The following is a 115,343-nucleotide window of genomic DNA, read 5'->3' as shown; positions in this document are numbered from 1 at the left end:
CGGCCCCGGCCGCTCCGGGGACGACGGCCCGGCCCTCGGCCAGGTGGTTCAGGTCGCGGGCGCAGAACGGCTTGTTCTCGCGCCACTTGACGGAACCGAGCAGCAACTTCGTGTTGCCGCTCGTCGCCGGGACGACGATGTCGTACTCACGGCTGTTGTCCCGGTTCCACCAGCTGCCCACCCGGCCGGTGCCGCCGAGCGGGGACAGCGGGGCCAGCTCCGGAGCGAGGCGGGACACGGCCTCCTGGGTGAGCGGTTCCACCGCTCTGCCCCGCCAGCTGGGCCAGCCGCGGTCGAAGAAGCCGTGCGCGATGTCCGGACGGCCGCGGGCGATGTTCGCCTGCTGCTCCTCGATGAACCGGAACCAGAAGCGCAGGTAGGGGTCGCAGATCCGGTACCGGCGCAGTTTGCTCGTCGCGCCCGTGCCCACGGGCGTGTCGACGGCCAGGACTCCCTTGTCGCCGAGGACTCTTATGGCTCTGGTCACCGCGGTCTGCGCGGTGCTTCCGGCCTCCGGGAGGCACCCTATGACCTGGGTGAAGGTGCTGAACCCGACCTCCGTGCCGCCGATCGCCGAGAGGATGCGCCGTGTCTGCGTCGCGTCCGGGAACTCGGCGTCCAGGGACCGCTGCCCCATGACCACGAGGTCGCTGTTCTCGTCGCGGAGTTCCTCGTGCACGAACGCCCGCGTGCTCTCCGCACGGGCTCGGTCGAGCACGAGGCGAGGGTATCCGCCGGTGATCAGCGCGGTGTCGAACGCCGCCACCGGATCGCTGCCCGCGCCCAGCGCCTGGGCGCACTCGGCGGGGTTGAAGGGCGAGATCGTCCGGCTCTTCGCCCGCCCGTACAGCGGCCGGTCGTGCTCGGTGAGCCGTTCCATCATGGTGACGTCCGAACCGATCAGCACGAACAGCACAGGGGTGTGCTCGAGCTGCCGGTCCCAGCTGTTCTGCAACTGCCCTTCGAGGGAGGGATCATTTGCCGCTGCCCAGGGGAACTCGTCGATGACGACGACGGAAGGCGTGTCGCGGCAGGCGATGGCGATGCGGCCCAGTGCGTCGCGCCAGTTGCCGGGGGGTGAGGCGAACAGGACCTCCGCATCCTTCAACGGGGCCGTGGACGTGCCGAGTTCCGCCGCGAGGTTCCGGAGCTCCGCCGCCGGTGTCGCGTTCTTCACGGCCGTGAAATACAGGTAGGGCAGGCCGCACCGCTCGGCGAACCGCGTGAAGAGACGGGACTTGCCCACTTGGCGCCGTCCGCGTACGGCCAGCAGCTCACCGGTCCCGGAGCGCTTGATGCGGTCCAGGCGTCGGGACAGGTCGTCGAAGACGTGCTGGCGGCCATAGAAGTCCATGATGCGATCGGCCTTCCGTCAGCCATGAAACATTCGTCTATGAATCATACATCGACACGTGTTACGGAGAGTATTCGTATGGCTTCGCGGTTCGCGCAGGTGTCGCTGAAGTACGAACTGCCCGTCACGGCCGCCGACAAGAAGGCCATGCTGGAGCAGTGCGGAGGCCGACGCGCCGCCGTGCCGCGCGTCGGCCTCCGTACCTCGTGCCGTACCCCGTGCGCGCCCGCCGGTGAGTCCCCCGTGGCCCACCGGCGGGCCGGCCCGGTCGGCCGGGTCAGCCGGGTCAGCCCGGCCAGCCGGGTCGGGGAGGTCAGAGCTTCAGGTCCCACTGGGTGGCGTCGTAGGTGAACCCGGGGTTGACCTCGACGGTCAGCTTCTTGGCGTCCGCGGGGGCGTCGAAGGCGAACTCGACCGTGACCTTCTTGCCCGGCAGGACCGTGCCGCTGAAGCCCTTGCCGACCTTGTCGTCGAAGATCTGCTCGGCCTCCACGCCGTCCTCACCGGCCCGGGCCGTGACGTTGACGAGTGCGGCGTCGAACTTCTCCTTGCCCGCGTTCTCGATGACGACGGCGACGCGGTACGCCTTGTTGCCCTTGGTGTGCCCGATGGCGTACTCGCCCGGGGCGTACGTGGTGGCGTCGCCGACCGTGACCGTCAGGTCGTCGTCGTACACGGCCGAGTCACCGGCCCCCAGCGCCTTGCCGGTGTCCTTCTTGCCGTCCTTGCCGGCGCCGCCGTTCTTCGTGTCGTCGCCGCCGGGCTTCGGCTTCGCGGAGGCCGTGGTGTCCGACACCGTCTTGTTGATCTCGTCCACCGCGTCGCCCACGGCCTTGAACGTGATCACCGCGCCGACCACGGCCAGGATCAGCGAGACCAGGCCGAGCACGGCGCCGAAGGTGGCCACGCCCTTGTTGGTGGCCTCGCCGCGCTTGGCCCGGCCCCGGCCCGACAGGCCCAGGATCAGGCCGATGACGCCCAGGATGCCCGCCAGCCAGAACAGGAACGGGATCAGACCCGACACGGCACCGATGACGCCCAGGACGAGCGCGGCGATGCCCAGCCCGTTGCGCGCCGGGCGCACGCCCGGCTGCTGGGCGGGGGCGTACGGCTGCTGAGGCTGCGGGGACTGCGGCGGCTGCGTGAATTCGGACATGGGTGTGCCCTCCGGCGAAAGACGGGATGAAAAGCGGGGTGTGAGCGGATGATGCGTCGCCGTTGTGTGGCGGCGGGTCAATAAGAGCAGAGGTTGTGAACCGAGTCAACGCGGTTCCCAATGAATGGGTTGATGCACGCTGTGAATCGGTCTCATGTGAACGGCATCGGTATGCTCGCCGTCACCGCACCACGCCGAGGGCCAGGACCAGGGCCAGGACCAGGAGACAGTCAGTGCCGGAGAAGTCGACAGAGGTGACCGCTGCCGGGATCGCCCGACTCGCGGGCGTGGGGCGCGCCGCCGTCAGCAACTGGCGGCGCCGCCACGCGGACTTCCCCAAGCCCGTCGGCGGCACCGAGACGAGTCCGTCCTTCTCGCTGTCCGAGGTCGAGCAGTGGCTGCGCGACCAGGGGAAACTCGCCGAAGTCCCGCTCCGTGAACGGGTCTGGCAGCAGCTCGCCGGGCATCCGCTCGGCCCGGTCCCCGCCCTGGTCCATACCGGCTGCGCCCTGCTGGTGCTGCGGAACGACCCTGCCGCCTGGCGGGAGATCGCCGCCGTGCCCGACGAGGCGATGGCCGGTGTGCTGTCCCTCGTTCTCGACGACGTGCTCACCGAACGGTTCGGGCCCGCCGAGGAGCGCGGGCGGGCGGTTCACACCCCTGGCCGTGCGGAACTGCTCCCGTCCGTCGCGCTGCTCCGGGGTGTCGCGGAACTCGCCGCCGAGAGCGGCGCCCGGGACGCGTTCGAGTTCCTGCTGGGCCGTCAACTGGACGCGAACCCACGTCAGTACACCCTCACGCCCCCCGGGCTCGCCGCGCTCATGGCCGCCTTGGCGGACGCCGGGGAACGGCCCGCCCGCACCGTCCTCGACCCCGCGGCGGGCACCGGCGCCCTGCTGTGCGCCGCCGAGCGCCGCGACGCCCTGTACGCGCAGGAGTCCGACCCCGACCTCGCCTCCCTCACCGCGCTCCGCCTCGCCCTCCACGACGACGCCGGCCCGGGCCGCACCATCCGCGTCCGGACGGGCGACACCCTCCTCGCCGACGCCTTCCCGCGGCTCTCCGCCGACGCGGTGCTCTGCCACCCGCCGTTCAACGAACGTAACTGGGGCCACGACGAACTCGCCTACGACCCGCGCTGGGAGTACGGCTTCCCGGCCCGTACCGAGTCCGAACTCGCCTGGGTCCAGCACGCCCTGGCCCGTCTGCGGGAGGGCGGCACCGCCGTGCTCCTGATGCCGCCCGCCGCCGCGTCGCGCCGCTCCGGGCGCCGTATCCGCGCCGATCTGCTCCGGCGCGGCGCCCTGCGCGCCGTCATCGCGCTCCCGGCCGGTGCCGCGCCCCCGTACGGCATCCCGCTCCACCTCTGGGTGCTGCGCAAGCCCGGCAGCGGAGTGCGCCCCTCGCCGCACGTGCTGCTCGTCGACACCGCCGAACCGGCCGAACCGGCCGCTCCGGGCCAGGCGGCCACCGCCCCGGCCGGCGGGCGCGACCGGCTCGACTGGCAGGCGGTGCACGCCGCCGTGCTCGATGCCTGGCAGTCGTTCGTGGGCGAGGGCGAAAGGAAAGGGGACGGAGAGAGCGCCGACGGGAGTGAAGGCGCGGGTGCGGGCCGGAGGGAGGGCCGCCGGGCCGTTCCCGTCATCGAACTCCTCGACGACGACGTCGACCTGGCCCCCGCCCGGCATCTCCCGTCACCGGCGGCCACGAGCGGCCCCGCCGAACTGATCCGCGTACGGGAACGGCTGACCGAGACGCTCGGCCTCACCGGCACGCTCGCCCCACCGCCCGTGGTCCCCTCCGAGCCCGCGCGCTGGCCGCTCACCACCGTCGGTGAACTCGCCCGCTCCGGCGCGCTCCGGCTGTACACCGGCGGCTCCGGCGCCGGCCCTGCTCACTCCTCCGTCCCCGTTCTCACGGAGCACGACGTGCTCGGCTCCACCGCCCCCTCGGGCAGCCTCCCCGCCGACGGCCCCTCCGAAGAACCGGTCCTCGTCGAAGCGGGCGATGTCGTGGTGCCCGTGCTCGGGGGCGGTTCCGTCGTCCGGGTCATCGACGACGCCACCGCCGGGGCGGCCCTGGGCCGCAACCTCCAACTGCTGCGCCCGGACCCGGCCGCCCTCGACCCCTGGTTCCTCGCCGGGTTCCTGCGCGGCACCGCCAACACCCGCCAGGCCAGCAGCTACGCCTCCACCGCCACCCGGCTCGACGCCCGCCGCCTCCAGCTGCCCCGTCTGCCGCTCGCGGAACAGCGCGGGTACGGGGAGCGGTTCCGCGCGCTGGCCGACTTCGAGGAGGCGCTCAGACTGATCGGCCGCCTCGGCGGCCGACTGGTCCAGGGGATGTACGACGGGCTGGCGGACGGCACGGTCGCGCCGGGGTGAAAAAGCCGTGCCGAGTGATCGGCCGTGCGGAAGTGATCGGAACCACAACGGTTCCGTACAACCCGGGGCCGGTCGTCGGTGTCGCCCTTTACGCTCGGATACGCGTACATGGAGGAGTGTGCGCGGACGTTCCACGACCAGGTCTCCAGGAGCAGCCATGTACGCCCCGGGTCATCCCCCGACGCCGCCGCGTCGGGTCCCCAGCAGGGCCTGGATCGTCTCGATGCGTGTGCTGTTCATCGCGCTCGCGGTGTGTTCGTTCGGTCTGCTGCTGTGGACCCCGCTGCTCCGGCTCGCGATCGTGCGCCGCCGGAAGATCGACTGGTGGCTGACCGGGGCGGGCTTCCTGTTCGTCTGCGTGCTCCTGCCGATCCTCGGCAGGGACGGGAAAGACGACCCCACCGGCATCGACTTCGTCCTCATACCGCTACTGCTGGTGGTGCTGGCGGCAGCGGTCGGGTACTACGTGGTCGAGGACATCCGCCACTACGAGCGGCTCAGGCGGCCGGGGCCCGTGATCGGGTACGGGGACCCGACGGTGCCGGGGTACGGATACCCGCTCATGGCGCCGATGGGCGTACCACCCGTACCACCCGCCGCTCCTGTTTCCGGGGTCGCCGCCGCACCCGTGCCCGCTCCCGCTCCCTTCCCGGCCCCCGTGTGGCACCAGCAGCCCGCACCCACCCCCGTGCACCCGCTGCGGTATCAGCCGCAGCCGCCCACCGCATCGCAGCCGCCCGCCGCGCCGCATCCGCATGTCGCCTCCGCCCCTGCCCCCGGCCCCGCTCCGCGTCCGTCACATCCATCGCAGGCATCGGATCCGTCACTCCCGCAGCAGCAGCCCCAACGCATCGATCAGGTCCGTGCCGAGCTGGACGAGCTGAGCGCCTACCTTCGTGAGGAGGACGGCCGGTGAGCGGACGTGTCGTCGCCGGGCGGTACCAACTCGCGACCGTCATCGGTCAGGGCGGCATGGGCCAGGTCTGGACGGCCTACGACCAGCGCCTGGACCGCCGGGTCGCGGTGAAGCTGCTCCGCCCCGACCGGGTCACCGGCCCCGTCGACAGCCGGGCGGCGGACGAACTGCGCCGCCGCTTCGTCCGCGAGTGCCGGATCACCGCGCAGGTCGACCACCCCGGACTGGTCACGGTCCACGACGCCGGCAGCGACGGCGAGGACCTGTACCTCGTCATGCAGTACGTCGAGGGCGCCGACCTCGCCGACCATCTCGCCGAGCACGACCCGTACCCCTGGCAGTGGGCCGTGTCCGTCGCCGCCCAGTTGTGCGCCGTCCTGTGCGCCGTGCATGCGGTCCCGATCGTCCACCGCGACCTGAAACCCCGCAACGTGATCGTGCGACCGGACGGCGCCGTGACCGTCCTGGACCTCGGTGTCGCCTCGGTGCTGGACACCGACACCACCCGTCTCACCCACACCGGCTCACCGATCGGCTCCCCGGCCTACATGGCGCCCGAGCAGGCGATGGGCGGCGCCGTCGGCCCGTACACCGATCTGTACGCGCTCGGTGTGCTCCTTCACGAACTCCTCAGCGGGGACGTGCCGTTCGCCGGGTCCACCGCGCTGGGCGTGCTCCACCGCCACCTCCACGAACCGCCGCTCCCGGTCCGCCGGGTGCGGCCGGACATCCCCGGGCCGCTCGAAGCGCTGGTGCTGCGCCTGCTCGCCAAGGACCCGCAGCACCGCCCGGCCGACGCCCAGGAGGTGTACGAACACCTCGCCCCGCTGCTTCCCGCCCGGGGCGCCGGGCCGTCCACCGGCCCGCTCGACCCGACCCGCCCCTTCCTGCGCCCGCACGCCCCGTGGCCCGACCGGGGCTCCGCCCCGACCCCGTCGCCGGTGTCCGCGCCCCTGTTCCCGCCTCCGTCGGCCGCCCCGGCGGGCACGGCGACGGGCGCGGCGGCCCGGCCCGATGTCGCCGCCGCCGTCGACGAGGTCAAGCGACTGCTCGGCGAGGGCCGTATCACCCAGGCCGTGGACATCCTCGGGTCCCTCCTCCCCGTCGCGGCCGAACAGCACGGCGAGAACTCCGCCGTGGTCCGCATCCTGCGCAAGCAGTATGCGGCGACGCTGATGGACGACGGCCAGTACCGCCGCGCCCTGCCCGAGCTGCGTCGCCTCGCCGACGAGCGCGCGGCGCAGGCCGGACCGGCCGACGCCCAACTGCTCCAGTTCCGCCGGGACGCGGCCCAGTGTCTGGAGCAGCTCGGCGAACCGGCCGCCGCGCTCGCCGAGTACCGCGCGGTGCTCCCGTACTGCGAGAACCACCGGGCCACCGGCGGCGACCCCGCCCGCGCCTTCGAGATCCGCAACCGCATCGGGCATCTGCTGCTCGCGCTCGGCGACCACGCGGGCGCACGCGTGCAACTCCAGGCGCTGCTGTACGACGCGGAACGGGCCTACGGGCCGCACCACCCGCTGCCGGTGGAACTGCGCCGACGGCTCGACCGCCAGGCGGAGGTCCAGGGCGGCTGAGGACCCGCCCCGTCCGCCAGGAACTCCATCTGGGCCTTCGTCAGGGTCTTCGGAGGGCCTTCAGCAGGGCCTTCACCGAGGCCCTCCGGGTAATGGTCACGCCAAACTTCCGCAAATGGAATGTCACGGACCGCCCCTGTGGCCCCCGTGGCGTGAGATCGTGTGCTGCCGCCGGGGCGGCTGACGACCCCGCCTGCCCCGTCGGCCTCAATCTTCTTCTCCCTCGCGTTCTCCGGGTTCCCGTGCAGCGGGTCCCGCGGCCGGGGCGGTCCCCGTGCGGGCGAGGGCAAGTGGTCGGCATACGCGGGAATGTGTCGGCACCGCATACATAAAGCCCCTGCAAACCGGGGCAATTCGCTTGATGGGTATCCGCCGGTTATTGAACAGGGCCGTTCCGCCGGGGACATGGATCCCGACAGGCCGTGCGATCAGCGGTGTCGAGGAACCCATGGAGGAGCCGTACGCGGTCCCCACATCTCCAACTCCGCCCGAATCGTTGGTCGAACCAGTGGCCCCAATCACATCCACTGCCTACCATCGATCAGCGCAAGGTCTTGTGCACTGATGCACAAAGTCTCCCCGGGAGGTTCCTTTGCACCGCCGCCGTCGCACCGCGCTCACCGTCTCCGCCGCCCTGCTGGCCGGCACCCCGTTCCTGACCGCATGCGGCAGTCAGGCCCATCCGGGCGCCGCGGCCCTCGTCGGCGGCGACCGGATCGAGGTGTCCACCGTGCAGGGCCAGGTGGCGGCGGTGCGCGAGGCACAGCGCCAGTCCCGGGAATCCGACCAGCTCATCGACAAGTCCGGCCAGCTCGGCCGGGCCAAGCTGCACGGTCTGATCTTCGACCGGGTCCTCGACCGGGCCGCGCGGGACGCGGGCGTGACCGTCGACCGCGGCGAGATCCAGGAGATGAGGAAGGCGGCGGTCGCCCAGTCCGGGGGAGAGGAGCGGCTGCGGGCGGCGATGCTCCAGCAGAGCTGGGTCGCGCCCGACCAGATCGACGCCGTCCTGCGGGAGCAGGTCCAGCTGTCGAAGCTGGCCGAGGCGCTCGGCGCCGACCTGCGACAGCCCGAGGGGCAGAAGATCGTCGGTGACGCCCTCAGCAAGGCGTCGAAGGCGCTGAAGGTCGACGTGAACCCGCGCTACGGCACCTGGAACGATCAGCAGACCCAGCTCGCCGACTACAAGGCTCCCTGGATCAGCCAGGTCACCAAGCCCGCCGGAGCGCTCCCGGAGTCCGGCGCGTAGGAGCGCGGCCGGTCGGCCGGGCGCGGGCGGCGCGCCGGCACGCGAACGGTGTGCACAGCGGCGCTCGTTACGCGAACGGTGTGCACGGCGGCGCCCGGGGCCGACCGGGGAGGGGGCCGGTCGAGGAGCGATCCGGCCGGAGAGGGAATCGACCCGGTGACGGACTCGGCCGGAGGCGGATTCGACCGGAGGTAGATTCGAACGGTGAACGCTGAAGCCCCCGGCCGCGCCGACACCTCCGGTCGCGCCGAAGCCCCCGGCCGTATCATCCTGCTCACCGCTAGCCACCGCGTGGCGCCCGGACTCCTGTCCTGGCCCGCCTGGCAGGCGTTGCGCGCCGCCGACCGGGTGCTCTGCGCCGAGCTGGACAACCCGCAGCTGCCGTACCTGCGCGAGGCGGACGTGACCGTCGAGCACACCGTGCCCACTGCGCACGAGCTCGTCGACGCCTGCGCGGGCGGCCGGACCGTCGTCGTCCTCACCGGCGGCGAGGGGAACCAGCCGCTGACCGACGGGCTCGCACGGCTCGCCGGTTCGGGGCGGGTGAGCATGCCGGACCTGGAGCTGCTGCCCGGCTCCTACGATCTGCCCGGTGCGCGGCTCCTCGACCTGGTCCAGATCATGGACCGGATCCGCAACGAATGCCCGTGGACGTCGCGGAAGACCCACAAGGGGCTCGCCAAGTACGCCATCGAGGAGGCGTACGAACTCGTCGAGGCGATCGAGGACGGCGACCGCGACGAACTGCGCGAGGAACTGGGGGACGTACTCCTCCAGGTCGTCTTCCACGCCCGGATCGCCGAGGAGGGCGGTCCCGGGGAGGGGGAGGAGCCCTTCTCCGTGGACGACGTGGCCGCGACCCTCGTCGAGAAGCTCATCCACCGCCACCCGCACGTCTTCGGCGACGAGACCGCCGAGACCCCCGAGGACGTGCACGCGCACTGGCTGCGGACCAAGGCCGTCGAGAAGCGGCGCGAGTCCGTCACCGACGGGGTGCCGCTCGGCCAGCCCGGGCTGGCGCTGGTGGCGAAGCTGGCCTCCCGGGTCCGTACCGCCGGCCTCGACGTGCCGTTGCCCACGGGCCGGGGCATCGGCTACGAACTCCTCGACCTCGCCGTGCGCGCCGAGAAGGACGGTGTGGATCCCGAGGCGGCGCTGAGGGCCGCGGGCCGTGCCTACCGGGATGCCATCCGGGCGGCCGAGGGCAACGCCTGACCCGGCTGGGCGTCGGCAGGCGCCTCCGGGGCGCCGGGGTCGCCCCCGAAAGACGGGGATAACGTCAAAGGGTGAACCACAGCCCCGCCGACCGACCCGCCGATCAGACCGTGGGCCGCCCCGTCGACCACGTCACGGAGGCCCCCGCCGACCGCCCCGCGCAGGCCCCGGCCGAGGCCCCCGCCACCTGTCCCGCGGGCGCTCCCGAACTCTTCACCTGGGAGTTCGCCACCGACCCGTACCCGGCCTACGCCTGGCTGCGCGAGCACAGCCCCGTGCACCGCACCTCGCTGCCCAGCGGCGTCGAGGCGTGGCTGGTGACCCGGTACGCGGATGCCCGGCAGGCGCTCGCCGATGCTCGGCTCTCCAAGAACCCGGCGCACCACGCCGAGCCCGCGCACGCCAAGGGGAAGACCGGCATCCCCGGCGAGCGCAAGGCGGAGCTGATGACGCATCTGCTGAACATCGACCCGCCGGACCACACCCGGCTGCGCCGCCTGGTCTCCAAGGCGTTCACCCCGCGCCGGGTCGCCGCGTTCGCGCCGCGCGTGCAGGAGCTGACGGACGGGCTCATCGACCGCTTCGCCGCCGAGGGCCGGGCGGACCTCATCCACGACTTCGCCTTCCCGCTCCCCATCTACGCGATCTGCGACCTGCTCGGCGTCCCGCGCGAGGACCAGGACGACTTCCGGGACTGGGCGGGCATGATGATCCGGCACGGCGGCGGCCCGCGCGGCGGCGTCGCCCGGTCGGTGAAGAAGATGCGCGGCTATCTCGCCGAACTCATCCACCGCAAGCGGGAGAACCCGGGGGACGACCTGATCTCCGGGCTGATCCGGGCCAGTGACCACGGCGAGCACCTCACCGAGAACGAGGCCGCGGCCATGGCCTTCATCCTGCTCTTCGCCGGTTTCGAGACGACCGTCAACCTCATCGGGAACGGCCTCTACGCCCTCCTTCGCAACCCGGAGCAGCGCCACCGCCTTCAGGACTCCCTCGATGCCGGGGAGAGCGGACTGCTGGAGACCGGGATCGAGGAACTGCTGCGGTACGACGGTCCGGTGGAACTGGCGACCTGGCGGTTCGCCACCGAACCGCTGACGCTCGGCGGCCGGGACATCGCGGTCGGCGACCCCGTCCTTGTCGTGCTCGCCGCCGCCGACCGCGACCCGGCACGCTTCGAGGACCCCGACACGCTCGACCTCGCCCGACGTGACAATCAACACCTCGGATACGGGCACGGCATCCACTACTGCCTCGGCGCGCCGCTCGCCCGACTGGAGGGACGGACCGCGCTCGCCACGCTGCTCAGGCGCCTTCCCGACCTTCGGCTCGCGGCGGAACCCGCCGATCTGCGGTGGCGCGGAGGGCTCATCATGCGCGGACTGCGCACGCTCCCCGTCGAGTTCGGACCCCGGCTCGCCCGACCTATTTCTGACGTGACGTCAGATCTGTGATGTGCGCGTGATCGGCGCTGCATCGACTTGTGACACGCGTTCGAGTCCGGTTAGGTTCACCGTTCGACCCCACCAGGTCGCTCGACAGAACTCGTCCGTCACACGGAAGGCAACCTCATGGGCTCCGCGAACGGCAGACACCGTCGCCCTCGTCAGGCACCCGCCATCGTCGTCGCGGCAGGCGTGACCGGATCCGCCATCGCCATCCCGCTGCTCGGTGCCGGCGCCGCGCAGGCGGCCGACTCCACGACCTGGGACCGGGTCGCCGAGTGCGAGAGCGGCGGTTCCTGGAGTGCCGACTTCGGGAACGGCTCCTACGGCGGCCTTCAGCTCACCCCGGAGACCTGGAAGGCGTACGGCGGTGAGGCGTACGCCCCGCGCGCCGACCTCGCCAGCCGCTCCCAGCAGATCGCGGTGGCCGAGAAGATCCTGGGCGACCGGGGTCCGCAGGCGTGGCCGAGCTGTGCGCCCCTCTCCGGCCTCGCGACGGGCGGGGGGCTGCCGGGGGTCGATCCGGGGGAGACCTCCTCCGGGAAGCCCGCGGGGGGTGCCGGGACGGAGAAGGACGCGAAGGAGACGGGCGGCACCGGGGCGGAGAAGGGCGCGCAGCGGGCTGACGAGCCGTCGGAGTCCTTGCCCGACGAGGACGTCACGCCTTCGGGCCGTGCCGGGAAGCCGGACGCCGGAACCGGGCCCGGGTCCGATGTCACGCCCTCGCCCGCCGGGTCCGCTGCTTCACCCGCCGATACGCACCGTTCGACCGAATCGGTGGATATGGGCGATTCGGGCACCTCTGTCACTCCGTCAGAGTCGCCCGGGGGCTCGGAAGGATCCGGGGCGTCGGGCGGCAAGCATCGCGGCGCGCCGGCCGCCGAGGATGAGCGGGGCGCCGACGGGGGTGTCGGCCGCGAGTCGGGCCGTCATGCCTCGCGCGACGGCGGCGGGCGCGACGCGGCCTCCCCGGCCGCCGGCGACACGTACACCGTCCGCCCCGGTGACAACCTCTGGGTGATTGCCGACGAGCGGAACGTCCCCGGTGGCTGGCCCGCGCTCTACGAGGCCAACAAGGAGGTCGTGGGCTCCGATCCGGACCTCATCCTTCCTGGCCAGAGCCTTGAGGTCGACGCGGAGACCCGTTGAGGCCGGTCCCGGTAGCCGACTGACGGACCCTCAAGAACCGGACGCTTTCGGAGGCCCGTGCACCTGCGTGCGGGTGAGACATGGGTCTCTTTGCGTCAATTGGCGTGTGGCGCCTGGAGTCCCGTCCGTATCGTGCCCCACCTGCGAAAACGACGGCTCCTCACATGCGAGTGAGGGGTGATTGTCCGATGTGTCCATCTTTGAATGTGAGGCTTATATGTGTTTACGGTCGTAACCGCTCGCACCGCGGGCCCCGTCGACCGTCACGCCGAATCCTGCCGTCGGTCGGAGGGAACAGACGCGTTCAAGCGCCGTAGGCAGGAGCGGGGGACCCAGGTAGGCGTCGGCCCCGATCGTCGTGAGACGCATCGGGACCGGCTTGGGGTGAAGTCGCGTGCTAGGACGTGCGACCGGGCAACTCACTCGGCCCGAACCCGACAGCTCACCTCGTAGGCGTCGGTGAGGAGAGTTCCATGCTGTTTTCCGGCAAGGGCAAGCATCGCCGCCCGTCCAAGGCCGTCCGTGTCGCCACGCTCGCCGGAGTCGCCGGCTCCGCCGTCGCCGTCCCGCTGATGGGCGCGACCAGCGCTTCCGCCGCCTCCGTCGCCACCTGGGATGCCGTCGCCCAGTGCGAGTCCGGTGGCAACTGGTCCATCAACACCGGCAACGGCTACTACGGCGGTCTGCAGTTCTCGCAGTCCAGCTGGGCCGCCGCCGGCGGTCTGAAGTACGCGCCGCGCGCCGACCTGGCCACCAAGGCCCAGCAGATCGCCGTCGCCGAGCGGCTCCTCGACATGCAGGGCCCGGGCGCCTGGGGCTGCGCCTCCGCCGGCAACCTGCGCAACGACAACGTCGATCCGGGCGTCGACACCTCCTCGAAGAGCTCCGGCACCGCCAAGAAGCAGAGCACCCAGGCGGCCCCCAAGCAGCAGGCCCAGCCGGAGAAGGCCGAGCGGGCCGAGGCCCCCGCCTCCCGCTCCGACCGTCCCGCCGCCCCGCGGACCGAGTCGAAGAAGACCGTCACCACCCCGACCGGCGAGAAGGTCAAGAAGGGGGACGGCGAGTACGAGGTCGTCTCCGGCGACTCCCTCAGCGAGATCGCCGCCGCGCACGGTGTCGAGGGCGGCTGGCAGCGGCTGTTCGAGCTGAACAAGGACATCGTCGAGAACGCCGACCTGATCTACCCGGGTCAGCAGCTGCACCTGACGAAGTAGTCAGGGCCCCTCTCCTCTCCGGATGCCCGGCCCGGCGCGAGCCCCTGCGCGCCGGGCCGGGGCGTCTGCTCGGTCGGAGCGCGCGCCGCGCGCCGACGCGCCACCGCGCGTCCCGCGCCCGGGCGTGCGCCGCTCGTGTGCGGCGAACTTCGTTCGACTGTTTTAGTCCTGATCCGTAATATTCTGGCCATTTGCCCGGGATCACGCATTCTCGGGTCCTTTTTCGTCCCAGGGGGCGGGCGGTCGTCGGGCCGAGCGGGCGGGGCCGGTTAGGCTCTTGTCGCAAGGCCAGAGTGACCCTGCAGAACCAGTGTCATATCCCAGAAGGAGATGCCTCGTGCCGTCCATCGACGTCGTCGTAGCCCGGGAAATCCTCGACTCCCGGGGGAACCCCACGGTCGAGGTCGAGGTCGGCCTCGACGACGGCAGCACGGGGCGTGCTGCCGTGCCGTCCGGCGCCTCCACCGGTGCCTTCGAGGCCATCGAGCTTCGCGACGGCGACCCCAACCGCTACCAGGGCAAGGGTGTCGAGAAGGCCGTGCTCGCCGTCATCGAGCAGATCGGCCCGGAGCTCGTCGGCTACGACGCGACCGAGCAGCGGCTGATCGACCAGGCGATGTTCGACCTGGACGCCACCGAGAACAAGGGCTCGCTCGGCGCCAACGCCATCCTCGGCGTCTCGCTGGCCGTCGCGCACGCCGCCTCCGAGGCATCGGACCTGCCGCTGTTCCGCTACCTCGGCGGTCCGAACGCGCACCTGCTGCCCGTCCCGATGATGAACATCCTCAACGGTGGGTCGCACGCCGACTCCAACGTGGACATCCAGGAGTTCATGATCGCCCCGATCGGCGCCGAGTCCTTCTCCGAAGCCCTGCGCTGGGGCGCCGAGGTCTACCACACGCTGAAGAAGGTGCTGAAGGGCAAGGGCCTGTCGACCGGCCTCGGCGACGAGGGCGGCTTCGCGCCGAACCTGGAGTCGAACCGCGCCGCCCTCGACCTCATCATCGAGGCCATCAAGGAAGCCGGCTACGTCCCGGGCAAGGACATCGCGCTCGCGCTCGACGTCGCCGCGTCCGAGTTCTACAAGGACGGCACGTACGAGTTCGAGGGCAAGTCCCGCTCGGCCGCCGAGATGACCGAGTACTACGAGGAGCTCGTCTCCGCGTACCCGCTGGTCTCCATCGAGGACCCGCTGTACGAGGACGACTGGGCCGGCTGGAAGATCATCACCGACAAGCTCGGCAGCAAGGTGCAGATCGTCGGTGACGACCTGTTCGTCACCAACCCGGAGCGCCTGGCCCGCGGCATCGAGGAGGGCACCGCCAACGCCCTGCTCGTCAAGGTCAACCAGATCGGTTCGCTGACCGAGACCCTGGACGCCGTCGAGCTCGCCCAGCGCAACGGCTTCAAGTGCATGATGTCGCACCGCTCCGGCGAGACCGAGGACGTCACCATCGCCGACCTCGCCGTCGCGGTGAACTGCGGCCAGATCAAGACCGGCGCCCCGGCCCGCTCGGACCGCGTCGCCAAGTACAACCAGCTGCTGCGCATCGAGGAGATCCTCGACGACGCCGCGGTGTACGCCGGCCGCTCGGCGTTCCCCCGTTTCAAGGGCTGAGCCCCGAGGACGTTCCGGGGGCCGAACCCCGCGGACCGGGCCTTCGGGTCCCCACGGCCGGTCCCGGCCCGCGGGGACCGGATGGCCCCGGCCTCCGTCCGTCCCCGCACGCGGTCCCGTACCGTGTGCGGGGACGGACGTGTGTGAAGGGGAGGCGGAGACATGGCCGCGAAGGACCGGGACCGGTTCTCCACCGCGACCCGGCTGCGACTGCTGGGCGAGCAGACCGCGGCCCGTGTCTACCGGTCGCAGACCCGTCGTCAGGACCGCCGCTCCCGGCTCACCGGCCGGGCCGCCTTCCTGGCCCTCGTCGTCTGCTCCCTCGTGGTCGCGCTCGCGTACCCGATACGGCAGTACGTGTCGCAGCGGGACGAGATCGCCGACCAGGAGCGGCTGGCGCGGGAGGCCCGGGCCCGTACCGAGGAGCTGCGCGACGAGAAGGCGCGGCTCCAGGACGACGCGTACGTCAGGCAGCTGGCCCGCAAGCATCTGCACTATCTTCTTCCCGGGGAGACGGGCTACACGGTGATCGACCCGGACGCGGTCAAGGAACGCGACGGCGAGACGGACGGGTCCGGCCGGCCGTGGCACGCGAACCTCTGGGACGGGGTCGACAGCGCCGACCGCAGCTGACCGCGTCCACCCGCCCCCGCCCCGGAAGGCCGGCCCCTCGGACTTCCAGCCCCACGGACGCCCGGACCCCCGGACTTCCGGTCCCTCGGACCTTCGTCCTTCAGGCCCGCGGATCCCCGGCCCCGGCCCCGGATGCCCGGCCCCCTCCGAACCGTCAGAACCCCAGAACCTAGGCAGGCATGGAAACCCCCCCTCCGCAGACCGAGCCCACCGAGCCCACCGAGGCGGACATCGCCGCGTTCCAGCAGCAGCTGGGCCGCCCGCCGCGCGGGCTGCGCACGATCGCGCACCGCTGCCCGTGCGGCAACCCGGACGTGGTCGAGACGCAGCCCCGGCTGGAGGACGGCACGCCGTTCCCGACGACGTACTACCTGACATGCCCGCGCGCCGCGTCCGCGATCGGCACGCTGGAGGCGAACGGGGTCATGAAGGAGATGACCGAGCGCCTCGGCACCGACCCCGAGCTGGCCGCCGCCTACCGGGCCGCGCACGAGGACTACATCGCCCGGCGCGACGCCATCGAGGTGCTGGAGGGCTTCCCCAGCGCGGGCGGCATGCCGGACCGGGTGAAGTGCCTGCACGTGCTGGTCGCGCACTCGCTGGCGGCGGGCCCGGGCGTGAACCCGCTGGGCGACGAGGCGATCGCGATGCTGCCGGAATGGTGGCGCAAGGGGCCGTGCGTGACGCCCTGCGCCCCTGACGACGAGGGCTGACCGTTCCCACGGGGGCTCCGCCCCCCGACCCGCGCCCCTCGGCCGCCGCCGGGGCCGGCACGAGGGCCGTGCCCCGGACCTCGTCCCCCGGCGGGGCCCGGCGGGGCCCGACTCTCCCCAGGAGCACCCATGACCCGCGTGGCCGCGATCGACTGCGGTACCAACTCCATCCGTCTGCTCGTCGCGGATGCCGACCCGTCCACCGGCGAGTTCGTCGAGCTCGACCGCCGGATGGAGATCGTCCGCCTCGGCCAGGGCGTCGACCGCACCGGCCGGCTCGCCCCCGAGGCGCTGGAGCGGACGTTCGACGCCTGCCGTCGGTACGCGGAGGTGATCGAGAAGCACGGGGCGCGGCGGATCCGTTTCGTCGCCACCTCCGCCTCCCGGGACGCGGAGAACCGCGACGAGTTCGTCCGCGGCGTGCTGGACATCCTGGGTGTCGAGCCCGAGGTGATCAGCGGTGACCAGGAGGCGGAGTTCTCCTTCACCGGCGCCACCAAGGAGCTCGTGGGCCGCGACCACCTCGCCAAGCCGTACCTCGTCGTGGACATCGGCGGCGGCTCCACCGAGTTCGTCGTCGGAGACGACCACGTGCGGGCGGCGCGCTCGGTCGACATGGGCTGTGTCCGCATGACCGAGCGCCACCTCGTGCACGACGGCGTCGTGACCGATCCGCCGACCCCCGGTCAGATCGCCGCGATCAGCGCCGATGTCGAGGCGGCCCTGGACCTTGCCGAGGAGACCGTCCCGCTCACCGGGGCCGCCACCCTCGTCGGCCTGGCCGGGACGGTCACCACGGTCGCCGCGATCGCCCTCGGACTCGACACGTACGACTCCGAGGCGATCCACCACTCCCGGATCTCCCTGGAACAGGTCGAGGCGATCACCGCGCGTCTCGCCGCCTCCACGCACGCCGAGCGCGCGGCGATCGGCGCCATGCACCCGGGGCGGGTCGACGTGATCACCTCCGGGGCGCTGATCCTGCTCGCCGTGATGCGGCGGGCCGGGGTCCGCGAGGTCGTCGTCAGTGAGCACGACATCCTCGACGGGATCGCGTGGTACGCGGCAGGCGCCTGACCCTCGCCCGGCGAGCGGCGATGACGGTGCCGGGGCGGGACGTCACAGGTCACGGTGGACGTCCCGCCGGTCGCGTTCCCGCCCGCACTTCTGAACTGCCGTTTCCGAGCTGCCGTGCGCTGTCCGGGGAGGGCCCGGAGGGGCATCCCCCGACAAAGTTCGTGAACTTCTTCACAAGTAATTCGGCCTCGTGAAGGGCGGTTCTCGTCCGTAGGGGCGCCCGGAGCCGCTCGGGGTGTCGTTCCACGCTGGTTCGGGACTGTTCCGGTTGTGTTTCCGTGGAGTGGACCAGGGCGGTGGTCCACCGCCTCTTCGGACACAAGAGCCAGCTCACAGGCGGTGTACAACGTCCGTCCGCCCCCTCTGGTTCCCTGACGGGATCATGACCTCGGTCACGTGGGCGGGGCAGTGTAGCAGAGGGTGGAGACAACCTTGTGAAGGGGCTCACGAGGGGGCCCGTGGAGGGGGGTGGATACTCGATGGCATGAGCACCACGGAGCGTCCCAGGATCCTCGTAGTAGGCGGTGGGTACGTAGGCCTGTACGCAGCTCGACGCATTCTGAAGAAGATGCGCTACGGAGAGGCGACCGTCACGGTCGTCGACCCGCGCTCGTACATGACGTACCAGCCCTTCCTCCCCGAAACCGCCGCCGGCAACATCTCGCCCCGGCACGTCGTCGTCCCGCTGCGGCGCGTCCTGCCGAAGGCCGAGGTCCTCACCGGGCGGGTCACGACCATCGACCAGGACCGCAAGGTCGCCACGGTCGCGCCGCTCGTCGGCGAGTCCTACGAGCTGCCCTTCGACTACCTGGTCATCGCGCTGGGCGCGGTCTCCCGCACCTTCCCGATCCCCGGCCTCGCCGAGCAGGGCATCGGCATGAAGGGCGTCGAGGAGGCCATCGGCCTGCGCAACCACGTCCTGGAGCAGCTGGACAAGGCCGACTCGACGACCGATGAGGAAGTCCGCCGCAAGGCGCTCACCTTCGTCTTCGTGGGCGGCGGTTTCGCCGGTGCGGAGACCATCGGCGAGGTCGAGGACATGGCTCGCGACGCGGCGAAGTACTACACGAACGTGAAGCGCGAGGACATGCGCTTCATCCTCGTCGACGCCGCCGACAAGATCCTGCCCGAGGTCGGCCCGAAGCTGGGCACCTGGGGGCGCGAGCACCTGGAGTCCCGCGGCATCGAGGTCTTCCTCGGAACGTCCATGGACTCCTGCGTCGACGGCCACGTGGTGCTGAAGAACGGCCTGGAGGTCGACGCCGGCACCATCGTGTGGACCGCCGGTGTGAAGCCGAACCCGGCGCTGGCCCGGTTCGGTCTGCCGCTCGGCCCGCGCGGTCACGTGGACACCAGCGAGAAGCTCCAGGTGCAGGGCACCGACTACATCTGGGCCGCGGGCGACAACGCCCAGGTCCCGGACATGGTCGGCCGCAGGGCCGGCAACCCGAACGCCTGGTGCCCGCCGAACGCCCAGCACGCGCTGCGTCAGGCCAAGGTCCTCGGCGACAACGTCATCTCCGGGATGCGCGGCTTCCCGCAGAAGGAGTACAGCCACGCCAACAAGGGTGCCGTCGCCGGTCTGGGGCTGCACAAGGGCGTCGCGATGATCAACCTGGGCAAGATGAAGATCAAGCTCAGGGGCCGTCTCGCCTGGTACATGCACCGTGCCTACCACGGCATGGCGGTGCCGACCTTCAACCGCAAGATCCGCGTCTTCGCCGACTGGACCCTCGCCGTGTTCCTGAAGCGCGAGGTCGTCTCGCTCGGCGCCATCGAGTCGCCGCGCGAGGAGTTCTACGAGGCCGCCAAGCCGGCCCCGGCACCGGCCGCCGCCAAGCCCGAGGGCGAGAAGGCCAAGGCCTCCTGACGTCCCGTCACGGGTCCACTCGCCCGCACGGTACGCCGTAGTACGCGCACGACGCCCGAAGGGGCCGCCCGCCATCCGTGGTGCGGGCGGCCCCTTCGGCGTACCCGGGGGTGGGAGGCTCTCCACGCGCTCCGCGGCGGGCGGCGCGGGCTCGTGCCGGCTGTCGGTCGGGGCGGCGCGCCACCGAATGTGTGTGACGTACAGGTATTTTGCCGTTCCGTTCCGTTGCGCTGTAGCGGGATGGGGCGTGTTCGGCGGACTGTTGAGGGTGATGCACCTCGCCGCGGCGCCGTGTGCGCCCGGCGTGGTTCCAAGCGTGTCCGACCCCTTTCGGGCATGTTTGGGCATGTTTGGGCGTATTGGGAACACCATCAACGGAGGTGTGCACCATGGCTGACGCCGCGTTGCGGCTGACCGCTCTCGTCGAGGAGTTTCTGGGAGAGAGGCTGCCGGTCCGGATCCGGGCCTGGGACGGCAGCGAGTCCGGACCGCCCGGTGCCCCCGTGCTCGCCGTCCGCAACCGGCGCGCACTGCGCAGGCTGCTCTGGAAGCCGGGCGAACTGGGCCTGGCCCGCGCCTGGGTGGCGGGCGACATCGACATCGAGGGCGATCTGTACGAGGCCCTGGACCGGCTGGCCTCGCTGATCTGGGAGCGGGACGCGGCGGCCGAGGACACCGTCCACCCGGTCCGCGACCCGAGGACGCGGGCCTTCGCGAAGGGGCTGCTGCGCCTCGCCGGCCCCGGACTCCCGCCGACGCCGCCGCCCGAGGAGGTGCGCAGCCGCTTCGGCACCCTGCACACCAGGCGCCGCGACAAGGCGGCCATCAGCCACCACTACGACGTCGGCAACGACTTCTACGAACTGTTCCTCGGCCCGTCCATGGTCTACTCCTGCGGCTACTGGGAGGACGGCGGGACCCTGGAGGAGGCCCAGCGCGACAAACTCGACCTGGTGTGCCGCAAGCTCGCACTGAAGGAGGGCGACCGCCTCCTCGACATCGGCAGCGGCTGGGGCTCGATGGCCGTCCACGCGGCCCGTGAGTACGGTGCCCGGGTCACCGGGGTGACGCTCTCCGCGGAACAGGCCGCGTACGCCAGGAAGCGCGTCGCGGGCGAGGGCCTGACCGACCGGGTCGAGATCCGGGTCCAGGACTACCGGGACGTCCGGGACGGCCCGTACGACGCCGTCTCGTCGATCGGCATGGCGGAACACGTCGGCGCGGCCCGCTTCCGCGACTACGCCGACGACGTCCACGCACTCCTCAAGCCCGGTGGCCGGCTGCTCAACCATCAGATCGCCCGCCGCCCCGAGAAGGACGAGTCCGCGTACCACGTGGACGAGTTCATCGACGCGTACGTCTTCCCGGACGGCGAACTGGCCCCGGTGGGACGGACCATGGCCATCCTCGAAGAGGCCGGCTTCGAGGCCCGGGACGTCGAGTCGATCCGCGAGCACTACGCGCTGACACTGCGCGGCTGGGTCGCCAACCTGGAGAAGCACTGGGACCGCGCGGTCCGGCAGACCTCGGCCGGGCGGGCCAGGGTCTGGCGCCTCTACATGGCCGCCTCGGCGCTCTCCTTCGAGCACAACAGGATCGGCGTCAACCAGATCCTCGCGGTGCGCCCGGCGGAGGGAGGGGCCTCCCGGATGCCGCTGCGGGCCCGTCGGTGGACGGAGACGGCCACCGCCTGACCGGGACCGCGGGAAGGGCCCGACCGGGGCGCGCGAAGGACCTGACCGGAACGCACCGAGGGCCGGTACCCGCAGCACTGCGGGTACCGGCCCTCGGCCGTCGAACCTCTCGGTGGTGAGCCGCCCGGTCATGAGCCGTCCGGCCGCGAACCGTTCGGCTCCGGACTTACGACCTGGGGAGCAAGAGGGAGCGGGCTCCCGACGCCCTGCGACTCCGCTCGCTGATCCACCCCCTATTGCTCCCCCAGGTCGCTACTCCGTCTTGATCGCCGTCAGCATGTTCAGCTTCGCGGCGCTGCGGGCCGGCCAGAGCGAGGCCAGCACTCCCACGAGGGCGGCGAGGACCAGGAAGATCCCGATCCGGTCCCACGGGACGACCAGGGCGTAGCCCGGGACGGAGGACTTCAGGGTCTGCCCGATCGCCCAGCCGAGGAACGTACCGAGCCCCACACCGATCACCGCTCCGAAGAGCGAGATGACCACGGCCTCCAGCCGGATCATGCGCTTCACCCGGCGCCGGTCCAGGCCGATCGCGCGCAGCATCCCGATCTCCTGCTGGCGCTCGAAGACCGACATGGCCAGCGTGTTGACGACACCGAGCACCGCGATGATCAGGGCCATCGCCAGCAGGCCGTACATGATGTTCAGGGCGGTGTTCACGAAGCCGCCGAACATGTCCCGGATGCCCTGACGGTCGATGATGCTCATCGCCGGGTTGTCGCCGAGCGCCTTGATCACGGCCTTCTCGTTGGCGGCGGTCTCGCCGCCGTCCATCTTCAGCCAGACCTCGCGGATGTACGGGTGGTCGGCGTGCCGGTTCAGGAGGTCCTTCGACATCAGGACGGGGGAGAGGAACTCGTTGCCCTCGTAGACCGCCCCGATCTTCAGCTTCTCCTTCTTGTCGTCCTCGTACACGACCGGGATCGTGTCCCCGGTCTTCCAGCCGTTCGACTTGGCGGCCTTCTCCGTGACGGCGATCTCGCCGTCGCGCAGCGAGTCGATCGAGCCGGAGACCGTCTTGATGGCGAAGAGCTCGGACACGTCGCCGGGGGCGACCCCGGAAGCCGGCAGGTGCTCGCCGCCGAACTCCGGCCAGGCGTACTGGTGGGGCGTGATGGCCTCGACGCCGTCCGCCTTCTCCAGGGCGGCGAGCGCCGACGGGTCGAGCGTGTCCCCGTTCGCCATCGAGACCATGTAGTCGGCCTTGACGTTGTCCGTCGTCATCCGGTCGACCGCCTGGCCGAGGGTGACGCCGAGGACCGAGATGCCGGTGACCAGGGTGAGCCCGATCGCGAGGGCGGAGGCGGTGGCGCCGGTGCGGCGCGGGTTGCGGACCGCGTTCTGCGCGGCCAGTTTGCCGGAGACCCCGAACAGCTTCTTCAGCAGCGGGCGGACCAGCGCGACGACCGGCCGCGACAGCAGCGGGATCAGCACGATGACACCGATCAGCGCGAAGAACGCGCCGGCCCCGATGATCGTCCGGCCGTCCGAGCCCATGGCCGCGCCGGCCACGATGCCCGCGGCGCCGAGCGCGGTGAGGACGCCGCCGATCGAGTTGCGCAGCACCAGGGACTTGACCGTCGCGGTCGCGTGCACGCTGTTCATCGCCGCCACCGGCGGGATCTTCGCGGCCCGGCGGGCGGGCAGCCAGGCGGCCAGCACGGTGATCAGCACGCCGACCGCGAGCGCCGCGACGACCGCGGTGGGCGAGACGACGAGCGGTCCGGCCGGGATCTTCCCGCCCGTCAGGCTCATCGCGGAGCGCAGGCCGACGGCGAGTCCGAGGCCGAGCACGAAGCCGATGACCGACGCGAGCGCGCCGACCACGGCGGCCTCCAGCAGCACCGAGCGCTTGACCTGGCGGCGGGAGGCGCCGACGGCGCGCATCAGGGCCAGTTCCTTGGTGCGCTGGGCGACCAGCATGGTGAAGGTGTTGGCGATCAGGAAGATCCCGACGAAGAGTGCGATCGCGGCGAAGGCGAGCAGCATCGTGTTGAGGCTGCTCAGGCTGTCCTCGATGCCTCTGGCCTGCTCGTCGGCGAGGTCCTGGCCGGTCCGGGCCTCGGCGCCCTTCGGCAGCAGCGGCTTCACCTCGGACAGCAGCTTGTCGGCGGAGGCGCCGGACGCGGCGGAGATGTCGACGTTCATGAACTCGCCGGGCCGCAGGTACAGCTTCTGGGCGACCGGGGTCTCGAAGAGGACCAGGCTGCCGCCCGCGTTGACGGCGCCGTCCTCGGTGGTGAAGACACCGGAGAGGGTGTACTCCTTCACCGGACCGTTGGTGGCGACCCGGACCCGGTCGCCGACCTTGTACTCGCCCTTCTTCGCGGTCTGCTCGTCGAGCGCGATCCGGTCGGCCGCGTCGGGGCCCTTGCCGTCGACGAAGGTGTACGCGGCGTCCTTGCCGTCCTTGCCGGGGAAGAAGTTGGCGCCGGTGTTGGACCAGCCGTTGCCGATCAGCTTGCCGTCGGGGTCGGCGACCCCGGCGAAGCCGTTGACGCGGCCGGTGGCGGTGTCTACGCCGTCCAGGCCCTGGATCTTCGCCAGGCCGGCGGTGGTGACGCCGCCGGGCGCCTGCGGGTCGCGCTGGTCGGCCCGGGTGGTGACGGCGACGGCGATGTCGTCGTAGCTCTTCGCCGACTGGTTGCGGAAGGCGTTGCCGAGGGTGTCGGTGAAGACCAGGGTGCCGGATACGAAGGCCACGCCGAGCATCACGGCGAGGACGGTCATCAGCAGCCTGGCCTTGTGCGCGAGCACATTGCGCAGGGCGGTACGGAACATGTCTGTCAGTCCTGGGGAAGGGAGGGGGTCCGGCAAAGAGCGCGTGCGCGGGCGGGCCCCGGGCGCGCGGAAGGAAGGGATCCGGCCGCGTGGCGGGGGCGGGCTCCGGGCTGGTGCGGGAGGAGCGGGACTCGGGAGTGCGGGAGGGCGGGGCTCAGCTGGTGCGGCCCTTGCCGTCGAACGCCTTCATCCGGTCGAGGACCCCGTCCGCGGTGGGGTGCATCATCTGGTCGACGATCCGGCCGTCCGCGAGGAAGATCACCCGGTCCGCGTAGGAGGCCGCCGCCGGGTCGTGGGTCACCATCACCACGGTCTGCTCCATCTCGCGCACCGAGTTGCGCAGGAAGCCGAGGACCTCGGCGCCGGAACGGGAGTCCAGGTTCCCGGTCGGCTCGTCACCGAAGATGATCTCCGGCTTGGAGGCCAGGGCGCGGGCCACCGCCACGCGCTGCTGCTGACCGCCGGAGAGCTGGGTCGGCCGGTGGGACAGCCGCTCGGAGAGCCCGACCATGTCGATGACCCGGCGCAGCCATGCCTCGTCGGGCTTGCGGCCCGCGATGTCCATGGGGAGCGTGATGTTCTCCAGCGCCGTCAGGGTCGGCAGCAGGTTGAACGCCTGGAAGATGAAGCCGATCTTGTCCCGTCGGAGCTGGGTGAGCTGCTTGTCCTTGAGGGACCCCAGCTCCGTGTCCCCGATGCGCACCGAGCCGCTGCTGAAGCTGTCGAGACCGGCCACGCAGTGCATCAGCGTGGACTTGCCGGAACCGGAGGGGCCCATGATCGCGGTGAACTCGCCGCGCGGGAAGTCGACGGAGACCCGGTCCAGGGCGGTGACCCTGGTCTCGCCCTCGCCGTAGACCTTCGACAGATCCGTGGCGCGGGCAGCCACCGTGGTGACGCGGTGTGCGGTGGAAGTGGTGGTCACGGGAATCTCCTGATCCGGGGCTCCGGACGAGGGTTTCGTCCGGAGTCGTGTGCCTGAGGTGCGTTCGAGGTGTCCGATCGTTTTCGGACCTCTTCATCCTCACCGCCGTCCTGCCGCGTTTCGTCAGTCCCCGTGCCCGTTCCCGGGGGCGTCTTGAGTCGCATCGGCGGAGCGCGATGTCCTCCTCGGGTATGACATCGACCCCGAGGCGGTCCGCCGGGCCGGGTGGCGCGCGGGCGTCGACCCGCCCCGGGAGCACCGTGCTCCGTGTCGTGGACGTGGGGGCCGGGCACCGGTCCTTCGGCGGTCCTCCGGCGGTCCTCCGGCGGTTCTCCGGCGGTTCTCCGGCGGTCCTCTCAGGGGGACGTCGAGAGGCCGGAGGCTGACGCCCTCACCGGGCCGGGACTCGCCCGCCGCGGCCTCGTGCGTCGCCGTGCGACGCGCGGCGCGGGACCCCGCCCGGGCGTCCGTCCCGACCCGCGCGGAGGGCCCGTACGGCCGGTGCGGTGGCGCGGCCGTGGCGGCCACTGGCGCGCACCTGGCGAATGCGCCCGTCCGGGTGCGGCGACTTTACGTCAATCCGGATTGCCGTCCGCCGTGCCCGCCACCCGGCCCAGGCATGTGACGATGCATGCCCGGAAGTGCTGACGCACCCTCAAACGGTCAATAAAATAAGACAACATCGCGCCACTCATCCGCTGATCGGAGGAAGCCCCCGGATAGGGTCATGTGCCAACGGGAGCCGCGCGCCAGGCCCGGATGGTGGAATGCAGACACGGCGAGCTTAAACCTCGCTGCCCCTCGGGGGCGTACCGGTTCGAGTCCGGTTCCGGGCACCACTTCGCGCGCAGCGGCTGACCAGGGAGAACGACGGAAAACGCGCGTGAGGAACCTTACGAGCGGGAACACACTGGGAACACGCGCGGCTACCTTCGGTGTATGGCGTCTATACACGCGCGCACGAACAAGGCCGGCGACGTTACCGGGTACCAGGTCCGGTGGCGCTGTGGCGCGTCAACCAGGGCGACGCGGACACGGTCGCGGTGCATTCACCGGCGCGGCTGGTACAGCGCGGGGCTGTGGGAGTGAACCCGTGGCGCGTGACCGGCGGCGGCCAGTACGGGCGGAAGCTGACCGGCGGAAGCCGCACTACGCAGCCGTGGCGCGGACACGGTGCCGGGTGGGGCCAGTTCCACGACGCCAATGGCAACCCGATTAACTGACTCGGGATCAGTATCCGGCGTACCCTTGCCCCGGCGCCCCGGCGCCCCCGCGTTCGGCGCGGAACTGATGCTGCCGCCGGATGACTTGCTGCTGTCCGACCTCACCACCCCGACATGGGACGTGACCACTGGGGTACCGCCGCGGATTCGGGTCGAGCGGAAGGACGATGTCGTTGCCCGTCTTGGCCGGTCCCCGGACCGTGGCGACGCGGTCGTGATGGCCTACTGGGCCGAGAGACTCGCGTCCGCGACGATTCAGTCACCGGCGAACCGCACCAGACGCAGCAGCGTGGCCGCGCACCGGTACGGGCGGCGGATTGGTATGTAGCAGGCCCGTGAGCGGAACTCTCCGGGCGCCGGCCATTGCGGGCGCCCGGAGCTTGTTCATATGCCCCAGGTGATCAGGCGGCCCAGCTCCCGTTGGACAGGGCAGTCGAGCGGAAGACGAAGTAGAAGCGGGTGCCTGTCTGTACGTTGGTCGCGATCACGTTCCACTGCCCCCCAGTGGCGAGCTTGTATTCCGCCTGGCAGGAAACCTGTCCTGAACTCGGCACCCAGCACACGGCGATGTAACGGTTGGTGTTGGGCTTGATGTTGATGTCGGAGCAGTTGCTCGTGGTCGTGAGCGTGGCCGAGCCAGCCGGGTAGTACCCGCTGCCGTCAGGCTTTGAATAGGACTTGGCGCTGCCGTAGCAGGACGCGGCAGCGCCCTGATTCGGCTCGTTGGCCTGCGCGGTCGGCGCGATGGCCATGGTGCCGCCGACGAACGCGGCCGATAGCAGGACAGCGGCGACACGCTTGCGAATTCTCACAGGTAGTTCTCCTCTGTCGGCTTGGTACCTGTCGATCCCCTTGACCGCTCACAGTCCGTAGGACCAAGTAGCGAGGCTGTCCGAACTGGCTCCAGAAGCTACGACACGCCCCGCTGAATAGATAGGCGCCATATGCGCCAAGTGATGGATCCATGGCGAGATTGTGTGCATGTCTTCACTGCCGTGCGATGCGCACCGGTCGGGCCCCTTGGGGGCGACCCCTCTGCTCGGTATCGGCACACGGGTGGCAGACCGGGCAACGGGGGCACGGTGTCGCCTTCGGGCAACGTCGTTCGCCAGTCCCGTTGATCCCGTACGACTGGGCCGTGCGCCGCTGTTTGCCTTACGTGCGCTCTCGATGCGCTCCGCCCGGGACACCTCAGTCCGGCCTACGTTGTCGCGGCACTGACCAACCACCGAACGGGAGACCCCCAATGCTCATGCGCCGTGCCGCCGCTGCTGTATCTACGCTCGCTCTCGGAGCGGGCTTGCTGCTGGCGACAACAACCTCCGCAGCGGCCAGCCCAGCCCAGACCGAAGCCGTGACCTGTGGCGGCCTCAAGGAGAAGGTGGGCAGCGGCGGGCATCACGGAGCATCGATTACGTGCCTCGGGAGTGGCTCTTTCACGCTGGCGATCGACTGCTACCAGCCCAGCACCGGCTACCGGTACAGGCACTACGGCAACCGGACCTCGGCACCTGGCACGTCCACGGCGTGGTGCGACCTGGGTGCCACGATCGAGGGCTACGGCGTCCTGTAACCCAACGGCCCGGCCCACTTCTGTAGCCGTCCGGTACGGGAGCAGCTTCGGCAACGAGGGCCGCCAGCACGTTTGAGGATGCCGGCGGCCCTCGCGGCTGCGGAGCTACCCCGAGCAATGGGCTTGGGCAGGCCGGGGTGGGCGGCGAGGCGGGACACCGGCGCGCCTGTGCCAGACCACCCGCGGGGTCACTCCGGCCCTGGCGCGGCGAGGGCGCGGATCTGGCGGACAGGCGGCGGCGTATTCGGCCACACTGGTCGGGTGATGAAGCTGCCCCGTGTCAAGTGCCCCGAGTGCGAAAGGGAGGTCGCGGCCAGGCCCGTGTCCGGCACGCTGTCCAAGGGCCACGTGTGGCGACACGACGCTCCCGACATGCGCGCCAAGCACCCCGACGAACTCGTCTCCTGCGGCGGGTCTCTGGAGATCGTGGACCTGCCCGTCGGACAGATGGAACTCCCGGTCGACGAGCCGGAGGAGGCAGCCCCCGCAGGGGCGTCCGACGATGGTGCGCCGACGCTGTTCTGACCGTCCGGACACAGCATCGGCATGACCGCCGGCGCCATGGCGGCACCCTACCCGCCCCTGTGATCTGAATAGCTGCCCTGACCATTGCGTCTGGTCCCCGTGCGTTCAGCCGATCCGTGACCTATAGTGCCCCGCCGAAAACGGAAGCTGATATTCCGATTGGGGCGGCCTTGATCGATCTCGCTGCGCTCGCCGTACTCGCCCTCGCCGGGTACCGAGCCACACAACTCGTCGTCTGGGACACGATCCTGGAGCGGCTGCGGGAGCGCGCGCACGACTGGCTCGCCGCCCGTCCGACCGCCGCCACCCGGGCCGCGGCCATCACCCTCATTACGTGTACGTACTGCGCCGGTTGGTGGCTGTCCGGAGCAATCCTCGCGACGTACCTCCTGGCCTCCGGGCAGTGGCACCAGGCCCCGCTCCTCGTGCACGGCATCGAGTGGCTCGCGGTCGCCGGGGCCAGTCGCTCTTGAACCGGTGGGACGACACCCGCCCGTCGGGGACCTGACCGTGGATGAGACCACCTCGGCCGTGATCGTGGCCGTGATCTGCGTCGCGGCCTGGTGCTGGGCCGAGTGGCCGGAGCACCGCCCGCCCCGCGCCCGTGACCGGGGGCGGGGCCGGTGAGCCGTGAACTCGTCGGTGCCGCGGCCCGGTACACCACGACCACCGCCAAGACCACGTCGCATAGTTCGGCAGGTGGAGGAGAGGGGCGCGGACCTCGGCGTACACGTCCAGCAGGTCCCCGCGGACAGGGGCGAGGGCGGTGACTGTGCGGAACTCGATCGCGACGGGCCATGGATGTCGGGGACCGTGCGACCATGCGCGAGCTGTCCTGTGCTGTCCATGACACAGCTGTTGGGCTGCTCCCGGCCGGGGTTACCGCGCCGAGCGCGGTAGAGCTTCAGCAGGCCACGAACCGGTGCTGGGGCCTCTATTGGGAGGGGTCCTACGTGGAGGCCGGTGCGGTCGCGGCGATGCTCCTCGCGGAGGCCAGGGCTCACGTGCACGCGCAGCCTGCTGGTGCACAGTCCGAGGGGTGGGGGTTCGTCGCCGATGCCTACCGGCTTGCCGCGTACGTGGCGAACCTCATGGGGTCCAGGGATCTGGCGTACGCGGCGATCGGTCATGCGCAGCAGGCGGCGGGCCATGCGGCGGACGACATGCGGGCGGCCCTCGTGATGTCGGGCCGGTCCTGGATCTATCTGAGGGACGCACGGCTGGACGAAGCGCTCGCCCTGGCGGAGAAATCAGCCCTCGACATCGAGCCCCGGTTTTCGAAGGCCAGGGTGGACGAACTGTGCGCGTACGGCAGCCACGTGAACTTCGCGGCCGTCGTTGCCTCGCGGATGGGCGACAAGGCTCGGGCGGCTGACTGCCTGTCGCAGTCCCACGCAACAGGCGCCCGTATGGGGGCCGAGCACCGAGCCCACGGCACGCTCTTCGGCCCGGTGACGGCGACGACGCAGGCAGTCGGCGTGAACGTCGCGCTTGGGCAGACAGGGAAGGCGCTGACCCTCATCGACTCGATCAAGGACGTGTCGGAGCTCTCCGGCGCAGCCCGCAACCGGTATGCCATGGACAAGGCCCTGGCGCAGGCCGACGCGAAGATGTTCGATGCGTCGCTGGACACTCTGGAAGAAGCCTTGCTCGCCGCTCCCGCGTGGGCGCGTCATCAGACGCTGCCGTCCGTGATCGTGCAGAAGGTCGGGCGGGCCAGCACGGCGCGGCTGCGCCGGGTGTCGAAGCTGATCGGCGTATCCCCGGCCGGGGCGGGCGACTTCATGCCAGCCACCGCAAAGACGGCACTGTAACCCGTACGTCCCGTACGAGTTGTGACGCTCAGTCCCTCCTCGTCACCGCGCCCCGTACGACTCGCTGCCTGATGAATCGGCAGAGTCGTACGGGGCGCTTCTTCACGTCAAGGTCCTTTGGGAGGACGGTACTTACATGAACCGGACCCCACAGCAACGGGCTCGCCGATCGGCTATTGCGGAGGCCGCAGACAGCGGACTTCGTGAGGCGCCTGGTGCGCGTATCTCCCGTGTCCGCGTCGTGCTGTACGACCGCCAGCCGACACCCCGAAGCGGCCGGGCGCTGGTTTCGCACCGCAAGTTCGCTGAGGCGCGGGACTGGACGATCGTCGCGGAACTCTCCGACACGGCGCCCCTCGGAACGTCGGCGATGCGGGCGCCTCTCTGGCCGCGCGTAGCCGAGCTGATCGACTCCGGTCAGGTTGACGGGGTCGTTACCTCCGCATGGGATGCCAACGACGAGGTTATGGGCTGGCTGCTGGAGCGCCACGCCTTCACCGCGTGCATTGGCACAGCGGCCGACGCCTCGGTCAGCCTGCCGGAAGCAGGCTGACGTGAGCCGATCCGTGACGAGCTTCCATCCCCCCGACTCCAACGGCCGTCCCGTGTTTGCGCGTGCAGGCTGCCGCTGGCACTGAGGAACCCGAGCGCATCGACGCCTACCTGAAAGAAGTGCTCTTGGGCGGTCCGGTGTTCATCGACACGTCCTCTCAGCGGTACTACGTGCTCGTGCCTGCGGCACGTCACAGCTGCCGCAGTGGGCCAGTGCGGTGCCGGGCGCGGAGTGTCTCGGCCCTGGTTGCTTCCTGGGCGTCCCGAACCCGCAGCGGACCGGGCCGGACCTGTCCCGCTCCTACTGGTGTGTGCCGATGGACGGCCCCGGAGCCCTGTGCTGCCCGGATGCTGTCTCGCAGCTCGTTGCCTATGGCAGCTACCAGCGAGGTGTCCAGGAGCGCCTGGCGGTGGAGGCGGAGGCGGACGGTCATGGATGAGGCGGAGTCGACGTACCGAGCGCTGGTGGGCCACACCCTGGCGTGTGAGGCCTGCCTTGCCGGTGCGCCGTGCGAGAGACGGCGTGCGCTGAGGAGCGCGTGGAGATCTTTTTGCCAGTGCGACAGTCGGGCGTCTTCAGGGCAGGGCCGATGACCACGGCATCCGCTGTCCCGCGCTGGGACCATCCCGTGAGGCAGGCGGATCAGCCCTTCGACCCTGACCGGCTCCGCTGGATGCTCAGCAAGGTCCAGACGTGGCAGCCGTACGTGGACGGTGCCCTGCTCGACGATCTTGCGGCCGTGCTCGACGACTACGTGCCCAGTGAGGACGAGGTCGAAGTCCTCGCGACGCGGATGCGTGGTCACCTGACGCGCCTGGCGCAGCTCGCGGTCGCCTCGAAGGCGGACCAGCGGGACCAGGCGGTTGCCAGCCTCGTGAAGCGAGCGCGGGCCGTGCGCCCCGAGGCACTGCCCGGGGACCGCTTCAGAGCCGTTGGGTATCTGCGCCGTATGGCCTGGACGCTCGAAGAGTTCCTGGAGCGACTGGTGGAGAACCAGTGTCTCAAGGAGGCGCCGTGAAGCGCGTGCGTGCTGCCGCGGCAGAGCAGAGAAGGAGGAGGTCGCCTGTGCCCACTTCGGCGGCACCTGCCCTGGTGCCGTACATCACTCTCAGGGAAGGGGAGGAAGGCGCCCCGAACACGCTGACGATCCTCCGTGACTGGCCCAGCAGCCAGCCCCGGTTGCGCTACTGGCGGGAGATGCCCGGCGACCGTGACGTGCGGGGTGTGCTGTGGGCCAGGTGCTCGCAGAACGGGTGGGACCACCGCGGCATGCCGACAGGTAAGCCGCTGTGGAAGCTCGACCAGGGCGAACCCCTGCGAGTCGGGGCCGCCCGTGAGCTGCTGGAGGAGACCGGCGTCACGGTCGACCCCGCGCACCTGCGGATGGTGCACGTCGTGCATCACAGGCAGAGCGCCGACGTGGAGCGCATCGGCTTCTTCTTCGAGGCCACCCAGTGGAGCGGGGAGCCCGTCAACAGGGAACCGGAGAAGTGCCTCGGCCTGGAGTGGTTCAGCGTCCACGAACTGCCCGAGGACATCATCGAGTACCCCGGAGAAGGGCTCCTCGGATATCTGGGCGGTGACGGCAACTCACTGAAGGAACACGGCTGGAACTGAAATCTCAGTCGATGGCGGAGCTGGCGGTGAAGCTGGCGCACGCCCTCGGTGGGGTGCTGGGGAACCGAACGACCCGACCCGTATCTGCACGCCGATCATCCGCTACAACCCGCAGGAGAAGTGACCGCCCATGACTGTGACTGTCGACTGGGTGCCCATGGCCCGAGCTCTGACCGCCGATCTCCGGGCGCGGGGAGCGATCCGATCCGACGCCGTGGCCGCGGCCATCGAGGCGGTCCCCCGGCACCTGTTCATCACGGGGCACTACGCCACCGGTCAGCACACTCCGGTTACCCCGGACCGGCCGACGGCCGACCTCCTGGCCCTCGCGTACGCCGACCGCGGCATCATGACCCACATCCCCGCCGACGACGCCGGCGGATTCTCCAGCACCTCCCAGCCCTCCATCGTCGCCAAGATGTTGGAGGCCGCCCAGCTCCGGCCCGGGATGCGCGTGCTGGAGATCGGGGCTGGCACCGGCTGGAACGCCGCACTGATCGCCCACATCACCAAGGCAGACGTCCACACCATCGAGGTGTCCAGCCTCGTCGCCGGCGAGGCCAGCGCCGCGCTGGCCCGCGCCGGCGCACAGTCGGTCACCGTCCACGCCGGGGACGGATACCTCGGGCACCCGGGCGGCGGCCCCTACGACCTGATCGTCGTGACTTGTGGGATCGCCAGGATCGCCCCGGCGTGGCTCGACCAGCTCGCCCCGGACGGCTGTGTCCTGGCCCCCGTTGCGCACGGCGGTCTCCACCCCCTGCTCCGCGTCACCCGCAATGACAGCGGCCCCGTCGGGCAACTGGTGGTCAGCGCCGACTTCATGATCGCTGCCGGCCCGCTCTACGCCGGGGCCACAACGTCGCCGGCCACGCGTAGCCGCACCTTCCCCGTCCCGGACCCCGCCGACGCTCGTCCCCCCGCCGTCCTCGAGGGTCTGGACCCGCGCGGCGACTACGTGGATCTGTGGATGCACCTGGCGGCCCACGACACTCGCACTACCTGCGCCGGTGCCGAGGGCACCAGCGACTACACCGGGTGCGCACTGGTCGATGACGATGCCGACGCCGCGGTGTTCGTTCAGCCTGGCGGGCTCCACCTCACCCCTGGCCGTGCCTCCCAGGCGCTCGCCGACCAGGTCGAGCACTACGTCACGGAGTGGATCCGTACCGGCCGCCCGGAGCTCACCGCCTGGACGTGCTCGCTCACCCAGGCGGGGAAAGCGGACGTTCCACTCCTCTCCCCTGCCGACTGGCGGCTGCACCAAGGCAACTGACGACATCTGGAATAAGGAGAGGGGAATCCTGTGACCGACGAGCCGTTGGACGAGTGGGCCGCGCGCCGGGATGCGCGCCGGCCCGCGCCTGGCGCACGCAGGGCTGTTCCTCTCGGTGAGGGCCCTGCACGGGGTGGGCACGTCGACCCGGATACGGCCCGCGGGATGCTGGAGTGGGACGGCCACCAGTGGGTTCCCTCCGGGGTGGCCGAAGATCACGCCGCGGCCGTGAAGGAGACCGGTCGGCAGAACGCGGCAGAGCGGGTTCGCCTCCCGCGGTCCAGCGCACTGCCCCCCGCTCCGGAACCGTGGCGGCCCACTGAGGAGTTCTGGCGCCCCTGACCCGACAACGCTTCTCGCCCCTGCCGGCTGCTGTACCAAGGCAACTGACGACCTGGTGCGGCCTCCGGCCGGGCGGCGAGACGCGTGCCGTCCGGTACGCCGAGGTGACCGTGCATGCTTTCGGCGTCCGGGCGCGCGCTGATGACCGAACCGGCCTGGATGCATGGCGGACCATCTGGCGGGCGGCCCCTTGGATCGTCGTCGCAGCGCTGGCGGAGTTCGCCGTCTCCGCCAGCAGGGCGAAGCGGGTGGTCCGTCGGAGGCCGCTGGTGCACGGCGCCGTCGTCGTGCCTCGTCCCGTGACCGTCCAGCCACCAGCGTCGCCGAACCGTTCGATCTCGGCCATGCTGATCCCCAGCCCGGTGATCACGGGCGCTCCCTCGCCCATCGCTCGTTTGCGCTGGTCGCGGGGTAGGTGCTTTCGGTGTTCCTGCTGTGTTCCCGTGGGAACACAGCAGCCGAGAGATGTGGGGATATCTGAAGGAATCCGCCGCGATCCGGGGAGATCCGTCGAGGTCATAGCGTTGTCGCAGGTCAGAGAGGTGCAGAGCACCGGTTCGAGTCCGGTTCCGGGCACCACCTCGCGCTGTCCGCCCGGCTGGCGGCGCAGTCGCCCTACGGGGTGGCCGTGCTCGACCCCGACCTGCGCCTGTCAACCCGTCGCTGGAGCGGGCCACCGGGATCCCGGCCGCCGAACGACCGGGTCGCGGTCCGCGTGAACTCCCGCCGTTCCTGGACGGCGACGCGATCGAGTCGATGATGCGGGAGGTGCTGGCCGCCGGCGTGCCCGTGCAGGGACGGTCCGTGGTCGGTCGGGTTCCCGCCGAACCCGACCGGGACCGTGCCTGGTCGCTGTCGTACTACCGGCTGGAGGATCCCGGCGGGATCAACGCAGCCGCCACGATGGGGCAGCTGCGCACCGCCCCCCGCGCACTCGCCGGACTCGAACCCCTCCAAGATCAGGTGCTCCGGCACCTGGACCCGGGTGACCGCCGATCTGCACGAGACGACCGACACCTGCGTCCACGCCGTGGTCGGCCCCGTCAGCCCATCTGCCGCGCCGCCCTGGTCGGTCGTCCGCCGCCCCGAGCGCGACGGGACGTGTGCGGCGCGGTGGGCGAATCATGCCGTGACCACATTAGCGAATTGCGAATTTATGCAATTCACTACATGCTGTCTTTGTTGTATTCGCAAGTGGTCGCGACGAGCGGTCGCGCGGATGCGAGGCGACCCGTGAGCGCGGCGATGCCGAGCGACGCCCCGGACCACGCACCGACGGACGCCCGGGGCACGGGGGCCGGGACACCGACATCCGACAGGCCGACATCCGACAGCAGGCCGACGGCCGACAGATTTCGACAGGAGGTTCGCGGACGTGCCAGTTCCGCTGTACCGGGCGAAAGCCGAGTTCTTCCGGATGCCGGGGCACCCGGCACGCATCCGGGCGCTCGAAGTGCTGCGGCGCGGCCGGACGCCGGTGCGCGCTCCGCTCGCGGCGATCGGGGTGGCCCCCTCGGCGCCGTCGCGGCGGCCGACGGTTCTGCGCCGCTCCCGGGCCGTGACGTCCACGCGGGAGGGCGCGACCGCGGTGCACACACCCGCGGGCAGGGACGTCGCGGAGCCGACGCGGGCCACGCGGCGGATCCCGACCGGGGCGCCGGCCGGGCGCGGCGAACCGTCGGCCGAACCGCGGGAAACCGAGGCCGCCGCGTCGTGAGCACGCTCAGCACGGTTCTCGAACGATCACTGGGCCGGGTACGCGCGCTGCTGCCCGTCCGCGCCGACCTCGCGGCCATGCGCCGCAACCCGCGCCGCGATCTGCTCGCCGGTCTCACGGTCGCCATCGTGGCGCTGCCGCTCGCACTCGGCTTCGGGGTCTCCTCCGGACTCGGCGCCGAGGCGGGGCTCGCCACCGCGGTGGTGGCCGGGGCCCTGGCCGCGCTGTTCGGCGGTTCGAACCTCCAGGTGTCCGGGCCGACCGGGGCCATGACCGTCGTCCTCGTCCCGATCGTCGCCCAGTACGGGCCCGGCGGCGTGCTGACCGTGGGGCTGCTGGCCGGGGTGCTGCTGATGGCCCTGGCCCTGCTCAGGGCCGGTCAGTACATGCGGTACGTCCCGGCACCTGTGGTCGAGGGATTCACCCTGGGCATCGCCTGCGTCATCGGGCTGCAGCAGGTGCCCGCCGCGCTCGGCGTGGCCAAGCCCGAGGGCGAGAAGGTCCTGGTGGTGGCCTGGCGGGCGGTCGAGGAGTTCGTGAAGGCGCCGAACTGGACCGCCGTCGCCCTCTCGGTCGGCGTGGCGGCCGTGATGCTGCTGGGCGCGCGCCTGCGGCCCGCCGTCCCGTTCTCCGTCGTCGCGGTGGTCGCCGCGACGCTGGCCGCCCAGCTGCTCGACCTGGACGGGGCGACACCGATCGGTGATCTGCCGTCCGGGCTGCCCGCCCCCTCCCTGGACTTCCTGGACGTGTCGGCGCTCGGTTCGCTGCTCGCGCCCGCCGTGGCCGTGGCCGCCCTCGCGGCACTGGAGTCGCTGCTGTCGGCCACGGTCGCGGACGGCATGACCGTGGGCCAGCGGCACGACCCGGACCGGGAACTCTTCGGGCAGGGCGTCGCGAACCTGGCCGCCCCGCTGTTCGGCGGTGTCCCGGCGACGGCCGCCATCGCCCGTACCGCGGTGAACGTCCGTACGGGAGCGGGCTCCCGGCTCGCCGCCCTCACCCACGCCGCCGTCCTGGCCGTCATCGTGTTCGCGGCGGCACCGCTCGTCTCGAAGATCCCGCTGGCCGCGCTGGCGGGCGTGCTGCTGGCCACCGCGATCCGCATGGTCGAGGTCGGCTCGCTGCGCGCGATGGCCCGCGCCACCCGTTCCGACGCCGTGGTTCTCTGCCTGACGGCCGCAGCCACGCTCGTCCTGGACCTCGTCTACGCGGTGATCATCGGCCTGGTGGTGGCCGGTGCGCTGGCGCTGCGGGCAGTGGCCCGCCAGACGCGGATGGACCAGGTCGACTTCCGCCCCGACCTGCCGGGCGAGCACAGCGACGAGGAACACGAGCTGCTGACCGAGCACATCGTCGCCTACCGGATGGACGGGCCCCTGTTCTTCGCCGGTGCCCACCGCTTTCTCCTCGAACTCTCCGAGGTCGCCGACGTCCGCGTCGTCATCCTGCGCATGTCGCGGATCACCACCATGGACGCCACCGGCGCACTGGTCCTCAAGGACGCCGTGGAGAAGCTGAACCGGCGCGGCATCACCGTGCTGGCCTCCGGGATACGTCCGGGGCAGCGGCGCGCGCTCGACGCCGTCGGCGCCCTCGACCTGATCCGGCCCGACGGCCGGGACCACGCCACCACCCCTGAGGCCATCGTGGCGGCCCGCGCCCGGCTCCAGCACGCCGGTCTCGTACCGGCCCGGCCCGCCGCCGCCCCCACCGCCCCGACTCCCGCCGCCGTCCCCGAGGAAGCCCCATGACGGCCCGGCCCGAGGCCCTGCCCCTGCGTCACGTCCTGACCCTGCCCACCATGGGCGCCGCCGTACGGACGGCCCGCGAGACGACCGAGCAGGTGCTGGCCGAGTGGGGCGTCGGGCCGCGCCACCCCGGCGTCGATCCGGTGCTGCTGATCCTCAGTGAACTGGTCACCAACAGCGTCCGGCACGCCGCCGTGCTCTCCCCGACGGTGACGGTGTACTACGCGGCCGGAACGGACACGTTCGCCTTCGGCGTGCACGACCGCCACCCGTACCGGCCCGCGCTGCACGGACCGGCCGTCGGAACGGTCGGCGGGCTGGCCATGGTCAGCGAGCTCACCCGGGGCCTGTCGGGCACCGCGGTCGTTCGCGAGGACCCGGACGGCCAGGGCAAATGTGTCTGGGTCACCGTGCCTCTGCGGGGCATGGGAGCCCCGTGACGCCGCTCCCCGCGGCGGCCCGTCAGAATGTTCCGGGTCTCCGGGCTTCGGGGCCGCCGGTTCGGCGGGCTCCGGTTCCGTTTTCGGGCCTCCGGTTCCGGGTTTCGATAATTCACGAGGTCAGCACGTCCAGGTGGACGCGCGAGGATGGCTCCATGGCGAAGAGTTGTGAGTGGACGCGATGCAGGGCACACACATGGCCGCGGTGGGTCGGCCGGACGGCCGGGGCCGAGGGCACGAGGCCGGTTCGATGAGCGCGCCGTTGTACCAACTGAAGGCCGAGTTCTTCAAGACGCTCGGGCACCCCGTGCGCATCCGGGTGCTCGAACTGCTCAGTGAACGGGAGCACGCGGTGTCCGAGATGCTGGCCGGGATCGGCGTCGAGCCCGCCCACCTCTCGCAGCAACTGGCCGTATTGCGGCGGGCCAATCTCGTCGTCGCGCGCCGGGAGGGTTCGGGCGTCTACTACTCCCTGGCCAACCCTCAGGTGGCGGAGCTCCTGCGGGTCGCGCGCACCATCCTGTCCGGGGTCCTGGCCGGCCAGGCCGAGCTGCTGGCCGACCTGCGCGCCACCGAGCCGGACAGGCCACAGGACTGAACGGGTGCCGACGGCCTTGGACGCGGCGTGGGAAAGAGCTGCGCGTCGTCCTTCGGCCGGTAAAGATCCTCCTCAGGCACTAGTCTGAAACCTTTGCCCACCCATTACTCTTGTGGGAAGGCCACGCAGGGTGGCCATGGAGGAGTGAGATGAGGAGCAGCAACCCGGTCTTCTCGCGACGGGGCTTCAGCCGCGACAACGGATACGCGGGCTTCAATGCGGCGCCGCAGGCCGGGGCCCCCGTCACGGGTGCCAACCCGTACGCCCAGGGCACCGCCGCCAACCCGTACGCCACCAACCCCTACGCCCAGCCGGATGCCCAGTACGGCGCCCCGCAGGCGCCCGCGCGCTCCGGTGCGATGACGATCGACGACGTCGTCACGCGCACGGCGATCACGCTGGGCACCGTGGTGCTCGGCGCCGTTCTCGCCTGGGCCCTGCTGCCGGTCGATCCGGCCAACCTCGGCAAGTCGTACGGAATCGCGATCGGCGCCGCCCTGGTGGCGTTCGTCCTCTCGCTCGTCCAGTCCTTCAAGAGCAAGCCGGTCCCGGCGCTGATCGTGGCGTACGCGGGCTTCGAGGGCGTCTTCCTCGGAGTGATCTCCAGCGCGGTCAGCACGTACATCAGCCCCGGTGTCGTGATGCAGGCGGTGCTGGGCACCATGTGCGTCTTCGCCGGTGTGCTCCTGGCGTACAAGATGCGCTGGATCCGTGTCACCCGCCGCTTCTACGGCTTCGTCATGGCCGCGGCCATGGGCTTCATGCTGCTGATGGTGGTCAACCTGCTGTTCGCCGTCTTCGGCGGCGGTGACGGTCTTGGCCTCCGCTCCGGTGGCCTCGGCATCCTGTTCGGCGTCATCGGGGTCGTCCTCGGTGCGTGCTTCCTGGCCCTGGACTTCAAGCAGGTCGAGGACGGCATCGCCTACGGCGCGCCCCGCGAGGAGTCCTGGCTGGCGGCCTTCGGTCTCACCATGACCCTGGTGTGGATCTACCTGGAGCTGCTGCGTCTGTTCTCGATCCTCAGCGGCGACGACTGACGCACGGGACGACCGATCCACGAAGAATTACCGGCCCGTGACGGGTACGGGAACGGCCCGCAGGCACCGCGCCTGCGGGCCGTTCCCGTACCCGCGTCCCTGTTCCTGCACCGTGTCCCTGATTCCGTTTCCGCTCCTGTACCCGCTTCTTCCTTGCCGCGTCTCCGTTCCCCGGTACCCCGGTACCTGCGTCTCTCCGTTCCTCCGCCGTCCGTGTTGGCAGCCGGGACGGAAGGGCGCGTAGGGTCACGGGGTGCTCGATACGACTGCGCTGATCACCGCCGTGGACCGATTCGCCGACCGACTCCGTGCCGCTCCGCAGAGCCGTCTGCAGCGCGGCGCTGCCGCCGAGGGGCTCGCCACGGCCAGGGAACTCGCGTCGAGGGCCCAGCGCGTCGAGGCACCGGACAGGGAGCCGCGGCTCATGCCGGACGCCGGGATCTTCGCCGTCGGTGACCAACTCGCCGTGGCGGGGCACGACCTGGCGGCGGCACTGGAAACGGCCTCGTCGACCGAACTGGACGAGGCCGTGCGATTCGTTGAGGAGGCGGCCGAGCGGGCGTTCGCGTAGCGCGGCGGGTCCGCGTGGTGCGGCGGGTCCGCGTGGTGCGGCGGGCCGCAGAGGCGATGGCCTGGGCCGGAAGGCCGGGGCGGAGGGCCGGGGCCGGGGGCCGGGGCGGAGGGCCGGAGGGCGGTGGTCCGGCGGGGCAGTGGGCCGGCTAGAACGAGGCGATGACGCGATCGGCCAGTATGTAGACGTTCTCCTCGCCGCACGAGAAGGTCAGGGCGTACGCACCGGAGACGCCGGAACCACCCAGCAGCACGGGGCGTTCACCGGCGAGCAGCGACGCGGCCAGGCGCTCGGCCGTCTCCCGGTGACCGGGCGTCATGCAGAGCGTGGTGCCGTCGGCGAAGACGTACACGTCGAGGGTGCCGAGCGGGCCGGGACGCACATCGGCGAGCTCCGTACGGCTGTCGGCGAGCTGTTCGAGGCGGTTCACGGTGCGCTCGTGGTCGGCGACCACCGGGGTCCGCACCGGTACGAAGTCGGGGTGCGAGGGGTGACGGCGGCGGGCCGCGGCCAGCTCGGGGGAGTCCTCGGCGAACTCCGTGGTCTCCGTCACCTCGGCCACCTCCGCGAGTTCGGCCACCTCGGCCAGTTCCGACAGTTCCTCGAACGCCTCGGCGGAGTCGAAGTCCATCGCCTCCAGGCCCGCGAAGTCCGCCTGGCGCGGCATGTACAGCGACGTCTCCTCGCCGATCCCCGACAGCCCGCCCAGCAGTGACGGGGCGTCGGCGGCGTCCCGCGCTTCCTGGGAGGCCCAGAAGGCGCGTGCCTCGGCCAGCTCACGCTCCCGTTCCTCGGCGAGCGCCTCGGCGACCGCCGCGCGTATCTGAGGGGGTACCGCGGCGCCGTCGGCGCGGGTCGTGGCCAGCTCGGTACGGAGGGCGGTGATCTGCTTGCGCAGCCCGTGAGCGGCGTACAGAGCAGCGGCGCCCACAGCCGTGGCGGCGGCGGTCGTCAGCAACAGGGCAAGAGACATGGCGCTCACTGACATACTCCCGGTTCCGATGGATTCCCCGACTTCCTACCTCAGCTTGTCCTCTGCCCGCGCCCGGTGTCAGTGCATTACGTCACGAATGGGACAGGTCTTTCGGCCCGGCGTTTAAGGTCACACTGGCGCGACCTGCGGGAATGGCTCTCCCCCAGGACGTAGGTCACATCCTGGGGGAGATTCGGTCACGGCTGGGGCTCGGAAACCGGCCATTCTTGGAGGCCCTGCCGAGGCGGGCGCATCCGCACCCGTGTCCGCGCTCCGTTTTCGCCCTTGTCCGCGCCCCGCGCCGGCTCAGCTCATCCGCTCGTGTTGGTGGTCGCGTTTCGCTTCGCTTGTGCTGCGGGCAGGTGCCGCCCTCGTTCCTCGGGCGACCCCTACCCTCCGCTCCAGCTCAGCTCATCCGCTCGTGTTGGTGGTCGCGTTTCGCTTCGCTTGTGCTGCGGGCAGGTGCCGCCCTCGTTCCTCGGGCGGCCCCTACCCTCCGCTCCAGCTCAGCTCATCCGCTCGATGACCATGGCCATGCCCTGGCCGCCGCCCACGCACATGGTCTCCAGGCCGAACTGCTTGTCGTGGAACTGGAGGCTGTTGATCAGCGTGGTGGTGATCCGGGCGCCGGTCATGCCGAAGGGGTGGCCGACGGCGATGGCGCCGCCGTTGACGTTGACCTTCTCCAGCGGCAGGCCGAGGTCGCGGTAGGACGGGATCACCTGGGCGGCGAACGCCTCGTTGATCTCGGCCAGGTCGATGTCGTCGATCGTCAGCCCGGCCCGCTTCAGCGCCTGCTTGCTCGCCTCCACCGGTCCGTACCCCATGATCTCGGGGGAGAGGGCGGAGACGCCGGTCGAGACGATCCGGGCCAGCGGGGTCAGGCCCAGCTCGCGCGCCTTGGTGTCGGACATGATCACGAGCGCGGCGGCGCCGTCGTTGAGCGGGCAGCAGTTCCCCGCCGTGACCAGCCCGTCCGGGCGGAACACCGGCTTCAGGCCCTGCACGCCCTCCATGGTGACGCCCGGCCGCGGACCGTCGTCCTTCGAGACGACCGTGCCGTCGGGGGTGGTGACCGGGGTGATCTCGCGTTCCCAGAAGCCCTTCTCGATGGCTTCCTCGGCGAGGTTCTGCGAGCGGACGCCGAACTCGTCCATGTCCTGACGGGTCACGCCCTTGAGGCGGGCCAGGTTCTCCGCGGTCTGCCCCATCGCGATGTACGCGTCCGGCACCAGGCCGTTCTCGCGCGGGTCGTGCCAGCCCTCGCCGCCCTGCTCCGCGCGGGCGGCGGTACGGGCCTCGGCGTCGGCGAACAGCGGGTTGTGCGTGTCCGGCAGGCTGTCGGAGTTGCCCTTCGTGAAGCGGGAGACCATCTCGACACCCGCCGAGATGAAGACATCGCCCTCGCCCGCCTTGATGGCGTGCAGCGCCATCCGGCTGGTCTGCAGGGACGACGAGCAGTAGCGGGTGATCGTGCAGCCGGGGAGGTGGTCCATGCCCATCTGCACGGCGACGATCCGGCCCAGGTTGTTGCCCTGCTCGCCGCCGGGGAGGCCGCAGCCGAGCATCAGGTCGTCGATGTCCTTCGGATCCAGCTCGGGAACCCGGTCCAGCGCGGTCCGGATGATCGTGGCGGTCAGGTCGTCCGCGCGCAGGTCCTTCAGCGAACCCTTGACGGCCCGGCCGATGGGGGAGCGGACGGCAGAGACGATCACGGCTTCGGGCATCACGAGGCTCCATGAGGGCTGGAAGGCGGGTTCGGGCAGGTGCTGACTTGGAAGTTACCTGTACGTAGATGCTGGGTCATCGGACAGCGCATGTGACGCCGACCTCTTTTCTAAGCGCTCGCTCAGTCCGGGGCCCGGTCGTTCCCGCCGTCCGTCCGGCAGGCTGCCGGGCCGCCGTCAATTGGCACGCAGGTCCCGCGACGGCCTTCTCCTCTCCTTCTCCTTTCGCGGCTCCCCGTACGCCTCGGCCGCCGCCTCCGCGGGGGCCGCCTTCCGCGGTGCCGTCTCCCCGCTCGTTCCCGGGCGCGGGTGGGGCTCCGTCGCGGCGGGCAGGCGCCGCCGCCTGCGGTGCTTGAGCAGGGCCCATGGCGCCCGGGCCCCGGTGACCTCGGTACCGGCCTCCTTGGCCGCCTGGGAGGCCGCCTTCGCCACCGGCAGCATGTCCTCGCGCCGGTCCCCGTCCAGCCGGTCGGTCTCCGGCCACAGACCCAGCGCCGCGCAGAGCGTCGGCAGCACCGCCATCGCCGCCGTGGCGTACCCCTCCGCCGAGGGGTGGTAGTTGTCCGGGCCGAACAGCTCCCGGGGGTTCGCCTCGAACTCCGGCCCCAGCAGGTCGCCCAGCGACACCGTGCGCCCGCCCTGCTCCACCGCGCCGATCGTCTGGGCCGCCGCCAGCTGCCGGCTCACCCTGCGGGCCAGCCAGCGCAGCGGCTGGTAGACCGGCTCGATCGTGCCGAGATCCGGGCACGTGCCGACCACCACCTCCGCGCCCGCCGTACGCAGTCTGCGCACCGCCGTGGTCAGACAGCGCACCGACTGCGTGGCGGGGATGCGGTGGGTCACGTCGTTCGCGCCGATCATGATCACGCAGACGTCGGGCACGGCGCACGGATCGGCCAGCAGCAACGAGACCTGCCGCTCCAGATCGTCCGAGCGGGCACCCGGCTGCGCCACGTTGCGCAGGTCCACCGGCCGCTCGGACACCGCCGCGAGCCCCGAGGCGAGCAGTGCCCCCGGCGTCTGACCGGCCCGGCGCACCCCCTGCCCCGCGGCCGTGGAGTCGCCCAGCAACCCCAGCCGCAGCGGTTCGGCGGGACCGGCGAACGCCGCCCCGTACCGCCCGTCCGCGCTCGGCGCAACCGGTGCGATGCCTCCGCCCACGTGCCGTTTCGCCAGCTGGACCTCCGCCAGCAGGACGCCTACCGCCGCCGCGCCGAGCAGCCCGATGCTGCCGCCGCCGTAGGCCGCGCCCGCCGCGATCCGCCGTGCCACTCGTGCTCTCGACACAGTCCGGTCCACCTCTCGTCGCCGTACCGCAGTACGTAACTCTCATTGCCCCGCGGCGGCCTTCGCTCAATCACTCCGTCCGTTCTCCCGCCCGTTCCCCCACCCGTTCTCCCGCCTGTGCGCATACGCTTGCCGCACCCCATACGGAGACCCCGGAGCAGACGGTGCAATTCCACGATTCGATGATCAGTCTTGTAGGCAATACCCCGCTGGTGAGGCTGCGCAGCGTCACGGCCGGCATCCAGGCGACGGTTCTGGCCAAGGTCGAGTACTTCAACCCCGGCGGTTCGGTCAAGGACCGTATCGCCCTGCGCATGATCGAGGCGGCCGAGGAGAGCGGCGAGCTGCGGCCCGGCGGCACGATCGTCGAGCCGACGAGCGGCAACACGGGTGTCGGCCTGGCGATCGTCGCCCAGCAGAAGGGGTACAAGTGCATCTTCGTCTGCCCGGACAAGGTGTCCACGGACAAGATCAATGTACTGCGCGCCTACGGTGCCGAGGTGGTCGTCTGCCCCACGGCCGTCGACCCCGAACATCCTGACTCGTACTACAACGTCTCCGACCGGCTGGTCCGCGAGACGCCGGGCGCCTGGAAGCCCGACCAGTACTCCAACCCGAACAATCCGCGCTCGCACTACGAGACCACCGGTCCGGAGCTGTGGCAGCAGACGGACGGGAAGATCACCCACTTCGTCGCGGGTGTCGGCACCGGCGGCACGATCAGCGGCACCGGCCGCTACCTGAAGGAGGTCAGCGACGGCGCGGTCGAGGTCATCGGTGCGGACCCCGAGGGCTCGGTCTACTCCGGCGGCTCCGGGCGCCCGTACCTCGTCGAGGGCGTCGGCGAGGACTTCTGGCCGACCGCCTACGACCGGACGGTCACGGACGAGATCGTCGCCGTGTCCGACAAGGACTCCTTCCAGATGACCCGCCGTCTCGCCAAGGAGGAGGGCCTGCTGGTCGGCGGCTCCTGCGGCATGGCGGTCGTCGCAGCCCTGGAGGTCGCCGGGCGGCTGGGTCCGGACGACGTGGTGGTCGTCCTGCTGCCGGACAGCGGACGCGGGTACCTCAGCAAGATCTTCAACGACGAGTGGATGGCCGACTACGGCTTCCTGGAGGACGCGGGCCCGTCGGCCCGGGTCGGGGACGTGCTCGACCACAAGGACGGCCCGGTTCCGGCGCTCGTCCACATGCACCCCGAGGAGACCGTCGGCGAGGCGATCGAGGTGCTGCGCGAGTACGGCGTCTCGCAGATGCCGATCGTGAAGCCGGGCGCGGGCCACCCGGACGTGATGGCCGCCGAGGTTGTCGGTTCGGTGGTGGAACGGGAGCTGCTGAACGCGTTGTTCGCGCAGCGCGCCTCGCTCTCCGACCCGCTGGAGAAGCACATGTCGCCGCCGCTGCCGCAGGTCGGTTCCGGCGAACCGGTCGAGGACCTGATGGCGGTGCTCGGCGGCACGAACGCGGCGGACGCGGCGATCGTGCTGGTCGAGGGCAAGCCCAAGGGTGTGGTCAGCAGGCAGGACCTGCTGGCGTTCCTGGCCAAGGACGCGGCGGGCGGCAAGCCGTAGCACCCCGGGCCCGGCGGGCACGGTTTCGCGAACGCGCCCGTGCGGGCTTCGCGAAATCGGTACGAGCGCGACACGTGCGCGCAGCACCGGCTTACGACCTGGGGAGCCCGCTCCCTCTTGCTCCCCAGGTCGTCAACACGGGTCCGGCACGGTGAGGGGTGTCGGCGGGGAGACCGGCCGACACCCGATACGGCGACACGGACTACGGAGCGGCTCCCGGACCTCCACCGTCGCCCGGACGCGGTGACCGGCCCCGAACCGGACCGTGTTCCTCGCGGGGACCGCCGCCGTCCCGCCCCCGGACTCCGGGGGTGCGGCGGTCCCCGCGACACCCCCGTGCCTCGTGTCCCGGCCCCGTACTTCCTTCTTCCGTTGCCCCTTCCGGGCCTGTCCGGTCCCGCTTCCGTTGCCCCGTCCGGTCCCGCGGCGGGCTCAGTCGTCCCAGTCGGACTTCGAGTGGCCGGAACGGCGCCGGAACCAGGGCCAGTCGCGGGCCGCGTGCACGGCGTTGACGCCGACGACGCCGAGCCAGGCGATGATCAGGCCCTCGGTGTGCGAGGCCGCGGCGGCGATCGCCGACAGGGGAATGGCCAGGATCAGTGAGATGATCCCGAAGCCGTAGCGCTCCCCGAATCCGCCCAGGGGCTGCGGCTGACGCGCCCCCCTGGCGGCACTCACCTGCTGCTCGGCGAGATGACGCCGTACCCGCCGGTCCAGGGTGGTGTCGAGCCGCTGCTCCACCTTCTCCAGGAAGGACTCGACGAGCGCGGACTCGTAATCCGAACCCAGCTCGTTACGCGCGTGCAGGGTGGCGTCGAGTTCGGTCTTGAGCTCCGGGTCTCGGGTTTCCATGACTCTCACGGTACGAACCGGCGGCTTTGCGGGCAGTGGGGCTATCCCCCCTGTTTCCCTTCGGCCGTTCCACCGCGCGCGTACCGGCCCGGAGCGACCCCCGGCATCCGCTTGAAGCACCGGCCGGAACGGGACCGGTCGCAGAAGCCGGACACGACGGCCACGAGGCGCGGTGCCAACCCGTCCCCCGCACCTGCCGGCGTCCCGTCCGGGCCCAGCTGCATATGGACATGCAGGCGCCTTGCTGGCTGAATGGTTTTGTCGGCGCCGGACCGTGGTGCGACGGAACTACCGAGAGGACAGCATGAGCGGGAGCAACCCGGCCGCGCGGTTGCAGCAGCTCTTCGAAGGGCGTCGGCTCACCCCCACCCAGCGGCGGATCGCGCACTGGATGGTGCGCAGGGCCGGGGACGTCCCGTTCCTGTCGAGTGTGGAGCTGGCCGAGCTCGCCGGGGTCAGTCAGCCGTCCGTCACCCGGTTCGCGGTGGCGCTCGGCTTCGACGGCTATCCGGCGCTCCGCAAGCACCTGCGGGAGGTCGCCCCCGCCGGACCCGGTCCGGGCGGCGGTGACGACACGTACAACGAGTACCAGCAGGCCGTTCTGGGCGAGATCGAGAACCTCCGGCACCTGGCCGATCTGCTCGCCGACCCCGCGCCCGTCGAACGCGCGGGCAGGATGCTGGCGGCCTCCCGGCCGCTGCCGGTGCTCGGACTGCGGGCCGCCTCCTCGCAGGCGCGGGGGTTCGGGTACTTCGCGGCCAAGGTCCACCCCGATGTCCGGGTGCTCGACGAGGGCGGCAGCATGCTGCACGACCGGATCGACGCGGCACGCCGGGCGGGCGCCACGGCCCTGATCTGTTTCGCGCTGCCCCGGCACCCGAAGGAGGTCGTCGACGCGCTCGGCTACGCGCGGGAACAGGGACTGGCCGTCGTCTCGGTCGCGGACTCCGCCTTCGCTCCCGTCGCGAAGTTCAGCGATCTGCTGATCCCGGCGGCCGTCGGCACCGGGCTCGCCTTCGACACCGCGTGCGCTCCCATGCTGCTGGGCCGGGTGCTGCTGGAGGCCATGTGCGACGACCTGCCCGACGCGCAGGCACGGCTGGAGGAGTTCGACGCGCGGGCGGTGGCGCGGGGACTCTTCGTCGAGTGACGTCCCGGCCGTCCCGGCGCCGTGCGCACCGGGCACCCGACGATCGGGTGATGCTCGAACTGCTGCCGGGAACGGGAGCGGCGCTGCCGGGCGGGGCCGGGGTGCTGCGGTTCGGGGCGGGCCCCGACGAGGCCCGTGCCCGGTTGTCGGCCGCCGCGCCCGAGACGTACGGCGGACTCCAGTGCGGGGCGCCGACCCTCGCGGACTACCCCGAACCGCGCCACGCCCATGCCGCCTGGCTCGACGGCCTTCTCTTCCAGCCCGGCTGGAACACCGTGGCCCTGTTCGACGGGCTCCAGGTGACCCTGGCCGCAGGCGGCCCGGACGCGGCGGACAGGCTCGCCCGTGTCGAGGTCCGGCGGGTGACGACACCGCGGTCGGCATCGGGGGAAGGCGGCGCGTGCGTGGTGTGGGACGGTGTCGATCTGTTCGGGCACTCGGCCGAGGAGGTCCTCTCCGTGCTCCCGGAAGCCGTCCCGCTGCCGGACCCGGCGGCGGGCGGGCCGGTGGGGCCGACGGTGGGCGCGGTCGCGGAGGTGGCCGTGCCGTGGCTCGGGCTGCGCCTCGGCGGGAACGGTCCGGGCAGTCCCGGATGGAGCCGGCTCACCCTGACGGCGGACGAGTTTGCGGGATGGTCGGGCTGCTGCCCGGGACGTCTTCACTGCGCGGCGGGCGGCGACGGCCTGGTGGGGATCCTGTACTGAACGGCGGGACCACGTGCGGGGGCCGCGTGGGATCACGTACGCAGGACGCCCCGCAGGCCCCGTCCTTCGGGCGGACGACGCCACTTTCGGAACACGCCCCAGCGGTTTCTCAGACCCTCTTCATCCGCGGCCACTAGCCTGCGGGGCCGGAGGCCAGAAGGAGCCGTGAGCGAGAGGGGTACGGACGTGGGGCGCGGAGCGCGGTCGTTGGCGAGAGTGGCCGTGGTCGTACGGGCCGGGGCGGCGCCTTTGTGGTGGTCGGGGCTGGTCGCCGCGGCCGTCGGCGCCCTGGTGCCCGGAGTCACCGGGCGGCGCATCGGGCTGCTGGCCGGAGCGGCGCTGTTCCTGATCACGGCGGCCGCGGTGGCGCTCGTACGTGGTCGGCGCTACGCGGAACTGGCCGATCGTGCCACCCGGGCCGTGCGGTCCGACTTCCTCCAGGACCGGGCCGTGACCGTGCGCGACTGGCGGCGTCGGCACCGGTGGTGGCTGCTCGGGGCGTTCCTGGTGGCGGTGGCGAGCGCGTTCCTGCTGCCCGGGACCGGTGGGCTGGTGCTCGCCGGGGCAGGCGCCGGGCTCTGGATCAAGGCCCTCCGGATCGGGCGGCGCGAGCACCGCGACGATGTTCTGTACTGGGTCAGGACCGACCGGGTGGCCCGCGGGCGGCCCGCGGGCAGGCAGGTGGAGGAGTACCGGACGACCGGGCCGATGGCGGGCGACGCCGGGCCGGGCGGGGCGCGGCGGCGCCGCTGAGGCAATGCGCAGCACGGGGCGGGAGCGCCGGGCCGCCGGGCTGTCTCGCCGGGCCGCGCCGACCGGGCCCACGCGGGACTGTTGACTACGAGTATTCAGGACATCAGGATGTGAATAGGAGGCTTACAGTCACGAGGAGGCGTCGCCATGTCAGGACCCCGACCGGTACGGGCACCGCGCGGTACGGAACTGAGTGCCCTGGGATGGCAGCAGGAGGCCGCCCTCCGGATGCTCCAGAACAACCTGGACCCCGAGGTCGCCGAGCACCCCGACAAGCTCGTCGTCTACGGCGGCACCGGCAAGGCGGCCCGCGACTGGCGCTCGTTCGACGCGATGGTGCGCACGCTGCGGACGCTCAAGCAGGACGAGACGATGCTCGTCCAGTCCGGACGCCCGGTCGGCGTCATGCAGACGCACGAGTGGGCGCCGCGCGTGCTGATCGCCAACTCCAACCTGGTGGGCGACTGGGCGAACTGGGAGGAGTTCCGCCGGCTGGAGGCCCTCGGGCTCACCATGTACGGCCAGATGACCGCCGGATCGTGGATCTACATCGGCACCCAGGGCATTCTCCAGGGCACCTACGAGACATTCGCCGCCGTCGCCGCGAAGAAGTTCGGCGGAACGCTCGCGGGCACCATCACACTCACCGCGGGGCTCGGCGGCATGGGCGGCGCCCAGCCGCTCGCCGTGACCATGAACGACGGCGTCGCGATCTGCGTCGACTGCGATCCGCGCGCCATCGAGCGCCGGATCGAGCACCGCTACCTGGACGTGCGCGCCGACTCCCTCGAACACGCGCTCCAGCTGGCCGTCGAGGCACGCGACGCCCGCAGGCCGCTCTCCATCGGCCTGCTGGGCAACGCGGCCGATCTGCTGCCGCGCATGCTGGCCGAGGGCGCGCCGATCGACATCGTCACCGACCAGACCAGCGCGCACGACCCGCTCGCGTACCTGCCGACCGGGGTCGACTTCGACGACATGGCCTCGTACGCGGCCAAGGACCCGACGGGTTTCACCACCCGCGCCCGGGAGTCGATGGCCCGGCACGTCGAGGCGATGGTCGGGTTCATGGACGCCGGGGCCGAGGTCTTCGACTACGGCAACTCGATCCGCGGCGAGGCGCGACTCGCGGGCTACGAGCGGGCGTTCGCGTTCCCCGGTTTCGTGCCGGCCTACATCCGGCCGCTGTTCTGCGAGGGCAAGGGCCCGTTCCGCTGGGCCGCGCTGTCCGGCGAGGCGTCCGACATCCACAAGACCGACAAGGCGATCCTCGACCTCTTCCCGGAGAACGAGTCGCTGCGCCGCTGGATCACGATGGCCGGTGAACGCGTCCACTTCCAGGGACTGCCCGCCCGGATCTGCTGGCTCGGTTACGGCGAGCGCGACCGGGCCGGCGAGCGGTTCAACGACATGGTCGCCTCCGGCGAACTGGCCGCCCCGCTGGCGATCGGCCGCGACCACCTCGACTGCGGCTCGGTGGCCTCCCCGTACCGCGAGACCGAGGCCATGCTCGACGGCTCCGACGCGATCGCCGACTGGCCGCTGCTGAACGCCATGGTCAACGTGGCGTCCGGTGCGTCCTGGGTCTCCCTCCACCACGGCGGCGGTGTCGGCATGGGCCGCTCCATCCACGCCGGGCAGGTGACCGTCGCCGACGGCACGCCGCTGGCGGGCGAGAAGATCCGCCGGGTCCTCACCAACGACCCGGGCATGGGCGTCATCCGGCACGTCGACGCCGGATACGACATCGCGGAGTCCGTCGCCGCCGAGAAGGGCGTGCGCGTGCCGATGGCGGAGGGCGACCAGTGAACCGGCCCCCCGGCGCCGAAGCCGGTACGGGCACGAGGGACGCGGGCGCGGGTGCGGGCGCAGGTCCGCGCCCGGTTTCCGGTCCGGGTCCGGTTTCCGGTCCGGGGCCGGGTTCTGGTCCGGGGCCGGGGTCGGGTCCGGGTCCGGCCGTGACGGGGGCGCCGGGTGCGGCCCCCGGCGGCGCCTCGTCGTTCCACGCCATGTGGCGCGAGCTCCTGCCGGTCGGCCGGCACCCGGACAGCGGCGGCTACCGCCGCTACGCCTGGACCGGCGCCGACGCCGAGTGCCGTGCCTGGTTCCGGGCCCAGGCCGAGGCGCGCGGGCTGACCCACGAGACCGACCGGAACGGCAACCAGTGGGCCTGGCTCGGCGACCCCCTGGCCGGGGACGCCGTCGTCACCGGCTCGCACCTCGACTCCGTACCGGACGGCGGTGCCTTCGACGGGCCGCTCGGCGTCGTCTCCTCCTTCGCCGCGCTCGACGAACTGCGCCGCAGAGGCGTGGAGTTCACCCGGCCGCTGGCCATCACCAACTTCGGTGACGAGGAAGGGGCCCGTTTCGGGCTCGCCTGTGTGGGCTCCCGGCTCGCCGCCGGGCAGCTGACCGTCGAGGCGGCGCACCGGCTCCGCGACGGCGACGGCATCACCCTGCCGCAGGCCATGGAGGCGGCCGGACACGATCCCGGCACCATCGGCCCCGACCCCGAACGGCTCGCCCGTATCGGCGCGTTCGTCGAGCTCCACGTCGAGCAGGGGCGCGCCCTCGACCTCACCGGCGACCCGGTCGGCATCGCCTCCGCGATCTGGCCGCACGGGCGCTGGAGGTTCGACTTCCGGGGCGAGGCCAACCACGCGGGCACCACCCGGCTGGCCGACCGGCGCGACCCGATGCTCACGTACGCCGAGACCGTGCTGGCCGCCCGCCGTGAGGCGGAACTCGCCGGAGCCGTCGCCACCTTCGGCAAGGTCGCCGTCGAGCCGAACGGGGTCAACGCCATCCCCTCCCTCGTCCGGGGCTGGCTCGACTCCCGCGCCGCCGACCAGGACCGCCTGGACGCCGTGGTCGACGGCATCGAGCGCGCGGCCCGGGAACACGCCGAGCGGGCCGGTGTCGACCTCGACGTCGTGCGCGAGTCCTTCACGCCCGTCGTGGAGTTCGAGCACGCCCTGCGCGACGAGCTCGGCAAGATCCTCGTGGAGCGCGGCGGCCAGGGGCGCGCTGCCGGGCGCGCCGTGCCCGTCCTCGGGACCGGCGCAGGACATGACGCGGGTATTTTGTCCGCCTCGGTCCCGACCGCCATGCTGTTCGTACGCAACCCCACCGGGATCTCGCACTCGCCGGCCGAGCACGCCGCCGAGGACGACTGCGTGGCCGGGGTGATCGCACTCGCCGACGTACTGGAGGGCCTCGCGTGCCGCTGACGACACGGCCGACGCAGCCGACGGGCGGACCCGTCACCGAGACGTACTGGCTGTCCCACGCCTGGCTCGGCACCCACGTCGAGCCGGACGTCGCGCTGGACGTGTCCGGCGGGGTCGTCGTGGGCGTCCGCACCGGCATCACCGTCCCGCCGCCGGGCGCCACCGTCCTGCGCGGGCTCACCCTTCCCGGGCTCGCCAACACCCACTCGCACGCCTTCCACCGCGCCCTGCGCTCCACGGTCCAGGTCGGCTCCGGCACGTTCTGGACCTGGCGCGAGATCATGTACCAGGTCGCCTCCCGGCTCACCCCCGACTCGTACTTCGACCTGGCCCGCGCGGTGTACGCCGAGATGGCCCTGGCCGGGATCACCGCGGTCGGCGAATTCCACTATCTGCACCACGCGCCGGGCGGCACCCGCTACGACAACCCCAACGCGATGGGGGAGGCGCTGATCGCGGCGGCGGGCGAGGCAGGCATCCGGATCACCCTGCTGGACACCGCGTACCTCGCCGCCGGGTTCGGCGACGGGCCCGAGCGGTACCGGCAGCCCGACCCGCACCAGCTGCGGTTCTCCGACACCACCGCGGACGCCTGGGCCGAACGCGCCTCCCTCCTCAAGGGCGGCGACCACGCCCTGATCGGCGCGGCCGTCCACTCCGTGCGCGCCGTTCCCGCCGCGCAGCTCGCCACCGTGGCCGCCTGGGCCGAGGAACGGCGGGCCCCGCTCCATGTCCACCTCTCCGAACAGCCCGCGGAGAACGAGGCGTGCCTCGCGGCCCATGGCCGCACCCCCGCCCGGCTCCTCGCCGACCACGGGGTGCTCGGCCCCCGGACCACCGGCATCCACAACACCCACCTCACCGCCGAGGACATCACCCTCCTCGGCTCCTCGGCGACCGGCACCTGCATGTGCCCCACCACGGAACGGGACCTCGCCGACGGAATCGGCCCCGCCGTCGCCCTTCAGCGGGCCGGTTCGCCGCTCTCCCTCGGCAGCGACAGCCATGCCGTGATCGACCTCTTCGAGGAGGCCCGGGCGATGGAACTCGACGAACGCCTGCGCACCCGGACCCGCGGCCACTGGACCGCCGCGGCCCTGCTGCGCGCGGCGACCGCCGACGGACACGCCGCACTCGGCCGGCCCGAGGCGGGCGTCCTCGAACCCGGCGCCCCCGCCGATCTGACGACCGTCGCCCTGGACTCCGTCAGAACCGCGGGACCGGCACCGCGGCTGGCCGCCGAAGCGGTCGTATTCGCCGCCTCCGCCGCCGATGTGCGGCACACGGTCGTGGCGGGCCGGCACATCGTCCGCGACGGGCATCACACACTGGTCGAGGACGTCCCCGGGGCACTCGCCTCGGCGATCTCCGCACTGCACCGCTGAGCCCGGCGGCCCCGGGGACGGCGGCTCCCGGAGCGCCCGCGACGGGCCCCGGACCGCCGCCCCCGAAAGTGCCGACGGTCCCGCGAGCGGCCGGGGTCCCCGGACCGCCGCCCGCGGGGACGACGGCTCCCCCCGGACCGCCGCCGTCCCCGGGACCGCGACGCGGGCCGCCCCGTACGCCCGTCGGCCGGGTGTCCCGCGCAGCCCCCCGCCCGCCCGGCACACCCCCCGACGGGCCGACCCGCACACCCATACAGAAGGAGAGCAGTCGCCCGATGACGACGACCGCCATCACCAACATCGCCGGCCTGGTCACCAACGACCCCTCCCTCGGTACGGATTCCCCCCTGGGCCTGATCCAGGACGCGGCCGTCGTCATCGACGGCGACCGGGTCGTCTGGACCGGTGGATCAAGCAAAGCACCCGCCACTGACAACACGGTCGACGCGGGCGGCCGGGCCATGATCCCCGGCTTCGTCGACTCCCACTCCCACCTCGTGTTCGCGGGCGACCGCACCGAGGAGTTCAACGCCCGGATGTCCGGCCGCCCCTACAGCGCGGGCGGCATCAGGACCACGGTCGCCGCCACCCGCGCCGCCACCGACGACGAGCTCTCCGCCAACGTCGCCCGCTACCTCGCCGAGGCGCTGCGCCAGGGCACCACCACCTTCGAGACCAAGTCCGGCTACGGCCTCACCGTCGAGGACGAGGCCCGCGCCCTGCGCATCGCCGCCCGGCACACCGAGGAGGTCACCTTCCTCGGCGCCCACGTCGTCCCCGCGGACTACGCCGACGACCCCGCCGGTTACGTCGACCTGGTCACCGGGGCGATGCTCGACGCATGCGCCCCGTACGCCCGCTGGGTCGACGTCTTCTGCGAGCGGGGCGCCTTCGACGGCGACCAGGCCCGCGCGATCCTCACCGCGGGCCGGGACAGGGGCCTGCACCCCCGCGTCCACGCCAACCAGCTCGGGTACGGCCCCGGCGTCCAGCTCGCCGTCGAGCTCGACGCCGCCTCCGCCGACCACTGCACCCACCTCACCGACGCGGACGTCGACGCCCTCGCCCACGGGAACACCGTCGCCACCCTGCTCCCCGGCGCCGAGTTCTCCACCCGCGCGGCCTGGCCGGACGCCCGCAGGCTCCTCGACGCGGGGGCCACCGTCGCGCTCTCCACCGACTGCAACCCTGGCTCGTCGTTCACCTCGTCGCTCCCGTTCTGCATCGCCCTCGCCGTGCGCGACATGGGCATGACCCCGGATGAGGCGGTCTGGTCCGCCACCGCGGGCGGCGCCGCCGCGCTGCGCCGTACGGACATCGGCCGCATCGCCCCCGGTGCCCGCGCCGACCTGGTCCTCCTCGACGCCCCCAGCCATGTCCACCTCGCCTACCGGCCGGGTGTCCCGCTGACCCACGCGGTCTGGCGCCGCGGCGAACGCGTCGTCTGAGCGGGTCCTTCCGCGTGACCGGGGCCGGACATGCGGAAGGACCCGCCCGTGGCCGGGCAGGTCCTTCCGGGAAGGGGCCGCGGTGCGCCGTGCGGGCGCGCGCGGAACGGGCCCGCTCACTCCTCCAGCGTCAGGCCCTTCCGGAGCCTGGACAGCGTGCGGGAGAGCAGGCGCGAGACATGCATCTGGGAGATGCCCAGCTCCTCACCGATCTCCGACTGCGTCATGTCGGCGGCGAACCGGAGCGAGAGGATCCTGCGGTCGCGGCATGGCAGCGAGGCGATCATCGGTTTGAGGGACTCGACGTACTCGATGCCTTCGAGCCCGTGGTCCTCGTAACCGATGCGGTCCGCCAGCGCGCCCTCGTGCTCGTCCTCCTCGGGCTTGGCGTCCAGTGAGCTCGCGGTGTACGCGTTGCTCGCGGCCATGCCCTCGACGACCTCGTCATGGCTGATGCCGAGGCGGTCGGCGAGCTCGCCCACAGTCGGTGAGCGGTCCAGCTGCTGGGCGAGCTCGTCGCCCGCCTTGGCCAGGTCGAGCCGCAGCTCCTGAAGGCGGCGCGGGACGCGCACGGACCAACTGGTGTCGCGGAAGAAGCGCTTGATCTCGCCGACGATGGTCGGCATCGCGAACGTCGGGAACTCCACGCCCCGGCTGAGCTCGAAGCGGTCGATCGCCTTGATCAGGCCGATGGTGCCGACCTGGATGATGTCCTCCATCGGTTCGCTGCGGGAGCGGAACCGGGAGGCGGCGAACTTGACGAGCGCCAGGTTCAGTTCGACGAGGGTGTTGCGGACGTACGAGTACTCGTGGGTGCCCTCTTCGAGGGATTCGAGCCGCTCGAAGAGCGTCTTCGACAGGGCCCTGGCGTCCAGCGGCTCCACCTCGTCGAACGGCGGGATCTCGGGAAGTCCTTCGAGGCCGTCGGTGACGCGGTGGGGAGCGGCGGACCGGTGGTCGACGCGGTCGGTCCCGCTGCCGTCGACGGCGTCCGCGGTGCTGCCGGTGCCGCCGTCGCGCGTGCCGTACGTGGCGATCGCGGCAGGGGGGTCGGAGTGGGTCGGGCCCACAGAAGGTGCTGACGTCGCGTCGGGGGTACGCGGTTCGTCGAGCCGGGGTGACATGGGTCTCCTCCATCGTTCTCGGCATATGGCTGCCGATGCCCATACGTGTTCCTGCGGTGAAGCGGCGCCTCCGAAGCCGTTCGTGTTTGCGGGTGTCCCTCTACCCTTACCCGGTTCGGATGGAGAGTTACAAGCGCCAATTGATGCTATATGTCCGAATTGTTGGGGTCTTCGGCTACCACGTGGCGCACGGAACGCGTACTGTTTCGAGGACGTCGACGACGACTACGACGAATCTGCGCACGCGGAGATGCGAGCGGTGACCGCAGGCAGCGACGAACGGCGAAGAGGGACGGGCATGGACCGCGGGACGGTCGGCAGTGCGAACCGGGGTCGGCTTCAGGTCGAGACCCGCACCGAGGAAGACAGCGAAATCGTGACGCCGGTGGGTGAGCTGGATCACCACACGGCCGATCTGCTGCGTGAACCCCTGGAGAGTGCGGTCGAGCAGGGGCGTGCGCGCCTGGTGATCGACTGCTCGCGACTCGAATTCTGTGATTCCACCGGGCTCAACGTGCTGCTCGGTGCCCGGCTCAAGGCGGAGGCGGCCGGGGGAGGGGTCCATCTGGCCGGCATGCTGCCGGTGGTGGCGCGGGTCTTCGAGATCACCGGGGCCGAGGCGGTCTTCACCGTCCATGACTCCCTGGACGCGGCCCTGGGCAAGTGATCGCGGGGCGGGGCCGTCGGCGGCGTGTGTTCCCTGACACGTCCTTCCGCCGGGTGCCGTTCCGTGAGGTGTCGCTCCGCGGTGTCGTGTTCCATGGCGTGCCGTTCCGCGGTGTGCCTGTCCTCGGCGTGCGTGGTGTGACGCGTGCCACGGGGGCCTCGGGGGGATTCGTGTGTTGCCCGTGTCACGCGGTCCGCGTGGACGAAATGGGTGTTGTCGCGATTCGGTCGGGCAGAAGACCCCTGGCGAAGCGGTACATGGCCTCGCGCACGGCATACGTGTAGGTGCTGCGGCCGTAGGTGCTGTATTCCTACGTGCTGTATCTCTCTGTATCCGTACGTGCTGCGACCGCTCGTGCTCGGTACTTGTAACTGTTCGATGGCGACATGGTGAATCGGTGAGGTGAAGCGCTGATGAGCACCACCCGGCAGCATCCGCCGGGCGACCTCGGCCGCGAGCCGGAGGACGCCGGCGTGGACGTGGACGCGGGCGCCGGAGTGGCTTCCTCCGATCCGGCCGGACGGCAGTGGCGCACGTTGTCGCTGCGGGGGGTGGCCGGCGTCGTGCCGACGGCTCGCGACTTCGCCCGTCAGTCGCTCCACGAATGGGGCTGGCTGCCCGCGTCGAGCGCGGACGGACGGGCCGCCGCCGAGGACGTCCTGCTGGTCGTCTCCGAACTCGTCACCAACGCCTGTCTGCACGCGGAGGGCCCGGAGGAGATCCGTATCGCCTGCGCGGCGAAGGTGCTGCGGGTGGAGGTCGTCGACGCGGGCGCCGGACAGCCCGCGCCGCGCACTCCGTACCGGGCCGGACGGCCGGGCGGGCACGGCATGTTCATCGTTCAGCGGCTCTGTCTGGACTGGGGCGTGCTGCGGGTGCCGGGCCGGCCCGGCAAGACCGTCTGGGCGGAACTGGCCGCCCCCGCCTGAAGCCGTGACGGGGCGGAAGCCGCCGGGAGGGGCATCGGGTCTCCCCGGGTACGGGCCCCGCAAACACGCCCTGGAAGAGCGCGCCGGATCGGCGCGCTCTTTGTCTTCCCTCCACAAGGCCCCCGGCGTACCTTGAGCGCTCATCTGATGTGTCGTCAGTAACTTGCGTCGAGTCGGAGACGACGCGCGGCGACTTCCGGCATGAGGGGAAGACAAGGTGTCCTACCAGAAGCGAACAGCTCTCGCGCTGGCGTCCGCGCTGGCGGGCACGGCGGTGCTGATGGCCGCACCCGCCGCCCACGCCACGGTCGTCGACGTCGACTACCGGTGCAAGACCCCGATCGGTGACAAGGGGGCCGTGTCTCCCATCGACATCAAGAGCGTCAGGAGCGGCGGCGGTTACCGGCTCACGATGTCCTTCCAGAAGGGCGTCTCGTCCAGCCCTGTCGAACTCGGCAAGGGCGCGATGAGCCCCAGCGCGGTGATCAAGGTGAGCGGTGCCGACCAGGGGGAGGTCCAGGTCTCCGGGCCGCCGAACGCCGCGGCCATCCCCGCCAACTCCCCCATCAAGATCGGCGACTTGTCGGGCACGTACACCCCGAAGAAGAGCGGCAAGGTCGACTTCACCGCCGGTGTGCTCACCATCAAGGCGCTCGGTACGACCACGACCTGCACACCCTCCAACAGTCCGGGGCCCTCGCTCCGGCTCGATGTGACGGCCGCGGGCAATGCGGGGAACACCCCCGACAACGGTGGCCAGTTGCCGAAGACCGGGCCGCTCGACTCGGCGACGGCACTCGGCATGCTCGGCGGCACCGTGCTGCTGACCGGTGCGGCCGGGGTGCTCTGGCTGACCCGGCGCGGGCAGGGAGCCGTCGGCCGCTAGGGCGTGTTTCGAAAGTAGCGTCGTCCGCCCGAAGGGCGGGGCCCGCGGCGTCCGGTGCGGTGCATCGCAAGGCGGAGGGGCGTCCTCGTACTGGGCGTACGTGGACGATCCCGACAACGCGGCGAGGCGCCGTGCCAGACGCCGCGGGCCGGACGGGACTTTCGAAACACGCCCTAGGGCCTGGGACTCGTTCCCGTACGTCCGGTACGAGGACGATCCTCCGCCTCGCGATCGCACGCGTCGGACAACGCCGCACGGCCCGGCCCCGTCCGGACGACGGCAGTTCGACGACCGGTCCTGGCGCCGTGACCAGCAAACGTGGCCGGGAGGGCGCCAGTGCCTCACCCGGTCGAGCCAGTCGCCCCAAGGGCTGTCCCGGACAGCCCTTGGCGCACCAGGGAGCCGCCATGCCGTTGTCGACCGGTCACGCCGCTCGACTCGCCCTCGCCGTACTGCTGTTCACCCTCGCCACGGTCCCGGCGGCCGGGGCGGAACCCCGCACACCGGCCGCGCCGCCGGGCGCCGCCGCCTGGACGGCGCGGCCCGTGGCGGGCGGCCCCGGGAAGAGCGCGGGCAGGTCGTACTTCTACCTGGAGGGGGCGCCCGGAGCCGTCCTCCAGGACCGGCTCTCCGTCACCAACCCCGGCACGGCGCCGGTCACCGTACGGCTGCGCGGCGTCGACACCAACCGCGCCGAGGACGGCGGCCGTACGGTACGCGACGGCGGCCAGCCCACCGCCGGGTCCGGGTCCGGGAACGGTGCGAGCGTCGGCGTGGGCGCCTGGCTGCGGACCGCCGCCGCGGAGGTGGTCGTGCCCGCCCGCACCCGCGCCGAGGTGCCGTTCTCCGTCACGGTGCCGACGGGCGCGGCGCCCGGTGACCGCTCCGGTGCGATCGTCGCGGAGAGCGGGGGCCGCTCGGTGGACGTACGGGTGCGACTGCGCGTCGGCGGGTCGAGGTTGGCGGCGCTCACCGTCGAGGACGTCACCGTGTCCGGGAAGGCCGTCCACTACACGCTGGTCAACCGCGGCAACACCCTTCTGGTCCCGCGGATCACCGTGAGCGCCGACGGGGTGTTCGGGCCGCTGCTGCGGCGCGGCACCCGCACGCTGCCGGTGGAGCTGCCGCCCGGACGGCGCGTCACGCTCACCGAACCGTGGCGGGAAGCCCCGGCCCTCGACTCGGTGACGGTACGGCTGCGCGTCACGGCGGCCGGCGGCGCGCACGACGAGGCCTCGGCGCGCGCCCGCTTCGTCTCCTGGGCACCACTGGCCGGCGGGGCGCTGCCGCTCCCGGCCGTCGCTGCGGCGGTGTACGCGTACCGGCGGCGACGCGGGCGCCGGCGTCCGTGGGGCGGGCGGCAGCGCGGAGGCGCACTGGCCCCGGCCCCGTACGAGGACGGTTCGCCCGGACGGCCTCCGGGCGCTCGACGGGCTTGTGACACACGCCGATTGACGAAGACGGGAACGGGAGGGGAATCGTGACCGGACGGGCCGGACCGGCGACACCTGGGGATCACCGGAGGAACGGGCACCGGTGGGGTGCCGTGGCGCTCCTCGCGCTGCTTCCCGTCCTGCTGGTGCTCCCCACGGCTTCCGCGGCGAACGGGGCGGGCGGCAGCGCGGAGGCGAAACCCGCGGTCACCCTCTCCGAGCGACAGGCGGGCAAGGGCGGGGACATCACCGTCAAGGGCAGCGGATGGCGTCCCGGGGCACTGCTGATGATGCTGATCTGCGGCCGGTCCACACCGGAACGCGGTGTGATCGGCGGCACCAACTCCTGTGCCAACGCCGAGGGCCGTGCCGTCACCACCGGGACCGACGGCGGCTTCACCGGGAAGTTGCCGGTGGCCGAGCCGCCCGTGCCCTGTCCGTGCGTGGTGCACGTCGCCACCGTGACCGGTGAACAGGCCGCCGCCGACGCCGTGTTCGTCGTGGCCGGGCACCCGGTCGCCGCGCTGCCGAAGGAGACCGGCGGCAGGCTCGCGGTGCTGGCCGCCACCCGGCTGGAGGGTGACAGCGGAATCCTCACGTGGTTCGGCGCACCGCCCGCCCGGCGCCTGGTCTTCACCGTGGGCAACCTCGGCACCGCCCCGGTCGAGAACCCGGTCTTCCGGATCGGCACCACGCACGGCGTGTTCGCCCCCGAGTGGGAGGAACGGGAGTGGCGCGGCACCGTCGGGCCCGGCCGCAAGGCGCGGGTCGAGCTGCCGGTCGAACTGGCGGCGGGCGCCCACGGCGACTACCAGATCTCGCTGGAGTACGGCGGCAAGGTGCTGGCGGAGCAGCCGTGGGGGGTCGGCCGCCCCTGGGGCGTCACCCTCTTCTGGGGCCTGCTGTGCGTCGTGGTGCCGGCCGCCGTGTTCCGGATCGGCATGGCGATCGTCGACAAGGTACGGCCCCGCCCCTCGCGCGTCCCGGCCCGCTCCCGGCGGCGCCGCCCGGCGCGTACGACCGGCCCTGCCGCCGGCGCACGAGGGCCGCGCCGCGCACCGGGCCCCGCGCCGAACTCTGCGGACGTGCCCGCCTCCGCGCCCGCATCCGCTTCCGACCCCTCGCCCACCACCACGGCGGCGCTGCCGTGGTTCGCACCGGATTCCGCACCGTCAGACAACGCACGGACGACGAAGGGACATTCGTGAGTACGCAACGGAGAACGGTCGCGGCGGGAGTCGCGATGATGCTCGGCGGCGCGGGCATGCTGATGGCCGCGGGTCCGGCCCGGGCCGCCGACATTTCATATCAGACGAAGTGCATACCCCCGGCCATCTCCGGCCTGCCGCCCGTGCAGGGCACCACCGTGGTGCAACTGACGGCGCCCGCCGAGGCCAAGGTCGGGGACACCGTCGAGGTGGTGTGGAAGACGGTCCAGGCCGCCTCCAAGAACCCCGACATACTCGACCTGGACAAGGACACGGTCAAACCGACCGGCACCGTCAAGGTGGGCGGCGCGGCCACCGGCACCCTGAACATGGAGGGGCCGCGTCAGAACCCGCCGATCCCGAAGAACAGCGCCATGATCCTGCCCGACATGAAGGGCACGCTGAAGCTGGAGAAGGCCGGTGAGATCACGCTCACCCCGGACGCGTACGACATCAACGTCTCCAAGCCGCTCTCCACTGACACCAAGTGCACCCCCGAGGAGACGGTGCGGCCGGGCGCGACCATCAAGGTCACGGACGGCGGCTCGGGCACCACGGCGGGCGGCACGACGAGCGGTTCCACGAGCGGGACCACCAGTGGCACGACGAGCGGTACGACGAGTGGTTCCACCTCCGGCTCCACCACGGCCGGCGGCACGACGTCCGCAGGGACGTCCTCCGGCACCTCGTCCGGGACGTCCACCGCGGGCGGCTCCGACGGAGGCGGCTCCACCTCGGGCTCCGGGGGCGGCGGCGGCCAGACGGACTTCCCCGGCAAGGAGGTCGCCGTCCAGTTCGCCTGTACGTCTCCCGGCCCCGCCGCCATCTCCTCCAAGGTGACGATCGACGCCAGGAAGAACGGCGGCGGCTACGCGCTGACGGTCAGGACCGCCAAGGGCGTGATGGACAGTCCGGCCGCGCTGCCCGCCGGCGCGCTCAAGCCCTCGATGGACGTCGCCGTCGCGGGCGCGGACAAGGGTTCGGTGAAGGTCACGGGACCCGCCAACGCCGAACCGCTGGAGCAGGGAAAGCCGGTCGACCTGCCGAACATGACCGGTACGTACAAGCCGGGCGCCACCGGGAAGTCCACGCTCGGCCCCGGCACCCTGACCATCGACGTCACCCTGGGCGCCTCGAAGATCAGCATCCCGTGCAAGGTCAAGGGGACGGCGACCCCGTCGCTGGAACTCGACACCACGGCCCAGGAGGGTGGGGTCTCCGGATCGGCCACCTCGGGGTCCGGGGGCTCCACCGGCACCACGTCCGGCGCCGCGGCTTCCGGCGGCGGGCTGGCGGCCACCGGGGCCGAGGACCGGGGCACGCTGCGGGCGATCGGGCTGGTCGCGGGGACGGCGATCCTGCTGGGCGGCGCCGTGTTCACCTTCACCCCGTGGCGCAGGTTGCGCGGCACCAGGTGAACCGCCCCGCGCGGCACCGGGCGTGACCGCGCGCCGGACATGCCCCGGCCTGCCGGCCGCGGCTTTCCGGCGGGCGGACACGACCGTGTCGTACGTCGTACGCGCACCGCGGCGGCGTACGACGCGAGGGCCGTCGCACCGGCATCAGCGGTGCGACGGCCCTCGTCGTGGAGCCGTGCGGTCGTGGTGTCAGCGCACGTCGCCCATGAGCTGCGAGACCTTCTTGCGGTACATCCAGATGGAGATTCCCGCGACGAGCGCGAGGGTCGCCTCCATACCCACCATGCCGGTCCTGTTCAGGTTGACGCCCGCCAGGGACAGCAGGCTGGTGGTGCAGTCGCCCGCGGTGACGGCGAGGAACCAGACCCCCATCATCTGGCTGCCGTACTTCGCCGGGGCCATCTTCGTGGTGACCGACAGGCCGACCGGGGAGAGGCAGAGCTCACCGACGGTCTGCAGGAAGTAGATCGACACCAGCCACATCGGGCTGACCTTGTCGCCGTCCGACGTCATGGTCAGCGGCAGCATGAAGACGAGGAAGGAGACACCGACCAGGAAGAGACCCGAGCCGAACTTGACGACCGTGCTCGGCTCCTTGCCCCGCCGGTTCAGCGCCAGCCATATCCAGGCGACGACCGGGGCCAGCGCCATGATGATGACGGGGTTGATCGTCTGGTACCAGGACGTCGGGAAGTGCAGCCCCAGCACGCTGTTGGTCGTGGACGACTCACCGAAGAGCGAGAGGGTGGAACCGCCCTGGTCGTAGATCATCCAGAACACGGCCGCGGCGACGAAGAACCAGATGTACCCGGACATCTTCGACTGCTCGGTCTTCGACAGCTCCCGGTCGCGCTTGATCCGCACCAGCACGGCGACCGGGATGATCAGACCGGCGACGGTGATCGGGACGAGCGCCCAGTTCAGCGTGTACACATCGGTGGCGATCAGCACGCCGTAGAAGACGACGGCGGCGACCAGCCACAGCAGGCCCTTGCGCAGCGTCGAAGCCCGCTCCGCGGCCGACAGCGGCTTCGGCACGACGCTGCTGCGGGGGTCCAGGTGGCGCGTACCGATGAGGAACTGGATCAGGCCCAGCGACATGCCGACCGCGGCGAGGGCGAACCCGAGGTGCCAGTTCACCTTCTCGCCGACCGTGCCGATGATCAGTGGCGCGGCGAAGGCACCGAGGTTGATGCCCATGTAGAAGACGGTGAAGCCGCCGTCGCGGCGCGGGTCGTCGGGGCCGTCGTAGAGGTGGCCGACCATCGTCGAGATGTTGGCCTTCAGCAGACCGGAGCCGAGCGCCACCAGCGCCAGACCGGCGAAGAACGAACCGGAACCCGGCAGGGCCAGAGTGAGATGTCCCACCATGATGACCGAGGCCGCGACGGTCACCGTCCTGCGCGGCCCCCAGACCCGGTCGCCGAACCAGCCGCCGGGCATGGCGAGCAGGTACACCATCGCCATGTAGATGGAGTAGATCGCGGTGGCCGTGGTCACGTTCATGTCCAGGCCGGAGCCGGAGACCAGATACAGCGGAAGCAGGGCCCGCATGCCGTAGAAGCTGAAGCGCTCCCACATCTCGGTCATGAAGAGAGTGGCCAGGCCGCGGGGGTGGCCGAAGAAGGTCTTCTCGGATCCAGAAGTACTGGCCGGGTCCTTCGTCAGGCTGGACGCCATGGTCGATCCTTGCGTGCTCGGGACGCGACGCCTCGTGAGCGTGACGCGCCCGGTGGGGGGAGGCCGGCACCGACCCGGCCGAGAGTCCCACCCCACGCCTGACAGGGATTCGTCCCGGCGCCGGACTCACCCAGGAGCCGACTGACCGGGACGGGGACCGACCGCATCGGGAGCCACGCCCGGTGCGCATGTGTCGCTCCGGGCCCGGCCACAGGTCATTCACTGAAGTCACGACTGGCGGGGTACCAGCCGGCAGAACAAAAGAGACCCTCGGCGCTAAAAGCTGCCCAAGGGTCCTTGAGTCGTGCAACAGGCGTCGAGCAACCATACGCCACGACAGAGTCCGAAATGAATGGACTTGAGAGATGGATCACAGGTGAAGGCGGGATTGCGCTCTCACATTCGAAGGTTCGCGCTCGCTTTCCGGACCGGCCCGCAGGGCTTTTCGATCACCTCACGACACCTGTCCCACGCGGACTACCATCACTGCATGACCCGTGTACTGCTCGCCGAGGACGACGCATCCATCTCGGAGCCACTGGCCCGCGCCCTGCGTCGGGAGGGTTACGAGGTCGAGGTCCGTGAGGACGGTCCGACCGCATTCGACGCCGGTCTCCAGGGCGGGATCGACCTGGTCGTGCTCGACCTGGGCCTGCCCGGGATGGACGGCCTCGAAGTCGCCCGCAGACTCCGTGCCGAGGGCCACACCGTGCCGATCCTGGTGCTGACCGCCCGCGCCGACGAGGTGGACACCGTCGTCGGACTGGACGCCGGCGCCGACGACTACGTGACCAAGCCCTTCCGCCTGGCCGAACTGCTCGCCCGCGTCCGGGCCCTGCTGCGCCGCGGCGCGGCCGAGCCCGCGTCGCAGCCCGCCACCCACGGCGTCCGGATCGACGTCGAGTCGCACCGGGCGTGGATGGGCGACGATGAACTCCAGCTCACGGCCAAGGAGTTCGACCTGTTGCGGGTCCTGGTCCGCGACGCCGGCCGGGTCGTCACCCGCGACCAGCTGATGCGCGAGGTCTGGGACACCACCTGGTGGTCGTCGACCAAGACCCTCGACATGCACATCTCCTGGCTCCGCAAGAAGCTCGGCGACGACGCGGCCAACCCCCGCTACATCGCGACCGTACGGGGCGTCGGCTTCCGCTTCGAGAAGAGCTGACGCGGGGCGGGGCTGACGCGGGGCGAGCCGACTCGCGACCAGCCGACCCACGACGAGCCGAACCACAGAGGCCCCCATGCGACGAAGACTGATCAACTCCACACTCGCCGTGGTGCTCGTGGTGATCGCCGTCTTCGGCGTCTCCCTCGTCATCGTCGAGAGCCGCACCATCAGCAACAGCGCCCAGGAGAGCGTCGACTCCGAGGCGCTACGGCTGATCAGCGTCGTCGAGAGCCGGATACTGGGGGCCGAGCGGATCAACCCCGAGCTGCTGAGCCAGCAGCTCTCCGGCAACCGCTACGCACTGGTCGACATCCCCGGCCGCGCCCCGATCGAAGTGGGCACCCGCCCGGCGGGCAGCGTGATCAGCGGCAAGGCCGAGGGGGCGCACGGCGAGCGCGTCGTCGTCGAGGAGTCCAGCTCCGCCGTCACCCGTGAGGTCGGCCGCACCCTGGTGATCATCGGGGCGGTGGCGCTGCTGGCCATCGTGTCGGCCGTGCTCCTCGCGGTACGCCAGGCCAACAGGCTGGCCTCGCCGCTGACCGATCTCGCGGAGACCGCCGAGCGCCTGGGCTCCGGCGACCCGCGCCCGCGCCACAAGCGGTACGGGGTACCGGAGCTGGACCGGGTCGCCGACGTCCTGGACGCCTCGGCCGAACGGATCGCCCGGATGCTGACGGCGGAACGCCGGCTGGCGGCGGACGCCTCGCACCAGCTCCGTACACCGCTGACCGCGCTCTCCATGCGGATCGAGGAGATCTCCGTCACCGACGACCCGGAGACGGTGAAGGAGGAGGCGAACATCGCCCTCACCCAGGTCGAGCGGCTCACCGACGTGGTGGAACGGCTGCTGACCAACGCCCGCGACCCGCGTACCGGCTCCGCCGTCGTCTTCGACCTCGACGAGGTCGTCAAGCAGCAGATCGAGGAGTGGCGCCCGGCCTACCGGGGCGAGGGCCGGGCCATCGTCCGGTCCGGGAAGAAGGGGCTGCGGGCCGTCGGCACCCCCGGCGCGGTCGCCCAGGTGCTGGCCGCGCTGATCGAGAACTCGCTGATGCACGGCCGTGGCACGGTCGCGCTGCGCACCCGCGTCACCGGCAACCAGGTGGTCATCGAGGTCACGGACGAGGGCCCGGGCGTACCGCCCGACCTGGGCGCCCGGATATTCGAGCGGACGATCAGCGGCCGCAACTCCACCGGGATCGGCCTCGCCGTGGCACGGGACCTCGCGGAGGCGGACGGCGGACGGCTCGAACTGCTCCAGCAGCAGCCGCCGGTCTTCGCGCTGTTCCTCAGCCGGGTGGCCCTGAAGCGGCAGGAGCCGGAACGCCCCGTGCGCTGAGCCGTACGAAGGGGCTGAACCGCACGAAGAGGGCTGAGCCGTATGCAGAGGTCGGCGACGTGGGAGGAGGCCGGCGGCGTACCGGCTCCGCGATGTCAGCGGCGTACCGACTCCGCCTCGCCGCGCGACGCCCGCTCGCTGCGTCGTTCCTGTTTCAGGAAACCCTCCAGGGCCTCCGCCGCCGGCGCGGGGCCGGCGGGCTCCGGCGCGGGGAGAGCCTTGAAGACCCACGTCCGGTAGGACCAGAAGCGGAACAGCGTCGCGATGCCGATGCCGAGGATCTTGAAGACATTGCTCTGCAGCGGGGTGTCCCAGCCGAAGCCGTACGTCGCCACGTACAGCACACCGTTCTCGATGACCGCGCCCACGCCGCTGAACAGCAGGAACAGCGTCAGTTCCCGGGTCCGGCCGGTCTTGTCGCGGTCGCGGTACGTCCAGTAGCGGAAGCCCACGTAGTTGAAGAGGATGGCGATGAACGTGGCCAGCATTCCGGCCCGCACCACTTGGAGGTCCGTGGTGCGCCACAGCAGGTTCGACACCGCGATGTTGACCACCAGGCCGAGCGCGCCGACCGTGCCGAACTTGGCGACTTCCCGGGCCAGCTGATCCAGCCGGGCTCGTAGTGCGCCCCGTTCGCTCATGGTGATCGCTCAGCCCGTCTGTCGGTTACGTCAACCCGGTCATGCTAGCGACCCCTTTCGCGGGGCGCCCGGGGATGCGCGGACAGAAGTGGCCGGACGGGCACGGGGACGGGTGGCGACGGGCAGGGAGAGGAACGACGACAGGCGGGCGAATGGACGGTGACGCACGCGGGGACGGATGTGGGGACGAACACACGGGACGGGTGGGGACGAGTTCGACGGGGGAGCGGCGGGCCCCGGCCCGCCGGGCGCGCGGAGGCCGTCGTCGGGCGACCGCCGGGGCGCCGGATACCCTGGACGGGTGACGTTCCCGGTAGTCGGCATGGTCGGCGGCGGTCAGCTCGCCCGTATGACCCACGAGGCGGGCATCCCCCTCGGCATCAAGTTCAAGCTCCTCAGCGACACCCCCCAGGACTCGGCGGCCCAGGTGGTGAACGAAGTCGTCGTCGGCGACTATCGCGACCTGGACACGCTGCGTGCCTTCGCGCGCGGCTGTGACGTGATCACCTTCGATCATGAGCACGTACCGACCGAACACCTGCGGGCCCTGGAGGCGGACGGCATACCCGTGCGTCCGGGCCCCGACGCGCTGGTGCACGCCCAGGACAAGGGGGTGATGCGCGCGAAGCTGGACGCGATCGGCGCGCCCTGCCCCCGCCACCGCATCGTGACGGACCCGGCGGACGCCGCGGCGTTCGCGGCCGAACTCGAAGGGGGCGGGCACGAGGCGCGCTCCGGCGAGGACGGCGGCGGACGACGGGCGGGCGGCTTCCCCATCGTCCTCAAGACCGTGCGCGGCGGCTACGACGGCAAGGGCGTCTGGGTGGTCCGCTCCGAGGCCGAGGCGGCCGAGCCCTTCCGGGCCGGGGTCCCGGTCCTCGCCGAGGAGAAGGTCGACTTCGTACGGGAACTGGCGGCCGACATCGTCCGCTCGCCGCACGGCCAGGCCGTCGCCTACCCGGTCGTCGAGTCGATCCAGGTCGACGGCGTCTGCGACACGGTCATCGCCCCGGCGCCCGAGCTGGACGAGCGGCTGGCCGGCGAGGCCCAGCAGCTCGCGCTCCGGATCGCCGCCGAACTCGGCGTCGTCGGTCATCTGGCCGTCGAACTCTTCGAGACGCGTGACGGCCGCATCCTCGTCAACGAGCTCGCGATGCGCCCGCACAACTCCGGCCACTGGACCCAGGACGGCGCGATCACCTCGCAGTTCGCCAACCACGTGCGGGCCGTCCTCGACCTGCCGCTCGGCGACCCGCGCCCCCGCGCCCCCTGGACGGTCATGTGCAACGTCCTCGGCGGCGACTACCCGGACATGTATCAGGGCTACCTGCACTGCATGGCCCGCGACCCGCAGCTCAAGATCCACATGTACGGCAAGGACGTGAAGCCCGGCCGCAAGGTCGGACACGTCAACACCTACGGCGACGACCTGGCGGACGTGCGCGAGCGCGCCCGGCACGCGGCCGACTACCTGCGAGGAACGATCACCGAATGACCCCTCCCGCCACCACCGCGCCGGTCGTCGGCATCGTCATGGGCTCGGACTCCGACTGGCCCGTCATGGAGGCCGCGGCCAAGGCCCTCGACGAGTTCGAGATCCCCTACGAGGTCGATGTCGTCTCCGCCCACCGCATGCCGCGCGAGATGGTCGCATACGGCGAGGAGGCGGCCGACCGGGGCCTCAAGGCGATCATCGCGGGCGCGGGCGGCGCCGCCCACCTGCCCGGGATGCTCGCCTCCGTCACCCCGCTGCCGGTGATCGGGGTGCCGGTCCCGCTGAAGTACCTGGACGGCATGGACAGCCTGCTCTCCATCGTCCAGATGCCCGCCGGTGTCCCCGTCGCGACCGTCTCCGTCGGCGGCGCGCGCAACGCGGGCCTGCTCGCCGCGCGCATCCTCGCCGCCCACGACGCCGACCTGCTGGCCCGCATGCGCGAGTTCCAGCAGGAGCTGAACGACCAGGCGACGGAGAAGGGCAAGCGGCTGCGCGCCAAGGTCGAGGGCTCCGACTCCTTCGGCTTCGGGAAGTAGCCTGCCGCGGAGCGGTCGCAGGGCACGGAGAACAGCGGAGCACAGAGGAACAGCGAGCGCAGAGAAGCCGCGGCTCGGGGAGCGGCGGTTCGGGGAGGAGCCGATCGTGGAAGAGCTGATCGTGGAGGGGCCTCGGCCCGACGAACGGCAGCTGGAACGGGCGAGGGAACTCCTCGCCGAGCACCCCGTCGTCGACGGACACAACGACCTGCCATGGGCGCTGCGCGAGCAGGTCCGTTACGACCTGGACGCCCGGGACATCGCCACCGACCAGTCCGCCCACCTGCACACCGACATCCCCCGGCTGCGCGCCGGGGGCGTCGGCGCCCAGTTCTGGTCGGTCTACGTACAGTCCGACATGGCGGGCGACGAGGCCGTCAGCGCCACCCTCGAACAGATCGACGTGGTCGCCGAGCTGCTGGCCCGCCACCCCGCCGACCTGCGGCGCGCCCTGACCGCCGACGACATGGAGGCGGCCCGGACCGAGGGCCGCATCGCCTCCCTGATGGGTGCGGAGGGCGGCCACTCCATCAACAACTCGCTCGGCACCCTGCGGGGGCTGTACGCGCTCGGCGTCCGGTACATGACGCTCACCCACAACGACAACATCGCGTGGGCGGACTCGGCGACCGACGAACCGGGCGTCGGCGGTCTCTCGCCGTTCGGCCACGAGGTCGTACGGGAGATGAACCGCACCGGCATGCTCGTCGATCTCTCGCACGTGGCGGCCACGACCATGCGCGACGCGCTCGACACCTCCGTGGCGCCGGTGATGTTCTCGCACTCCTCCTCGCGCGCGATCTGCGACCACCCGCGCAACATCCCCGACGACGTGCTCGAACGGCTCCCGGCCAACGGCGGCATCGCCATGGCCACCTTCGTGCCGAAGTTCGTCCTGCCGGAGGCCGTCGCCTGGACCGAGGCCGCGGACGCGAACCTGCGCGCCCACGGTCTGCACCATCTCGACACCAGTGCGCGGGCCATGGAGCTCCACGCCGCGTTCGAGGCGGCCAACCCGCGCCCGGTGGCCACCGCGGCGACCGTCGCCGACCACCTCGACCACATGCGCGAGGTCGCCGGGATCGACCACATCGGTATCGGCGGCGACTACGACGGCACGGCCTTCCTCCCAAACGGCCTCCAGGACGTCTCCGGCTACCCGAACCTGATCGCGGAACTGCTCGGCCGCGGCTGGTCCACCGCCGACCTCGCCAAGCTCACCTGGCGGAACGCGGTGCGGGTCCTGCGCGACGCCGAGGCCGTGGCGCGCGACCTGAGCGCCCGCCGGGGCCCGTCGCACGCGACCATCGAGCAGCTGGACACACCGGCCCAGGCCGGCTGAGCGGCCGGAACCGTCGAGTGCGGGGCGCCTCTGCGGGGCGCCCCGCACTCCGTCGTTCAGGCCCGGGCCGTTGTTCAGGCTCCGGGCCGTCGTTCAGGCCCGGGCCTCGGGCCGTGCACCTCGCGCGGGCGGTGCGCCGTGCGGACGGTCAGCCCCTGCACAGACAGAACGGGTGCCCCACGGGATCCGCGTAAACGCGGAAGCTTCGATTCCGGTCCTCCGTGTCCAGCGCGGTCGCACCCAGGGCGAGCACCTCACGCTCCGCCGTGTCCAGATCCGGCACGGTCAGGTCCAGGTGGAACTGCTGCGCACCGTCCTCACCCGGCCACTGCGGCGGCACGTGCCCCGGCGCCGCCTGGAACGCGAGCAGCGCGCCCCCGGTCCCGGTCAGCTCCACCCAGCCGTCGCCGTCGTCCTCGACCGTTCCGCCGAGCAGCCCGGCGTAGAAGCCCGCGAGCGCGACGGGGTCGGGGCAGTCCAGAACGACGGCACCCAGAGTGGCGACAGCCATGACACTTCCTCCTCGTAAGCGGTTCGGCACCGCTGAAAGCGGCGGGTCACCATCGATCGTTACCGCTAAAGCGGCTCAACCGGTAACCGTTACTGCATGCTGCCCCAGCGGAGGTAACGTCGCAACCATGAAAGCGAAGGATTCCGCACCGTGAGCGCGAAGAACGCCGCGCCCGGCGGACTCGCGCTGATCGAGGTCCTGGTCAACACGCTGGACATCGAGACCGGTGCGGACACGCTCGACACGGCGGAGGGGCGCGCCGCCTTCGGCCTCGTGGACGCGGACGTCCCGGACGTCCGCGTCTTGCGCGAGGCGCTTCGCGCCGTCTGTCTCGCCCATGCGGGCCATCGCCCGGCCGAGGACGCGGAAGTCCCCGAACTCGACCGCCTCCTCGCCGCCGCGCCCCTGCGCGTGACGGTGGACGCGGCGGGCACGGCGGCGCTGCGGCCCGTCGAGGAACCGGCCGGGCTGACCGCCCGGGTCGCGCGGGCCATCGCGGAGGCGGTGGCCGACGGCACCTGGGCCCGGCTCAAGGTGTGCGAGGCCGATGACTGCCGGTGGGCGTACTACGACCGCAGCCCGGCGGGGCGGCGGCGCTGGTGCTCCATGTCGGTGTGCGGCGCCCGCGCCAAGATGCGCGCCTATCGCGCCAGACAGGGCTGAGAGCCCGTCCCGGCGGCCCGGACACCGCCGTCGGGCGGCGGCCGGGCGTCATGCGGCACGGGGCCGTGCGGGGGAGGGCCGTAGCCGTGAAAGGGAGGAGTCGTACGGCGGAGAAGCCGTACGGCCCGGCGGTCAGGCCGTCGGGCGTCCCATCGCCCGGTAGGCCCAGCCAGCGCCGCGCCACAGCTCGCCGTCGAGCGCGTTGCGGCCGTCCAGGATGATCCGGCGCGACGCGACCTCCCCGAGCGCCGCCGGGTCCAGCTCGCGGAACTCCCGCCACTCCGTCAGGTGCAGCACCACGTCCGCGCCGCGCACCGCGTCCAGCGCCGAGTCCGCGTAACCGAGGGTGGGGAAGAGCCGCCGGGCGTTCTCCATGCCCTTCGGGTCGAAGACCGTGACCTGGCCGCCCTGGAGGTGGATCTGTCCGGCCACGTTCAGCGCCGGCGAGTCCCGTACGTCGTCCGAGTCCGGCTTGAACGTCGCGCCCAGCACCGCCACCCGCCTGCCGAGGAACGAGTCGCCGCCCACGGCCTCCCGGGCCAGCTCCACCATGTGACCGCGGCGGCGCATGTTGATCGAGTCGACCTCACGCAGGAAGGTCAGCGCCTGGTCCGCGCCCAGCTCACCGGCGCGCGCCATGAACGCGCGGATGTCCTTGGGCAGGCAGCCGCCGCCGAACCCGATCCCGGCCCGCAGGAACTTGGACCCGATCCGCTCGTCGTGCCCGATGGCCTCGGCCAGCTTCTTCACGTCGCCGTCGGCGGCCTCGCAGACCTCCGCCATGGCATTGATGAACGAGATCTTCGTGGCCAGGAAGGAGTTGGCCGCGGTCTTCACGAGCTCGGCGGTCGGGAAGTCCGTCACGACGAACGGCGAGCCCTCGGCGAGCGGCACCGCGTACACCTCGCGCAGCAGCTTCTCGGACCGCTCGCTCGCCACGCCGACGACGATCCGGTCCGGGTGCAGGGTGTCCTGCACGGCGAAGCCCTCACGCAGGAACTCCGGGTTCCAGGCCAGTTCGGCGTCCGCGCCCGCCGGGGCCAGCTCCGCCAGCCGGGCCGCCAGCCGGGCGGCCGAGCCCACGGGCACGGTCGACTTGCCGACGACCAGGGCGGGCCGGGTCAGATGAGGGGCCAGGGACTCGAAGGCGCTGTCCACGTAGCTCATGTCGCAGGCGTACTCGCCGTGCTTCTGCGGAGTGTTCACACACACGAAGTGCACATCGCCGAAGTCCGCCACGTCCTGCCACGAGGTGGTGAACCGCAGCCGTCCCGTGGACCCCTCGATGCCCGCGACATGCTTGCGGAGCAGCTCCTCCAGCCCCGGCTCGTACATCGGGACCCGGCCGACGCCCAGCATCTCGATCTTCTCCGGCACGACATCGAGGCCGAGGACCTCGAAGCCCAGTTCCGCCATGGCCGCGGCGTGGGTGGCGCCGAGATATCCGGTGCCGATCACAGTGATCCTGAGGGCCATGCGGTGCTCCTGGGAGGTGCGGGCAGACGTGCGGTCGGGACATGCGGTGGAACGTGCGGTGAACGAGCATAGTCGTGCCGCCACAGGCCCCGATTCCGGCCGTCCGCGCAGGTCCCGGGACCCCTGTCGGCAAGGTCACGCACGCATTGCATAGGCCGAGGCGGGCGGCGCGCTCTAAAATTGGGTTACTTAACGGTAGTTAGCTTCTTTGGGGAGTGAGCGCTTTGGCGGGTTCGACCGATTTCGACCTGTACCGTCCGGCCGAGGAGCACGAGATGCTCCGCGAGACGGTGCGTGCGCTCGCCGAGGCGAAGATCGCCCCGCACGCGGCGGCGGTCGACGAGGAGGCGCGCTTTCCGCAGGAGGCCCTGGACGCCCTGACCGGTGCGGACCTGCACGCCGTGCACGTGCCGGAGGAGTACGGCGGCGCGGGCGCCGACGCCCTCGCCACGGTCATCGTGATCGAGGAGGTGGCCCGCGCCTGCGCCTCCTCCTCCCTCATCCCGGCCGTGAACAAGCTGGGCTCGCTCCCGGTGATCCTCTCCGGCTCCGAGGACCTGAAGAAGAAGTACCTGGGCCCGCTCGCCAAGGGCGACGCGATGTTCTCGTACTGCCTCTCCGAGCCCGACGCGGGTTCGGACGCGGCCGGCATGAAGACCCGCGCCGTGCGCGACGGCGACTTCTGGGTGCTCAACGGTGTGAAGCGCTGGATCACCAACGCGGGCGTCTCCGAGTACTACACGGTCATGGCCGTCACCGACCCGACCAAGCGCTCCAAGGGCATCTCCGCCTTCGTCGTCGAGAAGTCGGACGAGGGCGTCTCCTTCGGCGCCCCGGAGAAGAAGCTCGGCATCAAGGGCTCCCCGACCCGCGAGGTCTACTTCGACAACGTCCGCATCCCCGCAGACCGCATGATCGGCGAGGAGGGTACGGGCTTCGCCACCGCGATGAAGACCCTGGACCACACCCGCGTCACCATCGCGGCCCAGGCCCTCGGCATCGCCCAGGGCGCCCTCGACTACGCCAAGGGCTACGTCCAGGAGCGAAAGCAGTTCGGCAAGCCGATCGCCGACTTCCAGGGCGTCCAGTTCATGCTCGCCGACATGGCCATGAAGCTGGAGGCGGCCCGCCAGCTCACCTACTCGGCCGCCGCCAAGTCCGAGCGCGTCGACGGCGACCTCACCTTCTTCGGCGCCGCGGCCAAGTGCTTCGCCTCCGACGTCGCCATGGAGATCACCACGGATGCGGTCCAGCTCCTCGGCGGCTACGGCTACACACGGGACTACCCGGTGGAGCGGATGATGCGCGACGCGAAGATCACCCAGATTTACGAGGGCACGAACCAAGTTCAGCGGATCGTGATGGCGAGGAACCTTCCGTAGCGGGGTTTTCGCAGGTCAGGCCAGCCCCCGGCGTGATGCCGGGGGCTGTTGCCGTCTGCGGGCCACGCGCCCTCCGGCGCCTCAGCGGGGCGTCGGCACCCGGGCGTCGGCCTCGCGGCGACGGCGGCCCGGCCGGGCCGCGGCCGGGAGGGCGGGGAGTCCTCCGGCGGGCCTCGGGTGCGGGCGGCGGATCCGGGTGGTCGGTTCTTCCGTTTCGCCCACCTCGCGGCGACGAACTCGGCACACTGAGTGCATGGTTGATCACTATCAGGAGCATCCGGAGCAGCTCGTCATCAACGTGGAGCACCGCGACGATCCGGTGTCCCTGGTCACCGAGGCGGATGCCTTCGCCGCGTCCCGGGAGTACGCGAAGATCGTGGTCCGCGGGCCGCTTTTCGGTATCGCCGAGCAGCGTCGCGGAGAGCGGCCGCGATGGCGGCTGCTGACGGACATGGACACCGGCTACCCGCAGGACGCCCGTGACGAGCTGAATTCCCATCTCTGGTTCAAGGCCAAGGACGAGACGGACGATCCTCGCGAGAGGCGTCTGCTGCTGGACGCGGTGGCGCGGCTGGAGACCGAGCCGGTGAACGAACTGACCGCAGGGGACACGCGATACCGCGTCGTGCGTGCCGACGAGTTCACCAGGATCGGCGGCGGGCGCCTGGAGCCCCCCAGGCCCACGGACGTGGACTGCGAGGGCTGGGACTTCCGGACGCGCGTCCCCTCCACCACCAAGGGCTTCGTCGTCGACCACGCGGCGGCGGTGGGGCTGACGGAGGGGCTGGACCGGATGGGGCTGTTGCCGTACCAGTACACCTCGGACCGCTTCCCGTCCGATGTGCTGGCCGATTCGCGGCGGGCGCTGCGGACCCATCCGGGGCTGGTGCTGCTGCCGGTCACCTTCCGGGTGATGGAGAAGAAGGGGCATTCCTGGTCGATGGCGTCGGGCCAGCATCCGACCCCGCAGGACGCGCGGCGCTCCTTCGCCCACTACCTCAAAGAAGTCCGGCCGCTGATCGAGGAGTCGGACGAGCAGGAGACCGCCGCGTACGCGCGGGCCGCGGAGGCGTTCATGCGGCAGGTGCGGCCCAATGAGCTGAACGTGCGCGGGCGTTGCTTCCAGGTCGTCCGGATCGAGCGGATGATGCGGATCGGTCCCGCGGGGCCGGAGGGGCCCCGGCGTTCGGACGTCGACATCCAGGAGCCCACCCAGATCCATCCCTACATGGATGAGTCGGGCAACATCGACTACTCGAAGTAGGCCCCGGGCCGGGGGTGACGCGGCCCCCGGCCGGGGAGGCGGCCGGGCCCCGGCGGCGAACCGGTGAACCGGTGTGCCGCCGGGGCCCGTTCGCGTACCGCCCGGTGGTCCCGGGGCGCCGTTCGGCCGCGACCGTTCGCCCGGTCCCGCCGGCTCCCCTCCCCCTCACTTCTCGGAGACGGTGACCTTCTCGTCGTTGTTGAGCTGGTCCACGAGCTGCTTGACCTTGGCCTTGTCCCAGACCAGGTTGCCGCCGGCGGAGCCGGAGATCGGCATGTTCATCGACGTGCCGTCGCCGCCCGTGACGCCCTTCATGGCGAAGAACATCTGCCCCAGGGACCAGACCGACATGTCCTCGTCCACGATCAGGGTGTCCAGGCCGGCGCTCATCGTCGGGTACAGCTTGAACGGGTTGAGGATCGTGGAGGGCGTGGCCGTCTGGCTGGCGAGGGCCGCGAGGAACTTCTGCTGGTTCTTCGTACGCGCCAGGTCCGACTCGGCGAACGCGTACCGGGTGCGGACGAAGGCCAGCGACTGCTCGCCGTTCAGCGTCTGCTTGCCCGCCTCGAAGTCGGCGCCGGACTTCTTGTCCTTGAACGCCTTGGGGATGTCCAGTTCCACGCCGCCGATCGCGTCCACGATGTTGGCGAAGCCGCCGAAGCCGATCTCGACGTAGTGGTCGATGTGCAGGCCGGTGTTGAACTCGACGGTGCGGACGAGGAGTTCGGGGCCGTCCTCGGCGTACGCGGCGTTCAGCTTGGTGAAACGGCCGCGGGCCGGATAGAGCTTGCCGGAGTCGGAGCCCTTGTACGAGGGGATCTCGACGTTCGAGTCGCGCGGCAGCGAGATCAGCGTCGGCCCGTTGGACCCGTCGTGCAGGATCATCATCGAGTCGGTCCGCTTACCCTCGGCGGAGCCGGTGTGCAGGCGCTTCTTGTCCTCGTCCGTCATGCCCGCGCGGCTGTCGGAGCCGACGATCAGGTAGTTGGTGCCGTCGCCCTCCTCCGGCCGCTCGATGACCTTGGAGAGGTCCACCTCGCGGTTGAGCTTGGAGTCGGCCCAGAAGTACGTGCCTATGGAGACCGCGAGCACCACGACGACCAGTGACAGCGCGCCCACCTTGATGCGGCGGCCCCAGTCGGGTGCCGGGCGTCCGTAGCCCTGTCCGCCGTCGCCCCGGCCGCCGCCGGGGCCGTTGCTCCCGCCGCCGTCCCGGCCGCCGCCGTAGACCTGGCCCGTGTTGTAACCGCTGTCGTACCCCGCGCCGTCGGCGTACTGCGGCGGTGCCTGGCGGGGCCGGGGCGGGGCCGGGCGCTGCTGCGGCGGAGCGGGGCGCCGCTGGACGTGGCGCATCACACGGGCGCCTTCGGGCCGGTCGCTTCCGCTTCCCTGCCCGTAGCGGTTGCCGCGGTCACCGCCGCGGTTGTCGTCGGTCCAGCCCTCGGGCCAATCACTCATGCGGTCCAGTGTGCAGGCCGGGTGTGCTCCTCTTACAGGGTGTACGGAAAATCGCACCGGTGCTGTTGCGAAGCTGATGCATTGCCGTCGGCTCGAATGCCCCGCATAAGGTGGACGATATGACAGATCAGTCCCCACGTCCGGAGGGCGGCATTCCCGGCAAGTCGACCGCCGCATCCCGGACCACCCTCAGCCACATCATGACCGGCAACGACACCAACCTGCTGGGCACGGTGCACGGTGGCGTGATCATGAAGCTGGTCGACGACGCGGCGGGCGCCGTGGCCGGACGGCACTCCGGCGGACCCGCGGTGACGGCGTCGATGGACGAGATGGTCTTCCTGGAGCCGGTTCGCGTGGGTGACCTTGTTCACGTCCGTGCCCAGGTGAACTGGACGGGCCGTTCCTCGATGGAGGTCGGCGTCCGGGTCATGGCCGAGCGGTGGAACGAGTCCACCCCCGCCCAGCAGGTCGGCAGCGCGTACCTGGTGTTCGCCGCGGTGGACGCGGACGGCAGGCCACGCCCCGTGCCGCAGGTCATCCCGGAGACCGAGCGGGACAGGAGGCGCTACCAGGAGGCGCAGATCCGGCGCACCCACCGTCTGGCACGGCGTCGCGCGATCAAGGAACTGCGCGAGAAGCGCGCCGCGGACGGCATCGGCGACTGAGCCGTCGACGGGCGGGCGTCCCGTCGGCGGGTCATCGGCGGTGCGGCCTCCTGCCGGCCGGGCCGTCGACGGGCGGGCCCCGGGCGTCCTCGGTTCCCGGCGTGGTCGACCCGCCCCGGTCGGCGCCGGTCCCCCGGGGCGTTCTCGTACCGGCCCCGGGGCCGACCGGCCACGGACGTCACGGGCAGGTCACCTGGTCACCCGTGACCGTGCCGAACTCCCCCCGCTCCGTCTTTTCGGCCCGTACCGGCCGCACCGTGTCGAAGTCCGCGCCCGCCGTCACCTTCAGCGTGGGGCCCTGCCCGGTCACCTCCCGCAGTTCGGCCCCCGGCAGGGCCTCGGCCAGGGACTTCGCGGACCGGTCCCAGCGCGAGTCGTAGGTGATCAGGGTGCGCCGCAGGTCGCGCGAGTCCGCGTTCAGCGGGGTGCGCGAGGTGTCGAAACCGGTGGCGTGCAGCGCGTCGTCGACCGTTCTGCCGAGCCCGTCCTTCGTCGTCCCGTTGTAGACCTGGACCCGGATCCGCTCCGGCGCGACGTCGACCGGAACGGCCTTCGACCGGGGCGCGTCCGGGCGCTCGGGGGCGAGCGGCTTGTCGTCGCGCAGGGCCTGGAACAGCTTGTCCGCCTTCCGCTCGTCCCACTTCACCGTGGAACCGATCCCCTTGACCGGATGGGCGACGTTCTCCAGCGGCACGGAGGCGAACTCGGACGAGGCGGGGGAGAAGCCGCGCATCGCGCTTCCGAGCTCCAGCATCTGTTCCGTACCGAACCCCTTGTCAGCCCGGACCGAGTTCAGCATCGTCGAGGCGGCGTCCCGGAACCTCACCGGGTTCAGCAGCACGCCGCTGCTGGTCGCCTGCTCGATCAGCGAGGCGAGGAACTTCTGCTGGCGCTGCATCCGGCCCAGGTCGGAGGCCCCGTCGACATAGCGGGACCGGACGAACTGGAGCGCCTGTCCGCCATTGAGGTCGTGGGTGCCCGCTGCGAGGTCGAGACCGGTGTACGAGTCCTTCAGCGGCCGGGGCGTGCAGATCCGCACCCCGCCCAGGGTGTCCACGGTCTTCATGAAGCTGGTGAAGTCGACCTCCAGATAGTGGTCGATCTTGACGCCCGTCATGTGCTCCACGGTCCGCACGGTCAGCCCGGGGCCGCCCTCGGCATAGGCGGCGTTCAGCTTCACCGGGTGCGGGGAGTGGGTCCGTCCCGTGGTGAGGTCCTTGTGCTCGGGGACCTCGGCGTAGCTGTCGCGGGGCAGCGAGACGACGCTCGCGCGCTTCTTGTCCGTCGAGAGGTGGACCAGCATCAAGGTGTCGGTGCAGTTGCACGGGGCGCCGCCCAGCCGGTACTTCTTCTTCTCCGCCGGGGTGATCCGGTCACGGCCGTCGGTGCCGACCAGCAGCAGGTTCGTGCCGTGCCCGGCCCGGGGCCGGTTCTTCATGTCCTTGAACGGGTCGATCCGGTCGATCCCGGTCTCCAGACCGGTCACCATCGCGTGGCCGATGCCTCCGGCGCCGAGGACGAGGACCGAGAGACCGGTCACCATCCGCATGCCCCAGCGCGGTCGCCCGGCCCGTCCTCTCGGCCTGTGTGGCGGCGGGACGGCGCGGGGGCGCGGGGAACGGCGGGGGGAGGGGTGCGGCGTGGGCACGGGGGGACCTCCGCGGTGCGAGGGGACCGTTCGCACAGTAGGCCCATATGATCGACTGCCCGCGAAGCGACCCGGTGGCGCGCGTCCGTGTCCCCCATTAGCGGTAACGTGGCGGCCGAATACCGTTGCCTGGTGGGGTGCGAACCCCTCGCGCCCCCGAGGACCACCCGCCCACCCGAGGACCACCATGTCTGCCGCGCAGCACCCCGCCGTCTCCGTGATCATGCCGGTGCTCAATGAGGAACGTCATCTCAGGAACTCCGTCCGGCACATCCTGGAGCAGGAGTACGCCGGTGAGATGGAGGTGGTGATCGCGCTGGGCCCCTCCACCGACCGGACGGACGAGATCGCAGCGGAGCTGGTGCGCGAGGACCCCCGGGTCCACACCGTCCCGAACCCGTCCGGCCGCACCCCGGCCGCCCTGAACGCCGCGATCGAGGCGTCCAGCCACCCCGTGGTCGTACGGGTCGACGGTCACGGGATGCTGTCGCCGAACTACATCGCGACGGCCGTCCGGCTGTTGGAGGAGACGGGCGCGCAGAACGTCGGCGGCATCATGCACGCCGAGGGCGAGAACGCCTGGGAGGACGCGGTCGCCGCGGCCATGACGTCGAGGATCGGCGTCGGCAACGCGGCCTTCCACACCGGGGGCCAGGCCGGTCCGGCCGAGACCGTGTACCTCGGGGTCTTCCGTCGCGAGGCGCTGGAGAAGGCGGGCGGCTACAACGTGGAGTTCATCCGCGCCCAGGACTGGGAGCTGAACTTCCGCATCCGCGAGTCGGGCGGCCTGATCTGGTTCTCGCCCGAGCTGAAGGTGCAGTACCGGCCCCGGCCCTCGGTCCGGGCACTCGCCAAGCAGTACAAGGACTACGGCCGCTGGCGGCACGTCGTCGCCCGCTACCACTCCGGCTCGATCAACCTGCGCTACCTGGCGCCGCCCACCGCCGTCTGCGCGATCGCCGCGGGCATCGTGGCCGGTGCGGCCGTCACCCCGTGGGCCTTCGTCGTTCCCGCCGGGTACGTCGCCGCGATCGTCGCCGGGTCCGTGCCGGCGGGCAAGGGTCTGCCGCTGAAGGCGCGGGTCCGGATTCCGGTGGCGCTGGCGACCATGCACATGTCGTGGGGGTACGGCTTCCTGACCAGCCCGCGTTCGCTGGCGAAGAAGGTCATCGCCAGCCGCCGCCCGGCCATGACCGTCTGAGAGCCGGCCGGAGATCACCGACAGGCTCTGAGCACCACGGACACCACGGACACCGCGGGGGCCCTCCGATGTGCCGGAGGGCCCCCGCGGTGCGTCGTGTCCCGGTGCCTACCAGCCGAAGCCCGGCTGGATGTCCATGCAGGCCGACTCGTCGTCGCCGTTGAGCGCCCGTGCGCTGTCCGGGGTCTTCTGCTCGGCGGAGGGCGCGTGGTAGTCGCCGTCCTCGCGCCAGTCGGCCCCCACGGTCAGCGTGATGCCCGAGACGTCGGTCGACTTCTTCACCGCCGACAGCGGGATGCCGAGCGCCTTGGCGACCGCCTGGGCATTGCCCTCCATGTCCACGGTGGGAAAGAGGATCCCGGTCCGCTTCGCCGCCTCGGTGTTCTGCGCGTCGACCGCGGCCTGGGTGAACCCCTTCCCGGCCAGCAGCTCCTTGACCGCCGAGGCACGGCCCTTGGCCGGGTACTCGGTGTCGGTCCGCGTTCCGTTGCGGACGGTCACCGGGATCTCGGCGGGGGACGCGGTGGGTTTCTTGGCGGCGGCCGGTGTCTTGCGCTTGGACGCCTTGCCGTCGAGCGGGATGTCGTCGCGGACCATCTGGAAGAGCTGGTCGGCGTCGCCGGGTTTGGGGAGCACCCGCTCCTTGAGCGCGCCCGTCCCGTAGACGTTCGGCATCGTCGTCATGGTGATGCGCTTGGGGGGCACCTTCTTGAGCTCTTCCGCGAGGTCGTAGAGCCTATTGATCGAGCCGAGGCCGTTGTCGCCCTTGTCGACCGTCAGCGCGTTCGTCGCCGCCTCGGCCAGATCCATCAGCTTGCCCGGGTCGGTGAGCTTGGTGCCCTTGCGCAGCTCACGGACCATCGAGTTCATGTACATGTGCTGGGCGTGGGTACGGCCGAGGTCGGTGCCGTCCTCGAAGCCGTAGCGGGTGCGCAGCCACTGGAGGGCCTGCTTGCCCTTGATCTTCGTGGTGCCCTTCTCCAGCTTCAGCCCGGAGCCCTTGCCGTCGCTCGTGTGGGAGTAGACGTTGCTCTTGACGCAGACCGGGACGCCGCCTATCGCGTCGGCCATCGAGACCACACCCGCGAAGTCGATCATCATGAAGTGGTCGATGGTGATGCCGGTGAGCTCGTACCAGGTGGCCACGGAGCAACCGGGACCGCCGCGGCCGAGCGTCTCGTTGGTCATCGCCAGGCCGGTGGTCGCGGGGTAGACGCGCTTCGTCTTCGGGTCGGTGCACTTCGGGATCTTCAGCATGGTGTCGCGCGGCATGCTGATCACCGACATGTTGCTGCGGTCCGCGGAGAGATGGACCAGCATCTGTACGTCGGCGAGGGGCGGCGCCCCGAAGGTGTCCTTGGCCCCGCCGAGCTTCTGGTTCTTCTTGGAGTCCCGCGCGTCCGAGCCGATGAGCAGGATGTTCAACGGGGTCTGCCCGGCGGCGTTGGCCTTGTGGTCGGCCATCTTCTTGTCGCCGAGCGTCAGGTCCTCCTTCTTGAGGTTCCCGTTGAGGCGCTCGTAGTAGAAGTATCCGGCGCCCGCGCCGCCGAGTATGAGCACCGCGAGCACCGTGGCGCTCCAGCGCAGTACCCGGCGCTTGCCCTTCTTGTTCCGGCCTTCGCCCTTGCCACCGTGCCGCTTCGCCCCGCCGCCCCGGTGACCGGCGCCCCCGGACGCGGGCTGCCGGGCGCCGGGGCCCTGGTCCGGCCCTTGCTCCGGCTCCTCCTGCGCGTCCTCGTAGAGGCCGTCGTCCCAGCCGAGTTGGCCCGCGTCGCGGACGCGTGGTCGCGTCTCCCCACCGGGTGTGCTGCTCCGTCCCACCGGGACCCCCCTGCTGTTCAGACTCGTGGTGTGGCGCGGTGACCCGGTGTCACTTGGCGCACTCTGGCTTGGCGGCGTTCGCCTGCTGGACACCTTCCGGTGCCTTCGCCGGTGCCGCGATGGGAATGCCCGCGCCCTTGAAGTCGGCGCCCAGCGTCAGGATCATCGCCTGAAGCCCTTCGGCGTCCGTGGTGCCCTGCTTCAGCGCGGAGGCGGGCAGGCCCATCAGGTCGGCCAGGGCGCGGGCCTGGTCCGCCTGGTTCGGTGCATACTCCAGCGCCGTCTTCCTGGTCTTCGCCGGGGCGTTGGCCTTGTTGGTGGACTTGAGCACACCGTGGGTGTTCTGCAGCCAGGTGACGGTCTGCTGCGCGGCGCCGCCGATCTCGCCGCCGTTGTACACGTCGACCCGTATGTCGGCCGCGTTCGCCCTGGGCCCTTTGAGGAGCGCGTCCTGCTTGCTCTTGGTCTTCTTCTTCTGCGCGTTCACCTCGGTGAGCGAGGTGTCCTCGCGCATCATGGCGAACAGCGGGTCGGCCTTGGGTGCGTCCGGTACCACCGTCGCCCGGACCTTCTCGGCCGGGTTGTCCTTCACCGGCACGGTCACGAAGGTGATGTTCTTGGTGTCGACCTTGCCGAGCTCCTGAGCCAGCTCCGTCAGCTTCGTCACCGAGCCGATGCCCGTGTCGACGGTGAGCGCCCTGGTCGCCGTGTTCGCCAGCTTGTACAGCTTGGTCGGGCTGGTCAGGGTGTCGCTCGACTGTATCTGACGGATCATCGAGGCGACGAACTGCTGCTGCACCTTGATCCGGTCCAGGTCGCTCTCGTTGCCGAAGCTGTGCCGGGTCCGTACGAACGCCAGGGCGTCCTCGCCCTGGATGCGGTGCTCGCCCGCCGGCAGGTCCAGGTGCGAGTCCTTGTCCTTGACCGGCTTGGCCAGGCAGACCTGGACACCGCCGACCGCGGTGGACAGCTCCTTGACCGCGTTGAAGTCGACCATCATGAAGTGGTCGATCTTCAGGCCGGTCAACTCCTCGGCCGTGCGCATGGTGCAGCCCGGGTTGCGGCCCTCCTGGCCGAGGCTCTCGTTGAAGCGGACGCCCGCCGTCCCCGGAACGGCCTTCTCCGAGCCGTCCGGCTGCTTGGTCATGCACTCCGGGATGTCGACGATCATGTCGCGCGGGATGCTGAGCGCCGTCGCGTTGGAGCGGTCCTTGGAGACGTGGAAGAGGATGTTGGTGTCGGCGTGGCCCACGCTGCCCTTGTCGCCGTAGCCCTCGTTGCCCTTGCCGGTGCGCTTGTCGGTCCCGATGACCAGAATGTCGATCGGGGCGTCGTTGTCGAAGACGTTCTTGTTGCCCGCCGTGCCCACGTCGACCGTGCTCAGGTTGCCGTTGAAGTGCTGGTACAGCGCGTACCCGCCCACCGGCAGGCCGACCAGCACGAACGCCATCGTGCCGCCCGTCCACAGCAGGGCCTTCTTGCGGCGCGCCTTGGGCGCCTTGCGGCTGCGCCGGCCCGCCGCCTCGGCCTGGCCGGAACCCCCTTTGCCGCGCGGGCCGCCCGCCGAACGGCGACTACGCTGTTCGGGCACCTCGCGGTGCGGGGAGGTGCCGCGCCCCTGCTCGTCGCGGGCCGCGCCCCGGGGCTGACCCCCGTCACGGAGCGATTCCCCGCGCTCGCCGCCGCGTGCCGATTCCCCGCGCGGGCCGCCGGTGTCACGAACGTCTTCCGCTTCTCTGCGACGGGGGACGCGCGGCCCCGGCGCCTGGGAAGCGGTGGCCGAATCCCCTCCGGAATTGTTCAGTCGCAGTTCGTAATCGCCGGTGTCCGGGTTGAGTACCCACTGGTCTGCGGGGTCGAATTCATCCGCCCGCCCACGGCTTTGCGCATCCACGGTTGTTTGAGTCCTCCGTCGGTGCCACGCGAGGCGCCTGCCCCGGTCAGGCGCCCGATCTTTCGCTCCAGAAGTGCGCGGCCTGACGGCCGGAAGCACCGGATCGCGTCACACTATCGGCCCAGTTCGGCGTCGAGCGACGTGCGTGACAAATTCCACGGTCCTTACAACTGGTCATTCTGGTCATTACACGCCGATCACCGGCTTCTGTTTGAGAATTGCTTTACTGCCGACACGGGTCCACCGCCGCGTTGTTGCCCGAATAGGTGGGGGTGGGGTTCGGGCTCGCGGCGCCCGGAGTATCGGCAGAGGCATTGTTTTTCCCGCTGTTCTTCCCGTCGTCACCCTTGAGGTTCTTCCGGTCGGCACGCTCGATTCGGTCCGCCGGGACCACCGTGACCGGTGCGTCCGTGCGCAGCCGGCCGAAGAGCCGCTCCGCATCGGGCTGGACGAGTTCGTCCCGGTTCGGGTCGGGTCCGTACGGCCGCCGGGGCACGGTCAGGAACTGCACCCTGTCGGTCGGTACGTCGCGCAATTCGCGCACCAGGTCGTACAGGTCCCTGAGGCTGTCCAGTCCCGGGTCGGTGGTCAGCGACTTCGTGGCCGCGTCCAGCACCGGGTACAGGCGGGTCGGATTGAGCAGGACACCGTCGCTCTGCACCTTGTTCACCAGCGCGCCCAGGAACTGCTGCTGGCGGTCCATCCGCTCGGTGTCGCTGCCGTCACCGATGGACTTGCGGGCCCGTACGTACCCCAGCGCCTGCTCGCCGTCGAGCTTCTGGCGCCCGGCGGGGAGCTTCAGCCGCGCGTCGGGGTCGTCGACCGGCTTCTTCAGGCACACCTCGACCCCGCCGACGGCGTCGACCATGTCCTTGAACCCGTTGAAGTCGACGACCATCTGGTGGTCGATCCGGATGCCGGTCAGCTTCTCGACCGTGCGGACCGTGCAGGCGGTGCCGCCGAACTGGTAGGCCCAGTTGAACTGGGCGAACTGCTTCTTCGTGGCCGCGCCGCCGGGTCTGTGACAGACCGGGATCTTCACCATCAGGTCGCGTGGCAGGGAGATCGCGGTGACGCTCTCCCGGTCCGCGGCCAGATGGAGCAGGATCGTGGTGTCCGAGCGCTGGCTGCCGCCGTCGTCACTGCCGTACGCGCGGTTGTCGCCGGCCCGGGTGTCGGAGCCGATGAGCAGGATGTTCTCCGCGTTGCGCACCACGGTGGCGGGCCGCTCCCGCTCGTACACGCGCAGCTCGGTGGCGGCCGAGGTGTCCGTCCTGATGTTGGCGTCGAGCTTCCGGTACAGCCACGAGCCGACGCCTGCGGCGGCCAGGACGACGAGCGAGGCGCCGAGCGCGGCCCAGCGCGGCCAGTGGCGTCCGCGCGGCGCGTCGGGGTTTGCCGCCGGTCCGCCGCCGTCCGTGCCCGCCCCGGGGCCGTCGGCGTCCCGGCCCCCGGCCGGGCCGTCCTTCCGGCCCGTCCCCGGGCCGTCGGAGTCGCCCGGCGGGTCGGCGCTTTCGCTCACGTCTGCGTCCATCCTTCACGGTCGGCGGCGCGCTGGGCCGCCGGTCGCAGGAGTAGACGGCTGAACCTCACGCTTGGTTGTGTCCCGGTGGTCGGTACCGCCGATCATGTACCGGAGTTGACGAGCAGTCCTGAGGACTCGACCCGGTATGGGCCGGATGGGTGAGCATCAGGGCTCTTGTCATACCACGGTGTTGGTGACCCGCTCGCTTTCGACGCGCTTCGCCAGGCCGTCTTCACCCAACCGCTCCAGGTGGCGGCAGAGGACCACGGAGCCACCCGCGGCCAGCGGTGCGAACAGCCCCGCGCTCAGCCCCTCCCAGCTGTCGTACGGGCGCCCGGTCAGCAGCCGCGACCCCGCGGTCAGGCCGAGCCCGGCGGCGTCCTCGCGGGCCCGCCCCACCAACTGCGACGCCGTCAGCTCGGTGCCGCCCACCGTCAGCGCGGGGGCGTCCGGGTCCACGGGCGCGAACGGGGCGAACCGGTCGCCCTGAGCCGGCACCTCGACCGCGTAGTCCGCGAACCCCTCGGGGGCCTGCGGGAACCTGCCGCCCAGCGGCCGCAGCGCCAGCGCGACCCGCTCGCCGGAGCAGGCGCGCGCGGCCTCCAGCGCGTCCGGGCCGCTGACGACGAGGTCGGCGTCGGCCGGGTCGCCCTGCACGTCGGCGATGACGCCGACCGAGGAGCAGGCGAGCAGCCACACAGCCGACTGCCAGTGCGCGGGCAGCAGCAGGGCGAGCCGGTCACCGGGCTCGGCTGCGAGGTCGCCCTGCAGCAGATTGGCGGTCTTGGCCACCCAATTGGCGAAGGTGGCCACCGACAGTTCCACCCGTTCTCCGGTGGCGTCGTCGTAGAAGGTGACCAAGGGGCGGGCCGGGTCCGTGGCGAGCGCGGAACGCAGCAGGTCGGCGGGGGTGCGGTCGGTGGCGTTCATCCGCGCAAGGGTACGCGGCCGCGGAGCGCCGGGGCGGGCGGACGGGAAGCGGGTGCACCGGCTCGGCAGACGGGCCGTCAAGTGCGGGGGACTGCACCGGTGGACGGAGTTGTCGGATTATGCCCAAGATTGTTCGCATGCGTGTCTTTCTTGCATCTACGATCGGCGTCACCTGTGCGGCGGTGCTCGTGCTGCCCTCGGCCGCGCCCGCGGGCGCGGCCCCCGACACCGACTCCGCCCCCGTCGAGTCCGCCGGGCCCTCCGGGGTGTCGGGGTCGACGCAGTCCCTGGCGATGGTGCCCCTGGCGGACCCTTCCGGCCCGGCCACCGAGGACCCCACCCGGACCACCGAGTCCGCCGGACAGGGACTCACCGAGCGCACGGTCCGCCCGTTCTCGCTGGTCGGCGTGGTATGGGACGACCCGGACACCGAACTGCACGGGACCGCCCAGGTCCGAACCCGCGCCCGCGGCACCGGACGCTGGTCCGACTGGCAGGACCTGGAGACGCACAACGCCGAGCATGCCGCCGACCCCGGGAGCACCGAGCGAGGGTCCGGCGGTGTCCGCGGCTCCACCGCCCCGCTCTGGGTCGGCGACTCGGACGGTGTCGCGGTGCGCGTACGCCCGGCGGGCCCGGACTCCCATCGGCACGGCACTCATGACGCCCACGAAACTCATGATGCCCATGGCGCTCATGAATCGCAGGGCACTCCTGACTCCCACGACACTCCTGACTCCCACGAGGCTTCTGGCTCCCACGACTCCCGTGACTCCCATGAGTCCGACAGTTCTCATGACTCGTCTCATGACTCGCACCGCTCTCGCGACTCGTACGGTGCTCGTGACCCCCAGGGCTCCCAGGACCGGGCCGGCTCAGCCGCGTCCCTGCCCACCGGCCTGCGCCTCGAACTCGTCGACCCCGGCCGGGAAACGCGGCGGGTCCCGGCCGAGACCGGCCGGAGCACCGAAGACACCGGGACCACCGGAAACACTGGGACCACAGAGACCGTTGGCACGACCGGGCGCGCCGAGGATGCGGACGACACGAACTTCGAGGGTCTCGCGGACCTCACGGAGTCCGTCGCGGCGGCGGCCGGTGCCCAGGCCGCCGCGGGCGCCGAGGCAGTCGAGGCCGCCCGGGACTCATGGGGCATCTGGGGCTCCGGAGACGGCCGTACCCCCCTCGAAGCCGCTTCGCTCGGCGGGACCGTGCTCCCCGCCCTCGACAAGGCGGAGACCGAGGCACGGAGCGAGGCGGAGACCGGGCGCGCGCCCGGCGCCCAGCCGTACATCGGCCCCCGCCCGCGCATCATCACCCGCAAGGGCTGGGGAGCCGACGAGAAGCTCAGGGAACGTGCCTTCGTATACACCAAGGCCGTCAAGGCCGCGTTCATCCACCACAGCGCCACGGGCAACAGCTACACGTGCTCCCAGGCGCCCGCGGTCCTGCGCGGCATCTACCGATACCACGTCAAGAGCAGCGGCTGGCGGGACTTCGGCTACAACTTCGCCGTCGACAAGTGCGGCACCATCTACGAAGGGCGGGCGGGCGGAGTGACGAAGGCAGTCCTGGGAGCGCACACGCTCGGTTTCAACAGCAACAGCATGGGAATCGCGGTGCTCGGCACCTTCAGCGGCTCGAACCCGTCCGCCGCCGCGGTGAACTCCGTCGCCAAGCTCACCGCGTGGAAGCTCGGCCTGTTCGGCGCCGACCCGAGCGGCAGGACCACGCTCGTCTCGGGCGGCGGCAACAAGTTCAAGAAGGGCACGAAGGCCAGACTCAACGTCATCTCGGGCCACCGGGACGGCTTCGCAACCGAATGCCCCGGAGCGCGTCTTTACAAGAAGCTCGGCTCGGTCCGCACCAGCTCCGCGCGTCTTCAGGGACGCTGACCCCGGCGGCACCGGACGGTTTTCGGGGACGCGCCGCAGGACGGTCTCCGGGGCCCGGACGGGACGCCGCCGAAAGGCCGCCGTGGATCTCGCGGGCCGACCGGGCACGACCGGGGCGGACCGGAGCCGGATGCGTACGAACCGGTCTGCATACACTGGCCAGCCGAACAAGGCAGGGCCCCACCAGGAAGCAGAGTCAGCGCTGTGACACAGGCAAGAGAAGCGATCCTCCTGGTGGGCGGCAAGGGCACCCGGCTGCGCCCGCTCACGGTGCACACTCCCAAGCCCATGGTCCCGGCGGCGGGCGTCCCCTTCCTGACGCACCAGTTGGCGCGCGCCCGGGCCGCCGGGGTCGAGCACATCGTGCTCGCCACCTCGTATCTGGCGGAGGTCTTCGAGCCGTACTTCGGGGACGGTTCGAAGCTTGGTCTCCACATCGAGTACGTCACCGAACGCGAACCGCTGGGCACCGGCGGCGCGATACGCAACGTCGCGTCCCGGCTCACCTCGGGACCCGACGAACCGGTGCTCATCTTCAACGGCGACATCCTGACCGGCCTCGACATCCTGGCTCTGGTCACCACGCACACCACCTCGGGGGCGGACGTCTCGCTCCACCTCACCCGCGTCGAGGACCCGCGCGCCTTCGGCCTCGTGCCGACGGACGGCAGCGGCAGGGTCACCGCGTTCCTGGAGAAGCCCGAGACGCCCGAACAGATCGTCACCGACCAGATCAACGCCGGGGCGTACATCTTCCGCCGCTCGGTCATCGACACCATCCCGGCCGGCCGGCCGGTCTCCGTCGAACGCGAGACCTTCCCCGGGCTGCTGGCCTCCGGCGCCCATCTTCAGGGCATGGTCGACTCCACCTACTGGCTGGACCTCGGCACCCCGCGCGCCTTCGTGCGCGGCTCCGCCGACCTGGTGCTCGGCCGCGCCCCCTCCCCGGCCGTCCCCGGGCGCTGTGGCGAACGGCTCGTCCTGCCGACCGCCTCCGTGGCCGCCGACGCCAAACTCACCGGCGGCACGGTCGTCGGCGAGGGCGCCCTGATCGGCGGGGGAGCCCGGATAGCCGGGTCCGCGGTGCTGGCCGGAGCGGTGATCGAACCCGGAGCGGTGATCACGGACTCGCTGGTCGGAGCCGGTGCCAGGATCGGCAGCCGGACGGTGGTCGACGACGCGGTGATCGGGGACGGGGCACGGGTCGGTGCCGACAACGAACTGCTGGGCGGCATGCGCGTCTGGTGCGGGGCGGTCCTGCCGGACGCTGCGGTGCGCTTCTCGTCCGACGAATAGCGAAAACGGACGAATAGCAGAAGCAGAGGAAACGGAAGAAGAGGAAGAACGGGCGGACGGCCGCCCTCGACCGGGCACCCGTCCCTGTGCCCACGGCCTGAGGACGACGTGCCCATGGCCTGGGGACGACAGGGAATGGCTCAGGGAGCGCCGCGTCGTCGTGCGGCTTCGATCGCAAGGGCGGGGGAGGGGGCGATGCGGCGCATCGGCGACCGGCGACCGGCGACAACGCCGCAGGTGGAATCGCAGGGCGGCGCGAGCCCGCTCCCTGGCGCTTCCCAGGCCGTTACCCTCGACAGGCACCCCGACGACCGAGGACCTCATCCGTGGCAGGACGATTCGCTCCCCGCACCGCCCCTCGTGCGGCCGTCCCGCGCCAGGCGGCGGCCCCGGCGAAGCACACGCCGACCCGCGACTGGACCCCGCCCGGCCCGCTCGACCTGCGCCTCGTCCTCGGCCCGCTGCGCCGGGGCCCCGCCGACCCCACCTTCCGGATCACCCGGGACGGAACGGTCTGGCGGACCGGCCGCACGCCGACGGGCCCCGGCACCCTCCGCCTGTCCGACCGGGGCGGCCGGATCGAGGCGGCGGCCTGGGGGCCGGGCGCACCCTGGCTGCTGGACCGCCTCCCGACCCTGCTCGGCGCGGAGGACGACCCGGACGCCTTCCGTCCGTACCACCGGCTGCTCGCCGTGACCCGGCACCGGCGCCCCGGACTCCGTCTGCTGCGCACCGGCCTGGTCCTGGAGTCCCTGATCCCCTCGGTGCTGGAGCAGAAGGTCACCACGGACGAGGCGTACCGGGCCTGGCGCTACCTGGTCCGCGCCCATGGCACTCCGGCGCCCGGGCCGACGGACGACGCCGCGTTCGCCGCCCTCGGCCTGTACGTCATGCCGGACCCCCGCACCTGGTCGCTGGTCCCGTCCTGGGAGTGGCACCGCGCGGGCGTGGACGCGAAGCGCTCGGCCACGATCCTGCGCGCGGTGCGGGTGGCCCGCCGTCTGGAGGAGGCGGCCGGCATGGACCTCCCGGAGGCCACGGCCCGGCTGTGCCTCGTGCCCGGCATCGGACCCTGGACCGCGGCCGAGACCCTCCAGCGGTCGAACGGCGCGGCGGACGCGGTCACGGTCGGCGACCTTCACCTCCCGGGCATCGTCGGCCACGCCCTGGCGGACAACCGGCACGCGGACGACGAGGAGATGCTGGCCCTGCTCGCCCCCTACGAGGGCCAGCGGCACCGGGCCACCCGCCTCATCCTGCTCTCCGGCCGCGTCTTGCCCCGCCGGGCCCCGCGCATGACCCGGGGCGACATCGCCCGTCTGTGAAGCGGCGCGGGACCTGGAGACCCCGACACTCGGCGCCTCCGGATGCCCGGTACATCCCGACACTCGGACAGGGGACGGCGGGGGACCGCCCGCGCGCGCCCGGAGCCGTACGACAAGAACGCCGAGCCGTACGACAAGAACGCCGAGCCGGTGCGGCAGGGGCTCCGGGCCGAACAGGACACCGAGCCGTACGCAGCCCCGTCACGCTCGCCCGTCACGCTCGCCCATCACGCTCGCCCATCGTGCTCGTCCACCGCGGCTCGCCCATCGCGTTCGCCCGGCGCGCTCGTTCACCGCACCGTGATGAACGCCTCCGGATCCCGCGCGTCCCGTGCCGTGGGCGCGACCGCCGCCCGCCCGATCGCGACCGCGCCCAGCGGATCCCACGATTCCGGCAGGTCCAGCACCTCGCGCACCACGTCACGGCAGAACATCGTCGAGGACACCCACGCCGAGCCGAGCCGTTCGCCCGCCAGCGCCACCAGGAAGTTCTGGATCCCGGCCCCCGCGGCGACCACGAACATCTCGCGCTCCGCGGTGTCCCGCCGCTCGTCCCCGTAGGTGTGGGATCCGTCCATCACCAGGCACGGCACCGCCAGATACGGCGCCCGGCGCAGCACATCGCCCCGCCGTACCCGCTTCGCGATCGACTCCTCGCTCTTCCCGTCCCCGCGCAGGTCCGCGACCCATGCGTCCCGCATGGCGTCGAGCAGTCGGGTCCGCGACTCCTCGGACTCCAGCAGCACGAACCGCCACGGCGTCGTGTGATGCGGAGCGGGCGCCGTCACCGCCGCGGCCACGGCCCGCCGCACCACGCCCGGGTCCACCGGTTCGTCGGTGAACTCGCGCACCGTGCGCCGCAGGGTCAGTGCCTCCCGCACCGCCTCCGAGGTGCCGAGACGGAACATGTCGTCGGCCGCGTCGCGCACCAGCGCCCGCGCCCCGCCCGCGGAGTCCGGCGAGTCCGCGGGGGCCACGACATGGCCGAGCCCGCGCACCACCGCGACCGGCAGCCCCGACGCCTTGCCCTTGACCAGGTCACCGGCGGCGGCCAGTTCGTCGGCGGTGGCGACCACGGTCGCGCTGAGCGGATTGCCGTACGTGTCCGTCCCACCACGCAGATCGTCCAGCACCCGGACCCCGGCCGCCCCGATCGCGACATCGGTGAGTCCGTCGCGCCAGGGGCGTCCGAAGGTGTCCGTGACGACGACCCCGACCTCGACGCCGAGGGCGTCCCGCAGCCCGTCCCGGATCGCGCGCGCCGAGCGGTCCGGGTCCTCGGGCAGCAACAGCACCGTCCCGGCGGGGGTGTTCGAGGCATCGACCCCGGCCGCCGCCATGACGAGACCCTGCCGGTTCTCGACGATCCGCAACGCGCCCCGGCGCGCCACCACCCGTATCGTCTCGGCGTCTATCGCCGCCTCCCGGTCGGCGGCCTCGACGATCCGGTCCTCCGCCTTGGAGACGATCTTCGACGTGACCAGCAGGACGTCCCCGTCGACCAGCCCCGGATCGGTGGCGGCGATCAGCTTCGCCAGGTCGTCACCGGCCCGCACCTCGGGAATCCCGGGCAGTGCCCGGACTCGGTACGAGGGCGCCTCGTCGAAGACCGCCCCGGCCGCCTCTCCGGAGCACGCACCAGCCGCCTCGCCGAAGGCCGCGCCGCGGGCCGTCCCGGCGGCGCTCATGCCCGTACCTCCTCGGCCAGCGCCAGAGCCTGCCGGGCCATCTCCGCCGCCGCGTCGACGTCCGTCATCATCAGCGGCACGGAACGGCAGCGGATGCCCGCCGCCTCCACCGCGTCGACCGCCCCGGCGTCCACCGTGTCGACGAGCCAGCCGTCGAGCAGCCCGGAGCCGTAGTGCTCGGCCACGGCCGCCGCCGTCGACTCGACGCCCACCGCGGCGAGCACCTTGTCCGCCATCCCGCGCACGGGCGCGTCCCCGACGATGGGGGACAGGCCCACGACCGGCACCCCGGCCTCGGCGATCGCCTCCCGGATCCCGGGCACGGCCAGGATCGTCCCCACCGACACGACGGGGTTGGACGGCGGGAAGAGGATGACGTCGGCCTCCGCGAGGGCTTCCAGCACCCCCGGCGCCGGCTTGGCCTGCTCGGCGCCGACCGGCACGATCGCCTGCGCCTCGACCGAGGCGCGCAGCCTCACCCAGTACTCCTGGAAGTGGATCGCCTTGCGTTCGCCGTCCAGATCGACGGCCACATGCGTCTCCACCCGGTCGTCGGACATCGGCAGCAGCCGGATGCCCGGCTTCCACCGCGCGCAGAGCGCCTCGGTGACGGCGCTCAGCGGATAGCCCGCTGCGAGCATCTGCGTACGGACGATGTGGGTGGCGAAGTCGCGGTCGCCGAGGCCGAACCAGTCGGGCCCGACCCCGTACGCCGCGAGCTCCTCCTTGACGTGGAAGCTCTCGTCCGCACGTCCCCAGCCCTGCTCCTCGTCGATGCCGCCGCCGAGGGTGTACATCACGGTGTCGAGGTCGGGGCAGACCTTCAGTCCGAACAGATGGATGTCGTCGCCGGTGTTGCCGATCACCGTGATGTCCGCGTCGGGCGCGGCCCGCTTGAGGCCGCGCAGGAAACGAGCACCACCGATACCGCCGGCCAGAACCACAATGCGCATGCCCGACAGTCTGTCAGGCGGAGCCTGATCCTTGTCAGGGCGACGGGCGACGGGCGGCCGTCTGCGGGTGAGGGGCGGACGTCAGCCGCGTGCGGCGTCCGCCACTGGGGGTACGGCGCTCGCGGCCACGGGCAGGGCGTTCGCGGTCACCGGCGTGCAGTGCGCCGTGTGCATCGGCATCTCGGTCAGGCCCGGGTAGTAGATGTGCAGGCTGACGGCCGGTTCGAGGGAGTCGTTGATCACCTCGTGCACGGAGCCGGGCGCGAAGACGCGCTGTGCTCCGGGTGCCAGCGCGCAGGCGCCGCGCTCGGTGTGCTCGGTCAGCCGGCCGTCCAGAACGGTCAGCAGCCCGGAGGACGGGCCGTGGTCGTGGCGCCCGCTGCCCTGACCGGGCAGCCAGCTCAGCAGCCAGAGCTCGTAACCGGCCGAGGACTTCCCGGGCCGGGAGGAGCCGGGGGCTGGTGCAACGGCGCGCAGCCGGTGGTACCAGCGGGTGGTGGCGTCGTACTGGACGAGCGGCGCCCACTGCGTGCGGTCGGAGGCGATGCGGCGGGCGAGCCCGGCGAACTCGGCCACGGTGGACGGGTGCTCGCGTGCGGGCTGGAGGAGGTGCTGGACCTCAAGGATGTCGCCGGCGATCTGGAGGTCGCTGTCGCTGTTCATGGAAGCGGTCGGTTTCCTCGGCGTGGGGTGCGTGTGCGGGTGTCGCGGAGAGGCGGGAGAGCCACCGGAGACCGTGCGAGCGCCGGAAGGGAGCCTCTGCGAGGGCTGAGGAGCCTTCTTGGTGGACGCGCTCTGCGAAGACGCTCTGCGGCGAGAACCTCGCGGGAGGAGCGGGAGGTGCTGGATCAGAGCCGGAGCCCTATGGCATCAACAGCTGTGACAGCAACAGCGGGCCTGGACAGCCGTGCGGAACCCACGGACGTGGGTGGCGTACGTCGCTGCAGTCGCTGGCATGGGACCAAGGAGACCGGTTGTCGCCCTCACCTGTCAACTTGATGTCCGCTTTGTAGGTAATGGTTCACCCTGATTGGCCGCTTTGGGGTGCAGAAAGGTTTATTCGGCCATGGTGGCGGAGATGTGGCGCATCAACCGCGCCGGTAAACGTCGTTGGAACCTCGTGATCTATCTGTGATCTTGATCGCTTCGGCAGCCGGCCCGAAACGTGGAGGCGGTCCCGTTCGTCTCTCTCGGTGAGGGGGTGTGATGCGGTCCACGGCAGATGTCAGCTTTTTGCCGATTTGCACACTTTCCGCATACCCTTGGTTCCGCAGAGTGAATACCGGGGCCAATAGCAGATCCTCGCTTGACTGGCCTGGAGATACACACTTGTAATTTCACTCGTGTCGTTCGGCCGTAATCAGCAACGGCTGCATCACGGGGACGCAAGAGACAGACGAGGGGCGCACATGACCGAGCTGTTCCAGCAACTGCTGGTCGAGGACGCGGACGAGGAACTCGGCTGGCAGGAGCGCGCACTGTGCGCCCAGACCGATCCCGAGTCCTTCTTCCCCGAGAAGGGCGGATCCACCCGCGAGGCCAAGAAGGTCTGTCTCGCCTGCGAAGTGCGTTCCGAATGCCTTGAGTACGCCCTTTCCAACGATGAACGCTTCGGTATCTGGGGCGGACTCTCCGAGCGCGAGCGGCGCCGCCTGAAGAAGGCCGCCGTCTGACGCCACCGCGCCCACCGTCCGCCCGGTCCGCCGCGTACGTGCACGGCGGGCGGAGCGGATCGGTGAGGATCGGCGAGGGGGCGATGCCGTCGGAGCGCCGCGACCGCGCTCGGGGCGGAGCCCGCAGGGGGAACCGCATGCCGCGAAGTCCGGACAACGGACGACCGGCAACCGAGAACCGGTAGCCGACGATCGGCAACCAGGAACGAGCAACCGGTAACCGACGGCCGAACAGCCGGATGCGCCGTCACGACCATGGCCCGTCGCCCGCCACCCGCCCGCGGACGACGGGCCATCACCATGTGCGGCCGCCCGCTCCCGTGACGCCCGAGGCCGCCCGCCGCCCGCTCCCGCGTCCCCCCGGCACCGCCCGTCGCGGCCCCCGTCCGGGCGCTCGGCGCCACCGGGGTGAGCCGTACCGTTAGTGTGGGGCCCCGTCCGAGACGCGCCAACGCCCCGACGGAGCGCGCGCGTACACCGATGCAGCCCCCGGGGGGAATCGCCCCCGGACCCGGCCGGAGGGCCCGTACCTCGATGTCCGTGCACAGCCAAACGACGGCGCCGTACGCGGCTGCCGTCGCCCCCGAGTTCCCCCGGCATGTCGTCACCGCCGTGCTCGTCTCCCACGACGGCGCGCGCTGGCTGCCCGACGCGCTCGCCGGACTGCTCGGGCAGGAACGCCCCGTACAGAACGCCGTCGCCGCGGACACCGGCAGCGCCGACGACTCCGCCCGGCTGATCACCGAGGCGCTCGGCGCCGACCGCGTCCTGCACCTCGCGCGGCGCAGCGGTTTCGGCGCGGCCGTCGACGAGGCGGCCCGTACGGCCGGCGTCCTCACCCCCGAGGACCTGCCCTACCTGAAGCGGCCCGGCAACTGGGACCCCGTCACCAAGACCTGGCGCGACGACACTTACGACCTCCCCGAGCTCCCGCACGGCGAACCCGTGCAGTGGCTCTGGCTGCTCCACGACGACTGCGCGCCCGCGCCCGACGCTCTCGCCGAGCTGCTGCGGGTCGTCGACAACGACCCGCACGCCGCGATCGTCGGCCCCAAGCTCCGCGGCTGGTACGACCGCAAGCAGCTCCTCGAGGTCGGCGTCTCCATCGCCAACAGCGGCCGCCGCTGGACCGGCCTCGACCGGCGCGAACAGGACCAGGGACAGTACGACCAGGTCCGTACCGTGCTCTCCGTCTCCACCGCCGGGATGCTGATCCGCCGTGACGTCTGGGAGGAGCTCGGCGGCTTCGACCGCGCGCTCCCGCTGATGCGCGACGACGTCGACCTGTGCTGGCGCGCGCACATCGCCGGACACCGGGTCCTGGTCGCCCCCGACGCCGTCCTCCGGCACGCCGAGGCGTCCGCCCGTGAGCGCCGCCCCATCGACTGCGTGGGGCGCTCTGTCGCCTCCCCGCACCGCGTCGACAAGGCCGGTGCCGTCTACACGATGCTGGCCAACGCCCGCGGCAAGGTACTGCCCTGGGTGCTGCTGCGGCTCGTCGTGGGCAGCCTCCTGCGCGCCCTCGCCTACCTCGTCGGAAAGGTGCCCGGCCAGGCGCTCGACGAGATCACCGGGCTGTTCGGCACCCTGCTGCGCCCCGGACGGATCCTCGCCGCCCGCCGCGCCCGCGCCGGTGGCGTCGTCGACCAGGCCGAACTGCGCGGCCTGTTCCCGCCGCCCGGCGCCACCGTCCGGGCCACCGTCGACCAGATCGCCGGGAACCTCGGCAACCGGTCCGACGCCGACTCGGGCGGCTCGCGGCACGGCGCCGTGGAGTCCGGCCCCGGCGGCGACGACGCCGACTTCCTGGAGATCGAACAGTTCGCGCGGCTGAAGCGGATCGGGCGCAAGCCCGGCCCGGTGCTCTTCGCCGTCCTCCTCCTCGTCTCGCTCGTCGCCTGCCGCGGGCTGCTCGGCGGCGGCGCGCTCGCGGGCGGCGCCCTGCTGGCCGCGCCCGCCGACGTCTCCGACCTGTGGGGCCGGTACGCGGACGGCTGGCACCCGGTCGGCACCGGCGGCACCCAGACCGCACCGCCCTACCTCGCCCTGCTCTCGGCCCTGTCCGCGCTGTTCCTGGGCTCGACCGGCTTCGCGCTCACGCTGCTGCTGGTCTGCTCGGTCCCGCTCGCCGGACTCACCGCGTACTTCGCCTCCCGCCCGCTGCTCCCGTCCCGGCTGCTGCGCGCCTGGGCGAGCGTCGCGTACGCCTTCCTGCCCGCCGCGACCGGCGCCCTCGCGACCGGCCGCCTCGGCACCGCCGTCCTCGCCGTCCTGCTCCCGCTGATCGCCCGCGCCGCCGTCTCCGCGCACGGCATGCGCGCCACCGGCGGCGCGCGCGGCAGCTGGCGCGCCACCTGGGCGTACACCCTGCTCCTCACCGTCGCGATGGCGTTCACCCCCGTCGTGTGGCCAATGGCCGTGGTCCTCGGCATCGGCGTGCTCGTCCTGCGCCGCCGGGACATCGCCGCGTACGGCCTCCGCTTCCTCGCCGCGGTCGGCACGCCGCTGCTGGTCCTCGCGCCGTGGTCGCTCTCGCTCCTCGCCGACCCGTCCGGCTTCCTGAAGGAGGCGGGCCTCGACCTCGGTACGGGCACGGCCTCCGCGCTCGACCTGCTCGGCATCAGCCCCGGCGGCCCGAAGGCCGCGGGCGGTGTGCTGCTGCTCGGCGTCGTGCTGGCCGCGCTGGCCGCGCTGCTGCGCGCGGAGCGGCAGTTCGCGGTGCGCACCGCGTGGGCGGTGGCGCTGGTGGCGTTGTTCTTCGCCGCGCTCACCAACGGCTCCGCCTGGGCGGGCCCGGCCACGCTCGTCTACGGGATCGCGCTGATCTCCGCCGCGCTGGTCGGTGCGGACGGCGCCCGGGTACGCGTCGCCGAACTCAGCTTCGGCTGGCGCCAGCCCGTCGCCGCGCTGATCGCCCTCGCCGCGGGCCTCGCCCCGGTGCTGGCCGCCGCCGGCTGGATGATCGGCGGCGCCGCGGGCCCGCTGGAGCGCCGTGACCCGGTGCAGGTGCCCGCGTTCGTCGCGGAGGAGAGCGCCACCCGCGACCAGCCGCGCACCCTCGTCCTCGGCGGTACCTCGCCCGCCACCGTCTCGTACACCCTGGTGCGCGGCTCCGGCGCGCGGCTCGGCGACGCCGAACTGATCGAGGCGGGTGGCAGCAACAGCCACCTCGACAAGGTCGTCGCCAACCTCGTCGCGGGCTCCGGCGCCGACCAGGGCAGCCAGCTCAGCGGGTTCGCGATCCGGTACGTCCTGGTCCGCGACGGCGCCCCGAAGGAGATGAGCCGGGTCCTCGACACGACCCCCGGTCTCAGCAGGCTCAGCCAGCTGGACGGCAGCGCGCTGTGGCGGGTCGACCGGCAGGTCGCGCGCATCATGATCGTCCCGCCCGGTGCCGACGGCGAGCAGCTGCCGGTGGGCTCCCTCCCCGTCGAGGCGCACACGAAGATCCCGGCGGGCGACCCCGGCCGCGTGCTGCGGATCGCCGACGCCGCCGACCCGAACTGGCGCGCCACGCTCGACGGACGCGCCCTGACCCCGAAGACCGTCGACGGCTGGGCCCAGGGCTTCGAACTGCCCGCCGAGGGCGGCAGACTGGACCTGACGTACGACGCGCCGTTCACCCACACCGCCTGGATCTGGGCCCAGTGCGCGCTGGCCGTGGTGCTGGTGGTCATGGCGCTGCCGGGCCGTCGCCGGGAGATCGACGACGACCTGCCCGAGGAGGGCATGGCCGCGGCCGCGGAGCCGGCCGAGGGCGAGGGGCGCCGGTCCCGCAGGCTTCGCGCCGCTGCCCGTGCGGAGGCCGAGGCCGCGTCGGCCGGAAGCGGTGGCGGAAACGTGGGAGGGAGCGCCGAGGACGCCGCGGCGGAGTACCTCCCGGCCCAGCAGAACGCCGAACCGGGAACGGGACCCGAGCCCAGCCGGACGGACGGTCAGGAGACCTACGCGCCCCGGGCGGACGGACAGGACGGCTTCGCCCCGGATGCCGACGGGACCCGGGACGGTTTCGCCCCCGGTGCCGAAGGCGACCCGTACGCCGTTCCGCAACAGCAGTACGGCGAGTGGGACGCGGGCCGGTACCAGGACGCGGGCCACCAGCCGTACCCGAACACCCCGTACCAGGACGCCGGATACGGCACGCCGCAGGAGCACCAGCACACCGCTGACCCGTACCCGCAGAACGGCGCCCACGACCCGAACGCCCACGACCTGAACGCCTACAACACGCACACCTACGACCCGAACGCCTACGACCCGTACGGCTACGCCCAGCAGCACCATCAGCAGCCGCAGCACCAGCAGTACGACCCGCAGGTCCCGCAGTACGACCCGCAGGCGGCCTCGTACGACACCCGGGCCGGCTACGGCGGGCAGGGCGGGTACGAACCGCAGAACCCCGACGAGAACACCGCCCCGGGCCAGAACCCGTGGCCGACCGGTAACGCATCGCGAGGCGAGTCCGAGTGAAGTCCAGCAGCCTGTCCCTCATCGCGGGCACCGTAGCCCTCGCCGCCGTCACCGGATTCGCCGCGCTGACCGCGCCCGGCGACACGAGCGCGGCGGAACCGAAGGCGGCCACCCGGCTGCCGGTCGAACGGTCCAGCCTGCTCTGCCCGGCGCCCGGCCGCTCGGACCTCGCCGAGACGACGTACACGGCCTACACCCCGGCCGCGGACGGCGCGGACGGCGGAGGCGGTGGGGCCGGTACGGCCGAACTGACGCAGTCCACGGCGGTCACGGCCGACGGCACCGCGGGCGGGACCGGAAAGGGAGACGGCGGAAAGGAGGAGGACGGGAAGAAGGACGACAAGGACGACGGCAAGAACGGCAAGGGCGACAAGAAGACGGATTCCACGAAGCCCGTCCTCTCCCTGAAGGAGCCCGGCAAGCCGGCCACCGCCGAAGTCTCCGGGGCCGACGCCCCTGCACTGGTCGGCACCGCCACCGGGCGCCTGGCCCCCGGCTGGGCCGCCCAGCAGACCACCGTGGTCGAGGCGGGTGCCCGCGGCCTGCTCGGTGTCAGCTGCACCTCGCCGGGCGCCGACTTCTGGTTCCCGGCCGTGAGCACCGCGAAGTCCCGCGAGGACTACGTGCACCTCACCAACCCGGACGACACCGCGGCCGTCGCCGACATCGAGCTGTACGGCCCGGACGGCAGCCTCAAGTCGGACGTCGGCGAGGGCATCACGGTGCCCGCCCGTTCCGGCGTCCGCGTCCTGATCTCGACGCTGACCAGCGAGGCGGTCGAGGACGTGACCGCCCACGTCACCACCCGCACCGGACGTGTCGGCGCCGCCGTGAGGACCGCGGACGAGACGACCGGCAGCGACTGGCTGGCCGCCTCCGTCTCGCCGAACGGCACCCTGGTGCTCCCCGGCATCCCGGCGGACGCCACATCCGTCCGTCTGGTCGCCTTCGCGCCCGGCGACGCCGACGCCGACCTGAAGGTCCAGCTGCTCGGCCCGGGCGGCCCGATCTCACCGGTCGGGAACGAGAGCCTGCACGTCAAGTCGCGGATGACGGCGGGCGTCGACCTCAAGGACATCACCAGGGGCGAACCCGGCTCACTGCTGCTGAGCCCGGCGAAGGGCGGCGAGGGCACCCCGGTGGTGGCCGCGCTGCGCGTGGTCCGCGGCAAGGGCGACGGCCGGGAGGCCGGCTACATCCCGGCGACCGGTCCGGTGGGCGCGCAGGCGACGGCGGCGGACAACCGGGCCAAGGGGTCGACCCTCTCGCTCACCGCGCCCGGCGCCACCGGCACCGTGAAGGTGATCGCCTCGGCGGGCAGCGGGGGCGGCGAACAGGTCGTCAAGACGTACACGGTCAAGGGCGGTACGACCCTCGCGGTCACCCCGCCCGTGCCGTCGGGCCTCAAGGGCGGCTACGCGCTGACGGTCCGTACGGAGTCGGGCGGACCGGTCCACGCCGCCCGCACGCTCAGCCTCCCGCAGGACGGCGTCCAGATGTTCACCGTGCAGACCCTGTCGGACGACCGCGGAACGGTGGCGGTGCCCGACGCCGTGCAGGACCTGTCGGTCCTGGACGACTGAACGCGGCTGAACGTCCGGACGCGGCGAGCGACCGGACGCGGCCGGACGACCGGACGCGGCGGTCGGGGTGTCCCGGTGGGGGCGGCCCGGCCGCCGCGCCGTCCCGTTCCCGCGGCTCCTCCCGCCGACCCCTCTGCCCTCTTTGCCCTCTCCGGTCCCGCCGGCTCCGCTACTCCTGGCCGTACCGCGGATCCACCGACTCCGGTGAGAGCCCGAGCAGCTCCGCGACCTGCTCCACGACGACCTCGTGCACCAGCAGGGCGCGTTCGTCACGGCTCTTGGCGCGGATCTCGACGGGCCGGCGGTAGACGACGATCTGCGCGGGCCGGTTCTTCTCCGCGGACGTCGCGCGCCCCAGCGGTACGGTCTCCGCCCGCGCCTCCGACGCTTCGGCCGAGGGCACGTCCAGCACCATGAAGTCGACATCGGCCAGTTGCGGCCAGAGCCGTTCCAGCCGCTCCACGGAATCCTGCACGAGATCGCGGAAGCTTTCCGCCCTGCTCACCGACAGCGGCACCTGAGGCGGTGCCAGGGGCCCGCGCATGCCGCGGCCATGACGGTCACGACGGCGTGGGCGGGGGTCGGACGGGTGGGGAGGCACGGGACTGTCCATCACCGACGCAGCGTAACCCCCGGCGGGGCGGATGGATCGCCGCTTGCTGACGGAGCGTCGGCCTGTCCAATCATGAACAATCCGGCCAAACAGCAGGCCGTTTCAAGTCCGGCTCGCGACCGGTGTTCTCCTGCTGAATGACAGCTTTTGTATCGAGCGGCGACCGGAATCGTTGCCGCCGTGACCTGCGTTTCTCTGTTTCCTCGCAGGTCAGAAGGTTGTCCGAAAGACAGTTGTGCCAGAGGTCACAGGGCGACACGGTGGAGTGACCTGGGGGAGAGTCGTCGCAGCCCGCTCAAGAGTGCGGTACCGTCCAACATCGTGAGCCCTGTACGTCGCTGTTCGCGCACCGCGTGCGGCCGCCCTGCCGTCGCGACACTGACGTACGTCTATGCCGACTCGACTGCGGTCCTCGGCCCGCTCGCCACCTACGCCGAGCCCCACTGCTACGACCTCTGTGCCGAGCACAGTGAGCGGCTGACCGCACCACGCGGCTGGGAAGTCGTCCGTCTCTCCGACCCCTCCGCCCCCACACGCCCCAGCGGTGACGACCTCGAAGCGCTCGCCAACGCCGTACGGGAAGCGGCGCGTCCGCACGACCGCGGCGGTGACGGCAGGAACGGCGGCCCGCAGACCGCCGACCCGATGGAGGTCGCGCGCCGCGGCCATCTGCGGGTGCTCCGCTCCCCGGACTCCTGACCGCTCCTCACCCCGGCCGGTTCTCCCGACGGCCGGTCCCCTTCCCGCCCGTCCGTCGGCCCCGGACCCCATAGCCGTCGGGAAGGCCCTCGCGGAGCCGCAGCACCCGAGCCGTCCCGAGGCGCCGGATCCCCCGGGACCTGCTGGAACGGGCGCCGGGTAGTTTGGGCGGACCGCAGAGAACTCAGGAGGACCGGCCCGTGGCTGCTGACCTGTCGCAGATCGTGAAGGCGTACGACGTGCGCGGGGTGGTGCCCGACCAGTGGGACGAATCGCTGGCCGAATACTTCGGGGCGGCGTTCGTCGACGTGACCGGCGCGGACGCGATCGTGATCGGCCACGACATGCGGCCCTCGTCGCCGGGCCTCTCGGCGGCCTTCGCCCGCGGCGCGGCGGCACGCGGCGCGGACGTCACCCTGATCGGTCTCTGCTCGACCGACCAGCTCTACTTCGCCTCCGGCAGCCTCGGCCTCCCCGGCGCGATGTTCACCGCCTCGCACAACCCGGCCCGGTACAACGGCATCAAGCTCTGCCGGGCGGGCGCCGCACCCGTGGGCCAGGACACCGGCCTCGCCGAGATCCGCGCCCTGGTCGAGAAGTGGTCCGAGGCCGGGGCACCGGAACCGTTCACCACCCGCGGCACCGTCACCGAACGCGAGACGCTGACCGACTACGCCGCGTACCTGCTGTCCCTCGTCGACCTCTCGTCGATGCGCCCGCTGAAGGTCGTCGTCGACGCGGGCAACGGCATGGGCGGCCACACGGTGCCGACCGTCCTCGCCGGCCTCCCGGTCGACCTCGTACCGATGTACTTCGAGCTCGACGGCACGTTCCCCAACCACGAGGCCAACCCCCTCGACCCGAAGAACCTCGTCGACCTCCAGGCCCGCGTCGTGGCCGAGGGTGCCGACCTGGGCCTCGCCTTCGACGGCGACGCGGACCGCTGCTTCGTCGTCGACGAACGCGGCAGGGGCGTCTCACCGTCCGCGATCACCGCCCTGGTCGCCGCCCGGGAACTCGACCGCAACGGTGGCCGGGGCACCGTCATCCACAACCTGATCACCTCGCTCTCGGTCCCCGAGGTGATCCGCGAACACGGCGGCACCCCGGTCCGCACCCGGGTGGGCCACTCCTTCATCAAGGCGGAGATGGCCGCGCACGGCGCGATCTTCGGCGGCGAGCACTCCGCGCACTACTACTTCCGCGACTTCTGGAACGCCGACACGGGCATGCTCGCCGCGCTGCACGTCCTGGCCGCGCTCGGGAGCAGGCCCGGGCCGCTGTCCGAACTGGTCGCCCAGTACGACCGTTACACCGGCTCCGGCGAGATCAACTCCACGGTCGCCGACCAACCGGGCCGCACGGCAGCGGTACGTGCGTCCTTCGCGCCCCGCGACGGCGTCACGACCGACGAGCTGGACGGCCTGACGGTCACGGGCCCGGACTGGTGGTTCAACCTGCGGGCCTCCAACACGGAACCGCTGCTGCGCCTGAACGTCGAGGCCCGCGACGAGCGGACGATGACCGCCATACGGGACGAGGTGCTGGCCGTCGTCCGGGCCGTCCCCGGCCCGTCCGACGACTGACGGCCGGGGCAGGGGCACCGACACGCGCACTCGGGCGTGTTTTCGAAAGTAGCGTCGTCCGCCCGAAGGGCGGGGCCCGCGGCGTCCGGTGCGGTGCACCGTAAGGCGGAGGATCGTCCTCGTATGGGGCGTACGTGGACGACCCCGACAAGGTGGCGAGGCGCCGTGCCAGGCGTCGCGGGCCGGACGGGACTTTCGCAACACGCCCCGGTGGGCGGCACCGACGGACGAGCCCCGGCGAGCGGGGCCGCCGGAACCGGGCGGGGGCCGCTCCACCCGGGCCGCGCCCACCGCACCCCGGCGGTAGGCTGACGTCGCCCGGTCCGCGCGCGGGCGAACCGCTTGACCGAATGCCCGAAGACGCCTGAAGGGACCCCGCCCATGCCGCTCGAAGCCGGCCTTCTGGAGATCCTCGCCTGCCCGGCCTGTCACTCCCCGCTCGACGACCGGTCGGCGGCCGACAGCCCAGAGCTGGTGTGCACCGGCGAGAACTGCGGCCTGGCCTACCCGGTCCGGGACGGCATCCCCGTCCTTCTGGTCGACGAGGCCCGCCGCCCCGGGTGACGGAGTCCACCCCGGGCAGTGGCATCCGCCCGGCGGTGGTGCCTGTGTCCGCGTGAGTGGTACGCGTGTCCGAGTGAACGGTATCCGTGCTCTCGCGGCATCGGTGCCCTCACGGTATCCGTGCCCGAGGCCGCACGATGATCAGCAGGTGATCGTGATCAGCAGGTGATCGGAGGACCGTCCCCATGCTCGACGAGTCGCTGCTCGACGCCCCGGACGCCCTGGCACGGGCCGACCGCCGGGGCCTGCTCCGCGGCGCCGCCGAGGCCGGAGCCCGGGTCCGCACCGCCGCCCGGCACGCGGCCGAGGCCGGAATCGCCGGGCTGAACCCGGAAGGCCGCCCCCGTGCCGTGCTCCTCGCGGGCTCCGGCACCGCGGCGGCGGGCGTCGCCGACCTGATCACCGCCCTCGCGGGCGCCTCCGCGCCCGTCGCCCGCATCCACCCCACCGGGGTCGCCCCCGCCGCGGGCGCACTGCGCTGGGCGCTGCCGGGCTGGGCCGGCTCGGTGGACCTGCTGCTGATCGTCACGGCCGACGGTTCCGAGCCGGGCCTCTCCCTCCTCGCCGAACAGGCGTACCGGCGTGGCTGCAGCGTCGTCGCGGTCGCTCCACGGCAGTCACCGCTGCGCGAGGCGATCGACGGCGCGCGCGGTCTCGTCGTACCGATGGCCACCGCCCCCTACGGCGAGTACGACGCGGAGACGTCGGCGGCCGGGCCGGGCACGCTCTGGGCCCTGTTCACCCCGCTGCTCGCACTGCTCGACCGGCTCGGCCTGGTCACCGCGTCCGCCCAGGAGCTCCAGGGCGTCGCCGACCGCCTCGACCGCACCGCGGAACGCTGCGGCCCGGCCATCGCCACGTACAGCAACCCGGCGAAGACCCTCGCCGCCGAACTCGCCGACAGTCTCCCCCTCGTCTGGACCGAGGGGGACACGGCGGGCCCGGTGGGCCGCCGGTTCGCCGCGGTGCTCGCCGAACTGTCCGGCCGCCCGGCCCTCGCCGCCGAACTCCCCGAGGCCCTTCCCGCCCACGGCGCGCTGCTGGCGGGCGCCTTCGCGGCCGGGGCCGACCCCGACGACTTCTTCCGCGACCGGGTCGAGGAGCCGGAACCCCTGCACACCCGCGTCGTCCTGCTCCGGGACCGCCCGTCGGACGGTCTCAGCGCCGCCTCCGCCGCCCGCGAACTGGCCCTCGGCCACGACACGGCGATCAGCGAACTCGAACCGGACGACGGCACCGCGCTCGAAGCCCTTGCCGAGCTCCTCGCGGTCACCGACTTCGCCGCCGTCTACCTGGCGCTGGCGTCGTCCGCCCGCGCCTGACCCCTCCGGACCCCTCGCCCGGGGCACCGTCCCCGGACAACCTCCGCGTCCCGGCCCGGAAAACGGTCCACCCGCACCCCTGGCATCCTGGAAAGCGCTTCCCCGAAAGCGCTTCCCGGGGGCCCCGGGGCCCCCGCACCGCCCGATCGCCGCACCCGCCCGTACAGCATCTGCACACCGCCGGGCCACCGCCACGACACCATCCGAGCCGCCCCGCACACCACACTGCCCCAGACACCCCTGATCCGCGCATCAACGGGGATCCACGCATCCCACGAGCACGAGCACAAGGACGAACCATGGACCGGCTCTCCAACACCGTCCGCCCGTACGCCTGGGGCTCCACGACCGCCATCCCGGAGCTGCTCGGCGTCGCCCCCACCGGCGAACCCCAGGCCGAGATGTGGATGGGCGCCCACCCCGGAGCCCCCTCCCGCCTCACCCGCACCACCGGCGCCGCGGCGGGCCGTGAGCAGTCCCTCGCCGAGGTCATCGCCGCCGACCCGGAGGGCGAACTGGGCCGGGCCACCGTCGACAAGTTCGGCCCCCACCTGCCCTTCCTCCTCAAACTCCTCGCCGCGGGTGCTCCGCTCTCCCTCCAGGTCCATCCCGACCTCGACCAGGCCCGGCGCGGTTACGCGGACGAGGAGCGCCGTTCCGTCCCGATCGACGCCCCCCACCGCACGTACAAGGACGCCAGCCACAAGCCCGAGCTGATCTGCGCGCTCACCCCCTTCGCCGGTCTGTGCGGCTTCCGCAGGCCCGGCGAGGCCGCCGCGACGATGGCGGCCCTCGGCGTCGACTCGCTCAAGCCGTACGTCGACCTCCTCGGCGCCCACCCCGAGGAAGCGGCCCTGCGCGAGGTGCTCACCGCGATCCTCGGCGCCGACCCGGCGCAGACGGCCGAGACCGTGAACGAGGCGGCGGCCGCGGCGCAGCGCCTCGGCGGCGCCCTCGCCCCGTACGCCCGGATCGCCCACCACTTCCCCGGCGACCCCGGAGTCATCGCCGCGATGCTGCTGAACTACGTGGAGCTCCAGCCCGGCGAGGCCCTGTTCCTCGGTGCCGGCGTCCCGCACGCCTACCTCGACGGCCTCGGCGTCGAGATCATGGCGAACTCGGACAACGTGCTGCGTTGCGGACTCACGCCCAAGCACATCGACGTGCCCGAACTCCTGCGCGTCGTCCGCTTCGAGCCGACCGAACCAGGCATCCTGCGCCCCGAGGCGTCCCCGTCCGGCGAGGAACTGTACGAGACGCCCGTGGACGAGTTCCGGCTCTCGCGCTTCGACCTGTCGCCCGGGGCCGAACCCGTCGACCTGACCCGGAGCACCCCGCAGATCCTGTTGTGCACGGCGGGCGCCCCGAAGGCGGGCACGATCGGCCTCACCCCCGGCGCCTCGGTCTTCGTGCCCGCAGGAGAGAAGGCCGAGGTATCCGGTGGGGGAACCCTGTTCCGTGCCACAGTGGTGGCCTGACGAACCTCCCGCACCGGCGGCTGCAACAATGTCCGGCCGTACCGCGGCGCCAGGGGGCGCAGCACCGAAGAACCGACGAAGGGACATCAGGCACCCATGAGTGCGTCAGGCGGAACCAAGGCGATCGTGGCGGCACTCGGCGCCAACCTCGCGATCGCCGTGGCCAAATTCGTCGCGTTCCTGTTCAGCGGCTCGTCGTCGATGCTCGCGGAGAGCGTCCACTCGGTCGCCGACTCGGGGAACCAGGGACTGCTGCTGCTCGGCGGCAAGAAGGCCCGGCGCGAGGCGACCCCTCAGCACCCCTTCGGCTACGGCCGCGAGCGTTACATCTACGCCTTCCTCGTCTCCATCGTGCTGTTCTCGGTCGGTGGCATGTTCGCGCTGTACGAGGGCTACGAGAAGATCAAGCACCCGCACGAGATCGAGTCCTGGTACTGGCCGGTGGGCGTTCTCGTCTTCGCGATCATCGCCGAGGGCTTCTCCTTCCGCACCGCCATAAAGGAGTCCAACGAGACCCGCGGCTCGCTGTCGTGGAGGGAGTTCATCCGCCGGGCGAAGGCCCCCGAACTCCCCGTCGTGCTCCTGGAGGACTTGGGCGCACTGATCGGTCTGGTGCTCGCCCTCGGCGGTGTCGGAATGGCGCTCGCGACCGGCGACGGCGTCTGGGACGGCATCGGCACCCTCTGCATCGGCGCCCTGCTGATCACCATCGCGATCGTGCTCGCCGCCGAGACGAAGTCCCTGCTGCTCGGCGAGGCCGCCGGTGCCGACCAGGTCGAGAAGATCAAGGCGGCGGCCGTCGACGGTGACACCGTCACCCGCGTCATCCACATGCGCACGCTCCACCTCGGCCCGGAGGAACTGCTGGTCGCCGCCAAGATCGCGGTGCGGCACGAGGACACCGCCTCCGAGGTCGCCAACGCCATCAACGCCGCCGAGGCACGCATCCGCGAAGCCGTCCCGATTGCCCGCGTCATCTATCTGGAGCCGGACATCTACAGCGAGGCGGCTGCCGCGGCCGGCGCCAACCCCGGCAAGACCCCGGGCGGGGCGCCGGAGGCCACCCCGGGTACCCCCTCCGGAAAAACCCCGGACCTCCCGGCGAATTCCGGCCACTGACCCGTCCAGCGGCTCATCCGCCGTCCCGCCCCTCCGGCCCGTCCCGCCCCTCCGCCCGATTCGTGGCCGGGCCCGCCCCACGGGTCTTCGGGCGCACGGTCTTCTCTTCGGGCGCACGGTCTTCGGGCCGCCTGCCCGCCGCCTCGGCCCCTGCCGCGGCCGCAGGCGGGCCCGCCCCGTCCTCCGATCCACCCCGTACGCGCCCCTGGTCCGTCCCCCGTCCCTCTCCGCCTCGCTCCCTCCCCGCGCCGGCCTTTTCTCGCTCCCTCCCGGATCCCCATCCGGTCCCTCCCGGTCGTTCAGTCGTTCCCGGTCGTTCCCAGCCCCTTCCGGTCCGTTTCTTCCGGCCTCTCCCTGTCCGTTCCCGGCCTGGCCCGGCCGTGCCCACGGCCCGCTTCCGGCCACTCGCGGTTCCGAGCGGGCTGGGAGCGCCCGGGGCGATCGGTGTAGATTCGGCGGCAGTGTCAGACGTCGCTGCTGATGGCGGTCGATCGGTCCGTGCACGCGGGCCGGCCGAGGGAGAGAGGGCCTCCGACGGACTGCGCTGCGAACGCCCGGGCATCCGTGTGTCCGTGTGCTCGCAGAGCCAGCCGCCCACCCCGACACCCACTACTGAGGAGCAGCCCGTTATGACAACGGTCGCCAACCAGCAGGACTTCAAGGTCGCCGACCTCTCCCTCGCGGCGTTCGGCCGCAAGGAGATCACCCTCGCCGAGCACGAGATGCCCGGCCTGATGTCGATCCGCAAGGAGTACGCCGCCGCCCAGCCGCTGGCCGGCGCCCGCATCACCGGTTCGCTGCACATGACCGTGCAGACGGCCGTGCTGATCGAGACCCTGGTCGCCCTCGGCGCCCAGGTCCGCTGGGCCTCCTGCAACATCTTCTCCACCCAGGACCACGCCGCCGCGGCCATCGCCGTCGGCCCGAACGGCACCCCGGACGACCCCCGGGGCGTCCCGGTCTTCGCCTGGAAGGGCGAGACGCTCGAGGAGTACTGGTGGTGCACGGAGCAGGCTCTGACCTGGCCGAACACCCCCACCGGCGGCCCGAACATGATCCTCGACGACGGTGGTGACGCCACCCTCCTCGTCCACAAGGGCGTCGAGTTCGAGAAGGCCGGTGCGGTCCCGGACCCGTCGACGGCGGACAGCGAGGAGTACGGCCACATCCTCTCCCTGCTGACCCGCACCCTCGGTGAGTCCCCGCAGAAGTGGACCCAGCTGGCGTCCGAGATCCGCGGCGTCACCGAGGAGACCACGACCGGTGTGCACCGGCTCTACGAGATGCACCGCGACGGCACCCTCCTCTTCCCGGCGATCAACGTCAACGACGCCGTCACCAAGTCCAAGTTCGACAACAAGTACGGCTGCCGCCACTCCCTGATCGACGGCATCAACCGCGCCACGGACGTCCTCATCGGCGGCAAGACCGCAGTCGTCTGTGGCTACGGCGACGTCGGCAAGGGCTGCGCGGAGTCGCTGCGCGGCCAGGGCGCCCGCGTGATCATCACCGAGATCGACCCGATCTGCGCCCTCCAGGCAGCGATGGACGGCTACCAGGTGACCACCCTCGACGAGGTCGTCGACAAGGCCGACATCTTCGTCACCACCACGGGCAACAAGGACATCATCATGGCCACCGACATGGTCAGGATGAAGCACCAGGCCATCGTCGGGAACATCGGCCACTTCGACAACGAGATCGACATGGCCGGCCTCGCGAAGATCCCGGGCATCGTCAAGGACGAGGTCAAGCCGCAGGTCCACACCTGGACGTTCCCCGACGGCAAGGTCCTCATCGTGCTGTCCGAGGGGCGCCTGCTCAACCTGGGCAACGCCACTGGCCACCCCTCGTTCGTGATGTCCAACTCGTTCGCGGACCAGACCCTGGCCCAGATCGAGCTGTACACCAAGCCGGAGGAGTACCCGACCGACGTCTACGTGCTGCCCAAGCACCTGGACGAGAAGGTCGCCCGCCTCCACCTCGACGCGCTAGGCGTCAAGCTGACGACGCTCCGCCCCGAGCAGGCCGCCTACATCGGCGTCCAGGTCGAGGGCCCGTACAAGCCGGACCACTACCGCTACTGATCCGCCTCGCCCCGGCCGGTCGGCGAGCGCGTACGCGCACACCGTCACCGGCCGGCCGGGGCACCACCGGCCGCCGTTGACCGGCCGATCAGTCGTCGCGGCGCCCCGGCCGTCCACGACCCGGGCCGCCGACGGACGGAACAGCCCCAGCAGCGGTTACGAGCGCAGGCCCCCGCACCCCCGTGTCGGGGGCCTGCCCCGTACCGCAGCGGCTCAGCCCGAGGACCCCCGAAGGACCCCATGCCCCGCGGTCGATATTCGCTTCACGATCTTCACGACCACACCCTCCTCGGCGAAGAACACTTCCAGTGCGCCCCCGGCCCCTCCGGCTGGCGCTATGTCTCCCGGATCACCGCCCCTTCCGGCGACCACCTCGGCTCCGTCGACCTGACCCTCGACGACCTGGGCCGCCCCATCCGTCTCGAACTCCATGCCGCGAGCTGGCAGGTCCGCGGCGCCGCCCTGGACGGCGTCACCTGGGTCCGTACCGACCCGACCGGCGTTCATGCCACGGAAGGCAATGCGCGCGCCCACTCCTTCACCGGCACGTCCCCCGCCTTCTACGTCGCGACATCGCGACTGCTGCGCCTCACCCCCGATTCCCCCGCGGCCCGTGTCCGCCTCGTCGCCTTCACGGACCCGGTCCTCGCCCCCCGCACCGTCGACCAGTCCTGGGCCCTGGTGAACAGTGAAGCGCACGCCACTGACAACGGCCCCCTGACCGTGGACGAATACCAGGTCGGCGCCCTGGACACGGGCGAGCGGCACACCGTTCACATCGCGGGTGACGTCGTGCTCTCGGCCCCCGGCGTCGAACTCGAGGACCTCGACTCCCCACCCTCGCCGCGTTAGACCGGAGCACACCGCGCCTCGCACGGGCTCACCGCACGTCGGGGACGCGCCCCCCTCACCACGTCAGGCGGGTGGGGCGAACCCTGTCGGGGCGGATCCCGGTCCGCCCTTCTCCACCACCGGGGCCGCGGGAGCACCTGCCTTCGCACCACCCGCGGGCGACTCACCCGCGGGCGACATCGGCGCGGTCGGCGCCTGAGGTACGGCCGCGCTCATCGATCCTGCGCTCCCCGTACACCCCACCTGCCCCGCGTACCCGTCTGCTCGCCCCGCATGTCCGGCCGAACCAACCACCGCGCTCGTCGCACCCGGAGCGGTGGGTCCGTCCGATGCGGCCGGTCCATCCCAGGCCGTCCGGGGGACGGCCCCGCCCTGTGCGGCGGCGGTCATCACCCGCCGTGCGTCCCGCGACTGCCGTTCGTTCACCACCGCTGCCAGATACGCCCCGGCGGGCACCCCCGTGGGCACGGGAACGCCGGTCCGCGTGGACAGCTCCGCGGCCAGCCGCTCCGCCATCGACTGGCCGATCTGCGCGTCGAGCTGGTGCATCCGCGTCAGGTACTGCCGTATCGCCAGCCACAGACCGTCCGGCACGGCCGACAGATCCAGCGCGGAGAATCGGCCGACCAGCCACGGCGGCGGAGGCGGCACGGCAGTCCCACGCCCCGCCGGTACCCGCTCCCGTACGACGAGCGTGCCCGCGAACACGTCCCCCAGGCGTCGCCCCCGTTCCGACACCAGCGAGGCGATGCAGGCGACGACCCCGAATGTCAGCAGGATCTCGACGAACCCCATGCCCCCACGCATCAACGCGTGCCGGAAACGAATCGGCCCCCCGTCGTCCCGGACCACTCGCAGCCCGCACGCCAGCTTCCCCAGCGAGCGACCACGGCTGAGCGTCTCCACCGCGATCGGCCCACCGATCAGCACCAGCAGGAAGGCGGCGACGGATATCGCCGCGAATGCCGCCTCGTCCAGCGCCGCCGTCGCCATGGCCAGTCCGATCGACACCATGAAGAACGCCGTGCCCACCACGACGAGATCGATGGCCAAAGCCAGTGCCCGACTCGGCAGTCTCGCCGGCTGCAGACCCAGCACGACCGCGTCCCCGGTCACCAGTTGACTCATCGCAGCCCCATCCCTCGCCGGTCTTCCCTGCCCCTCGGGCTCTCAGTCTGCCAAGCTGACCCGCAACGCGCCGCCGCGGTACGAACCCGTACGCACCCTTGCCTGGAGCAGCAGCCGACCATGGACCTCGATGTCTTCGTGAACGCCCATCGTGCGGAGTGGGACCGTCTGGACCACCTCCTGCGCCGTGGACGCCGGCTCACCGGCGAGGAGGCCGACGAACTCGTCGAGCTCTACCAGCGCACGGCCACCCACCTCTCCCTCGTCCAGTCCAGCGCCCCGGACGCCGCGCTCATCGCGCGCCTCACCCAGCTCGTGGCCCGCGCCCGGTCCACGGTGACCGGCACCCGCCGGGCCTCATGGCGCGACGCCACCCGCTTCCTGACCGCCGGATTCCCGGCCGCGGTCCACCGCTCCCGGCACTGGTGGATACCGACGGCGGTGCTCTCCACGCTGCTGGCCGTGATCATCGGCTGGTGGATCGGCACGCACCCCGAGGTCCAGGCGGCCATCGCGGCCCCGGACGAGCTCCGCCGCCTGACCAGCCCCGGCGGGGAGTACGAGACCTACTACTCCAGTCACCCCGCTGCGTCGTTCGCGGCCCAGGTCTGGACGAACAACGCCAGAGCCGCCGCAATGTGCCTGGTCCTGGGCGCGTTCCTGGGCATCCCGGTGATCTGGATCCTCTTCGTCAACGTGCTCAACCTCGGAGTGGGCATCGGACTGATGTCGTCGGCCGGCCGGCTGGACGTCTTCCTGGGGCTGATCCTCCCGCACGGCCTCCTCGAACTCACCGCTGTCTTCGTCGCGGCGGGCACCGGCCTCCGCCTCGGCTGGACGGTCATCGACCCGGGCCCGTACAGCCGCCGCTCGGCCCTCGCACAGCAGGGCCGAGCGGCGATCGGTATGGCCATCGGCCTCGCCCTGATCCTGTTCGTCTCGGGTGTCATCGAAGGCTTCGTCACCCCTTCCGGCCTGCCGACCTGGGCCCGTATCGCCATCGGCATCGTGGCCGAGGCGGCCTTCCTCGTGTACGTCTACATCCTGGGCGGCCGAGCGTCGCGAGCAGGGGACCGGGGCGACATCGACGCCGCTGAACGCAGCGCCGAGCTGCCGGTCGCAGCCTGATGTGCATGCGCCCCCGCTGACCTGCTAGTCTGCTCATCTCTCCAGAAGGCTGTTGACACGGTCGGCGTGGGGAGGTAGATTTTAACGGTTGCCACGGACTGGACAGGTCCGGGCCAGGCGGTTAGCCTCTACAACCGCATCTCTGCGGGAATGCAATTCCTGCAGGATCTTTGATTCTCTCAATTCGAATCATGCGACCGTCCAGAACGGGCGAATGGTTCTGATAAAGTCGAATCAGCCGAAAGGTGAAGGCCCTCCAACGGCCGCCGGAATTGAAATTCGGACCGGAAACGGAACGGAAAAAGAATCTGGTAAGGTTGGAACCGCCGAAAGGGAAAAGCGCGAAAGCGTGGGACCTGGAAGGCGAGCCCGCTTCGACCGGGAATCGGACGCGAAAGAGTCTGATAGAGTCGGAAACGCAAGACCGAAGGGAAAAGCCCGGAGGAAAGCCTGGACCGGAAGGTCGGGGTGAGTACAAAGGAAGCGT

The 115,343-nt window shown here is 71.6% G+C and carries 93 protein-coding genes, 1 tRNA gene, 2 pseudogenes and 1 riboswitch (1 of these 97 running past the window's edge); of the genes and pseudogenes, 70 read left to right on the top strand and 26 right to left on the bottom strand.

Translation table 11 applies throughout. The annotated features are described in order from the left end of the window. Positions 1-1,354, bottom strand: partial view of an ATP-binding protein gene (locus ACFYXM_RS07860; RefSeq protein ID WP_389287883.1) — the 5' portion only. 95 nt of this gene lie to the left of the window's left edge; 1,354 of the gene's 1,449 nt are visible here — the first part of the coding sequence; the start codon lies at positions 1,352-1,354; its stop codon lies beyond the left edge, outside the window. Positions 1,355-1,435: 81 nt separating this feature from the next. Here ACFYXM_RS07860 and ACFYXM_RS07855 point away from each other — a divergent pair. Beyond that, positions 1,436-1,522: pseudogene (locus ACFYXM_RS07855) on the top strand (HNH endonuclease); the annotation flags it as partial. A gap of 145 nt (positions 1,523-1,667) precedes the next feature. Here the strand turns inward: ACFYXM_RS07855 and ACFYXM_RS07850 are convergent. Then, positions 1,668-2,510: a DUF4190 domain-containing protein gene (locus ACFYXM_RS07850; RefSeq protein WP_389287881.1), complete on the bottom strand. Its 843-nt coding sequence runs from the start codon at positions 2,508-2,510 to the stop codon at positions 1,668-1,670. A gap of 233 nt (positions 2,511-2,743) precedes the next feature. Here ACFYXM_RS07850 and ACFYXM_RS07845 point away from each other — a divergent pair, with 233 nt between their 5' ends. From ACFYXM_RS07845 to ACFYXM_RS07780, 14 genes are all read left to right on the top strand, one after another. Further along, positions 2,744-4,894: an N-6 DNA methylase gene (locus ACFYXM_RS07845; protein ID WP_389287879.1), complete on the top strand. Its 2,151-nt coding sequence runs from the start codon at positions 2,744-2,746 to the stop codon at positions 4,892-4,894. A 157-nt stretch (positions 4,895-5,051) separates the two neighbouring features. Then, the gene (locus ACFYXM_RS07840; protein WP_389287877.1) at positions 5,052-5,810 is read left to right on the top strand and encodes a hypothetical protein; all 759 of its coding nucleotides are present in this window, start codon (positions 5,052-5,054) and stop codon (positions 5,808-5,810) included. Next, positions 5,807-7,387 (top strand): protein kinase, encoded by a 1,581-nt coding sequence (locus tag ACFYXM_RS07835; RefSeq protein ID WP_389287875.1) that lies wholly within the window; start codon positions 5,807-5,809, stop codon positions 7,385-7,387. Before ACFYXM_RS07840 ends, ACFYXM_RS07835 begins: the two co-directional genes overlap by 4 nt. A 592-nt stretch (positions 7,388-7,979) precedes the next feature. Continuing rightward, positions 7,980-8,636: a SurA N-terminal domain-containing protein gene (locus tag ACFYXM_RS07830; protein WP_389287873.1), complete on the top strand. Its 657-nt coding sequence runs from the start codon at positions 7,980-7,982 to the stop codon at positions 8,634-8,636. Positions 8,637-8,840: 204 nt separating this feature from the next. Continuing rightward, positions 8,841-9,851, top strand: coding sequence for a nucleoside triphosphate pyrophosphohydrolase (locus ACFYXM_RS07825; RefSeq protein WP_389287871.1), 1,011 nt, complete (start codon positions 8,841-8,843; stop codon positions 9,849-9,851). Between the two features lie 110 nt (positions 9,852-9,961). Further along, complete coding sequence (locus ACFYXM_RS07820; RefSeq protein WP_389288281.1) at positions 9,962-11,308, top strand: cytochrome P450; 1,347 nt, start codon at positions 9,962-9,964, stop codon at positions 11,306-11,308. Between the two features lie 117 nt (positions 11,309-11,425). Then, positions 11,426-12,448 (top strand): transglycosylase family protein, encoded by a 1,023-nt coding sequence (locus ACFYXM_RS07815; RefSeq protein ID WP_389287869.1) that lies wholly within the window; start codon positions 11,426-11,428, stop codon positions 12,446-12,448. A 299-nt stretch (positions 12,449-12,747) separates the two neighbouring features. Then, a riboswitch (cyclic di-AMP (ydaO/yuaA leader) is annotated at positions 12,748-12,919 on the top strand. Between the two features lie 2 nt (positions 12,920-12,921). Further along, the gene (locus ACFYXM_RS07810; protein ID WP_389287867.1) at positions 12,922-13,662 is read left to right on the top strand and encodes a transglycosylase family protein; all 741 of its coding nucleotides are present in this window, start codon (positions 12,922-12,924) and stop codon (positions 13,660-13,662) included. A gap of 337 nt (positions 13,663-13,999) precedes the next feature. Then, positions 14,000-15,280, top strand: coding sequence for a phosphopyruvate hydratase (gene eno, locus ACFYXM_RS07805; protein ID WP_389287865.1), 1,281 nt, complete (start codon positions 14,000-14,002; stop codon positions 15,278-15,280). A 162-nt stretch (positions 15,281-15,442) separates the two neighbouring features. Next, the gene (locus tag ACFYXM_RS07800; protein ID WP_389287863.1) at positions 15,443-15,913 is read left to right on the top strand and encodes a septum formation initiator family protein; all 471 of its coding nucleotides are present in this window, start codon (positions 15,443-15,445) and stop codon (positions 15,911-15,913) included. Positions 15,914-16,092: 179 nt separating this feature from the next. Further along, a complete protein-coding gene (locus ACFYXM_RS07795) occupies positions 16,093-16,626 on the top strand; it encodes a DUF501 domain-containing protein (RefSeq protein ID WP_360109787.1) in 534 nt (177 codons plus the stop codon). A 129-nt stretch (positions 16,627-16,755) separates the two neighbouring features. Next, the gene (locus ACFYXM_RS07790; RefSeq protein WP_389287861.1) at positions 16,756-17,703 is read left to right on the top strand and encodes an exopolyphosphatase; all 948 of its coding nucleotides are present in this window, start codon (positions 16,756-16,758) and stop codon (positions 17,701-17,703) included. A gap of 484 nt (positions 17,704-18,187) precedes the next feature. After that, entirely contained in the window at positions 18,188-19,573 is a 1,386-nt protein-coding gene (locus ACFYXM_RS07785) for an NAD(P)/FAD-dependent oxidoreductase (protein ID WP_389287859.1), read from the top strand. A gap of 389 nt (positions 19,574-19,962) precedes the next feature. Beyond that, positions 19,963-21,267: a class I SAM-dependent methyltransferase gene (locus ACFYXM_RS07780; RefSeq protein WP_389287857.1), complete on the top strand. Its 1,305-nt coding sequence runs from the start codon at positions 19,963-19,965 to the stop codon at positions 21,265-21,267. A 252-nt stretch (positions 21,268-21,519) separates the two neighbouring features. Here the strand turns inward: ACFYXM_RS07780 and ACFYXM_RS07775 are convergent, their stop codons facing one another. Both ACFYXM_RS07775 and ACFYXM_RS07770 read right to left on the bottom strand, forming a co-directional pair. Continuing rightward, complete coding sequence (locus tag ACFYXM_RS07775) at positions 21,520-24,048, bottom strand: ABC transporter permease (RefSeq protein WP_389287856.1); 2,529 nt, start codon at positions 24,046-24,048, stop codon at positions 21,520-21,522. A 154-nt stretch (positions 24,049-24,202) separates the two neighbouring features. Beyond that, on the bottom strand, positions 24,203-24,973 hold the full coding sequence (locus ACFYXM_RS07770; protein WP_351517204.1) for an ABC transporter ATP-binding protein: 771 nt from the start codon (positions 24,971-24,973) through the stop codon (positions 24,203-24,205). Positions 24,974-25,726: 753 nt separating this feature from the next. Here ACFYXM_RS07770 and ACFYXM_RS07765 point away from each other — a divergent pair. Next, positions 25,727-25,812, top strand: a tRNA-Leu gene (locus ACFYXM_RS07765). Positions 25,813-26,597: 785 nt separating this feature from the next. Here ACFYXM_RS07765 and ACFYXM_RS07760 read toward each other — a convergent pair. Next, the gene (locus ACFYXM_RS07760) at positions 26,598-27,008 is read right to left on the bottom strand and encodes a hypothetical protein (protein ID WP_389287854.1); all 411 of its coding nucleotides are present in this window, start codon (positions 27,006-27,008) and stop codon (positions 26,598-26,600) included. Between the two features lie 1,025 nt (positions 27,009-28,033). Here ACFYXM_RS07760 and ACFYXM_RS07755 point away from each other — a divergent pair. The 4 genes from ACFYXM_RS07755 to ACFYXM_RS07740 all read left to right on the top strand — a co-directional run bounded on the left by ACFYXM_RS07755 (position 28,034) and on the right by ACFYXM_RS07740 (position 30,661). Then, on the top strand, positions 28,034-28,294 hold the full coding sequence (locus tag ACFYXM_RS07755; RefSeq protein WP_389287852.1) for a hypothetical protein: 261 nt from the start codon (positions 28,034-28,036) through the stop codon (positions 28,292-28,294). A gap of 170 nt (positions 28,295-28,464) precedes the next feature. Beyond that, positions 28,465-28,767 (top strand): DUF1360 domain-containing protein, encoded by a 303-nt coding sequence (locus ACFYXM_RS07750; protein ID WP_389287850.1) that lies wholly within the window; start codon positions 28,465-28,467, stop codon positions 28,765-28,767. A 348-nt stretch (positions 28,768-29,115) separates the two neighbouring features. Continuing rightward, a complete protein-coding gene (locus ACFYXM_RS07745) occupies positions 29,116-30,108 on the top strand; it encodes an XRE family transcriptional regulator (RefSeq protein ID WP_389287848.1) in 993 nt (330 codons plus the stop codon). Between the two features lie 241 nt (positions 30,109-30,349). Continuing rightward, a complete protein-coding gene (locus tag ACFYXM_RS07740; protein WP_389287846.1) occupies positions 30,350-30,661 on the top strand; it encodes a hypothetical protein in 312 nt (103 codons plus the stop codon). 190 nt (positions 30,662-30,851) lie between these two features. Here the strand turns inward: ACFYXM_RS07740 and ACFYXM_RS07735 are convergent, their stop codons facing one another. Continuing rightward, positions 30,852-31,094, bottom strand: a complete 243-nt coding sequence (locus ACFYXM_RS07735) for a hypothetical protein (RefSeq protein ID WP_389287844.1) — start codon at positions 31,092-31,094, stop codon at positions 30,852-30,854. A gap of 156 nt (positions 31,095-31,250) precedes the next feature. On the opposite strand from ACFYXM_RS07735, the gene ACFYXM_RS07730 reads away from it, so the two are divergent. The 11 genes and pseudogenes from ACFYXM_RS07730 (at position 31,251) to ACFYXM_RS07680 (ending at position 40,007) form a co-directional block, all read left to right on the top strand. Next, positions 31,251-31,679 carry a DUF6415 family natural product biosynthesis protein gene (locus tag ACFYXM_RS07730; protein ID WP_389287842.1) on the top strand — a complete coding sequence of 143 codons (429 nt, stop codon included), beginning with the start codon at positions 31,251-31,253 and terminating at the stop codon, positions 31,677-31,679. A gap of 47 nt (positions 31,680-31,726) precedes the next feature. Next, positions 31,727-32,278, top strand: coding sequence for an NUDIX domain-containing protein (locus ACFYXM_RS07725; protein ID WP_389287840.1), 552 nt, complete (start codon positions 31,727-31,729; stop codon positions 32,276-32,278). 130 nt (positions 32,279-32,408) lie between these two features. Then, a complete protein-coding gene (locus tag ACFYXM_RS07720) occupies positions 32,409-33,554 on the top strand; it encodes a protein-L-isoaspartate O-methyltransferase (RefSeq protein ID WP_389287838.1) in 1,146 nt (381 codons plus the stop codon). A gap of 30 nt (positions 33,555-33,584) precedes the next feature. Continuing rightward, the gene (locus tag ACFYXM_RS07715; protein ID WP_389287836.1) at positions 33,585-33,896 is read left to right on the top strand and encodes a DUF6087 family protein; all 312 of its coding nucleotides are present in this window, start codon (positions 33,585-33,587) and stop codon (positions 33,894-33,896) included. Positions 33,897-34,559: 663 nt separating this feature from the next. Then, a pseudogene (locus ACFYXM_RS07710) lies at positions 34,560-34,790 on the top strand (PAS domain-containing protein); the annotation flags it as partial. Between the two features lie 523 nt (positions 34,791-35,313). Further along, positions 35,314-35,613, top strand: coding sequence for a transcriptional regulator (locus ACFYXM_RS07705; RefSeq protein ID WP_389288279.1), 300 nt, complete (start codon positions 35,314-35,316; stop codon positions 35,611-35,613). Positions 35,614-35,690: 77 nt separating this feature from the next. After that, entirely contained in the window at positions 35,691-37,364 is a 1,674-nt protein-coding gene (locus ACFYXM_RS07700; protein ID WP_389288277.1) for a SulP family inorganic anion transporter, read from the top strand. Next, on the top strand, positions 37,361-37,801 hold the full coding sequence (locus ACFYXM_RS07695; RefSeq protein WP_389287834.1) for an ATP-binding protein: 441 nt from the start codon (positions 37,361-37,363) through the stop codon (positions 37,799-37,801). Before ACFYXM_RS07700 ends, ACFYXM_RS07695 begins: the two co-directional genes overlap by 4 nt. A 250-nt stretch (positions 37,802-38,051) precedes the next feature. After that, on the top strand, positions 38,052-38,399 hold the full coding sequence (locus ACFYXM_RS07690) for a metalloregulator ArsR/SmtB family transcription factor (RefSeq protein WP_073790138.1): 348 nt from the start codon (positions 38,052-38,054) through the stop codon (positions 38,397-38,399). A gap of 149 nt (positions 38,400-38,548) precedes the next feature. Then, entirely contained in the window at positions 38,549-39,436 is an 888-nt protein-coding gene (locus ACFYXM_RS07685) for a Bax inhibitor-1/YccA family protein (protein ID WP_389287832.1), read from the top strand. Positions 39,437-39,689: 253 nt separating this feature from the next. Beyond that, complete coding sequence (locus ACFYXM_RS07680; protein WP_384412947.1) at positions 39,690-40,007, top strand: hypothetical protein; 318 nt, start codon at positions 39,690-39,692, stop codon at positions 40,005-40,007. A gap of 148 nt (positions 40,008-40,155) precedes the next feature. Here ACFYXM_RS07680 and ACFYXM_RS07675 read toward each other — a convergent pair whose 3' ends face one another. From ACFYXM_RS07675 to ACFYXM_RS07665, 3 genes are all read right to left on the bottom strand, one after another. Further along, positions 40,156-40,995 (bottom strand): hypothetical protein, encoded by an 840-nt coding sequence (locus ACFYXM_RS07675; RefSeq protein ID WP_389287829.1) that lies wholly within the window; start codon positions 40,993-40,995, stop codon positions 40,156-40,158. 491 nt (positions 40,996-41,486) lie between these two features. Further along, positions 41,487-42,707: an acetyl-CoA C-acetyltransferase gene (locus ACFYXM_RS07670; RefSeq protein ID WP_389287827.1), complete on the bottom strand. Its 1,221-nt coding sequence runs from the start codon at positions 42,705-42,707 to the stop codon at positions 41,487-41,489. Positions 42,708-42,884: 177 nt separating this feature from the next. Further along, positions 42,885-43,979 carry an SGNH/GDSL hydrolase family protein gene (locus ACFYXM_RS07665; protein WP_389288275.1) on the bottom strand — a complete coding sequence of 365 codons (1,095 nt, stop codon included), beginning with the start codon at positions 43,977-43,979 and terminating at the stop codon, positions 42,885-42,887. A 179-nt stretch (positions 43,980-44,158) separates the two neighbouring features. Between ACFYXM_RS07665 and ACFYXM_RS07660 the strand changes: the two genes are divergently transcribed. After that, positions 44,159-45,565: a cystathionine beta-synthase gene (locus tag ACFYXM_RS07660; RefSeq protein WP_389287825.1), complete on the top strand. Its 1,407-nt coding sequence runs from the start codon at positions 44,159-44,161 to the stop codon at positions 45,563-45,565. Positions 45,566-45,997: 432 nt separating this feature from the next. Here ACFYXM_RS07660 and ACFYXM_RS07655 read toward each other — a convergent pair whose 3' ends face one another. Continuing rightward, positions 45,998-46,417 carry a hypothetical protein gene (locus tag ACFYXM_RS07655; protein ID WP_389287823.1) on the bottom strand — a complete coding sequence of 140 codons (420 nt, stop codon included), beginning with the start codon at positions 46,415-46,417 and terminating at the stop codon, positions 45,998-46,000. A 304-nt stretch (positions 46,418-46,721) separates the two neighbouring features. Between ACFYXM_RS07655 and ACFYXM_RS07650 the strand changes: the two genes are divergently transcribed. From ACFYXM_RS07650 to hutI, 7 genes are all read left to right on the top strand, one after another. Continuing rightward, positions 46,722-47,567, top strand: coding sequence for a MurR/RpiR family transcriptional regulator (locus tag ACFYXM_RS07650; protein WP_073792104.1), 846 nt, complete (start codon positions 46,722-46,724; stop codon positions 47,565-47,567). Between the two features lie 50 nt (positions 47,568-47,617). Next, complete coding sequence (locus ACFYXM_RS07645) at positions 47,618-48,271, top strand: hypothetical protein (protein WP_389287821.1); 654 nt, start codon at positions 47,618-47,620, stop codon at positions 48,269-48,271. 216 nt (positions 48,272-48,487) lie between these two features. After that, a complete protein-coding gene (locus ACFYXM_RS07640; RefSeq protein ID WP_389288274.1) occupies positions 48,488-49,024 on the top strand; it encodes a hypothetical protein in 537 nt (178 codons plus the stop codon). 147 nt (positions 49,025-49,171) lie between these two features. Further along, positions 49,172-50,833: a urocanate hydratase gene (gene hutU, locus ACFYXM_RS07635; protein WP_389287819.1), complete on the top strand. Its 1,662-nt coding sequence runs from the start codon at positions 49,172-49,174 to the stop codon at positions 50,831-50,833. A gap of 200 nt (positions 50,834-51,033) precedes the next feature. Then, the gene (locus ACFYXM_RS07630) at positions 51,034-52,254 is read left to right on the top strand and encodes an allantoate amidohydrolase (RefSeq protein WP_389288272.1); all 1,221 of its coding nucleotides are present in this window, start codon (positions 51,034-51,036) and stop codon (positions 52,252-52,254) included. Beyond that, positions 52,245-53,639, top strand: a complete 1,395-nt coding sequence (locus ACFYXM_RS07625) for a formimidoylglutamate deiminase (RefSeq protein ID WP_389287816.1) — start codon at positions 52,245-52,247, stop codon at positions 53,637-53,639. Before ACFYXM_RS07630 ends, ACFYXM_RS07625 begins: the two co-directional genes overlap by 10 nt. Positions 53,640-53,914: 275 nt before the next feature. Then, positions 53,915-55,087, top strand: a complete 1,173-nt coding sequence (hutI, locus tag ACFYXM_RS07620; protein WP_389287814.1) for an imidazolonepropionase — start codon at positions 53,915-53,917, stop codon at positions 55,085-55,087. A gap of 116 nt (positions 55,088-55,203) precedes the next feature. On the opposite strand, the gene ACFYXM_RS07615 is transcribed toward hutI, so the two are convergent. Next, complete coding sequence (locus ACFYXM_RS07615) at positions 55,204-56,211, bottom strand: RNA polymerase sigma factor SigF (protein WP_389287812.1); 1,008 nt, start codon at positions 56,209-56,211, stop codon at positions 55,204-55,206. Between the two features lie 298 nt (positions 56,212-56,509). On the opposite strand from ACFYXM_RS07615, the gene ACFYXM_RS07610 reads away from it, so the two are divergent. From ACFYXM_RS07610 to ACFYXM_RS07585, 6 genes are all read left to right on the top strand, one after another. Beyond that, entirely contained in the window at positions 56,510-56,878 is a 369-nt protein-coding gene (locus ACFYXM_RS07610) for an STAS domain-containing protein (protein ID WP_389287810.1), read from the top strand. Between the two features lie 413 nt (positions 56,879-57,291). Then, positions 57,292-57,807 carry an ATP-binding protein gene (locus ACFYXM_RS07605; RefSeq protein ID WP_389287808.1) on the top strand — a complete coding sequence of 172 codons (516 nt, stop codon included), beginning with the start codon at positions 57,292-57,294 and terminating at the stop codon, positions 57,805-57,807. A 217-nt stretch (positions 57,808-58,024) separates the two neighbouring features. After that, complete coding sequence (locus ACFYXM_RS07600) at positions 58,025-58,693, top strand: peptidase (RefSeq protein ID WP_389287806.1); 669 nt, start codon at positions 58,025-58,027, stop codon at positions 58,691-58,693. Positions 58,694-59,100: 407 nt separating this feature from the next. After that, positions 59,101-60,177 (top strand): hypothetical protein, encoded by a 1,077-nt coding sequence (locus tag ACFYXM_RS07595; RefSeq protein WP_389287804.1) that lies wholly within the window; start codon positions 59,101-59,103, stop codon positions 60,175-60,177. Between the two features lie 62 nt (positions 60,178-60,239). Then, on the top strand, positions 60,240-61,334 hold the full coding sequence (locus ACFYXM_RS07590; protein ID WP_389287802.1) for a hypothetical protein: 1,095 nt from the start codon (positions 60,240-60,242) through the stop codon (positions 61,332-61,334). A 38-nt stretch (positions 61,335-61,372) separates the two neighbouring features. Continuing rightward, positions 61,373-62,752, top strand: a complete 1,380-nt coding sequence (locus ACFYXM_RS07585; protein WP_389288270.1) for a hypothetical protein — start codon at positions 61,373-61,375, stop codon at positions 62,750-62,752. A 189-nt stretch (positions 62,753-62,941) separates the two neighbouring features. Here ACFYXM_RS07585 and ACFYXM_RS07580 read toward each other — a convergent pair whose 3' ends face one another. Continuing rightward, the gene (locus ACFYXM_RS07580) at positions 62,942-64,432 is read right to left on the bottom strand and encodes a peptide MFS transporter (protein WP_389287800.1); all 1,491 of its coding nucleotides are present in this window, start codon (positions 64,430-64,432) and stop codon (positions 62,942-62,944) included. 490 nt (positions 64,433-64,922) lie between these two features. Here ACFYXM_RS07580 and ACFYXM_RS07575 point away from each other — a divergent pair, with 490 nt between their 5' ends. Further along, positions 64,923-65,600 (top strand): response regulator transcription factor, encoded by a 678-nt coding sequence (locus tag ACFYXM_RS07575; protein WP_389287798.1) that lies wholly within the window; start codon positions 64,923-64,925, stop codon positions 65,598-65,600. Positions 65,601-65,676: 76 nt separating this feature from the next. After that, positions 65,677-66,942: an ATP-binding protein gene (locus tag ACFYXM_RS07570; protein ID WP_389287796.1), complete on the top strand. Its 1,266-nt coding sequence runs from the start codon at positions 65,677-65,679 to the stop codon at positions 66,940-66,942. Between the two features lie 95 nt (positions 66,943-67,037). On the opposite strand, the gene ACFYXM_RS07565 is transcribed toward ACFYXM_RS07570, so the two are convergent. Beyond that, positions 67,038-67,583, bottom strand: a complete 546-nt coding sequence (locus tag ACFYXM_RS07565; protein WP_389287795.1) for a GtrA family protein — start codon at positions 67,581-67,583, stop codon at positions 67,038-67,040. 301 nt (positions 67,584-67,884) lie between these two features. Here ACFYXM_RS07565 and ACFYXM_RS07560 point away from each other — a divergent pair, with 301 nt between their 5' ends. The 3 genes from ACFYXM_RS07560 (at position 67,885) to ACFYXM_RS07550 (ending at position 70,956) form a co-directional block, all read left to right on the top strand. After that, on the top strand, positions 67,885-69,078 hold the full coding sequence (locus ACFYXM_RS07560; protein WP_389287793.1) for a 5-(carboxyamino)imidazole ribonucleotide synthase: 1,194 nt from the start codon (positions 67,885-67,887) through the stop codon (positions 69,076-69,078). Next, positions 69,075-69,614 (top strand): 5-(carboxyamino)imidazole ribonucleotide mutase, encoded by a 540-nt coding sequence (purE, locus tag ACFYXM_RS07555; protein ID WP_389287792.1) that lies wholly within the window; start codon positions 69,075-69,077, stop codon positions 69,612-69,614. Before ACFYXM_RS07560 ends, purE begins: the two co-directional genes overlap by 4 nt. 115 nt (positions 69,615-69,729) lie before the next feature. After that, on the top strand, positions 69,730-70,956 hold the full coding sequence (locus tag ACFYXM_RS07550; RefSeq protein WP_389288268.1) for a dipeptidase: 1,227 nt from the start codon (positions 69,730-69,732) through the stop codon (positions 70,954-70,956). Positions 70,957-71,104: 148 nt separating this feature from the next. On the opposite strand, the gene ACFYXM_RS07545 is transcribed toward ACFYXM_RS07550, so the two are convergent. Continuing rightward, positions 71,105-71,467, bottom strand: a complete 363-nt coding sequence (locus ACFYXM_RS07545; RefSeq protein ID WP_389287791.1) for a VOC family protein — start codon at positions 71,465-71,467, stop codon at positions 71,105-71,107. Between the two features lie 150 nt (positions 71,468-71,617). Between ACFYXM_RS07545 and ACFYXM_RS07540 the strand changes: the two genes are divergently transcribed. After that, complete coding sequence (locus tag ACFYXM_RS07540; RefSeq protein WP_389287790.1) at positions 71,618-72,130, top strand: CGNR zinc finger domain-containing protein; 513 nt, start codon at positions 71,618-71,620, stop codon at positions 72,128-72,130. A gap of 132 nt (positions 72,131-72,262) precedes the next feature. Here the strand turns inward: ACFYXM_RS07540 and ACFYXM_RS07535 are convergent, their stop codons facing one another. Continuing rightward, entirely contained in the window at positions 72,263-73,606 is a 1,344-nt protein-coding gene (locus ACFYXM_RS07535; protein ID WP_389287788.1) for a UDP-glucose dehydrogenase family protein, read from the bottom strand. Between the two features lie 224 nt (positions 73,607-73,830). Between ACFYXM_RS07535 and ACFYXM_RS07530 the strand changes: the two genes are divergently transcribed. After that, positions 73,831-74,988: an acyl-CoA dehydrogenase gene (locus ACFYXM_RS07530; RefSeq protein ID WP_389287786.1), complete on the top strand. Its 1,158-nt coding sequence runs from the start codon at positions 73,831-73,833 to the stop codon at positions 74,986-74,988. Between the two features lie 253 nt (positions 74,989-75,241). Continuing rightward, the gene (locus ACFYXM_RS07525) at positions 75,242-76,252 is read left to right on the top strand and encodes a DUF5954 family protein (RefSeq protein WP_389287784.1); all 1,011 of its coding nucleotides are present in this window, start codon (positions 75,242-75,244) and stop codon (positions 76,250-76,252) included. 165 nt (positions 76,253-76,417) lie between these two features. Here ACFYXM_RS07525 and ACFYXM_RS07520 read toward each other — a convergent pair whose 3' ends face one another. Further along, positions 76,418-77,710 (bottom strand): LCP family protein, encoded by a 1,293-nt coding sequence (locus ACFYXM_RS07520; protein WP_389287782.1) that lies wholly within the window; start codon positions 77,708-77,710, stop codon positions 76,418-76,420. A gap of 119 nt (positions 77,711-77,829) precedes the next feature. Here ACFYXM_RS07520 and ACFYXM_RS07515 point away from each other — a divergent pair, with 119 nt between their 5' ends. Then, a complete protein-coding gene (locus tag ACFYXM_RS07515; RefSeq protein ID WP_389287780.1) occupies positions 77,830-78,378 on the top strand; it encodes an acyl-CoA thioesterase in 549 nt (182 codons plus the stop codon). A gap of 178 nt (positions 78,379-78,556) precedes the next feature. Here the strand turns inward: ACFYXM_RS07515 and ACFYXM_RS07510 are convergent, their stop codons facing one another. Continuing rightward, positions 78,557-79,927: an LCP family protein gene (locus ACFYXM_RS07510; RefSeq protein WP_389287778.1), complete on the bottom strand. Its 1,371-nt coding sequence runs from the start codon at positions 79,925-79,927 to the stop codon at positions 78,557-78,559. Positions 79,928-80,213: 286 nt separating this feature from the next. Between ACFYXM_RS07510 and ACFYXM_RS07505 the strand changes: the two genes are divergently transcribed. Further along, complete coding sequence (locus tag ACFYXM_RS07505) at positions 80,214-81,227, top strand: glycosyltransferase family 2 protein (protein ID WP_389287776.1); 1,014 nt, start codon at positions 80,214-80,216, stop codon at positions 81,225-81,227. Between the two features lie 108 nt (positions 81,228-81,335). Here ACFYXM_RS07505 and ACFYXM_RS07500 read toward each other — a convergent pair whose 3' ends face one another. From ACFYXM_RS07500 to ACFYXM_RS07485, 4 genes are all read right to left on the bottom strand, one after another. Continuing rightward, positions 81,336-83,048, bottom strand: a complete 1,713-nt coding sequence (locus tag ACFYXM_RS07500; protein ID WP_389287774.1) for an LCP family protein — start codon at positions 83,046-83,048, stop codon at positions 81,336-81,338. A gap of 49 nt (positions 83,049-83,097) precedes the next feature. Then, the gene (locus tag ACFYXM_RS07495; protein WP_389287772.1) at positions 83,098-84,942 is read right to left on the bottom strand and encodes an LCP family protein; all 1,845 of its coding nucleotides are present in this window, start codon (positions 84,940-84,942) and stop codon (positions 83,098-83,100) included. 223 nt (positions 84,943-85,165) lie between these two features. Continuing rightward, positions 85,166-86,476, bottom strand: coding sequence for an LCP family protein (locus ACFYXM_RS07490; protein ID WP_389287770.1), 1,311 nt, complete (start codon positions 86,474-86,476; stop codon positions 85,166-85,168). A gap of 168 nt (positions 86,477-86,644) precedes the next feature. Next, positions 86,645-87,397, bottom strand: a complete 753-nt coding sequence (locus tag ACFYXM_RS07485; protein ID WP_389287768.1) for a TIGR03089 family protein — start codon at positions 87,395-87,397, stop codon at positions 86,645-86,647. A gap of 137 nt (positions 87,398-87,534) precedes the next feature. Here ACFYXM_RS07485 and ACFYXM_RS07480 point away from each other — a divergent pair, with 137 nt between their 5' ends. The 3 genes from ACFYXM_RS07480 to ACFYXM_RS07470 all read left to right on the top strand — a co-directional run bounded on the left by ACFYXM_RS07480 (position 87,535) and on the right by ACFYXM_RS07470 (position 91,913). Beyond that, complete coding sequence (locus ACFYXM_RS07480; protein WP_389287766.1) at positions 87,535-89,292, top strand: peptidoglycan recognition protein; 1,758 nt, start codon at positions 87,535-87,537, stop codon at positions 89,290-89,292. 204 nt (positions 89,293-89,496) lie between these two features. Then, positions 89,497-90,588, top strand: a complete 1,092-nt coding sequence (locus tag ACFYXM_RS07475; RefSeq protein WP_389287764.1) for a sugar phosphate nucleotidyltransferase — start codon at positions 89,497-89,499, stop codon at positions 90,586-90,588. 326 nt (positions 90,589-90,914) lie between these two features. Next, entirely contained in the window at positions 90,915-91,913 is a 999-nt protein-coding gene (locus ACFYXM_RS07470; protein WP_389287763.1) for a DNA-3-methyladenine glycosylase family protein, read from the top strand. Between the two features lie 290 nt (positions 91,914-92,203). Here ACFYXM_RS07470 and ACFYXM_RS07465 read toward each other — a convergent pair whose 3' ends face one another. From ACFYXM_RS07465 to ACFYXM_RS07455, 3 genes are all read right to left on the bottom strand, one after another. Continuing rightward, positions 92,204-93,601, bottom strand: coding sequence for a coenzyme F420-0:L-glutamate ligase (locus ACFYXM_RS07465; protein WP_389287761.1), 1,398 nt, complete (start codon positions 93,599-93,601; stop codon positions 92,204-92,206). After that, positions 93,598-94,554 carry a 2-phospho-L-lactate transferase gene (gene cofD, locus ACFYXM_RS07460; protein WP_389287759.1) on the bottom strand — a complete coding sequence of 319 codons (957 nt, stop codon included), beginning with the start codon at positions 94,552-94,554 and terminating at the stop codon, positions 93,598-93,600. Before cofD ends, ACFYXM_RS07465 begins: the two co-directional genes overlap by 4 nt. Before the next feature lie 81 nt (positions 94,555-94,635). Continuing rightward, positions 94,636-95,217 (bottom strand): cysteine dioxygenase, encoded by a 582-nt coding sequence (locus ACFYXM_RS07455; RefSeq protein ID WP_389287757.1) that lies wholly within the window; start codon positions 95,215-95,217, stop codon positions 94,636-94,638. A gap of 746 nt (positions 95,218-95,963) precedes the next feature. Between ACFYXM_RS07455 and ACFYXM_RS07450 the strand changes: the two genes are divergently transcribed. The 3 genes from ACFYXM_RS07450 (at position 95,964) to ACFYXM_RS07440 (ending at position 102,280) form a co-directional block, all read left to right on the top strand. Further along, positions 95,964-96,227 (top strand): WhiB family transcriptional regulator, encoded by a 264-nt coding sequence (locus ACFYXM_RS07450; RefSeq protein WP_030927001.1) that lies wholly within the window; start codon positions 95,964-95,966, stop codon positions 96,225-96,227. Positions 96,228-96,761: 534 nt separating this feature from the next. Then, complete coding sequence (locus tag ACFYXM_RS07445; RefSeq protein WP_389287756.1) at positions 96,762-100,697, top strand: glycosyltransferase family 2 protein; 3,936 nt, start codon at positions 96,762-96,764, stop codon at positions 100,695-100,697. Beyond that, on the top strand, positions 100,694-102,280 hold the full coding sequence (locus ACFYXM_RS07440) for a DUF5719 family protein (RefSeq protein WP_389287755.1): 1,587 nt from the start codon (positions 100,694-100,696) through the stop codon (positions 102,278-102,280). Before ACFYXM_RS07445 ends, ACFYXM_RS07440 begins: the two co-directional genes overlap by 4 nt. A gap of 169 nt (positions 102,281-102,449) precedes the next feature. Here the strand turns inward: ACFYXM_RS07440 and ACFYXM_RS07435 are convergent, their stop codons facing one another. Then, on the bottom strand, positions 102,450-102,893 hold the full coding sequence (locus ACFYXM_RS07435; RefSeq protein ID WP_389288266.1) for a metallopeptidase family protein: 444 nt from the start codon (positions 102,891-102,893) through the stop codon (positions 102,450-102,452). A 321-nt stretch (positions 102,894-103,214) separates the two neighbouring features. On the opposite strand from ACFYXM_RS07435, the gene ACFYXM_RS07430 reads away from it, so the two are divergent. From ACFYXM_RS07430 to ACFYXM_RS07395, 8 genes are all read left to right on the top strand, one after another. Beyond that, positions 103,215-103,592 (top strand): DUF3499 domain-containing protein, encoded by a 378-nt coding sequence (locus tag ACFYXM_RS07430; protein WP_351522831.1) that lies wholly within the window; start codon positions 103,215-103,217, stop codon positions 103,590-103,592. 200 nt (positions 103,593-103,792) lie between these two features. Continuing rightward, positions 103,793-105,178: a phosphomannomutase/phosphoglucomutase gene (locus ACFYXM_RS07425; RefSeq protein ID WP_389287753.1), complete on the top strand. Its 1,386-nt coding sequence runs from the start codon at positions 103,793-103,795 to the stop codon at positions 105,176-105,178. A 381-nt stretch (positions 105,179-105,559) separates the two neighbouring features. After that, a complete protein-coding gene (locus ACFYXM_RS07420; protein ID WP_389287751.1) occupies positions 105,560-105,742 on the top strand; it encodes a Trm112 family protein in 183 nt (60 codons plus the stop codon). 185 nt (positions 105,743-105,927) lie between these two features. After that, complete coding sequence (locus ACFYXM_RS07415) at positions 105,928-107,064, top strand: SIS domain-containing protein (protein ID WP_389287749.1); 1,137 nt, start codon at positions 105,928-105,930, stop codon at positions 107,062-107,064. A gap of 299 nt (positions 107,065-107,363) precedes the next feature. After that, positions 107,364-108,542 carry a mannose-6-phosphate isomerase, class I gene (manA, locus tag ACFYXM_RS07410; RefSeq protein ID WP_389287747.1) on the top strand — a complete coding sequence of 393 codons (1,179 nt, stop codon included), beginning with the start codon at positions 107,364-107,366 and terminating at the stop codon, positions 108,540-108,542. A 96-nt stretch (positions 108,543-108,638) separates the two neighbouring features. After that, the gene (locus ACFYXM_RS07405; RefSeq protein WP_389287745.1) at positions 108,639-109,661 is read left to right on the top strand and encodes a cation diffusion facilitator family transporter; all 1,023 of its coding nucleotides are present in this window, start codon (positions 108,639-108,641) and stop codon (positions 109,659-109,661) included. A gap of 629 nt (positions 109,662-110,290) precedes the next feature. Beyond that, positions 110,291-111,748, top strand: a complete 1,458-nt coding sequence (ahcY, locus tag ACFYXM_RS07400; RefSeq protein WP_389287744.1) for an adenosylhomocysteinase — start codon at positions 110,291-110,293, stop codon at positions 111,746-111,748. 240 nt (positions 111,749-111,988) lie between these two features. Further along, positions 111,989-112,600: a hypothetical protein gene (locus ACFYXM_RS07395; RefSeq protein ID WP_389287742.1), complete on the top strand. Its 612-nt coding sequence runs from the start codon at positions 111,989-111,991 to the stop codon at positions 112,598-112,600. Between the two features lie 63 nt (positions 112,601-112,663). Here ACFYXM_RS07395 and ACFYXM_RS07390 read toward each other — a convergent pair whose 3' ends face one another. Further along, entirely contained in the window at positions 112,664-113,728 is a 1,065-nt protein-coding gene (locus ACFYXM_RS07390) for an RDD family protein (protein ID WP_389287740.1), read from the bottom strand. A gap of 120 nt (positions 113,729-113,848) precedes the next feature. On the opposite strand from ACFYXM_RS07390, the gene ACFYXM_RS07385 reads away from it, so the two are divergent. Next, positions 113,849-114,856, top strand: a complete 1,008-nt coding sequence (locus ACFYXM_RS07385) for a stage II sporulation protein M (protein ID WP_389287738.1) — start codon at positions 113,849-113,851, stop codon at positions 114,854-114,856. Positions 114,857-115,343: the final 487 nt, after the last annotated feature.

Origin of the sequence: Streptomyces sp. NPDC002476 (assembly GCF_042889785.1) — a bacterium.
GTDB lineage: Bacteria > Actinomycetota > Actinomycetes > Streptomycetales > Streptomycetaceae > Streptomyces.
Note: the sequence above shows the minus strand (reverse complement) of the source record. Positions and strands in the feature narration are given on the sequence as shown.

Coding starts and splice junctions, on each gene's coding strand:
- ACFYXM_RS07535 (WP_389287788.1), bottom strand. CDS start 73,606: ATGGCCCTCAGGATCACTGTGATCGGCACCGGATATCTCGGCGCCACC.
- ACFYXM_RS07480 (WP_389287766.1), top strand. CDS start 87,535: ATGCGTGTCTTTCTTGCATCTACGATCGGCGTCACCTGTGCGGCGGTG.
- ACFYXM_RS07585 (WP_389288270.1), top strand. CDS start 61,373: ATGCTCGGCGGCGCGGGCATGCTGATGGCCGCGGGTCCGGCCCGGGCC.
- ACFYXM_RS07630 (WP_389288272.1), top strand. CDS start 51,034: ATGTGGCGCGAGCTCCTGCCGGTCGGCCGGCACCCGGACAGCGGCGGC.
- ACFYXM_RS07520 (WP_389287782.1), bottom strand. CDS start 77,710: ATGAGTGATTGGCCCGAGGGCTGGACCGACGACAACCGCGGCGGTGAC.
- ACFYXM_RS07450 (WP_030927001.1), top strand. CDS start 95,964: ATGACCGAGCTGTTCCAGCAACTGCTGGTCGAGGACGCGGACGAGGAA.
- ACFYXM_RS07850 (WP_389287881.1), bottom strand. CDS start 2,510: ATGTCCGAATTCACGCAGCCGCCGCAGTCCCCGCAGCCTCAGCAGCCG.
- ACFYXM_RS07575 (WP_389287798.1), top strand. CDS start 64,923: ATGACCCGTGTACTGCTCGCCGAGGACGACGCATCCATCTCGGAGCCA.
- ACFYXM_RS07485 (WP_389287768.1), bottom strand. CDS start 87,397: ATGAACGCCACCGACCGCACCCCCGCCGACCTGCTGCGTTCCGCGCTC.
- ACFYXM_RS07565 (WP_389287795.1), bottom strand. CDS start 67,583: ATGAGCGAACGGGGCGCACTACGAGCCCGGCTGGATCAGCTGGCCCGG.
- ACFYXM_RS07780 (WP_389287857.1), top strand. CDS start 19,963: ATGGCTGACGCCGCGTTGCGGCTGACCGCTCTCGTCGAGGAGTTTCTG.
- ACFYXM_RS07675 (WP_389287829.1), bottom strand. CDS start 40,995: ATGTCAGTGAGCGCCATGTCTCTTGCCCTGTTGCTGACGACCGCCGCC.
- ACFYXM_RS07385 (WP_389287738.1), top strand. CDS start 113,849: ATGGACCTCGATGTCTTCGTGAACGCCCATCGTGCGGAGTGGGACCGT.
- ACFYXM_RS07650 (WP_073792104.1), top strand. CDS start 46,722: ATGAGCGGGAGCAACCCGGCCGCGCGGTTGCAGCAGCTCTTCGAAGGG.
- ACFYXM_RS07655 (WP_389287823.1), bottom strand. CDS start 46,417: ATGGAAACCCGAGACCCGGAGCTCAAGACCGAACTCGACGCCACCCTG.
- ACFYXM_RS07840 (WP_389287877.1), top strand. CDS start 5,052: ATGTACGCCCCGGGTCATCCCCCGACGCCGCCGCGTCGGGTCCCCAGC.
- ACFYXM_RS07785 (WP_389287859.1), top strand. CDS start 18,188: ATGAGCACCACGGAGCGTCCCAGGATCCTCGTAGTAGGCGGTGGGTAC.
- ACFYXM_RS07445 (WP_389287756.1), top strand. CDS start 96,762: ATGTCCGTGCACAGCCAAACGACGGCGCCGTACGCGGCTGCCGTCGCC.
- ACFYXM_RS07735 (WP_389287844.1), bottom strand. CDS start 31,094: ATGACCGTCCGCCTCCGCCTCCACCGCCAGGCGCTCCTGGACACCTCG.
- manA (WP_389287747.1), top strand. CDS start 107,364: ATGGACCGGCTCTCCAACACCGTCCGCCCGTACGCCTGGGGCTCCACG.
- ACFYXM_RS07720 (WP_389287838.1), top strand. CDS start 32,409: ATGACTGTGACTGTCGACTGGGTGCCCATGGCCCGAGCTCTGACCGCC.
- cofD (WP_389287759.1), bottom strand. CDS start 94,554: ATGCGCATTGTGGTTCTGGCCGGCGGTATCGGTGGTGCTCGTTTCCTG.
- ACFYXM_RS07700 (WP_389288277.1), top strand. CDS start 35,691: ATGCGCCGCAACCCGCGCCGCGATCTGCTCGCCGGTCTCACGGTCGCC.
- ACFYXM_RS07730 (WP_389287842.1), top strand. CDS start 31,251: ATGACCACGGCATCCGCTGTCCCGCGCTGGGACCATCCCGTGAGGCAG.
- ahcY (WP_389287744.1), top strand. CDS start 110,291: ATGACAACGGTCGCCAACCAGCAGGACTTCAAGGTCGCCGACCTCTCC.
- ACFYXM_RS07610 (WP_389287810.1), top strand. CDS start 56,510: ATGGACCGCGGGACGGTCGGCAGTGCGAACCGGGGTCGGCTTCAGGTC.
- ACFYXM_RS07790 (WP_389287861.1), top strand. CDS start 16,756: ATGACCCGCGTGGCCGCGATCGACTGCGGTACCAACTCCATCCGTCTG.
- ACFYXM_RS07705 (WP_389288279.1), top strand. CDS start 35,314: ATGCCGGGGCACCCGGCACGCATCCGGGCGCTCGAAGTGCTGCGGCGC.
- ACFYXM_RS07795 (WP_360109787.1), top strand. CDS start 16,093: ATGGAAACCCCCCCTCCGCAGACCGAGCCCACCGAGCCCACCGAGGCG.
- ACFYXM_RS07810 (WP_389287867.1), top strand. CDS start 12,922: ATGCTGTTTTCCGGCAAGGGCAAGCATCGCCGCCCGTCCAAGGCCGTC.
- ACFYXM_RS07435 (WP_389288266.1), bottom strand. CDS start 102,893: ATGGACAGTCCCGTGCCTCCCCACCCGTCCGACCCCCGCCCACGCCGT.
- ACFYXM_RS07415 (WP_389287749.1), top strand. CDS start 105,928: ATGCTCGACGAGTCGCTGCTCGACGCCCCGGACGCCCTGGCACGGGCC.
- ACFYXM_RS07690 (WP_073790138.1), top strand. CDS start 38,052: ATGAGCGCGCCGTTGTACCAACTGAAGGCCGAGTTCTTCAAGACGCTC.
- ACFYXM_RS07515 (WP_389287780.1), top strand. CDS start 77,830: ATGACAGATCAGTCCCCACGTCCGGAGGGCGGCATTCCCGGCAAGTCG.
- ACFYXM_RS07420 (WP_389287751.1), top strand. CDS start 105,560: ATGCCGCTCGAAGCCGGCCTTCTGGAGATCCTCGCCTGCCCGGCCTGT.
- ACFYXM_RS07645 (WP_389287821.1), top strand. CDS start 47,618: ATGCTCGAACTGCTGCCGGGAACGGGAGCGGCGCTGCCGGGCGGGGCC.
- ACFYXM_RS07570 (WP_389287796.1), top strand. CDS start 65,677: ATGCGACGAAGACTGATCAACTCCACACTCGCCGTGGTGCTCGTGGTG.
- ACFYXM_RS07615 (WP_389287812.1), bottom strand. CDS start 56,211: ATGTCACCCCGGCTCGACGAACCGCGTACCCCCGACGCGACGTCAGCA.
- ACFYXM_RS07755 (WP_389287852.1), top strand. CDS start 28,034: ATGAAGCTGCCCCGTGTCAAGTGCCCCGAGTGCGAAAGGGAGGTCGCG.
- ACFYXM_RS07800 (WP_389287863.1), top strand. CDS start 15,443: ATGGCCGCGAAGGACCGGGACCGGTTCTCCACCGCGACCCGGCTGCGA.
- ACFYXM_RS07815 (WP_389287869.1), top strand. CDS start 11,426: ATGGGCTCCGCGAACGGCAGACACCGTCGCCCTCGTCAGGCACCCGCC.
- ACFYXM_RS07465 (WP_389287761.1), bottom strand. CDS start 93,601: ATGAGCGCCGCCGGGACGGCCCGCGGCGCGGCCTTCGGCGAGGCGGCT.
- ACFYXM_RS07390 (WP_389287740.1), bottom strand. CDS start 113,728: ATGAGTCAACTGGTGACCGGGGACGCGGTCGTGCTGGGTCTGCAGCCG.
- ACFYXM_RS07595 (WP_389287804.1), top strand. CDS start 59,101: ATGCCGTTGTCGACCGGTCACGCCGCTCGACTCGCCCTCGCCGTACTG.
- hutU (WP_389287819.1), top strand. CDS start 49,172: ATGTCAGGACCCCGACCGGTACGGGCACCGCGCGGTACGGAACTGAGT.
- ACFYXM_RS07395 (WP_389287742.1), top strand. CDS start 111,989: ATGCCCCGCGGTCGATATTCGCTTCACGATCTTCACGACCACACCCTC.
- ACFYXM_RS07455 (WP_389287757.1), bottom strand. CDS start 95,217: ATGAACAGCGACAGCGACCTCCAGATCGCCGGCGACATCCTTGAGGTC.
- ACFYXM_RS07490 (WP_389287770.1), bottom strand. CDS start 86,476: ATGGACGCAGACGTGAGCGAAAGCGCCGACCCGCCGGGCGACTCCGAC.
- hutI (WP_389287814.1), top strand. CDS start 53,915: ATGACGACGACCGCCATCACCAACATCGCCGGCCTGGTCACCAACGAC.
- ACFYXM_RS07670 (WP_389287827.1), bottom strand. CDS start 42,707: ATGCCCGAAGCCGTGATCGTCTCTGCCGTCCGCTCCCCCATCGGCCGG.
- ACFYXM_RS07685 (WP_389287832.1), top strand. CDS start 38,549: ATGAGGAGCAGCAACCCGGTCTTCTCGCGACGGGGCTTCAGCCGCGAC.
- ACFYXM_RS07510 (WP_389287778.1), bottom strand. CDS start 79,927: ATGCGGATGGTGACCGGTCTCTCGGTCCTCGTCCTCGGCGCCGGAGGC.
- ACFYXM_RS07775 (WP_389287856.1), bottom strand. CDS start 24,048: ATGTTCCGTACCGCCCTGCGCAATGTGCTCGCGCACAAGGCCAGGCTG.
- ACFYXM_RS07580 (WP_389287800.1), bottom strand. CDS start 64,432: ATGGCGTCCAGCCTGACGAAGGACCCGGCCAGTACTTCTGGATCCGAG.
- ACFYXM_RS07545 (WP_389287791.1), bottom strand. CDS start 71,467: ATGGCTGTCGCCACTCTGGGTGCCGTCGTTCTGGACTGCCCCGACCCC.
- purE (WP_389287792.1), top strand. CDS start 69,075: ATGACCCCTCCCGCCACCACCGCGCCGGTCGTCGGCATCGTCATGGGC.
- ACFYXM_RS07505 (WP_389287776.1), top strand. CDS start 80,214: ATGTCTGCCGCGCAGCACCCCGCCGTCTCCGTGATCATGCCGGTGCTC.
- ACFYXM_RS07605 (WP_389287808.1), top strand. CDS start 57,292: ATGAGCACCACCCGGCAGCATCCGCCGGGCGACCTCGGCCGCGAGCCG.
- ACFYXM_RS07525 (WP_389287784.1), top strand. CDS start 75,242: ATGGTTGATCACTATCAGGAGCATCCGGAGCAGCTCGTCATCAACGTG.
- ACFYXM_RS07695 (WP_389287834.1), top strand. CDS start 37,361: ATGACGGCCCGGCCCGAGGCCCTGCCCCTGCGTCACGTCCTGACCCTG.
- ACFYXM_RS07745 (WP_389287848.1), top strand. CDS start 29,116: ATGCGCGAGCTGTCCTGTGCTGTCCATGACACAGCTGTTGGGCTGCTC.
- ACFYXM_RS07405 (WP_389287745.1), top strand. CDS start 108,639: ATGAGTGCGTCAGGCGGAACCAAGGCGATCGTGGCGGCACTCGGCGCC.